Origin of the sequence: Microbacterium sp. NPDC078428 (genome assembly GCF_044542535.1) — a bacterium.
Classification (GTDB): Bacteria; Actinomycetota; Actinomycetes; order Actinomycetales; family Microbacteriaceae; genus Microbacterium; species Microbacterium limosum.
On record NZ_JBITUP010000001.1, the window covers coordinates 230,379 to 345,182 of the forward strand.

At 71.2% G+C, this 114,804-nt stretch carries 99 protein-coding genes, 2 tRNA genes, 2 pseudogenes and 1 riboswitch (2 of these 104 running past the window's edge); of the genes and pseudogenes, 72 read left to right on the top strand and 31 right to left on the bottom strand.

Annotated elements, in window-relative coordinates:
- From ACIGCK_RS01120 to rlmN, 8 genes are all read left to right on the top strand, one after another.
- Positions 1–509, top strand: the 3' portion of a protein-coding gene (locus ACIGCK_RS01120) for an ECF transporter S component (RefSeq protein WP_396663131.1). 127 nt of this gene lie to the left of the window's left edge; 509 of the gene's 636 nt are visible here — the last part of the coding sequence; its start codon lies off the left edge, out of view; the stop codon is at positions 507–509.
- Between the two features lies 1 nt (position 510).
- The gene (locus ACIGCK_RS01125; RefSeq protein WP_396663133.1) at positions 511–1,989 is read left to right on the top strand and encodes an ABC transporter ATP-binding protein; all 1,479 of its coding nucleotides are present in this window, start codon (positions 511–513) and stop codon (positions 1,987–1,989) included.
- Between the two features lie 38 nt (positions 1,990–2,027).
- Positions 2,028–2,810 carry an energy-coupling factor transporter transmembrane component T family protein gene (locus ACIGCK_RS01130; protein WP_396663969.1) on the top strand — a complete coding sequence of 261 codons (783 nt, stop codon included), beginning with the start codon at positions 2,028–2,030 and terminating at the stop codon, positions 2,808–2,810.
- A gap of 124 nt (positions 2,811–2,934) precedes the next feature.
- Positions 2,935–3,696: an SDR family NAD(P)-dependent oxidoreductase gene (locus ACIGCK_RS01135; RefSeq protein WP_396663134.1), complete on the top strand. Its 762-nt coding sequence runs from the start codon at positions 2,935–2,937 to the stop codon at positions 3,694–3,696.
- Positions 3,693–4,472, top strand: a complete 780-nt coding sequence (locus tag ACIGCK_RS01140) for an enoyl-CoA hydratase/isomerase family protein (protein ID WP_396663136.1) — start codon at positions 3,693–3,695, stop codon at positions 4,470–4,472. Before ACIGCK_RS01135 ends, ACIGCK_RS01140 begins: the two co-directional genes overlap by 4 nt.
- Complete coding sequence (locus ACIGCK_RS01145) at positions 4,469–5,311, top strand: SDR family oxidoreductase (RefSeq protein ID WP_396663138.1); 843 nt, start codon at positions 4,469–4,471, stop codon at positions 5,309–5,311. Before ACIGCK_RS01140 ends, ACIGCK_RS01145 begins: the two co-directional genes overlap by 4 nt.
- Before the next feature lie 157 nt (positions 5,312–5,468).
- Complete coding sequence (locus ACIGCK_RS01150) at positions 5,469–5,963, top strand: NUDIX domain-containing protein (RefSeq protein WP_396663140.1); 495 nt, start codon at positions 5,469–5,471, stop codon at positions 5,961–5,963.
- 30 nt (positions 5,964–5,993) lie between these two features.
- Positions 5,994–7,229 (top strand): 23S rRNA (adenine(2503)-C(2))-methyltransferase RlmN, encoded by a 1,236-nt coding sequence (rlmN, locus tag ACIGCK_RS01155; protein WP_396663142.1) that lies wholly within the window; start codon positions 5,994–5,996, stop codon positions 7,227–7,229.
- Here rlmN and ACIGCK_RS01160 read toward each other — a convergent pair.
- Entirely contained in the window at positions 7,181–8,149 is a 969-nt protein-coding gene (locus ACIGCK_RS01160; protein ID WP_396663143.1) for a LysR family transcriptional regulator, read from the bottom strand. The two genes, rlmN and ACIGCK_RS01160, sit on opposite strands and share 49 nt — an antisense overlap.
- Positions 8,150–8,305: 156 nt before the next feature.
- Here ACIGCK_RS01160 and ACIGCK_RS01165 point away from each other — a divergent pair, with 156 nt between their 5' ends.
- From ACIGCK_RS01165 to ACIGCK_RS01175, 3 genes are all read left to right on the top strand, one after another.
- Positions 8,306–9,121: an aldo/keto reductase gene (locus tag ACIGCK_RS01165; protein ID WP_396663970.1), complete on the top strand. Its 816-nt coding sequence runs from the start codon at positions 8,306–8,308 to the stop codon at positions 9,119–9,121.
- Between the two features lie 106 nt (positions 9,122–9,227).
- Positions 9,228–10,241, top strand: coding sequence for an aldo/keto reductase family protein (locus tag ACIGCK_RS01170; protein WP_396663145.1), 1,014 nt, complete (start codon positions 9,228–9,230; stop codon positions 10,239–10,241).
- A 118-nt stretch (positions 10,242–10,359) separates the two neighbouring features.
- A complete protein-coding gene (locus tag ACIGCK_RS01175) occupies positions 10,360–12,312 on the top strand; it encodes an ABC1 kinase family protein (protein WP_396663147.1) in 1,953 nt (650 codons plus the stop codon).
- Between the two features lie 5 nt (positions 12,313–12,317).
- Here ACIGCK_RS01175 and ACIGCK_RS01180 read toward each other — a convergent pair whose 3' ends face one another.
- Positions 12,318–13,937 carry an ABC transporter permease gene (locus tag ACIGCK_RS01180; protein WP_396663149.1) on the bottom strand — a complete coding sequence of 540 codons (1,620 nt, stop codon included), beginning with the start codon at positions 13,935–13,937 and terminating at the stop codon, positions 12,318–12,320.
- The gene (locus tag ACIGCK_RS01185) at positions 13,934–14,863 is read right to left on the bottom strand and encodes an ATP-binding cassette domain-containing protein (protein ID WP_396663151.1); all 930 of its coding nucleotides are present in this window, start codon (positions 14,861–14,863) and stop codon (positions 13,934–13,936) included. The genes ACIGCK_RS01180 and ACIGCK_RS01185 overlap by 4 nt, the downstream gene beginning before the upstream one ends.
- 133 nt (positions 14,864–14,996) lie before the next feature.
- On the opposite strand from ACIGCK_RS01185, the gene ACIGCK_RS01190 reads away from it, so the two are divergent.
- The 9 genes from ACIGCK_RS01190 to ACIGCK_RS01230 all read left to right on the top strand — a co-directional run bounded on the left by ACIGCK_RS01190 (position 14,997) and on the right by ACIGCK_RS01230 (position 24,830).
- Positions 14,997–15,641 (top strand): GntR family transcriptional regulator, encoded by a 645-nt coding sequence (locus ACIGCK_RS01190; protein ID WP_396663153.1) that lies wholly within the window; start codon positions 14,997–14,999, stop codon positions 15,639–15,641.
- Positions 15,638–17,164, top strand: coding sequence for an MmgE/PrpD family protein (locus ACIGCK_RS01195; RefSeq protein WP_396663154.1), 1,527 nt, complete (start codon positions 15,638–15,640; stop codon positions 17,162–17,164). The genes ACIGCK_RS01190 and ACIGCK_RS01195 overlap by 4 nt, the downstream gene beginning before the upstream one ends.
- Positions 17,164–18,066 carry a methylisocitrate lyase gene (gene prpB / locus ACIGCK_RS01200; RefSeq protein WP_396663156.1) on the top strand — a complete coding sequence of 301 codons (903 nt, stop codon included), beginning with the start codon at positions 17,164–17,166 and terminating at the stop codon, positions 18,064–18,066. Before ACIGCK_RS01195 ends, prpB begins: the two co-directional genes overlap by 1 nt.
- A 37-nt stretch (positions 18,067–18,103) precedes the next feature.
- Positions 18,104–19,225: a bifunctional 2-methylcitrate synthase/citrate synthase gene (locus tag ACIGCK_RS01205; protein ID WP_396663158.1), complete on the top strand. Its 1,122-nt coding sequence runs from the start codon at positions 18,104–18,106 to the stop codon at positions 19,223–19,225.
- 9 nt (positions 19,226–19,234) lie between these two features.
- Positions 19,235–20,413, top strand: coding sequence for a thiolase family protein (locus ACIGCK_RS01210; protein WP_396663160.1), 1,179 nt, complete (start codon positions 19,235–19,237; stop codon positions 20,411–20,413).
- A 308-nt stretch (positions 20,414–20,721) separates the two neighbouring features.
- Positions 20,722–21,882, top strand: coding sequence for a cytochrome b/b6 domain-containing protein (locus ACIGCK_RS01215; RefSeq protein WP_396663162.1), 1,161 nt, complete (start codon positions 20,722–20,724; stop codon positions 21,880–21,882).
- 76 nt (positions 21,883–21,958) lie between these two features.
- On the top strand, positions 21,959–23,293 hold the full coding sequence (locus ACIGCK_RS01220) for a histidine kinase (protein ID WP_396663164.1): 1,335 nt from the start codon (positions 21,959–21,961) through the stop codon (positions 23,291–23,293).
- Positions 23,281–23,964 (top strand): response regulator, encoded by a 684-nt coding sequence (locus ACIGCK_RS01225; protein ID WP_396663166.1) that lies wholly within the window; start codon positions 23,281–23,283, stop codon positions 23,962–23,964. Before ACIGCK_RS01220 ends, ACIGCK_RS01225 begins: the two co-directional genes overlap by 13 nt.
- Complete coding sequence (locus ACIGCK_RS01230) at positions 23,961–24,830, top strand: hypothetical protein (protein WP_396663168.1); 870 nt, start codon at positions 23,961–23,963, stop codon at positions 24,828–24,830. Before ACIGCK_RS01225 ends, ACIGCK_RS01230 begins: the two co-directional genes overlap by 4 nt.
- A 19-nt stretch (positions 24,831–24,849) precedes the next feature.
- On the opposite strand, the gene ACIGCK_RS01235 is transcribed toward ACIGCK_RS01230, so the two are convergent.
- Positions 24,850–25,356, bottom strand: coding sequence for a GNAT family N-acetyltransferase (locus ACIGCK_RS01235; RefSeq protein ID WP_330171021.1), 507 nt, complete (start codon positions 25,354–25,356; stop codon positions 24,850–24,852).
- Between the two features lie 131 nt (positions 25,357–25,487).
- Here ACIGCK_RS01235 and ACIGCK_RS01240 point away from each other — a divergent pair, with 131 nt between their 5' ends.
- The 6 genes from ACIGCK_RS01240 to ACIGCK_RS01265 all read left to right on the top strand — a co-directional run bounded on the left by ACIGCK_RS01240 (position 25,488) and on the right by ACIGCK_RS01265 (position 33,443).
- Positions 25,488–26,048, top strand: a complete 561-nt coding sequence (locus ACIGCK_RS01240) for an acyl-CoA thioesterase (protein ID WP_396663170.1) — start codon at positions 25,488–25,490, stop codon at positions 26,046–26,048.
- A gap of 95 nt (positions 26,049–26,143) precedes the next feature.
- Positions 26,144–29,926: a proline dehydrogenase family protein gene (locus tag ACIGCK_RS01245; protein WP_396663171.1), complete on the top strand. Its 3,783-nt coding sequence runs from the start codon at positions 26,144–26,146 to the stop codon at positions 29,924–29,926.
- 159 nt (positions 29,927–30,085) lie between these two features.
- Entirely contained in the window at positions 30,086–30,979 is an 894-nt protein-coding gene (ddaH, locus tag ACIGCK_RS01250; protein ID WP_396663173.1) for a dimethylargininase, read from the top strand.
- Entirely contained in the window at positions 30,976–32,196 is a 1,221-nt protein-coding gene (gene rocD / locus ACIGCK_RS01255; RefSeq protein WP_396663175.1) for an ornithine--oxo-acid transaminase, read from the top strand. Before ddaH ends, rocD begins: the two co-directional genes overlap by 4 nt.
- Positions 32,197–32,222: 26 nt before the next feature.
- On the top strand, positions 32,223–33,023 hold the full coding sequence (locus tag ACIGCK_RS01260) for an IclR family transcriptional regulator (protein ID WP_396663177.1): 801 nt from the start codon (positions 32,223–32,225) through the stop codon (positions 33,021–33,023).
- 162 nt (positions 33,024–33,185) lie between these two features.
- Positions 33,186–33,443 carry a hypothetical protein gene (locus ACIGCK_RS01265; protein ID WP_396663179.1) on the top strand — a complete coding sequence of 86 codons (258 nt, stop codon included), beginning with the start codon at positions 33,186–33,188 and terminating at the stop codon, positions 33,441–33,443.
- Between the two features lie 41 nt (positions 33,444–33,484).
- Here ACIGCK_RS01265 and ACIGCK_RS01270 read toward each other — a convergent pair whose 3' ends face one another.
- On the bottom strand, positions 33,485–35,041 hold the full coding sequence (locus ACIGCK_RS01270; protein ID WP_396663181.1) for a molybdopterin-dependent oxidoreductase: 1,557 nt from the start codon (positions 35,039–35,041) through the stop codon (positions 33,485–33,487).
- 84 nt (positions 35,042–35,125) lie between these two features.
- Between ACIGCK_RS01270 and ACIGCK_RS01275 the strand changes: the two genes are divergently transcribed.
- Genes ACIGCK_RS01275 through ACIGCK_RS01285 form a run of 3 tightly spaced genes read left to right on the top strand, consistent with a single transcriptional unit; the run spans position 35,126 to position 38,606 of the window.
- Entirely contained in the window at positions 35,126–36,835 is a 1,710-nt protein-coding gene (locus ACIGCK_RS01275) for a circularly permuted type 2 ATP-grasp protein (RefSeq protein ID WP_396663183.1), read from the top strand.
- Positions 36,829–37,764 (top strand): alpha-E domain-containing protein, encoded by a 936-nt coding sequence (locus tag ACIGCK_RS01280; protein ID WP_396663184.1) that lies wholly within the window; start codon positions 36,829–36,831, stop codon positions 37,762–37,764. Before ACIGCK_RS01275 ends, ACIGCK_RS01280 begins: the two co-directional genes overlap by 7 nt.
- Positions 37,761–38,606: a transglutaminase N-terminal domain-containing protein gene (locus tag ACIGCK_RS01285; protein ID WP_396663186.1), complete on the top strand. Its 846-nt coding sequence runs from the start codon at positions 37,761–37,763 to the stop codon at positions 38,604–38,606. Before ACIGCK_RS01280 ends, ACIGCK_RS01285 begins: the two co-directional genes overlap by 4 nt.
- On the opposite strand, the gene ACIGCK_RS01290 is transcribed toward ACIGCK_RS01285, so the two are convergent.
- Positions 38,590–39,993 carry an MFS transporter gene (locus ACIGCK_RS01290; protein WP_396663188.1) on the bottom strand — a complete coding sequence of 468 codons (1,404 nt, stop codon included), beginning with the start codon at positions 39,991–39,993 and terminating at the stop codon, positions 38,590–38,592. The two genes, ACIGCK_RS01285 and ACIGCK_RS01290, sit on opposite strands and share 17 nt — an antisense overlap.
- Positions 39,990–40,424 (bottom strand): MarR family transcriptional regulator, encoded by a 435-nt coding sequence (locus ACIGCK_RS01295; protein ID WP_330171030.1) that lies wholly within the window; start codon positions 40,422–40,424, stop codon positions 39,990–39,992. The genes ACIGCK_RS01290 and ACIGCK_RS01295 overlap by 4 nt, the downstream gene beginning before the upstream one ends.
- A 97-nt stretch (positions 40,425–40,521) precedes the next feature.
- Here ACIGCK_RS01295 and ACIGCK_RS01300 point away from each other — a divergent pair, with 97 nt between their 5' ends.
- The 4 genes from ACIGCK_RS01300 to ACIGCK_RS01315 all read left to right on the top strand — a co-directional run bounded on the left by ACIGCK_RS01300 (position 40,522) and on the right by ACIGCK_RS01315 (position 43,944).
- The gene (locus ACIGCK_RS01300) at positions 40,522–41,403 is read left to right on the top strand and encodes an alpha/beta hydrolase (RefSeq protein ID WP_330171031.1); all 882 of its coding nucleotides are present in this window, start codon (positions 40,522–40,524) and stop codon (positions 41,401–41,403) included.
- A 4-nt stretch (positions 41,404–41,407) separates the two neighbouring features.
- The gene (locus tag ACIGCK_RS01305) at positions 41,408–42,457 is read left to right on the top strand and encodes a biotin/lipoate A/B protein ligase family protein (protein WP_396663191.1); all 1,050 of its coding nucleotides are present in this window, start codon (positions 41,408–41,410) and stop codon (positions 42,455–42,457) included.
- 62 nt (positions 42,458–42,519) lie between these two features.
- Positions 42,520–43,329 carry a DNA-methyltransferase gene (locus ACIGCK_RS01310; RefSeq protein ID WP_396663972.1) on the top strand — a complete coding sequence of 270 codons (810 nt, stop codon included), beginning with the start codon at positions 42,520–42,522 and terminating at the stop codon, positions 43,327–43,329.
- A gap of 57 nt (positions 43,330–43,386) precedes the next feature.
- Positions 43,387–43,944: a TetR/AcrR family transcriptional regulator gene (locus ACIGCK_RS01315; protein ID WP_396663193.1), complete on the top strand. Its 558-nt coding sequence runs from the start codon at positions 43,387–43,389 to the stop codon at positions 43,942–43,944.
- Positions 43,945–43,984: 40 nt separating this feature from the next.
- Here the strand turns inward: ACIGCK_RS01315 and galK are convergent, their stop codons facing one another.
- Positions 43,985–45,163, bottom strand: a complete 1,179-nt coding sequence (gene galK / locus ACIGCK_RS01320) for a galactokinase (RefSeq protein ID WP_396663194.1) — start codon at positions 45,161–45,163, stop codon at positions 43,985–43,987.
- Positions 45,160–46,254 carry a galactose-1-phosphate uridylyltransferase gene (gene galT, locus ACIGCK_RS01325; protein ID WP_396663973.1) on the bottom strand — a complete coding sequence of 365 codons (1,095 nt, stop codon included), beginning with the start codon at positions 46,252–46,254 and terminating at the stop codon, positions 45,160–45,162. The genes galK and galT overlap by 4 nt, the downstream gene beginning before the upstream one ends.
- A gap of 189 nt (positions 46,255–46,443) precedes the next feature.
- Between galT and ACIGCK_RS01330 the strand changes: the two genes are divergently transcribed.
- On the top strand, positions 46,444–47,439 hold the full coding sequence (locus ACIGCK_RS01330; RefSeq protein WP_396663196.1) for a LacI family DNA-binding transcriptional regulator: 996 nt from the start codon (positions 46,444–46,446) through the stop codon (positions 47,437–47,439).
- Positions 47,436–48,554: a glycerate kinase gene (locus ACIGCK_RS01335; RefSeq protein ID WP_396663198.1), complete on the top strand. Its 1,119-nt coding sequence runs from the start codon at positions 47,436–47,438 to the stop codon at positions 48,552–48,554. Before ACIGCK_RS01330 ends, ACIGCK_RS01335 begins: the two co-directional genes overlap by 4 nt.
- Before the next feature lie 25 nt (positions 48,555–48,579).
- On the opposite strand, the gene pgm is transcribed toward ACIGCK_RS01335, so the two are convergent.
- A complete protein-coding gene (gene pgm / locus ACIGCK_RS01340) occupies positions 48,580–50,220 on the bottom strand; it encodes a phosphoglucomutase (alpha-D-glucose-1,6-bisphosphate-dependent) (protein WP_396663200.1) in 1,641 nt (546 codons plus the stop codon).
- Positions 50,221–50,436: 216 nt separating this feature from the next.
- On the opposite strand from pgm, the gene pheA reads away from it, so the two are divergent.
- The gene (pheA, locus tag ACIGCK_RS01345; RefSeq protein ID WP_396663202.1) at positions 50,437–51,393 is read left to right on the top strand and encodes a prephenate dehydratase; all 957 of its coding nucleotides are present in this window, start codon (positions 50,437–50,439) and stop codon (positions 51,391–51,393) included.
- Between the two features lie 170 nt (positions 51,394–51,563).
- Here the strand turns inward: pheA and ACIGCK_RS01350 are convergent, their stop codons facing one another.
- From ACIGCK_RS01350 to ACIGCK_RS01360, 3 genes are all read right to left on the bottom strand, one after another.
- The gene (locus ACIGCK_RS01350) at positions 51,564–52,628 is read right to left on the bottom strand and encodes an LLM class flavin-dependent oxidoreductase (RefSeq protein WP_396663204.1); all 1,065 of its coding nucleotides are present in this window, start codon (positions 52,626–52,628) and stop codon (positions 51,564–51,566) included.
- A 163-nt stretch (positions 52,629–52,791) separates the two neighbouring features.
- Positions 52,792–54,165, bottom strand: coding sequence for a cryptochrome/photolyase family protein (locus ACIGCK_RS01355; RefSeq protein ID WP_396663205.1), 1,374 nt, complete (start codon positions 54,163–54,165; stop codon positions 52,792–52,794).
- Positions 54,166–54,228: 63 nt separating this feature from the next.
- Entirely contained in the window at positions 54,229–55,467 is a 1,239-nt protein-coding gene (locus ACIGCK_RS01360; protein WP_396663206.1) for a diacylglycerol kinase family protein, read from the bottom strand.
- Positions 55,468–55,543: 76 nt separating this feature from the next.
- Here ACIGCK_RS01360 and serS point away from each other — a divergent pair, with 76 nt between their 5' ends.
- The 5 genes from serS to ACIGCK_RS01385 all read left to right on the top strand — a co-directional run bounded on the left by serS (position 55,544) and on the right by ACIGCK_RS01385 (position 59,421).
- Positions 55,544–56,809 (top strand): serine--tRNA ligase, encoded by a 1,266-nt coding sequence (serS, locus tag ACIGCK_RS01365; protein WP_396663208.1) that lies wholly within the window; start codon positions 55,544–55,546, stop codon positions 56,807–56,809.
- Entirely contained in the window at positions 56,806–57,756 is a 951-nt protein-coding gene (locus ACIGCK_RS01370) for an HAD hydrolase family protein (RefSeq protein ID WP_396663209.1), read from the top strand. Before serS ends, ACIGCK_RS01370 begins: the two co-directional genes overlap by 4 nt.
- A gap of 111 nt (positions 57,757–57,867) precedes the next feature.
- A tRNA-Ser gene (locus ACIGCK_RS01375) sits at positions 57,868–57,952 on the top strand.
- A gap of 43 nt (positions 57,953–57,995) precedes the next feature.
- Positions 57,996–59,258 (top strand): LCP family protein, encoded by a 1,263-nt coding sequence (locus tag ACIGCK_RS01380; RefSeq protein ID WP_396663210.1) that lies wholly within the window; start codon positions 57,996–57,998, stop codon positions 59,256–59,258.
- A gap of 74 nt (positions 59,259–59,332) precedes the next feature.
- Positions 59,333–59,421, top strand: a tRNA-Ser gene (locus ACIGCK_RS01385).
- 55 nt (positions 59,422–59,476) lie between these two features.
- Here the strand turns inward: ACIGCK_RS01385 and ACIGCK_RS01390 are convergent.
- A complete protein-coding gene (locus ACIGCK_RS01390) occupies positions 59,477–60,193 on the bottom strand; it encodes a tyrosine-type recombinase/integrase (RefSeq protein WP_396663211.1) in 717 nt (238 codons plus the stop codon).
- Between the two features lie 338 nt (positions 60,194–60,531).
- Here ACIGCK_RS01390 and ACIGCK_RS01395 point away from each other — a divergent pair.
- Positions 60,532–60,639, top strand: a pseudogene (locus tag ACIGCK_RS01395) (short-chain dehydrogenase); the annotation flags it as partial.
- Between the two features lie 55 nt (positions 60,640–60,694).
- Here ACIGCK_RS01395 and ACIGCK_RS01400 read toward each other — a convergent pair.
- Entirely contained in the window at positions 60,695–61,570 is an 876-nt protein-coding gene (locus ACIGCK_RS01400) for a helix-turn-helix transcriptional regulator (protein ID WP_396663212.1), read from the bottom strand.
- Positions 61,571–61,692: 122 nt separating this feature from the next.
- On the opposite strand from ACIGCK_RS01400, the gene ACIGCK_RS01405 reads away from it, so the two are divergent.
- The 6 genes from ACIGCK_RS01405 (at position 61,693) to ACIGCK_RS01430 (ending at position 66,059) form a co-directional block, all read left to right on the top strand.
- The gene (locus ACIGCK_RS01405; protein WP_396663213.1) at positions 61,693–62,592 is read left to right on the top strand and encodes an aldo/keto reductase; all 900 of its coding nucleotides are present in this window, start codon (positions 61,693–61,695) and stop codon (positions 62,590–62,592) included.
- A gap of 76 nt (positions 62,593–62,668) precedes the next feature.
- Entirely contained in the window at positions 62,669–63,034 is a 366-nt protein-coding gene (locus tag ACIGCK_RS01410; protein ID WP_396663215.1) for a DUF2255 family protein, read from the top strand.
- A 17-nt stretch (positions 63,035–63,051) separates the two neighbouring features.
- Positions 63,052–64,101 carry a zinc-binding dehydrogenase gene (locus ACIGCK_RS01415; RefSeq protein ID WP_396663217.1) on the top strand — a complete coding sequence of 350 codons (1,050 nt, stop codon included), beginning with the start codon at positions 63,052–63,054 and terminating at the stop codon, positions 64,099–64,101.
- Between the two features lie 23 nt (positions 64,102–64,124).
- The gene (locus ACIGCK_RS01420) at positions 64,125–65,111 is read left to right on the top strand and encodes an aldo/keto reductase (RefSeq protein WP_396663219.1); all 987 of its coding nucleotides are present in this window, start codon (positions 64,125–64,127) and stop codon (positions 65,109–65,111) included.
- 136 nt (positions 65,112–65,247) lie between these two features.
- The gene (locus tag ACIGCK_RS01425) at positions 65,248–65,436 is read left to right on the top strand and encodes a response regulator transcription factor (protein ID WP_396663974.1); all 189 of its coding nucleotides are present in this window, start codon (positions 65,248–65,250) and stop codon (positions 65,434–65,436) included.
- Positions 65,437–65,774: 338 nt separating this feature from the next.
- Positions 65,775–66,059: a hypothetical protein gene (locus ACIGCK_RS01430; RefSeq protein WP_396663221.1), complete on the top strand. Its 285-nt coding sequence runs from the start codon at positions 65,775–65,777 to the stop codon at positions 66,057–66,059.
- A 164-nt stretch (positions 66,060–66,223) separates the two neighbouring features.
- Here the strand turns inward: ACIGCK_RS01430 and ACIGCK_RS01435 are convergent, their stop codons facing one another.
- Complete coding sequence (locus tag ACIGCK_RS01435) at positions 66,224–67,519, bottom strand: HipA domain-containing protein (protein WP_396663222.1); 1,296 nt, start codon at positions 67,517–67,519, stop codon at positions 66,224–66,226.
- Positions 67,516–68,085: a helix-turn-helix transcriptional regulator gene (locus tag ACIGCK_RS01440; protein WP_396663224.1), complete on the bottom strand. Its 570-nt coding sequence runs from the start codon at positions 68,083–68,085 to the stop codon at positions 67,516–67,518. The genes ACIGCK_RS01435 and ACIGCK_RS01440 overlap by 4 nt, the downstream gene beginning before the upstream one ends.
- 676 nt (positions 68,086–68,761) lie before the next feature.
- Between ACIGCK_RS01440 and ACIGCK_RS01445 the strand changes: the two are divergent.
- From ACIGCK_RS01445 to ACIGCK_RS01500, 12 genes and pseudogenes are all read left to right on the top strand, one after another.
- Positions 68,762–69,975 (top strand): annotated as a pseudogene (locus ACIGCK_RS01445) (DDE-type integrase/transposase/recombinase).
- 404 nt (positions 69,976–70,379) lie between these two features.
- Positions 70,380–70,901, top strand: coding sequence for a hypothetical protein (locus ACIGCK_RS01450; protein ID WP_396663226.1), 522 nt, complete (start codon positions 70,380–70,382; stop codon positions 70,899–70,901).
- A gap of 62 nt (positions 70,902–70,963) precedes the next feature.
- Positions 70,964–72,415, top strand: coding sequence for a DUF3375 domain-containing protein (locus tag ACIGCK_RS01455; protein ID WP_396663227.1), 1,452 nt, complete (start codon positions 70,964–70,966; stop codon positions 72,413–72,415).
- Positions 72,412–73,068 carry a DUF4194 domain-containing protein gene (locus tag ACIGCK_RS01460; RefSeq protein ID WP_396663228.1) on the top strand — a complete coding sequence of 219 codons (657 nt, stop codon included), beginning with the start codon at positions 72,412–72,414 and terminating at the stop codon, positions 73,066–73,068. The genes ACIGCK_RS01455 and ACIGCK_RS01460 overlap by 4 nt, the downstream gene beginning before the upstream one ends.
- A gap of 2 nt (positions 73,069–73,070) precedes the next feature.
- Positions 73,071–76,418: an ATP-binding protein gene (locus ACIGCK_RS01465; protein WP_396663230.1), complete on the top strand. Its 3,348-nt coding sequence runs from the start codon at positions 73,071–73,073 to the stop codon at positions 76,416–76,418.
- The gene (locus tag ACIGCK_RS01470) at positions 76,415–77,536 is read left to right on the top strand and encodes a DUF3322 domain-containing protein (RefSeq protein WP_396663231.1); all 1,122 of its coding nucleotides are present in this window, start codon (positions 76,415–76,417) and stop codon (positions 77,534–77,536) included. Before ACIGCK_RS01465 ends, ACIGCK_RS01470 begins: the two co-directional genes overlap by 4 nt.
- A 112-nt stretch (positions 77,537–77,648) precedes the next feature.
- Entirely contained in the window at positions 77,649–78,173 is a 525-nt protein-coding gene (locus tag ACIGCK_RS01475) for a helix-turn-helix domain-containing protein (protein WP_396663233.1), read from the top strand.
- Between the two features lie 226 nt (positions 78,174–78,399).
- Positions 78,400–78,597: a hypothetical protein gene (locus ACIGCK_RS01480; RefSeq protein WP_330171053.1), complete on the top strand. Its 198-nt coding sequence runs from the start codon at positions 78,400–78,402 to the stop codon at positions 78,595–78,597.
- Positions 78,598–79,027: 430 nt separating this feature from the next.
- Positions 79,028–79,609 (top strand): carbonic anhydrase, encoded by a 582-nt coding sequence (locus tag ACIGCK_RS01485; protein WP_396663235.1) that lies wholly within the window; start codon positions 79,028–79,030, stop codon positions 79,607–79,609.
- Positions 79,610–79,657: 48 nt separating this feature from the next.
- Positions 79,658–79,749: riboswitch (TPP riboswitch) on the top strand.
- Positions 79,741–80,550 carry a hydroxyethylthiazole kinase gene (thiM, locus tag ACIGCK_RS01490; protein WP_396663236.1) on the top strand — a complete coding sequence of 270 codons (810 nt, stop codon included), beginning with the start codon at positions 79,741–79,743 and terminating at the stop codon, positions 80,548–80,550. Its footprint overlaps the riboswitch before it by 9 nt.
- On the top strand, positions 80,547–81,200 hold the full coding sequence (thiE, locus tag ACIGCK_RS01495; protein ID WP_396663238.1) for a thiamine phosphate synthase: 654 nt from the start codon (positions 80,547–80,549) through the stop codon (positions 81,198–81,200). Before thiM ends, thiE begins: the two co-directional genes overlap by 4 nt.
- Positions 81,197–82,786: a bifunctional hydroxymethylpyrimidine kinase/phosphomethylpyrimidine kinase gene (locus ACIGCK_RS01500; RefSeq protein ID WP_396663240.1), complete on the top strand. Its 1,590-nt coding sequence runs from the start codon at positions 81,197–81,199 to the stop codon at positions 82,784–82,786. Before thiE ends, ACIGCK_RS01500 begins: the two co-directional genes overlap by 4 nt.
- Here the strand turns inward: ACIGCK_RS01500 and ACIGCK_RS01505 are convergent.
- Positions 82,685–83,704, bottom strand: a complete 1,020-nt coding sequence (locus tag ACIGCK_RS01505; RefSeq protein WP_396663241.1) for a LacI family DNA-binding transcriptional regulator — start codon at positions 83,702–83,704, stop codon at positions 82,685–82,687. The two genes, ACIGCK_RS01500 and ACIGCK_RS01505, sit on opposite strands and share 102 nt — an antisense overlap.
- Positions 83,705–83,846: 142 nt before the next feature.
- On the opposite strand from ACIGCK_RS01505, the gene ACIGCK_RS01510 reads away from it, so the two are divergent.
- Both ACIGCK_RS01510 and ACIGCK_RS01515 read left to right on the top strand, forming a co-directional pair.
- Positions 83,847–84,842, top strand: a complete 996-nt coding sequence (locus ACIGCK_RS01510; RefSeq protein WP_396663243.1) for a Gfo/Idh/MocA family protein — start codon at positions 83,847–83,849, stop codon at positions 84,840–84,842.
- 113 nt (positions 84,843–84,955) lie between these two features.
- Complete coding sequence (locus ACIGCK_RS01515) at positions 84,956–87,289, top strand: hypothetical protein (RefSeq protein WP_396663245.1); 2,334 nt, start codon at positions 84,956–84,958, stop codon at positions 87,287–87,289.
- A 93-nt stretch (positions 87,290–87,382) separates the two neighbouring features.
- Here the strand turns inward: ACIGCK_RS01515 and ACIGCK_RS01520 are convergent, their stop codons facing one another.
- The 7 genes from ACIGCK_RS01520 to ACIGCK_RS01550 all read right to left on the bottom strand — a co-directional run bounded on the left by ACIGCK_RS01520 (position 87,383) and on the right by ACIGCK_RS01550 (position 96,623).
- Positions 87,383–88,327, bottom strand: a complete 945-nt coding sequence (locus tag ACIGCK_RS01520) for an aldo/keto reductase (protein ID WP_396663247.1) — start codon at positions 88,325–88,327, stop codon at positions 87,383–87,385.
- A gap of 28 nt (positions 88,328–88,355) precedes the next feature.
- Positions 88,356–89,432 (bottom strand): Gfo/Idh/MocA family protein, encoded by a 1,077-nt coding sequence (locus ACIGCK_RS01525; protein WP_396663249.1) that lies wholly within the window; start codon positions 89,430–89,432, stop codon positions 88,356–88,358.
- Positions 89,429–91,753, bottom strand: coding sequence for a hypothetical protein (locus ACIGCK_RS01530; RefSeq protein WP_396663250.1), 2,325 nt, complete (start codon positions 91,751–91,753; stop codon positions 89,429–89,431). Before ACIGCK_RS01530 ends, ACIGCK_RS01525 begins: the two co-directional genes overlap by 4 nt.
- A 37-nt stretch (positions 91,754–91,790) precedes the next feature.
- Positions 91,791–93,428 (bottom strand): glycoside hydrolase family 43 protein, encoded by a 1,638-nt coding sequence (locus tag ACIGCK_RS01535; protein ID WP_396663252.1) that lies wholly within the window; start codon positions 93,426–93,428, stop codon positions 91,791–91,793.
- Positions 93,425–94,261, bottom strand: coding sequence for a carbohydrate ABC transporter permease (locus ACIGCK_RS01540; protein ID WP_396663253.1), 837 nt, complete (start codon positions 94,259–94,261; stop codon positions 93,425–93,427). The genes ACIGCK_RS01535 and ACIGCK_RS01540 overlap by 4 nt, the downstream gene beginning before the upstream one ends.
- A complete protein-coding gene (locus ACIGCK_RS01545) occupies positions 94,258–95,235 on the bottom strand; it encodes a carbohydrate ABC transporter permease (RefSeq protein WP_396663255.1) in 978 nt (325 codons plus the stop codon). Before ACIGCK_RS01545 ends, ACIGCK_RS01540 begins: the two co-directional genes overlap by 4 nt.
- Positions 95,236–95,309: 74 nt before the next feature.
- Positions 95,310–96,623, bottom strand: coding sequence for an ABC transporter substrate-binding protein (locus tag ACIGCK_RS01550; RefSeq protein WP_396663256.1), 1,314 nt, complete (start codon positions 96,621–96,623; stop codon positions 95,310–95,312).
- A gap of 330 nt (positions 96,624–96,953) precedes the next feature.
- Between ACIGCK_RS01550 and ACIGCK_RS01555 the strand changes: the two genes are divergently transcribed.
- Positions 96,954–98,000 (top strand): LacI family DNA-binding transcriptional regulator, encoded by a 1,047-nt coding sequence (locus tag ACIGCK_RS01555; RefSeq protein ID WP_396663257.1) that lies wholly within the window; start codon positions 96,954–96,956, stop codon positions 97,998–98,000.
- An 88-nt stretch (positions 98,001–98,088) separates the two neighbouring features.
- Here ACIGCK_RS01555 and ACIGCK_RS01560 read toward each other — a convergent pair whose 3' ends face one another.
- Positions 98,089–99,051, bottom strand: coding sequence for a hypothetical protein (locus ACIGCK_RS01560; RefSeq protein ID WP_396663259.1), 963 nt, complete (start codon positions 99,049–99,051; stop codon positions 98,089–98,091).
- A gap of 146 nt (positions 99,052–99,197) precedes the next feature.
- Between ACIGCK_RS01560 and ACIGCK_RS01565 the strand changes: the two genes are divergently transcribed.
- Positions 99,198–99,332: a hypothetical protein gene (locus ACIGCK_RS01565; protein WP_396663260.1), complete on the top strand. Its 135-nt coding sequence runs from the start codon at positions 99,198–99,200 to the stop codon at positions 99,330–99,332.
- A gap of 54 nt (positions 99,333–99,386) precedes the next feature.
- Positions 99,387–100,676 carry a wax ester/triacylglycerol synthase domain-containing protein gene (locus ACIGCK_RS01570; protein ID WP_396663262.1) on the top strand — a complete coding sequence of 430 codons (1,290 nt, stop codon included), beginning with the start codon at positions 99,387–99,389 and terminating at the stop codon, positions 100,674–100,676.
- On the opposite strand, the gene ACIGCK_RS01575 is transcribed toward ACIGCK_RS01570, so the two are convergent.
- Positions 100,634–101,119, bottom strand: coding sequence for an NUDIX domain-containing protein (locus ACIGCK_RS01575; RefSeq protein WP_396663263.1), 486 nt, complete (start codon positions 101,117–101,119; stop codon positions 100,634–100,636). The genes ACIGCK_RS01570 and ACIGCK_RS01575 overlap by 43 nt on opposite strands.
- 146 nt (positions 101,120–101,265) lie before the next feature.
- On the opposite strand from ACIGCK_RS01575, the gene ACIGCK_RS01580 reads away from it, so the two are divergent.
- Positions 101,266–102,819, top strand: coding sequence for an SDR family NAD(P)-dependent oxidoreductase (locus ACIGCK_RS01580; protein WP_396663265.1), 1,554 nt, complete (start codon positions 101,266–101,268; stop codon positions 102,817–102,819).
- A 40-nt stretch (positions 102,820–102,859) separates the two neighbouring features.
- Positions 102,860–103,666, top strand: coding sequence for an NADPH-dependent oxidoreductase (locus ACIGCK_RS01585; RefSeq protein WP_396663267.1), 807 nt, complete (start codon positions 102,860–102,862; stop codon positions 103,664–103,666).
- Between the two features lie 3 nt (positions 103,667–103,669).
- Here ACIGCK_RS01585 and ACIGCK_RS01590 read toward each other — a convergent pair whose 3' ends face one another.
- A complete protein-coding gene (locus tag ACIGCK_RS01590; protein WP_396663269.1) occupies positions 103,670–104,686 on the bottom strand; it encodes a LacI family DNA-binding transcriptional regulator in 1,017 nt (338 codons plus the stop codon).
- A gap of 129 nt (positions 104,687–104,815) precedes the next feature.
- Here ACIGCK_RS01590 and ACIGCK_RS01595 point away from each other — a divergent pair, with 129 nt between their 5' ends.
- On the top strand, positions 104,816–106,345 hold the full coding sequence (locus tag ACIGCK_RS01595) for an alpha-N-arabinofuranosidase (RefSeq protein WP_396663271.1): 1,530 nt from the start codon (positions 104,816–104,818) through the stop codon (positions 106,343–106,345).
- 44 nt (positions 106,346–106,389) lie between these two features.
- On the opposite strand, the gene ACIGCK_RS01600 is transcribed toward ACIGCK_RS01595, so the two are convergent.
- Positions 106,390–107,589: a polysaccharide pyruvyl transferase family protein gene (locus ACIGCK_RS01600; protein ID WP_396663273.1), complete on the bottom strand. Its 1,200-nt coding sequence runs from the start codon at positions 107,587–107,589 to the stop codon at positions 106,390–106,392.
- A gap of 129 nt (positions 107,590–107,718) precedes the next feature.
- Between ACIGCK_RS01600 and ACIGCK_RS01605 the strand changes: the two genes are divergently transcribed.
- Together ACIGCK_RS01605 and ACIGCK_RS01610 are read left to right on the top strand one after the other, a co-directional pair.
- Complete coding sequence (locus ACIGCK_RS01605) at positions 107,719–109,887, top strand: glycosyltransferase (protein WP_396663274.1); 2,169 nt, start codon at positions 107,719–107,721, stop codon at positions 109,885–109,887.
- Positions 109,884–111,206 carry a glycosyltransferase gene (locus ACIGCK_RS01610; RefSeq protein ID WP_396663276.1) on the top strand — a complete coding sequence of 441 codons (1,323 nt, stop codon included), beginning with the start codon at positions 109,884–109,886 and terminating at the stop codon, positions 111,204–111,206. Before ACIGCK_RS01605 ends, ACIGCK_RS01610 begins: the two co-directional genes overlap by 4 nt.
- Here the strand turns inward: ACIGCK_RS01610 and ACIGCK_RS01615 are convergent.
- Positions 111,149–111,814 carry a hypothetical protein gene (locus ACIGCK_RS01615; protein ID WP_396663278.1) on the bottom strand — a complete coding sequence of 222 codons (666 nt, stop codon included), beginning with the start codon at positions 111,812–111,814 and terminating at the stop codon, positions 111,149–111,151. The two genes, ACIGCK_RS01610 and ACIGCK_RS01615, sit on opposite strands and share 58 nt — an antisense overlap.
- Positions 111,815–111,901: 87 nt before the next feature.
- Positions 111,902–113,167 (bottom strand): ABC transporter substrate-binding protein, encoded by a 1,266-nt coding sequence (locus ACIGCK_RS01620; RefSeq protein ID WP_396663280.1) that lies wholly within the window; start codon positions 113,165–113,167, stop codon positions 111,902–111,904.
- 206 nt (positions 113,168–113,373) lie between these two features.
- On the opposite strand from ACIGCK_RS01620, the gene ACIGCK_RS01625 reads away from it, so the two are divergent.
- Together ACIGCK_RS01625 and ACIGCK_RS01630 are read left to right on the top strand one after the other, a co-directional pair.
- Positions 113,374–114,318: a LysR family transcriptional regulator gene (locus tag ACIGCK_RS01625; protein WP_396663281.1), complete on the top strand. Its 945-nt coding sequence runs from the start codon at positions 113,374–113,376 to the stop codon at positions 114,316–114,318.
- 125 nt (positions 114,319–114,443) lie between these two features.
- Positions 114,444–114,804, top strand: the beginning of a protein-coding gene (locus tag ACIGCK_RS01630) for an acyl-CoA dehydrogenase family protein (RefSeq protein ID WP_396663282.1). 848 nt of this gene lie beyond the right edge of the window; the window shows 361 of its 1,209 coding nt (coding positions 1–361); its start codon is at positions 114,444–114,446; the stop codon falls past the right edge of the window.

Consider the following 114,804-nt stretch of genomic DNA (forward strand, 5'->3'; position numbering starts at 1 on the left):
TCGTGTGGAATGTCGCGTACCTCGGGCCGAGCGAGCTGCTCTCGCCGCTGCTGCCGGGCCTGCAGGGACTGCTCGCGGGCCCCTGGCTCGTCGCGGGCGTGCTCGGCGCCCTCATCGTGCGAAAGCCCGGCGCCGCGCTGTACACCGAGCTGCTCGCCGCCGTCATCTCGGCGCTCGTCGGCAACCAGTGGGGGCCGCTGACGATCGTGTCGGGGCTCGTGCAGGGCCTCGGCGCCGAGATCGTCTTCCTCCTCTTCGCCTACGCCGTCTGGCGCCTCCCGGTGGCGATGCTCGCCGGCGCCGGCGCGGGCCTCGCGTGCGGCATCAACGACCGCCTCCTCTGGTACGCGGGTGCCGACGCGACGTTCACGATCGTCTACATCCTCGCGACGACGATCTCGGGCGCGGTGATCGCGGGACTCGGATCGTGGCTGATCGCCCGGGGCCTCGCGGCGACGGGGGCCCTGAACCGGTTCGCGTCGGGCCGCGAGGTGACCCGCCGCGTCTGACGTGGGCGCAGCACCCGCCCCGCCCCGCCCCGTCGCCGTGACGGCGGCGGGCTGGGGGTGGCGCTACGCCTCGCGGAACGCATGGGCGCTCTCCGGGATCGATCTGCGCATCGAGCCCGGGGAGCGGGTGCTGCTGCTCGGGGCGTCGGGCGCGGGGAAGTCGACCCTCCTGCACGCGCTCGCGGGCGTGCTCGGCGGCGACGACGAGGGCGACACGACCGGGTCGCTGACCCTCGACGGCGTCCCCGCCGCGCACGCGCGCGGCCGCGCCGGGATGGTGCTGCAGGACCCGGACAGCCAGGCGATCCTCGCGAGGGTCGGCGACGATGTCGCGTTCGGCTGCGAGAACCTCGGCGTGCCGCGTCCCGAGATCTGGACGCGGGTCGGCGAGGCGCTGGATGCCGTGGGTCTCGACGTGCCGCTGGATCGATCCACGTCGGCGCTCTCGGGCGGGCAGAAGCAGCGGCTCGCGCTCGCGGGGGCGCTCGCGATGCGGCCGGGCCTGCTGCTGCTCGATGAGCCGACGGCCAACCTCGACCCCGCGGGGGTCGCCGAGGTGAGGGATGCCGTGGCCCGCTCCCTGGAGCGCAGCGCGGCGACGCTCGTCGTGGTCGAGCATCGGATCGACGCGTGGCTTCCGCTCGTCGGCCGCGTGATCGTGCTGGGGCGGGAGGGGGTCATCGCCGACGGCTCGCCCGATGCGGTCCTGGGCGCGCACGGGCCCGCCCTCGCCGCGGGAGGCGTGTGGGTTCCGGATGTCCCCCCGCGGCACCCCGCGCCGCCCGCGGCCGAGCCGGGGGAGGTGCTGCTCTCCGGGCACGACGTGCGCGTGGGACGCCAGCGCGGCCGCCCGGTCGCCGGCCCGCTCTCGATCGACGTGCGGGCGGGCGAGGTGCTGGGCGTGACCGGGCCGAACGGAGCCGGCAAGTCGACCCTGGGCCTCACCCTCGCGGGTCTGCTGCCGCCCGAGCGCGGCGAGGTCGCGGCATCCGCGTCGCTTGCCGGGGGCCTCGGTGCGGCGCCCGTCTCGTGGCCCGCGCGGGGCCTGCTCACCCGCATCGGCACGGTGCTGCAGGATCCCGAGCACCAGCTGCTGCGCACGAGCGTGCGGACCGAGCTCGAGGTCGGCCCCCGCGCACTGCGCCTGCCCGAGGGGGAGGTGCGGACCCGTGTCGACGAGCTGCTGGCACGCCTGCGCCTGGAGACGCTGGCGGAGGCGAACCCCTACACGCTCTCGGGTGGTGAGAAACGGCGCCTGACGGTCGGTGCGATGCTCGCGACCCGCCCCCGCGTGCTCGTGCTCGACGAGCCGACCTTCGGGCAGGATGCCGTGACGTGGGCCGAGCTCGTGGCCCTCATCGCGCGGCTGCGCGATGAGGGGGCGGGGATCGTGGCCGTCACGCACGACGAGCACGTTCTGCAGGCGCTGCGCGCGCGGCGGCTCGCCCTTCCCGCGCCGGACCGGGAGGCGGCGGCGTGAGCGCCCGCGCCGATTCGCCGCCTGCCTCCGCCGGGCCGCTGCAGGCCCCGGCCCCGCGCGGGGCCGGCGTGCTGGCGGCGCGCAATCCCGTGGCCAAGCTCGCGGCGGCGCTGCTGATCGCGCTGCCGCTCGTCCTCACGATCGACTGGGTCTCGGCCGCCGTCTCGCTCGCGCTCTCGAGCATCCTGCTCGTGTTCTCGGGCGTGCGGTGGCGTGAGTTCTGGGTGCGCACCCTCCCGATTTGGGTCGCGGCGCCGCTGACGGCCGTGACGATCGCCCTCTACGGCTCGCCCGCCGGAACCGTCTACGCGGAATGGTTCGTCGTGAGGATCAGCGACGGATCGCTCGATCTGGCGCTGGCGACGTTCTTCCGCGTGCTCGCGATCGCCCTGCCCGGCGTCGTGCTCTTCATCACGGTCGACCCCACCGACCTCGCCGACGGTCTCGCGCAGATCGTGCGGCTCCCCGCTCGGTTCGTGCTCGGCGCGCTCGCCGGGATGCGGCTGCTGGGGCTCCTCGCCGACGACTGGCGGGCGCTGACCCTCGCCCGCCGGGCCCGCGGCGTCGCGGACGAGGGGCGGGTGCGCCGCCTGCTCGGCATGGTGTTCGCGCTCTTCGTGCTGGCCATCCGGCGCGGCACGAAGCTCGCCACGGCGATGGAGGCGCGGGGCTTCGGTGCCGACGGAGCGCGGACGTTCGCGCGCGAGTCCCGCTGGGGCGCCGCCGACACGGGACTCGTGATCGCGGGTGCCGCGATCTCGGCGATCGCGATCACGACGGCCGTCGCCACGGGTTCCTGGAGATTCGTGCTCGGAGTCTGACGGGGCGGCGACCACGCGGGGCCGTCGTCCCGCTCGCCGTCCGTGCGCATGGGACCCGGTTCCGCGTACCCTGGAACAGGATGCCGGGCGGGAGCCCGCGGCGAGTTCGTTCGAAGGAGAACCGATGCACGAAGGCAGATCCGGCGCGCTCGTCACGGGCGGCGCCAGCGGGCTCGGGCTCGCGACCGCGAGGCGCCTCGCCGCCGACGGCTACGTCGTCACGATCCTCGACCTGCCCGGCGCCGCCGGAGACGATGTCGCCGCGGAGCTCGGCGGGGTCTTCGCGCCGGCCGACGTCACGAACGAGGAGCAGGTGCGCGCCGCGGTCGCCGAGGCATCCGCCCTCGCGCCCCTGCGCGTCGTCGTGAACTGCGCCGGGATCGCGCCGCCCGCGAAGGTGCTGGACCGCGACGGGAACCCGGGCCCACTCGCCGACTTCGAGCGGGTCGTGCGCATCAACCTCGTCGGCACCTACAACGTCATCGCACAGGCCTCCGCCGCCATGGCGGGCAACGAGGCGAGCCCCGACGGGGAGCGCGGCGTCATCGTCAGCACAGCGAGCGTCGCCGCATTCGACGGCCAGATCGGACAGCCGGCATACGCGGCGAGCAAGGGCGGCGTGCACGCGATGACGCTGCCGATCGCGCGTGAGCTCGCCCGCCACGGCATCCGCGTCGTCACGATCGCGCCGGGCATCATGGAGACGCCGATGCTGAAGGGCCTGCCGCAGGCGGCGCAGGAGTCCCTCGGCGGACAGGTGCCCTTCCCCCCGAGGCTCGGCCGGCCCGACGAGTACGCCGCCCTCGTGCAGCACATCGTCTCGAACGTCTACCTCAACGGCGAGACGATCCGCCTCGACGGCGCGATCCGGATGGCCCCGCGATGAGCGAGACGATCCGCCTCGCGATCGCAGACGGCCTCGCGCGCATCACCCTGAACCGGCCCGCGCGGCTCAATGCGTTCGACGAGGAGATGGCCCACGCGTGGGAGCGCGCCACGGTCGAGGCGACGTCCTCCGACGACGTCGGCGCGATCCTCGTGGATGCCGCGGGCCCCGCCTTCTGCGCCGGCGGCGACGTCGTGGCGATGTCGAGCACGGTGGGATCGGGCGAGGGCATCGCGGCGCTGGCCCACGTCATCCACCGCGGCATCCGGGCGCTCGTGGAGTCGTCGGTGCCGGTCGTCGCGGCGGCGCACGGCACGACGGCGGGCGGGGGCCTCGGCATCCTGCTCGCGAGCGACTATGCCGTGGCAGCCGCCGACTCGAGGATCGGCAGCCGGTACGCCGGCGTCGGCCTCACGCCCGACCTGTCGGTCTCGGCGCAGCTCGCGCGCGCCGTGGGCGAGCGCCGCGCCCTGCAGCTGGTGCTCAGCGATCGGATGCTGTCGGCCGACGAGGCGCTCGCGTGGGGGCTCGTCGCCGAGGTCTCGCCGCCCGACGGGGTCGCCGCGCGCGCCGAGGCGGTCGCACGCTCGTGGCTCGAGGGCGCGACCGCGGCGTACGGGCAGGCGAAGCGTCTCATCCGTTCCCGGCCCACGCGCTCGTTCGCGGGCCAGCTCGACGAGGAGGCCCGCACGATCGGCGCGGCCTTCGACACCCCCGAGGCGGCCGCACGCATCGCGGCGTTCGCCGCGGCATCCGCACGGAAGGATCCTCGATGACCGACTCCGCCCCCCTGGCCGGCCGCACCATCCTCATGTCGGGGGGCAGTCGCGGCATCGGCCTCGCGATCGCGCTGCGCGCCGCCGCAGACGGCGCCAACATCGCGTTGCTGGCGAAGACCGACGCGCCTCATCCGAAGCTCGAGGGCACGGTGCACTCGGCGGCCGAGCAGATCCGCGCCGCGGGGGGCAACGCCCTGCCGATCGTGGGCGACGTGCGCGACGACGACGACATCACGCAGGCCGTGCTGATGACGCAGGGGGAGTTCGGCGGCATCGACGTCGTCGTGAACAACGCGAGCGTGATCGACCTGTCGGGCTCGCTGGAGCTCTCGGCGAAGAAGTACGACCTCATGCAGGACGTCAACGTACGCGGCACGTTCATGCTCAGTCGGGCCGCCGTGCCGATCCTGCGCGAGAGCGAGAACCCTCACATCCTCTCCCTCTCCCCGCCCCTGAACCCCACCCCGCGGTGGCTCGGCGCGCACACGGGGTACTCGCTCGCGAAGTTCGGGATGACGATGGTCACGCTGGGGCTCGCGGCCGAGTTCGCGGGCGACGGCATCGCCGCCAACACCATCTGGCCCCGCACGACGATCGCGACCGCCGCCGTGCAGAACCTCCTCGGCGGCGACCGCGTCATGGCGGCCAGCCGCACGCCCCAGATCTACGCCGACGCCGCGTACGAGGTCATCACGCGACCGGCGGGCTCCGCCACGGGGCGGCAGCTCATCGTCGAGGACGTGCTCGCCGAGGCCGGCGTCACCGACCTCGCGCGGTACGCGGCGGTTCCGGGCACCCCCGACGAGCGGCTCTACCCCGACATCTTCCTGGACTGACGACCCCGCCGGCCGTGCGTGCGGCTGCTCACCGCGACAACATTCCGGAGGAACGCAGGTCGCGGCGCGCGCCTGCCGCGAAAAGACGGGCCGGCCCGGTGCGCGGGGCGGGATGTCTCCGGAGTGTTGTCGTGCGTGCGGCGGATACCATCGCCGAATGCCGACGATGAGCGCGGGAATCCTGCTGTATCGCTTCGCGGAGCCCGGTCGGTCGGAGGCCCTCGAGGTCTTCATCGCGCACATGGGCGGCCCCTACTGGGAGCGGAAGAAGCAGGGCGCCTGGAGCATCCCCAAGGGCGAATACGACCCCGACGCCGAGCCTGCGCTGGATGCCGCGCGGCGCGAGTTCGCGGAGGAGCTGGGTGTCGACGCCCCGGCCACGGCGTACGCCGAGCTCGGGACGTTCGCGTACTCATCCGGCAAGCGTGTCGTCGTGTTCGTCGCCGACGGCTCCGGCTTCGACCCTGAAGGGCTCGCCTTCGGCGAGTTCGAGATGGAGTGGCCGCCGCGCTCCGGCCGCACCGGGTCCTTCCCCGAGGTCGACGACGCGCGCTGGGTCGATGCCCGGGAGGCGACGGACTTGCTCGTGAAGGGACAGCGGCCGGCGCTCGAGGCGCTCGAACGGCTGCTGGCCGCGGCCTCGACCCCCTGACGCCCGGGTCGCGCGGCTACCCTGGTAACCATGACCGAGACCCCTCCCGTGCGCACGACGAGACCGCGTCAGGTGCGCCCCGCGACGGAGGGGTGGTCGCAGAAGAAGGATGCCGAAGGCCGGCCCCTGCTGCAGTTCGCGTCTCCCAAGCGCGGCAAGCCCCCCGTGCACCTGGCGGACATGACGCCCGCCGAGCGGGTGGCGAAGGCGACCGAGCTCGGGCTGCCCGGCTACCGGGCCAAGCAGATCGCGGCGCACTACTTCTCGCGCTACACCTCGGACCCCGCCGCCATGACGGACCTGCCGGCCGCGGGCCGCGAGGAGCTCGTGGGGGGTCTGCTCCCGCCGCTGCTGACCGAGGTGCGCCGGCTGCAGACCGACGGCGGCGACACCATCAAGTTCCTGTGGAAGCTGCACGACGGCGCGCTCGTGGAATCCGTGCTCATGCGCTACCCGGGCCGCATCACGCTGTGCGTGTCGAGCCAGGCCGGGTGCGGCATGAACTGCCCGTTCTGCGCGACGGGCCAGGCGGGGCTCACGCGCAACATGTCGGCGGCCGAGATCGTCGACCAGATCGTCCGCGCGAACGCCGTCATCGCCGCGGGGGAGCTGGGCGGGAAGAAGAGCACCGACCATTCGCTCGAGCGCGTGTCGAACATCGTCTTCATGGGCATGGGCGAGCCACTCGCGAACTACGCGCGGGTCATGCAGGCCGTGCGGGTCATGGTCGCGAAGCAGCCCGAGGGGCTCGGCATGAGCGCCCGCGGCATCACCGTCTCGACGGTGGGTCTCGTGCCGGCGATCACGAAGCTTGCGAACGAGGACATTCCCGTCACGTTCGCGCTCTCGCTGCACGCCCCCGACGACACGCTTCGAGACGAGCTGATCCCGGTCAACTCGCGCTGGAAGGTCGACGAGGCGCTGGATGCCGCGCGCGGCTACTTCGAGCGCACGGGCCGCCGCGTCTCGATCGAGTACGCCCTCATCAAGGACATGAACGACCACGGCTGGCGCGCCGACCTGCTCGCGGAGAAGCTCAACGCGCGGGGCCGCGGCTGGGTGCACGTCAACCCGATCCCGCTGAACCCGACCCCCGGGTCGATCTGGACCGCGTCGGACCGCGACGTGCAGAACGAGTTCGTGCGCCGGCTCAACGCCGCCGGCATCCCGACCACCCTACGCGACACGCGCGGCAAGGAGATCGACGGCGCGTGCGGTCAGCTGGTCGCGACGGCCGACGACGAGAGGGCCGCTGCGGGCGCCTGAGCCTCGGCATCCGCCTCCTGCTCCTCGCAGGCGACGCCGCACGCCTGGGCGTCGAGGTCGAGGATCTCGAGCAGGCGCAGCGCCGCCGGCTCCGCCGTCGTCGAGGCGATCGCGGAGACGATCCAGACGGGCGTCTCGTCGGGGGGCAGCGCCACGGTGACCAGGCCCGACGCCTGCGGCTTCGCGGCGACGTGCTGCGGCACGAGCGCGATCCCGAGGCCCCGGTGGATGAGGTCCAGCAGCGTGTGGATGTCGTCGACCGTGCAGGGGACGCGTCGGGGGATGCCGTGGGCGGCGAAGGCGGCGTCGGTGAGCGTGCGCACCCCCCACGATTCCCGGAAGTCGATGAAGTCGCGCTCGCGCAGCTGCGCCCACTCCACGCGCGCGGACCCGGCGAGCGGGTCGGACGGCGGGACGAGGAGCACGAGCTGGCGCCGCCCCAGCTCGGCGGGGCTCATCGACGCGAGGTGGTCGGTCGTCGCCACGAAGGCGACGTCGAGGTCTCCCCCGCGCACCTGCGCGGCGAGCTCGTGCGAGCCCGCCTGGACGAAATGGATGTCGACCAGCGGGTATCGCCGGTGGAAGCGCTCGAGCAGGGGAGGCACATCGACGACCCCGAGGCACTGCTCGGCGCCCACCCGCAGGCGCCCGGAGAGCTGCCGCGTCGCGCGCACGACGGCGTCGCGGCCCGCCGCCGCCTGCGCGAGCATCTCGCGCGCGAAGGGCAGCAGCGCGCGCCCGGCGTCCGTCGCGACGACGCGCCTCGTGGTGCGGGTGAACAGGCTCGTGCCGAACTCCTCCTCGAGGCTGCGGATCGCCGCCGACAGGCCGGACTGGGACACGCCGCACAGGGCCGCGGCCCGGGTGAACTGCTGTTCCTCGGCGAGCGTCACGAGGTACTCCATCTGCCGCAGGTCCATTTATCGCCTCTACTTCTGAATGGAAGAACACACAGTTGTTGGACTTCTAGGATGGGCCCTCCTAGCGTGGAGACGCAACAGTCGACGACGTAAGGAAGTGCTGTGCAGCAGAGAAGAATCGCAGACGTCTCGGTCAGCGCCATCGGGCTCGGCGGAATGCCGATGTCGATCGAGGGCCGGCCCGACGAGGAGCGATCGATCGCCACCATCCACGCCGCGCTCGACGCGGGCGTGACACTCATCGACACGGCGGACGCCTACCATCGCGACGCGGACGAGGTCGGCCACAACGAGGAGCTCATCGCCCGGGCGCTGCGCAGCTACGGCGGCGACACGTCGGGCGTCCTCGTCGCCACCAAGGGCGGACACCTGCGACCGGGCGACGGATCGTGGACCCTCAACGGCCGCCCCGAGTACATCGTCGAGGCCGCGAAGGCCTCGGCATCCCGCCTCGGGGTCGAGGCGATCGGGCTCTACCAGTTCCACCGCCCCGACCCGGAGGTGCCCTACGCCGAGTCGGTCGGCGCGCTGCGCGAGCTGCTCGATGCGGGCGTCATCCGCATGGCGGGCATCTCGAACGCCGACGTCGCCCAGATCGACGAGGCCCGCGAGGTGCTGGGCGGCCGGCTCGTCTCGGTGCAGAACCAGTTCTCGCCGGCGTTCCGCTCGAGTCTGCCCGAGCTCGAGCACTGCGCCTCGCTCGGCATCGCCTTCCTTCCCTGGTCGCCCCTGGGAGGCATCTCGCGCGCGAGCGCCGTGGGCGAGAACCACGATGCGTTCCAGCGCGTGGCGGACGAGCGCGGGGTCAGTCCCCAGCAGATCGCGCTCGCGTGGGAGCTCGCGCTCGCACCGACCGTCATCCCGATCCCCGGCGCCTCGCGGCCCGCGAGCATCCAGGACTCCGTGCTGGCGGCCGAGCTCGAGCTGACGGCGGACGAGATCGCCGCGCTGTCGAGCGACACGGAAGCGTGAGCGTCCGCCGCATCCCCTCCACCCGCTCGTAGGGCTACGAGCGGTTCCGCGCCGCGGGACACCGTGTACCCCGACCCGCGTCGACACAGACAGGACAGGAAGACACATGGTCAACTACCGCTACCTCGGCAACTCCGGATTCAAGGTCTCGGAGATCACCTACGGCAACTGGGTGACGCACGCCTCGCAGGTCGAGAACGAGGCCGCCATCGCCACGGTCCACGCGGCGCTCGATGCCGGGATCACGACGTTCGACACGGCCGACACGTACGCCAACACCGGCGCGGAGGTCGTGCTGGGCGAGGCGCTCAAGGGGCAGCGCCGCGAGTCGCTCGAGATCTTCACGAAGGTCTACTTCCCGACCGGCCCGATGGGCCCGAATGACACCGGCCTCTCGCGCAAGCACATCATGGACTCGGTGAACGGGTCGCTCACCCGCCTCGGCACCGACTACATCGACCTTTACCAGGCGCACCGCTTCGACTACGAGACGCCGCTGGAGGAGACCTTCCAGGCCTTCGCCGACCTCGTGCGTCAGGGCAAGGTGCTCTACATCGGCGTCTCGGAGTGGACGGCCGAGCAGCTTCGCGAGGGTCACGCCCTGGCGAAGGACCTCGGCATCCAGCTGATCTCGAACCAGCCGCAGTACTCGATGCTCTGGCGTGCGATCGAGGGCAAGGTCGTTCCCGCGTCGGAGGAGCTCGGGATCTCGCAGATCGTCTGGTCGCCGATGGCGCAGGGCGTGCTCTCGGGCAAGTACCTGCCCGGTCAGCCGCTACCCGCCGGATCGCGCGCGACCGACGAGAAGAGCGGCGCCGATTTCATCAAGCGCCTGCTGCGCGACGAGGTGCTGACCGCGGTGCAGAAGCTGAAGCCGATCGCGCAGGAGGCGGGCCTCACGATGCCGCAGCTGGCGATCGCGTGGGTGCTGCAGAACCCGAACGTCGCGGCGGCCCTCGTCGGCGCGTCGCGGCCCGAGCAGCTGGCCGACACGGTGAAGGCGTCGGGCGTGACGCTCGATGCCGACACCCTCGCGGCGATCGACACCGCGCTCTCCGGGGTCGTCGAGGACGACCCCGAGGCGACGTACGAGACCTCCCCGAAGGCCCGTCTGGTCTGACACGAGACGGCTTCCCGCCCCCCACGCGCCCCCGCTCGCCATCCGTCCCGGACGGCGAGCGGGGGTGCGTGGCGTGTGTGACGCCGGCGCCGGCGCGCCCGCCTGACAGAATCGGCGCATGCCGCACTGGGTCATCGTCTCGCTCGCCGCGACCGCCTTCGCCGTCGTCTCGGCCTGGGCCGTGCGCCTGCTGCTGGATGTCGCGGTCGGGTGGCTGCGCGCACTCCTCGTCTCGCTCGTGGTCTTCCTCGTCGCCTGGCCCGTCGCGGAATGGTCGCTCACCGAGGCGGACGTCGTCTCGGACGGACGCGTCGTCGTCGACGACGGCATCGCGATCGCCTTCCTCGCCCTGACGGTCGGCTGGATGTTCGTCGTCGTCGTGGTCGTCATGCTCACGCTGGAGTTCCTCTCGCCCTCGCGGCGCATGCCGAACCCGCTGCGGGTCATCCGCGACGCCATCCGCCGTCGCGACCGGGCCAGGCGCTACGCGCAGATCCTGGCGATCGGGTCGCGGCACGGGCTCGGCTTCTACGAGAGCCGGCGCCGCGGCGGCGAGGACGAGCTGCCCCGCGCGCTCGTCTCGGCGATGAACGACGCCGGTGTCACGTTCGTCAAGCTGGGGCAGGTGCTCTCCTCCCGCGAGGACGTGCTCCCGCCCCGCCTCATCGAGGCGTTCTCGACTCTCCAGATGGACTCCACCCCGATCCCGTGGGACGAGGCGCGCGCCGCCATCCAGGCACAGCTGCATCGCCCGATCGAGGAGGTGTTCGAGCGCATCGACCCCGTTCCGCTGGCCGCGGCATCCGTCGCCCAGGTGCACACCGCACGGCTCGCCGGCGGCGAGGAGGTCGTGGTCAAGATCCAGCGGCCCCGGGCGCGGGCGCAGGTCACGACCGACCTCGACATCCTCGAGCGCCTCGCCGCCGAGGCCGAGCGTCGCACCGACTGGGCGAAGGACTACGGCGCCCTGGCCCTCGCGAACGAGTTCTCCCGGGCGCTGCGCGAGGAGCTCGACTACCGCATCGAGGCGGCCAACACCGACATGCTGCGGGCGGCGATCGCCGCGTCCGGCACGCACCTCCTCCGGGTCCCGACCGTGTACGGCGACTACTCGACGCCGCAGCTGCTGGTGCAGGAGCGGGTGGTCGGCACGCCGTTCAGCCGCCTCGGCGACGCGGCGCTCGCGCCCGAGGACGCGGCTCGCATCGCCGACGCGCTCCTGGACGCGATCGTCGACCAGATCGCCGTGCGCGGCGTCTTCCACGCCGACCTCCACCCCGGGAACCTCATTCTCGGGGAGGACGGCACGGTGACCCTGATCGACTTCGGCGCCGTCGGCGTGCTCGAGGCCAGCATGCGCCGGTTGCTGCTGCCGATGCTCATCGCGATGGCGAACGAGGACGATGTCGCGGTGACCGACGTGGCCCTGCTGATGTGCGGCCCGCCCGCGGACGGCGGGGACGTGGCCGCGCTGCAGCGCGACATCGGCGTCATCCTCACCCGCCTGCGCAGCGCCCGCGCCGACGAGAACGTCTTCCGGCTGCTGCTGGACGTGCTCCGGCGCAATCGGATGGCGCTGCCGCCGTCGCTGCTGCTGGTGTTCCGCACCCTCGCGTCCCTCGAGGGGACGCTTCGCAAGCTCGTCCCGGGCTACGACATGGTCTCGCGGGCCCTGGAGGTCGCCCCGCGCGTCGCGCTGTCGCTCCTCTCGCCGCGCAGCGCCGCGCTCACGGCCCAGACCTGGTCGGCCCTCATGCTCGAGCAGGCGAGGCGGATGCCGCGTCGCGTCGAGTCGGTCACCCGGTCGATCGAGGACGGCACGTTCTCGGTGCGGCTGCGCGCGTTCGAGGGAGGCGAGGAGCGCGCATGGGTCGATTCGATCGTGGGGCGGGTGTCGTCCACGATCGTGGGCGTGACGCTCGTGATCTCCGGCATCCTGCTCACGGTCGACGACGGCGGCCCCAGGCTCACGGGCGACGTGCCCGCCTTCGGGTTCCTCGGCAGCGTCATGGGCCTCGGCGGGTTGCTGCTGTTGCTGCGGGCGCTGCGCGGGGCGCTGCGTCGGCGCTGACGCGGTCAGCCGCCCGCGGCGAGCTCGCGCCGGCGCATGAGGGCGAGGGATGCCGCGGCCCCCGCGGCGGCGGAGGGCAGCATCCACCACAGGCCGTTGGGGTCGACGTCGTCGGGCCCCGGGACGGGCGTCGCGGCGAACGGAGAGATCGCGACGACCTCGGTCGGCAGCCCGAAGATCGTCCCGAACAGGGCCAGCGCCGCGGCCGCGACGACGATCCCCCAGCCGAGGAGGATCGTCGCGCGGGGCACGATGACGAACACCAGCGCGGCGGCGGCGACGAAGACGCTCGCCGCCACCGCCTGCCCCGCCCCCGTCACGAGGGCGTCGGAGGCCAGGCTCGAAGAGCCCCCCGTGATCGCGAGGGCGAGGCACGCGCCGCCGACCGCCGCCGCGCAGACGAGGAGGATGCCCGCGCCCGCGACGGAGAGGAAGGCGCGGAGCCAGGCGGCCCGCGCCACGGGGGTCGCGAGGGTCGACTCCGCGGTGCCGTGCACCTCCTCCTGCCGTGCGCGCATGATCGTCTGCACGCCGAAGCACGCCGCGAGAACCCCGACCATGACGAAGAAGGTGACGAGCACCCCCTGGTCGATCGACCCCTCGGCGGCGAGCCGCTCGAGGATCGCGGCGATCTGCGGGTTGTCGGTGCCCACCTGCGCCACGAGGCTGCCGAGTGTCGCGGACAGCGCGCCCACCACGGCCGCGCCGACCGCCCAGGCGAGGATGGAGCCCGCGCTCAGCCGCCAGACGAGCCCCGGCATCGACGACAGCACGCGACCCGCGCGGGCACGACCCGCGCGCTCGGCCAGTGCGCCCTCGCCGACGTCGCGCCGCGCCTGCACGAGCGCTGCGGCACCGACGAGCAGGGCGGCGACCGCCGTGCTCAGCAGGAGCGGCCCCGGGTCGTCGTCGCTCAAGGGCCGCGTGTTCTCGGCCCACGCGAACGGCGAGAGCCACGCGAGCCACGAGCTCTCCATGCGTGTGAGGTCGTCGCTCGGCGTGCCGACGGCGTTGCCCACCCCGGCGACCACGAACGAGCCGACGATCACGCCGACGGAGATCGAGTTGGCCGCCCGCGCCGAGCGCACGAGCTGTGCGGCCAGGAGTCCGACCCCCAGGAAGACCGTTCCGGCTCCGGCGATCGCGGCGCCCGCCAGAGCGGAACCCGCGGCATCCTGCCCGGCGGCGATCAGGGCCGCCGCCGCCGCGGCTCCGGCGGCGACGTTCGCGATCGCCCCGTGGGCGACGGTGGCCCAGAACGGCGCCCAGCGCCCCGCGGGGGTGGATCCGACGAGCTCGGTGCGTCCCACCTCCTCGTCGCCGCGCGTGTGCCGCACGGCGAGGAACGCGGACATCAGCGCGACGAGCAGCACGAGGAACGGCAGGGACAGGAAGATCAGGAACGCGCCCTCGCCCGTGCCCGAGGGCAGACCGCGGAAGACCAGGATGACGGGGTTCGCGAGGGCCACGGCCACGAGCGCCGCCCGCTCCTGCTCCGTTCCGAAGGTGTCGGCGACCCCGGCGAACGTGCCGAAGGTCAGCGCGGCGACCCCGCCGACCCACAGCACGAGCTGCAGGCCGTCGCGCCGCAGGCGCTGACGCAGCAGCGCGGCGGCCCCCGTCACCGTGCCGCCTCCGGGCCCGGGCCGAGGTCGTCGCCGTAGTGCCGGAGGAACAGCTCCTCGAGGGAGGGGGGTTCGACGCGCAGCCCGCGCACGTCGTGGCGAGCCAGATCCGGCAGCAGGTGCGCGACCCGGTCGCTGTCGACGGAGAGCACGATGCGGCCCTGCGCGGCGCCCATGTCGTGCACGCCGGCGATGCGGGCGAAGGCCGAGGCATCCGCCCCCGAGTCGGCGAACGACACCTGTGTGCGGGTGAGGTGACGAAGCTCGTCGAGCGTGCCGGACTCGACGACACGGCCCGCGCGGATGATGCTGACGCGGTCGCACAGATGCTCGACCTCGGAGAGCATGTGGCTCGACAGCAGCACGGTGGCCCCTCGCGCCCGCACCCGCTCGGCCTCGCGGTGGAAGAGCACCGACATCAGGGGATCGAGTCCGCTGGTGGGCTCGTCGAGGATGTACAGCTCGGCGGGCACCGCGAAGGCGGCGATGAGGGCGACCTTCTGGCGGTTGCCCTTCGAGTAGGCGCGGCCCTTCTTGCGGGGGTCGAGTGCGAACTCGTCGATCAGACGGGTTCTCTCCGCCGCGTAGGCGGGGTCGTTGCGGGGCACGCCGCGCAGCCGCGCGAGGAGGTCGATCGCCTCGCCTCCGCTGAGGTTCGGCCAGAGGCTCACGTCGCCCGGCACGTACGCGATCCGGCGGTGCAGCGAGACCGCCGCGCGCCACGGGTCGGCTCCGAACACGGATGCCGTGCCGCCGGATGCGCGCGCGAGGCCGAGGAGGATGCGGATCGTCGTCGACTTGCCCGCGCCGTTGGGCCCGAGGAAGCCGTGGATCTCGCCGGCGGAGACGTCGAGGTCGAGCCCGTCGAGGGCGCGCGTGCGCCCGTAGCGCTTCTCGAGCCCGCGGGTGAGGATGACAGGTGGCATGGACGGCACGCTACGCCCGCCGCCCGGCGGAGGGAAGAGCACTGCTCCTGTATGCGCAATGTGGATTCGAGGCGGCGCTGGCGGACCTGTGGTTGACTTATGTATACATAAACCGAATCGGAGAGGGGATGCCGTGCGGCAGAGCGATCGTGCGTACGCGACCCTGCTCGAGGAGATCCAGAGCGGCGCCCTCCCCGCCGGGGCGGTGCTCGGCGAGGTGGAGCAGTCCGCGCGGCTCGGGGTGAGCCGCACGCCGCTGCGCGCGGCCCTGGGGCGGCTCGTCGCCGACGGGCTGGTGGTGCAGCAGTCGCCGCGCGTGACGGTCGTCGCCGACATCGACGCCGCCGACATCCGCGCCCTGTTCGAGCTGCGCCGCGCCCTCGAGGAGAGCGCCGCCCGGATCGCCGCGGTGCGCGGGGACGCGGCGGCGTTCGCCGCCCTCGAGCGCGAGTTCGCCGATGCCGGCCGAGCGCTGCACGGAGATCCCGGGCGGGATGCGTACTACGGCGTGATCGCGCGTTTCGACGCGGCCGTGGACGCCGCCGTCGGCAACGACTACATGACCCAGGCGCTGCGCACCGTGCGGACCCATCTCGTGCGGGTGAGACGGCTCGCTCGGGACAAACCCGACCGGCTCGCGGCATCCGTCGGCGAGCATCGGCTCATCGCCCGCGCGCTCGCCGACCGCGACGCCGACCTGGCGGCCCACGCCACGCACGTGCACCTGCACAACGCGCTCGACAGCATCCTCGATTCGCTTCCGGGAGGAACCCCATGACGATCACCCACCACCTCCGCGTGCACCGCAGCGACGAGAACCTCGCGCGGGAAGGACAGCTGGCGTGGCGCATCGCCGAGGTCGCGACCGACCCGGTCGATGTCGACGCCGACGTCGTCGACATGATCATCAACCGCGTCATCGACAACGCGGCGGTCGCGGCGGCCTCGCTCACGCGCGCGCCGGTGTCCGCCGCCAGGTCGCAGGCACTGGATCACCCCGTCTCGATCGGGGGGCGCGGGGCGAGCGTGTTCGGAGTCGATCCCGGCCGGCGCACCTCGCCCGAGTGGGCGGCGTGGGCGAACGGGGTCGCCGTGCGCGAGCTCGACTACCACGACACCTTCCTCGCCGCCGACTACTCGCACCCCGGCGACAACATCCCCCCGATCCTCGCGGTCGCGCAGCATGTCGGCGCCGACGGCCGGGCGCTCGTGCGGGCGCTTGCCACCGGCTACGAGATCCAGATCGACCTGGTGCGCGCCATCTGCCTGCACAAGCACAAGATCGACCACGTCGCACACCTCGGCCCGTCCGCCGCGGCCGGGATCGGAACCCTGCTGGGCCTTCCGACCGAGACGGTCTACCAGGCCGTCGGGCAGGCCCTGCACACCACCACCGCGACGCGGCAGTCGCGCAAGGGCGAGATCTCGTCGTGGAAGGCGCACGCGCCCGCCTTCGCGGGCAAGATGGCGGTCGAGGCCGTCGATCGGGCGATGCGCGGCGAGACGTCGCCCTCGCCCATCTACGAGGGCGAGGACGGCGTGATCGCCTGGATGCTGGACGGACCCGGCGCCGCCTACGAGGTGCCCCTGCCGGGGCCCGGCGAGACCAAGCGCGCGATCCTCGACTCCTACACGAAGGAGCACTCCGCCGAGTATCAGGCGCAGGCGTGGATCGATCTGGCCCGGAGGCTGCACGCCTCGGCGCCCGCGGCGATCGACGCCGAGAACGTCGCGTCGATCGTGCTGCACACCTCGCACCACACCCACTACGTGATCGGCTCGGGCGCGAACGACCCGCAGAAGTACGACCCGGCGGCATCCCGCGAGACGCTCGACCACTCGATCCCGTACATCTTCGCCGTCGCGCTGCAGGACGGCGGGTGGCATCACGTCGACTCCTACACCCCCGAGCGGGCGGGCCGCCCCGACACCGTCGCGCTCTGGCACAAGATCACGACGGCGGAGGACGGGGAATGGACCCGCCGCTACCACTCGAGCGACCCCGCGGAGAAGGCGTTCGGCGGACGGGTGGTCATCACCCTGACCGACGGCTCGGTGATCGAGGACGAGATCGCGGTGGCGGACGCTCACCCGCTCGGCGCCCGTCCGTTCGCGAGGGCCGACTACATCGCCAAGTTCCGCCTCCTCGCGGAGCCCGTGCTGGAGCCGCGGGAGATCGAGCGATTCCTCGCCCTCGCGGAGCGGCTTCCGGAGCTGTCGGCGGAGGAGCTCGCCCGCCTGACGATCACGGCCAGACCCGGGGTCCTGGCGGGGGCGCCGGCGCCGAAGGGGCTGTTCTGATGCTGTACGCGCAGACCCCGGCATCCGAGAAGCGACGCCTCTTCCGGGAGCGCCTCGCATCGGGCGAGCTCCTTCGCCTCCCCGGCGCGTTCAATCCGCTCTCCGCGCGGCTGATCGAGCGGAAGGGATTCGAGGGGGTCTACGTCTCGGGCGCCGTGCTGTCGGCCGATCTCGGGTTGCCCGACATCGGTCTCACGACGCTGACGGAGGTCGCCGCGCGCGGCCAGCAGATCGCCGCGATGACCGAGCTGCCCGCCCTCATCGACGCCGACACGGGGTTCGGCGAGCCGATGAACGTCGCGCGCACCGTGCAGACGATCGAGGACGCGGGCCTCGCCGGCCTCCACATCGAGGACCAGGTCAACCCCAAGCGCTGCGGCCACCTCGACGGGAAGGCGGTCGTCGACGAGGCGACGGCACTGAAGCGGGTGCGCGCGGCCGTCGAGGCCCGGCGCGACCCGAACCTGCTCGTCATGGCGCGCACGGACGTCCGCTCCGTCGACGGCCTCGACGCCGCGATCGACCGCGCCCGCGCGCTCGTGGATGCCGGGGCCGACGCGATCTTCCCCGAGGCGATGCGCTCGCTCGAGGAGTTCGCCGCGATGCGCGCCGCGATCGACGTGCCGATGCTGGCGAACATGACCGAGTTCGGCAAGAGCGAGCTCTTCGGCGTCGAGCAGCTTCGGGATGTCGGGGTGAACATCGTCATCTGGCCGGTGTCGCTGCTGCGACTGGCGATGGGGGCCGCCGAGCGGGGCCTCGACGAGCTGTTGGCCGAGGGCCGCCTCTCGGGCAGGCTGGGGGAGATGCAGCACCGCGCCGACCTGTACGACCTCATCGACTACGCCGGCTACGGCCGGTTCGATCAGAACGTCTTCGACTTCGACATCCCCGGGCGCTGAGCTTCCGAGGGACCGATCGCCCAGCAAGGGAGCAGGCATGACCGACACGACAGAGATCAGAAAAGGCCTCGCGGGGGTCGTCGTCGACACGACGGCCATCAGCAAGGTCAATCCCGAGACGAACAGCCTGCTCTACCGCGGGTACCCCGTGCAGCAGCTCGCGGCGACGCAGCCGTTCGAGGCGGTCGCGCACCTGCTGTGGCACGGCGAGCTTCCCTCGCCCGAGCAGCTGCGGGCCTTCCGCGCCGAGGAGCGGGCGCACCGTGCGCTCGATCCCGCCGTGAAGGCCACCATCGACCTGACCCCCATGTCGGCGCACCCGATGGACGTCCTCCGCACGGCGGTGTCGGTGCTCGGCGCGCGGGATGCCGAGGCATCCGATTCCTCGCCCGAGGCGGATCTGCGCAAGAGCGTGCGCCTCTTCGCGGCGCTGCCCGCCGCGATCGCCCACGACCAGCGGCGTCGGTGGGGAAGGGATCCGATCGAGCCGCGGGAGGACCTCGACTACTCCCGCAACTTCCTGTGGATGACCTTCGGCGAGGAGCCCCACGAGGTCGTCGCCAGGGCCTTCGACGTGTCGATGATCCTGTACGCCGAGCACTCCTTCAACGCCTCGACCTTCACGGCGCGCGTCATCACATCGACGATGGCCGACCTGCACTCCGCGGTCGTCGGTGCGATCGGTGCGCTCAAGGGGCCGCTGCACGGCGGCGCCAACGAGGCCGTCATGCACATCTTCGACGAGATCGGCGAGGCCGCCGCGGTCGAGGCGTGGCTGGACGAGGCGCTGGCGACCAAGCGCAAGATCATGGGCTTCGGGCACCGCGTCTACAAGAGCGGCGACTCGCGCGTGCCCACGATGAAGGCGGCGCTCGACACGCTCGTGGAGCACTACGGCGCGCAGGAGCTCGCCGCGCTCTACGACGCGCTCGAGGCGCACTTCGTCGCGCGCAAGGGCATCCACCCGAACCTCGACTACCCCTCCGGGCCCGCCTACCGCCTCATGGGGTTCGACACGGAGCTGTTCACGCCGCTGTTCGTCGCGGCGCGGGTGACGGGGTGGACCGCGCACATCATGGAGCAGGCGGCGTCCAACGCCCTCATCCGGCCGCTCTCGGAATATGTCGGACCCGACGAGCGCCAGGTCCCCGGCGCGTAGCCTGGGCGCATGCGATCAGCCGTCATCGTCGATGCCGTGCGCACCCCCTCGGGGCGCGGCAAGCCCGGGGGCGCGCTCTGCGGCATCCACCCCGTCGACCTCGCGGCGCTGACGCTGCGGGCGCTGCTCGAGCGCAACGGCCTCGAACCCGACCGGGTCGACGACGTGATCCTCGGGTGCGTCAGCCAGGTGGGGGAGCAGGGCATGAACGTCGCCCGGCAGGCGGTGCTCGCGGCCGGGTTTCCCGAGACGGTGCCGGCGACCAGCATCGACCGGCAGTGCGGATCGAGCCAGCAGGCGGCGCACTTCGCCGCGCAGGGGGTGATGGCGGGCGCCTACGACATCGTCATCGCGGGCGGTGTCGAGTCGATGAGCCGCGTGCCCCTCGGGTCGTCCACGTCGAGCGGTTCGCCGATCTCGCCCGCGATGCGCGGGCGCTACCCCGACGGCCTCGTGAACCAGGGTGTCTCGGCCGAGTTGATCGCGGCCCGCTGGGGGCTCGGTCGCGACGAGCTCGATGCGTATGCCGCGGCATCCCACGCCCGGGCGGCGGATGCCGCGGCCCGCGGCCTCTTCGACGGCCAGATCGTCCCCGTTCCCGCGCCCGAGGGCCCCGTGACCGCGGACGAGACCATCCGCCCCGCGACGACCGTCGAGGGTCTCCGCGCGCTCGGACCGGCGTTCCGCACCGATGCGATGGCCGAGCGCTTCCCCGACCTCGACTGGCGCATCACGGCCGGATCGTCCTCACCGCTGACCGACGGTGCCTCCGCCGTGCTGATCATGGGGGAGGACGTCGCGGCGGCGCTGGGCCTGCGGCCCCGCGCCCGCTTCCACGCCTTCGCGGTCGTCGGCGACGACCCGCTCATGATGCTGACGGGGCCGATCCCCGCGACCCGGCGCGTCCTCGACCGGGCAGGACTATCGATCGACGACATCGACGCGTTCGAGGTGAACGAGGCGTTCGCGTCGGTGCCGCTGGTGTGGCTCCGCGAGCTCGGGGCGGATGCCGGGCGCACCAACGCCTGGGGAGGCGCGATCGCGCTCGGCCACGCCCTCGGGTCGTCGGGCACGCGCCTGCTCGGCACGCTCCTGGCGCGCCTCGAGCACGACGGCGGCCGTTTCGGCCTGCAGACCATGTGCGAGGGCGGCGGGCTCGCGAACGCGACGATCATCGAGCGCCTCTAGCGCCGCCCCCCGCCCGCCGGCGCTCCGCCCGCGCCCGCCGGCGCTCCGCCCGCGCCCGCCGGCGCTCCGCCCGCGCCCGCCGGCGCTCGCCTGTCACGAACCGCGCGCGCGGGAGCCGGCGGGGAGCGGGTTGCGACAGGGGAGCACCGTGATCCGGGCGGGGGCGGGGGTGACGCGCGCGTGCGCCGGCCCGGAATAGACTCGTCGGGGCGGAGGAGCGGCATGAGGATCATCGTCCCGGTCAAGGGTGTCCCCGATACGTGCGGGGATCGTGCGCCCTCGCTCGAGGCGCGGAAGAGCCGGGCGGCGTGACCTATCTGCGACGCGGCCTGCCGCGCACGCCCGGCGACGAGCCATGGCCGGATGCCGCCCTCCCCGCCACGACCGAGCCGATCCCGTCCCCCGAGGACGACGCACCCGGGGCTCCGTCGGCCACCGGCGACGACTCGCGAGACGCATCGCCGGCACCCCGGGTCGATCTCGATCGGCCGCTCCCCTTCACCCGTACGGCGTGGGCGGGCTCCGCCGCCGTCCGTCCCACGAAGGCGCCCCGGGAGGAGCCGGTCCGCATGCGCGGCCTGACCCGCGCGCAGTGGGCGATCGGGCTCCTGCTCGGCGGGGTCGCGCTCGTGTTCGCGGCCGGGATGGTCGTGGCGGCGGCGCGGTTCCTCGTGAGCCTCGACGGCGTGCGCGCGTTCCTCGACGCCTTCCCGGGGGAGTACCCCCTTCCCGCGGGCACCGCGCCCGGCTTCCCCGCGTGGGTGCAGTGGCAGCACTTCTTCAACACCTTCCTCATCGCGCTGATCATCCGCACGGGGCTCCAGGTGCGCACGGAGAAGCGTCCGGCGGTTTTCTGGTCCCCGCGGGGCAACCGCAAGCGCCGCATCAGCCTCGCCCTCTGGTTCCACCAGGCGCTCGACATCCTCTGGATCGCGAACGGGGTCGTCTTCGTCGTCCTGCTCTTCGCCACGGGGCACTGGGCGCGCATCGTCCCGACGAGCTGGGAGGTCTTCCCCAACGCGCTCTCGGCGGCGCTGCAGTACGCGTCGCTGAACTGGCCGACCGAGAACGGCTGGGTCAACTACAACTCGCTGCAGCAGCTGGCCTACTTCACGACGGTCTTCGTCGCGGCGCCGCTGGCCATCGTCACCGGTGTGCGCCTGTCGGGCGTGTGGCCGAAGAACGCCGCGACGCTCAGCCGCCTGTACCCCGTCGAGTGGGCGCGGGCCCTTCACTTCCCAGTCATGCTCTACTTCGTCGCGTTCATCGTCGTGCACGTCGCGCTCGTGCTCGCGACGGGGGCGCTGCGCAATCTCAACCACATGTACGGCGGCACGGACGCGGTGAACACCGTGGGCTTCTGGATCTTCGTGGCCTCGACCGCGGTCATCGTGGCCGGCTGGATCGCGGCCCGCCCGGTGGCGCTCGCCCCCATCGCCAAGCTCTTCGGCACGGTCAAGGGACGGTGAGGGCGGGGGATAACCCTCCCCATCTTCTCCGGCTGACCCCGGCGCGCGGGCGGGGGGGCCGTCCTAGCGTGGAGCCATGTCCACTCCCGTGTCCCCCTCTCCCCGAGTCGAGGCCGTGCCGCCGCACGCCGACGCGGCGCCGGGCCCCGCACCCGCCGCCCGCCCCGCGCGCGACGGGATCTTCCGCCCGCTCCGGGTCGCCGGCGCGATCGCGCAGCTCGCCGCGCTCGGAATCGTCGGCCCGATCGTCTTCACGATCCTGGTGTCGCTCCTCAGCATCGGCGCGAGCCTCATCCTGGTGCTGGGTCTCGGCCTCGTCTTCCTCCTCGCCTTCGTCTATGCGCTCTTCGCACTCGGGTGGCTCGAGACCGCCCGCGTCGACGGCCTGTACGACTTCGGGCTTCCCGCCCGGCGACCGCGCCGCAGCGCCAAGCCCGGCTTCGGCGGCTTCCTCCACACGGTGTGGCTGCAGTTCATCGACCCCGGCATGTGGCGGGGCGTCGCGAACTCCGCCATCGCGACGGTGCTCGGTCTCATCGTGCTCCCGCTGGCGAGCGTGCTCGTGTCGGGACTCGTGCTGGCGTTCTCGCCGCTGTTCGAGGGAGGCGGCGCCGTGCGCCTGGCGGGGACCGGCATCGAGATCGGTGCCGCGTGGGCGATCCCGGGCGGCCTGCTCGCCACGGTCGTGAGCGCGGCCGCCCTCGTGGGCCTCGGCATCCTGCACGGGGTCATCTCCCGCGCGATCATGGTCCCCTCCCGGGAGGCGCAGCTCGCCGAGGCGGCGCGCACGTCGAACGTGCAGCGGGCCGGGGCCGTGCGCGCCGCCGAGGTGGAGCGCACGCGCATCGAGCGCGACCTGCACGACGGCGTCCAGCCGCGACTGGTGTCGGTGGGGATGACGCTGGGGCTGGCGCAGCAGAAGGTCGAGACCGACCCGGCGGCCGCGAAGGAGCTCATCGCCGAGGCGCACACCTCGACGAAGGCGGCCATCACCGAGCTGCGCCAGCTGGCCCGCGGCATCCACGCCTCGGTGCTCGACGACCGGGGACTGGATGCCGCGCTGTCGGCGCTGGCCGCCAGGTCGCACGTGCCGGTGACGCTCGATGTCCGCCTGGGCGCACGCTGCAGCCGCACGGCCGAGGCCGCGGCGTACTTCTGCATCGCGGAGGCGCTCACCAACGCCGCGAAGCACTCGCGGGGCAGTGAGTGCCGTGTGCTCGTGCGGGAACGCGAGGGCGGGATACTCTGGGCCCGCGTCGAGGACAACGGCATCGGCGGCGCCCGGGTCGTCCCGGGCGGCGGGCTCGACGGCATCGCCAATCGCGTGCTGGCGGCGGGCGGGCAGTTCCGTCTGGACAGCCCCGCCGGCGGACCGACGACGGTGGAGGTGAGCATCCCGTGCGCATCCTGATCTGCGAGGACTCCGTCCTCCTGCGCGAGGGCCTGATCCGCCTGCTCGAGGACGCGGGGCACGAGATCGTCGCCGCGCTGCCCGACGCGGCCGGTCTCGACGCGGCGGTGGCCGAGTCTTCCCCCGACCTCTGCATCCTCGACGTGCGCCTGCCGCCGACCTTCACCGACGAGGGCGTGCGTGCCGCGCTGCGCCTGCGGGCCGCGCGCCCCGACCTCGCCGTGCTCGTCCTCTCGCAGTACGTCGAGGAGCGGTACGCCAGCGACCTCATCGCGGGCAAGGGCGGCGCGCTCGGATACCTGCTGAAGGACCGGGTGGCGGATGTCGCGGAGTTCGTCGAGACCGTCGCCCGCATCGGCGGCGGGGCCACCGTGTTCGACCCGGAAGTCGTCGCCCAGCTGCTGGGCCGCCGCTCGCTCGATGCGAAGATGCGCCGGCTCACCGACCGCGAGTCGACCGTGCTCTCCCTCGTCGCGGAGGGGCGGTCCAACCAGGCGATCGCCCAGACGCTGCACATCACGGAGGGCAGCGTCGAGAAGCACATCACCTCGGTGTTCGCCAAGCTCGAGCTCGAGCAGGACGACTCCGGAAACCGGCGGGTGCTCGCGGCCCTCGCCCATCTCGAACACGGCGGCCACGCGCCGCAGACTGGAACAGGAGCACCCCGATGAGCACGACGCTCACGCCCCCGCCGAACGCCCCGGCCACCCCGCCGCCGCCCGGCCCCTCCGGGGAGCCGCCCCGCATGTCGCGTCCGGCGGCCCGGGTCGTCGCGATCCTCACAATCGTGCTCGGCACCCTCGTGCTCGCGGGCGCCGCACTCGCCGCCGTCTTCTCGACGGTCTTCGCCGCCGCAGTGCACACCGACAGCCGCACCGCGGATGCCGCGGGCATCACCGAACTCGACGTCGATGTGTCGGCCGGCTCGTTCGAGCTCGTCTTCGACGACGTCGACGAGGCCGTCCTCGAGGTCACGAGCGGAGCCGGAGCCGACCGGTGGGGACTCGAACGCGATGCCGGCACCCTCGTCGTCGACTCGCCCCGCGCCCTCTTCGGGGGCTGGCTGTTCGGCGGAAGCGGGCACGCGGTCCTCACGCTCCCCGCCGCACTGGAGCGGACGACGCTGGACGCGACGTACTCCCTCTCCGCCGGCGACCTCGACGCGCAGGGACGCTACGGCGACCTGTCCGTGGAGATGGGGGCCGGCGCGATGCGCATCGAGGGGTCGGCCCGCGAGGTCGACGCCGACGTGAGCGCGGGGCGCGCGGACCTGCTCCTCTCCGGCGTCTCGCGGGCGGACCTGGCCGTGTCGGCGGGCCAGCTCGTCGGGGTGCTCCGCGGCGACGCGCCGGATGCCGTGGGCATCGACGTGAGCGCCGGCTCGCTCGAGCTCACCCTGCCGGATGCCGCCTATGACGTGCGAGCCGAGGTCTCGGCCGGCGAGCTCGACAACCGCCTCGAGACGGCCGCGGCGTCACCCCGGGTGATCGAGGCGACGGTCAGCGCGGGTCAGGTGATCCTGCGCAGCGCCGACTGAGCGGCGGTGCCGGCGCGGGTCAGCGGACGAGCCGGACCTCGGTGATCGTCTCGCCGAGGAACGGCTCGTCGTGGCGTGCCCCGTCCGCGGTGAAGCCGTTGCGGGCGTAGAACCGGTGCGCGCGGGGGTTGTCCTCGGCGACCCAGAGATAGACGCCTTCGCCCTCCGGCACGACGGCGTCGAAGAGCTTCTGGCCGATGCCGGTGCCGTGCCACGCGTCGAGCAGGTAGATGAAGTAGAGCTCCCGCGGGCGCGGGGCGTCCTCGTCGCGGGCGGGGCCCGCGCCGGCGAACCCGACGATCTCGCCGCCGACGAGGGCGGCGTGCTGCACGTAGTCCGGGCCCTGGTTCATCCAGTGGGTCCAGAGCTCGGCCATGCGGCGCGCCGAGACGCTCTCGAGCGCCGCCCTGCTCACGAGGTGGTCGTAGGTCTCGTGCCAGCAGGTGGCATGCACGCGACCGAGGGCTTCGGCGTCCACATCGCGGACGGGGCGGACGACGACGTCGGTGGAGAGCTCGGCTTCCATGGCCAGACTCTACGACAGGCCGCGGAAGGGGGGGAAATCGATCCCCCCGGCATCCCGGACGGGCACGGTTCTTTGTCGGAGACGGACAACCGAATGCGTGCTCGGGGGGATCCTCACTACCATCGCCCCTCGTGAACGTGATCTGGCGCACCCTGCTCGTGATCCTCGCCGCCCGCCGGGCGCTGCGTCGCGAGGGCCCGGTCGACCCCGCGGCGATCGGGCGCCTCCGGGTCACGACGCTGCCCACCGACATCGACGTGCTGCGGCACATGAACAACGGCCGCTACCTCTCCCTGTTCGATCTCGGCCGCTGGGATCTGCTCACCCGATCGGGCCTCGCCGACGCGATGCGCGCGCACGGGTGGTACGCGGTGGTCTCGAGCGAGACGGTCACCTTCCGGAAGTCGCTCGGGCTGTGGCAGCGGTTCACGATCGAGACCCGCTTCATCGGGCACGACGACCGCGCGCTGTACATGGAGCACCGCGCGATCGTGGACGGCGAGGTGTACGCCCGGGCCATCGTCCGCGCCCGCATGCTCAAGCGCTCGGGGGGCACCCTCTCCCACGACGAGCTCTTCGCCGCGGTGGGCCGGCCGGAGGGCCTGCCCGACGTGCCCGAGTGGGTGCACGAGTGGGCCGCGGCATCCGCCCTGCCCTCCACGCGCCGCCCCGCGCCGAGCATCTGGGACTGATCCGCCGCGCACCACGACGCCGGCCGACGCCGGACACGGATGCCGCGCCCGCGCCGTGCCCGGACGGCGACGGCCTCGCCGCATAGGCTGAACGCATGGTGACGACCCCCGCCCCCGGGGACACCGGCAGCCCGGCCCCCGGCGATGACCTCGCCGAGCGCGCCGTGCGGCTCGCGCAGCGCTGGGTCGCGGAGAGCGCCCGGGTCGAGGCGGACCCCGCCGCGCAGCGCCTCGCCGGTGTCCTGAAAGACCGCAACGGCCTGCCGTTCACCCTCGGCTTCGTCGACGGCGTGATGCGCCCCGAGTCGCTCGTGGCCGCGGCATCCACCCTGCACCGCGTCGCGCCGCTCGTGCCCGAGTTCCTGCCGTGGTACCTGAGGGGTGCCGTGCGGATCGGCGGCGCCGTGGCGCCCGCCCTGCCCGCGCCGGTCGTGCCGATCGCACGCCGGGTGCTGCGCGAGATGGTCGGGCACCTCGTCGTCGACGCGCGGCCCGACCGGCTCGGACCCGCGATCGCGAAGATCCGGGAGCGCGGGGCGCGGCTGAACCTCAACCTGCTCGGGGAGGCGGTTCTCGGCGAGAAGGAGGCCGCGCGCCGCCTCGACGGCATCCACGAGCTGATCCGCCGACCCGACGTGGACTACGTCTCGGTGAAGGTGTCGGCGATCGCGGGGCGCATCGCGCCGTGGGCGTTCCCCGAGACGGTCGACGACGTCGTGGCCCGCCTGCTGCCCCTGTACCTCTCCGCCGCCGAGGACGGCACCTTCATCAACCTCGACATGGAGGAGTACCGCGACCTCGACCTCACGATCGCGGTCTTCACGCGGCTGCTTGAGGACCCGCGGCTGCGCCGGCTCGAGGCCGGGATCGTGCTGCAGGCGTACCTGCCCGACGCGCTGCCCGCGCTCGACGAGCTGACCGCGTGGGCCCGGCGCCGCGTCGACGACGGCGCAGCCCGCATCAAGGTGCGCCTGGTCAAGGGGGCGAACCTTGCGATGGAGCGGGTCGACGCCCTCGTGCACGGGTGGAGCCTCGCGACGTACGACGCGAAGGTCGACACCGACGCCAACTATCTGCGCTGCCTCGACGCGGCGCTGCGCCCCGAGCGCACGCGCGCCGTGCGGCTGGGCGTCGCGGGGCACAACCTCTTCGACATCGCGCACGCGTGGCTGCTCGCGGGAGAGCGCGGGGTTCGGGGCGACGTCGACGTGGAGATGCTGCTCGGCATGGCGCAGGGCCAGGTCGAGGCCGTCTCGCGCGAGGTGGGCCCCGTGCTGCTGTACGTGCCGGTCGTGCGCCCGGACGAGTTCGACGTGGCGATCGCGTACCTCGTGCGCCGCCTCGAGGAGAACGCCTCGAGCGAGAACTTCCTCTCGGCCGCGTTCGACCTCGCGGGCGATCCCGTGCTGTGGCGACGCGAGCGCGACCGCTTCCTCGCCTCGGTCGCCCGGGCGCACACCGCCAGCCTGGCCACGGGGCCGAACCGGCGTCAGGCGCGCGCGGCGTCCCCGGGTGCCGCGGATGCCGCGGCGGAGGGTCCCTCGTCGCCCGCCGAGACCCCCGCCATCCGCCGTGCCCCCGCGCCCGACGCGGAGCCGGAGGCCGGCATGACGCAGGCCGTGCTCGGCATCGCGCAGGGCGCTGCCGCCGGCACGCTCGGCGAGACCGCCGCGCTCGCTCAGCCGGGCGAGCCGTTCTTCTTCGGCGGCACGCCGCTGGTCGAGACGGCCGTCTACGCCCCGCGCGAGCGCGGAGGTGCGGCGCGGGCGGGGGCCGCCGCGGGGATGCCCGGGTTCGCGAACGCCCCCGACTCCGACCCCGCCCTGCCGGCGAATCGCGAGTGGGCCCGCGAGGTGTTCGAGCGGATCCCCGCCTCGACCGCGGGGGAGCGGACGATCGGCTCCGCGCGCGTCGACGACGGGGACGCGCTCGAGGCGATGGTGGCGCGGGTGCGGGGTGCGGCGGAGGGCTGGGGATCGCTCCCCGCGGCGGAGCGCGCCGCCGTGCTCGAGCGCGCGGCCGCCGTGTTGGAAGGGCGACGCGGCCTGCTGATCGAGGTGGCGGCATCCGAGACGGGCAAGGTCTTCGCCGAGGCCGACGCAGAGGTGAGCGAGGCCGTCGATTTCGCGCGCTACTACGCCGGCGCCGCTCGTGAGCTCGACAGCATCTCCGGTGCGATCTTCGTGCCCTCGCGCGTGAGTGTCGTCGCCCCGCCCTGGAACTTCCCCCTCGCGATCTCGGCCGGCGGTGTCCTCGCGGCGCTCGCCGCGGGCTCGGGCGTCGTCTTCAAGCCGGCCCCGCAGGCGCGGCGGTGCGCCGCCGTGATCGCCGACGCGCTCTGGGACGCCGGGGTGCCGCGAGACGTGCTGGCACTCGCCGACATCGACGAGGGCGACCTCGGGCGCGAGCTCATCTCGCACCCCGACGTCGACCGCGTCATCCTCACCGGCTCGTGGGACACCGCGGCGCTGTTCCGGTCGTGGCGTGCCGACCTGCCCCTGCTGGCCGAGACCAGCGGCAAGAACGCCATGATCATCATGCCCTCGGCCGACCTCGACCTCGCTGCCGGCGACCTCGTGCGCAGCGCGTTCGGGCATGCGGGGCAGAAGTGCTCCGCGGCATCCCTCGCGATCCTCGTCGGTCCCGTCGGGCGCTCGAAGCGGTTCGCCCGCCAGCTGGTGGATGCCGCGACCTCGCTCCGCGTCGGCTTCCCCCACGACCCGCGAGCGGAGGTCGGTCCCGTCATCGAGCCGCCCAGCGGGAAGCTGCAGTGGGCGCTCACGACCCTCGACGAGGGCGAGCGGTGGCTCGTGGAGCCCCGCCCGCTCGACGCGCAGCGACGGCTGTGGAGCCCCGGCATCCGCACGGGCGTGGAACCCGGCTCGCGGTTCCACCGCGAGGAGTTCTTCGGCCCCGTCCTCGGCATCATGCACGCCGCGACCCTCGACCAGGCGATCGATCTGCAGAACGCCGTCGACTACGGGCTGACGGCGGGCCTCTACACGCAGAGCCCCGACGACCTCGCGCGGTGGATCGGGCGCGTGGAGGCGGGCAACCTCTACGTGAACCGCGGGATCACGGGCGCCATCGTGCAGCGCCAGCCCTTCGGGGGCTGGAAGCGGTCGTCGGTGGGCCCGGGGACGAAGGCCGGGGGACCCAACTACCTCATGGGTCTCGGCTCCTGGCGCGCGAGCGCCGGCAAGCCCTCGTCGTCGCTGCACCTGCGCGGGCTCGATTCGCGGCTCACGGCGGTCATCGAGGCGGCGCAGGCGACCCTCGACTACGAGGGCTTCGACTGGCTGCGCCGCGGTGCGCTCTCCGACGCGGTGGCGTGGGATCGCGAGTTCGGGCAGGTGAAGGATGTCTCGGGCCTCGGCGTCGAACGCAACCTCTTTCGATACCGGCCCGTCCCCGTCGCGATCCGCGCGACGGGGGACGCGCCGTGGCGCTCGGTCCTGCGGGTCGTGCTCGCCGGCGTCAGGTCGCGGTCGCGGTTCACGCTCAGCGCCCCCGTCGGGCTCCCGGCGCCCGTGCGACGCGTGCTCGGCGAGCTCGACGTGCCGGTGTACCTCGAGACCGACGCCCAGTGGTGCGAGCGGATGTCGGGGGCGCCGCAGGTCGTGGCAGACGCCGGCGCCGAGGAGGCGCCCCGGGCCCGCCCGCCCCGGGCGCGGCTGGTCGGGTCGGCGCAGTCCGTCGCCGGGCTGCACGTCGACCTGGCCCGGGCGGTCGCGGGCGACCCCGATCTCGCGGTGTACGCCGACGAGGTCACGACCGCCGGGCGCATCGAGCTGCTCCCGTTCCTGCGGGAGCAGGCGATCGCGATCACGGCCCACCGCTTCGGGTCGCCCGACCCCTGGAGCGCCGACGTCATCTGACGCCGGAGGTGCGAACCCTCGCGAGTCGCAGGGGCTGCGTGAGAGAATGACCGCGGCGTGCTCGTGCCGACCTTTCCTCTCCGCTTCACCGGGGCGCAGAGTCGAAGGGCCGTCGGGCCTCTGGACAGCGTCCGCCGCACCTCGACGAAGGAGCGACAGATGAGCCCCCGACCCCTGCCCACCGAAAGCGCACCCGAGACCACCGCGGGGCGCACCGCGCATCGCCGGCGGTACCTCATGTGCCGGCCCGAGCATTTCACCGTCAGCTACACGATCAACCCGTGGATGCAGCCCGCCCTCCCGACCGACACGGCGACCGCGCTGCGCCAGTGGCAGACGCTCTACGATACGTACGTCTCCCTCGGCCACGAGGTGGAGCTGATCGACCCCGTGCCGGGCCTGCCCGACATGGTCTACACCGCCAACGGCGGCTTCCTCATCGACGGTGTCGCCTACGGCGCGAAGTTCCGCTTCGCCGAGCGGGCCCCGGAGGCGGCGCACTTCACCGAGTGGTTCGCCGCGAACGGATTCGAGGTGGCCGAGGCGCGCGAAGTCAACGAGGGCGAGGGCGACTTCCTGCTGGTCGGCGAGACGATCCTCGCCGGCACCGGATTCCGCTCCACCGGCGACAGCCACCGCGAGGTGGGCGAGGTCTTCGGCCGCGAGGTCGTGAGCCTCACCCTCACCGATCCGCGGTTCTACCACCTCGACACCGCGATCGCCGTGCTCGACCCGATCGAGGGCGCGCACCGCGGCGGCCCCGACCGCGCGAACATCGCCTACCTGCCGCACGCCTTCGACGCCGCGAGCCGGGCGATCCTCGCTGAGCGCTATCCCGATGCGATCCACGTCGCCGAGGCCGACGGAGACGTGTTCGGGCTGAACTCCGCCAGCGACGGCCGCCACGTGCTGATCTCCCCGCGCGCGACCGGCTTCGAGGCGCAGCTGCGCGAACGCGGCTACGAGCCCGTGCTCGTCGACCTGTCCGAACTGCTGCTGGGCGGCGGCGGGATCAAGTGCTGCACGCTCGAACTCCGAGGAGGAACCCGATGAGCGCACCCGTGCGGGATTCCCAGACCGCCGCCCTGATCGCGGTGGAGGACGCGCACCTCGCCCACAACTACCACCCGCTCCCCGTCGTCATCACGCGCGGCGAGGGCGCGTGGGTGACGGATGTCGAGGGCAAGCGCTACCTCGATCTCCTCTCCGCCTACTCGGCGCTGAACTTCGGGCACTCCCACCCGGCCATCCTCGCGGCCGCGCGCGATCAGCTCGACCGCCTGACGCTCACCAGTCGCGCCTACCACAACGACCGCCTCGCCCCCTTCGCGCAGGCGCTCGCCGATCTGGCCGGCAAGGACATGGTGCTGCCCATGAACACGGGCGCTGAAGCCGTCGAGACGGGCATCAAGGTCGCGCGCGCGTGGGGCTACCGCGTCAAGGGCATCGCGCCGGATGCCGCCACCGTCGTCGTCGCGCACGGCAACTTCCACGGGCGCACGACGACGATCGTCGGCTTCAGCGACGACCCCGACGCGCGCGAGGGTTTCGGCCCGTTCGCGCCCGGCTTCGTCCATGTGCCGTTCGGGGATGCCGCCGCCCTCGCGGCCGCGATCGACGAGAACACGGCGGCCGTGCTGCTCGAGCCCATCCAGGGCGAGGCGGGCGTCGTCATCCCGCCGGAGGGCTACCTGCGCGAGGTGCGCGAGATCACCCGCGAGCGGGGGGTGCTGATGATCGCGGACGAGATCCAGTCGGGCCTCGGACGGGTCGGGACCACGTTCGCGTGCGATCGGGAGCAGGTCGTGCCCGACGTGTACCTCCTGGGCAAGGCGCTCGGCGGCGGCATCCTGCCCCTCTCCGCCGTCGTCGCAGACGCCGACGTGCTCGGCGTGATCCGCCCCGGCGAGCACGGATCGACGTTCGGCGGCAACCCGCTCGCCGCCGCCGTGGGCCTGCAGGTGGTGGAGATGCTCGCCTCGGGCGAGTTCCAGACGCGCGCCGCCGCCCTCGGGCAGCACCTCGAGGCGAAGCTCGCCGAGTTCGTGGGGCGGGGCGTGACCGCCGTCCGCGTGGCGGGCCTGTGGGCGGGGATCGACATCGATCCCGCACGCGGCACGGGACGGGAGGTCGCCGAGCGGCTGCTCGCCCGGGGCGTGCTCGTCAAGGACACCCACGGTCAGACGATCCGGATCGCGCCACCCCTCGTCGTGCGGGCGACCGAGCTGGACTGGGCGCTCGAACAGCTCCGCGTCGTGCTCGCGGGCTGAGCCGGCGCGGTCGCCATAATGGGACGGTGGTCAGGGACGAGCACGACGGCGACGGGGACGGCGACGCCGCAGCGCGATCGGTCATCGGCCGCGCCCTCCTGATCCTCGGGACCTTCCAGGGCGGACGCGTGCGCCAGTCGCTGTCGGAGATCAGCCGCCGCACCGGACTGCCGATCGCGACCTGCCATCGGCTCGTCAACCGGCTCACCGAGTGGGGGGCGCTCGAACGCGACGCGCAGTCGAAGTACCGCATCGGGCTCCGCCTCTGGGAGGTCGCGTCGCTCGCGCCGCGATCGGTCGGCCTGCAGCGGCTGGCGCGGCCCTACATGCAGGACCTGTACGAGACGACCGGCTACGCCTCGCACCTGGCGATCCGCGAGGGGATCGAGCTCGTGTCCATCGAGCGGTTCCAGAGCCCGCGCCGGCCCGTGCGCCGCCCCCTCGTGGGCGGACGCTACCCGATGCACGCGACCGCGATCGGGCAGGTGCTCCTCGCCCACGCGCCGCCCGACGTGCAGGAGCAGGTGCTCGCGGGAGAGCTCACGGCGTACACCCCTCGCGGGTACACGGACAGGGGCATCCTCGAGCGCGTGCTCGCCGACATCGTGCGCACCGGATACGCCGTGAGCGACCGTCAGGTGGACGACATCCACATCGGCGTCGCGGCGCCCGTGCGCGCCGCGGGAGGGCGGGTCGTCGCCGCGGTCTCCCTCGCCCTCACCGAGAGCGATGTCGACGGCAAGAACATGATCCACCTCGTCAGGCTCACCGCCGTGTCGATATCGAGGGCGCTGGATGCCGCGGGCTACGAGCAGACGCCCGACTGACGCGATGACGCGGGCGCGCGGCATCCGCCCTCCGCGGCGCGCACGGATGACGCGGCCTTCCGCTCTCCGGAAACGACCCTGCGTCCGGGGGCGGCGGCCGTGGCATCCTGACGACGTCGCCGCCCCGGAGCAGCCCCGCTCCCCGTCCGATCGGAGCACGTCATGAGCGATGTCGCAGACGCCGCGAGCGTGGATGCCGCGCTCGCGCAGTTCTCGGAGATGATGGCCGCCGACGGCTACGTGCTGTCGTGGCAGCCCGTGCAGGAGGACCGCATCGTCGTGCGCATCGACGCGACAGACGGCGCCTGCGCCGACTGCCTCGTGCCGCAGAAGGTGATGGAGGCGATCATGTCGCAGGCGCTCGAGCCGACGCCCTACGCGCTCGATCACGTCGTGCTCCCCGAGGGCGCCGCGCACTAGCGGGCCGGTCGGGCGCTGCCGCGGCCGGGCTGCGGGGCTGCTCAGCGCACCGAGACCGAGACCTCGTGCCACCCGGTCGCGCCGTCCGGCACGACGCCGACGCGCTCGGATGTCTGGGTCTGCCCCTCCGCGTTGGTCGCGCGGCACCGCACGGTGTGCTCGCCGGTGGTCGCCTCCCACGGGATGCTCCACTGCACCCAGGTGTCGTCCGAGATCGCGCTCGCGAGGGTCGCCGACCGCCACGGCCCCTCGTCGACCTGCACCTCGACACCCGCGACGCCCGTGTGCTGCTGCCACGCGACGCCCGCGATGACGCGGTTTCCGGCATCCACGGCGGCGCCGCGGCGGGGGACGTCGATGCGCGACTGGAGCTTGACGGGACCCCGCTCCGACCATCCGCGGTCGGTCCAGTAGGCGCGCGCACGATCGAAGCGCGTGACCTCCAGCTCGGTCACCCACTTGGTCGCCGAGACGTAGCCGTAGAGCCCCGGGACGACCATCCGCACGGGGAAGCCGTGCTCGGCGGGCAGGGGCTCGCCGTTCATCCCGACCGCGAGGATGGCGTTGCGGTCGTCGGTGAGCGCCTCGAGCGGGCTCGATGCGGTGAACCCGTCGATCGAGCGGGAAAGCACCATGTCGGCGTCCTCCTGCACTCCGGCGCGCGCCAGCAGCTCCCGGATCGGGTAGCCGAGCCACAGCGCGGTGCCGATGAGGTCGCCGCCGACCTCGTTGGAGACGCACGCGAGGGTCGTGTGCGACTCCTCGAGGGGCAGGGCGAGCAGCTCGTCCCAGCGCAGCACGATCTCGCGGTCGACGAGGCCGTGGATGCGCAGCGACCAGTCCGCGGGGGCGATGTCGGGCACGACGAGGGCGGTGTCGATGCGATAGAACTGCGCGTTCGGCGTGACCACGGGCGCGAGCCCGTCGATGCCCAGTTCGGCGCCGGCGGGAACCTCGGGCGCCGCGGCGGCGGGGACCGGAAGGCGGATGGCCTCACGAACGGCCGACGCCGCCGAGCGCCCGGCGCGCACGGCCGTCGCGCCGATCGCGGCCGCGATCGTCACGCCCGCCGCGATGCCGGCGGTGATGAGGAAGCGCCGCCTCGAGGCATCCTCCGTCGGCCCCAGGAGGGGATCGGAGCGGCGGACGAGGACCGACAGCAGCAGGACGGATGCCGCGGCCGCCACCGCCGACGGGATCCAGGCGCCCGTGGGCGCGTTCGCCCGGCTGAGCGCGGCGGCCACCCCCGCGATGCCGAGCAGCGCCAGCACGACGCGCCCCGATGGAGGGCGGACGCGCTCCAGCAGGCCCGCGCCGGCGGAGACGGCGAGAAGGACGAGCGCGATGCCGATGAGGAGGGCGATCTTGTCGGCCGTGCCGAACAGCGCGATGGCGGCATCCTTCGCCCACGGCGGGGCGGTATCGATCAGGAAGCCGCCGATCGCGGCGAAGGGGCTGGATTCGGGGGCGAAGATCGCGGCGGTGAGCTCGCCCAGGGCCGTGCCGGTCGCCGCGGCGACGATCCCCGCCACCGCGGAGCCGATGCCTCCCGGCGCGCGTCGGGGAGCATCCGTGCGTGCTTCGACAGCCGTCGCCATGGCGGAAGCCTACGTCCGCGCGCACCGGCCCCGGCCCGCCGTCGGGAAACACCCAGGCAACATGCCCCGGACTAGGCTCGCAGCATGGGTGACCTCTTCGACGGCTACGGCTCCACTCTCGCGCCGCGCAAGACTCCCCAGGGCCTCCCCGCCTTCGACGAGATGTTCGGATCGCCGTCGCATCCCGGCGCGCTCGCGGAATCGCGCGACGCGTACCGCGAGCTCTATCACGCCCTCGCGAGGATGACGCAGGAGGAGCTGCGCGGGCGCACCGACTCCCTCGCGAGCTCCTATCTCGCGCAGGGCGTGACGTTCGACTTCGCCGGCGAGGAGCGGCCCTTCCCCCTGGATGCGGTGCCCCGCGTGATCGACTTCGACGAGTGGTCCGAGGTCGAGGCGGGCATCAAGCAGCGCGTGCGGGCGCTCGAGGCCTTCCTCGACGACGTCTACGGTCGCCAGAACTGCGTGCGCGACGGGGTCGTCCCCGCGCAGCTCATCGCCTCGTCGCAGTACTTCTACCGCCAGGCCTACGGCATCCACTCGGCCAACGGCGTGCGCATCCAGGTGTCGGGGATCGACCTCATCCGCGACGAGCACGGCAAGATGCGCGTGCTCGAGGACAACGTGCGCGTGCCGAGCGGCGTCAGCTACGTCATCTCCAACCGCCGCGTGATGGCGCAGACCCTGCCGGAGCTCTTCGTCTCGATGCGGGTGCGGCCTGTGGGCGACTACCCCAACAAGCTGCTCGCGGCGCTGCGCGCCTCGGCCCCGCCCGGCACCGACGAGCCGAACGTGGTCGTGCTCACCCCCGGCGTCTACAACTCGGCGTACTTCGAGCACACCCTGCTCGCCCGGCTCATGGGGGTGGAGCTCGTCGAGGGCCGCGACCTGCTGTGCATGGGCGGCAAGGTGTTCATGCGCACCACGCGCGGGCCGAAGCGCGTCGACGTGATCTACCGGCGGGTCGACGACGACTTCCTCGACCCGCTGCAGTTCCGCGCCGACTCCATGCTCGGCGCGCCGGGGCTCATGCTCGCCGCGCGCCTGGGCAACGTGACGATCGCCAACGCGGTCGGCAACGGCGTGGCCGACGACAAGCTCCTCTACACCTACACCCCCGACCTCATCCGCTACTACCTCTCCGAGGAGCCGATCCTCCCGATCGTCGACACGTGGCGGCTCGAGGAGCCCGAGGCGCTGGAGGAGGTGCTCGACCGCCTCGACGAGCTCGTCGTGAAGCCGGTCGACGGCTCCGGCGGCAAGGGTCTGGTCGTGGGGCCCGACGCCTCGCGCGCCGAGCTCGATGCCCTGCGCACCCGCCTGCTGGCCGACCCCCGCGGCTGGATCGCGCAGCCGGTGGTCATGCTCTCGACCATCCCGACACTCGTGGAGGACGGCATGCGCCCGCGGCACGCCGATCTGCGCCCGTTCGCCGTCAACGACGGCGACGATATCTGGGTGCTGCCGGGCGGCCTCACGCGCGTCGCCCTCCCGGAGGGGCAGCTCGTGGTCAACTCCAGCCAGGGCGGCGGGTCGAAGGACACGTGGGTCGTGGGAGGCTCGGCGCCCGCGCACGTCGAGTACGGGCAGGGGCAGGGGCTCGCGGGCCTCGTCGCCGATCAGGCGGCGACCGTGACGGCGGCGATCCCGATCATCTACGACGAGGCCGACCACCCCGGCATCGACCACTCTCCTCAGGATCGCCCGCGCTCGCGCGTCGAGCAGCAGGAACAGCAGCAGCAGGCGAGCGACGCCGCGCCGTCGGATGACGAGGACGGTGCCCCCTCATGCTGAGCCGCATCGCGGAATCCCTCTTCTGGATCGGTCGCTACATCGAGCGCAGCGACGGAACCGCCCGCATCCTGGACGTGCACCTGCAGCTCCTGCTCGAGGACCCGTGGATCGACGAGGACACCGCCTGCCGGTCGCTGCTGTCGGTCATGGGCACGGTCGTCGCCTCGGACGACGCGGCGACGGTCACGCGCGAGGACGTGCTCTCGCGCCTCGCGGTGGACCGGATGAACCCCGCGAGCATCGTCTATTCGCTCAACGCGGCCCGCGAGAATGCCCGGCGGGCGCGCGAGATCGTCTCGACGGAGCTCTGGGAGTGCCTCAACACGACGAACGCCCGGATGCCGAGGCGCCTGCAGGTCGACAAGGTGCACGAGTTCTTTCAGTGGGTTCGCGAGCGGGCCGCGCTCGCGGTCGGGGTCGTGGACTCGTCCACGAGCCGCGATGAGGCGTGGCAGTTCTTCGCGCTGGGCCGCGCGATCGAGCGCGCCGACATGACCGCCCGCCTGCTCGCGACCCGATCGCTGACGGAGGTCTCCGGCCCCTCCTGGACGACGATCCTCCGCTCGTGCGGCGCCTACGAGGCGTACCTGCGCACGTATCGGGGGATGCCGAGCGCCCGCAACGCGGCGGAGTTCCTCCTGCTCGACCGGCTCTTCCCGCGCTCCATCATCTTCTCGATCCAGCGCGCCGAGGAGTGCATGAGCGCGATCGACCCGCGCGAGGACCGCGTCGGGCATTCCAATCAGGTGCTGCGAGCCTTGGGCCGCATCCGCAACGACCTGGAGTACAGCCCCATCAGCGAGATCCTCGGCGAGCTCCCCCACCACATGCTGCGGGTGCAGACGGTCACGCGCGAGGCATCCGAGGCCATCCGCCAGCGGTTCTTCCCGACGCAGGCCGAGCCCAGCTGGATCGGAGAGACCTCATGAAGCGCCTTCGCATAGAGCACACGACCGGCTTCAGCTATCCGGGCGATGTCTCCGCCTCGTACAACGAGGCGCGGATGCTGCCGGGCACGACCGACAGCCAGTTCGTGCTCAGCTCGTCTCTCGACATCGATCCCTCGACCGCGGTCAACAGCTACGTGGACTACTTCGGCACCCGCGTGAGCGCCTTCGATGTGCTGTCCGGGCACAAGGAGCTCAACATCACGGCGCGGTCGCTCGTCGAGGTGCGGCCCCGTCCGATCGAGCACACCGGCATCTCCTGGGATCGCCTGGTGGCCGAGGGCGCCCGCTCGATCGACACCGTCGAGCACCTGACGCAGACGCGCCGCACGACGCCGAGCGAGGAGGTCGTCGAGATCGCCCGCTCGATCGCCGGCCGCCACAGCGACCCCGGCCCCGCGGCGCACGACATCTGCATGGCGATCGGCGACGCGGTCGAGTACATGCACGGCATCACCGGCGTGCACTCCACCGCCGCGGAGGCCTGGGACGCACGCAAGGGCGTATGCCAGGACATCGCGCACATCGCGATCGGCGCCCTGCGCGCCGTCGGCATCCCCGCCCGTTACGTGTCTGGCTACCTGCACCCTCGGCCGAACGCCGAGGTCGGTGTCGCCGTGAGCGGCGAGTCGCACGCGTGGCTCGAGTGGTTCGCGGGGGAGTGGACCGGTTTCGACCCCACGAACAACATCGAGATCGGCGACCGGCACGTGCTCGTCGGCCGTGGCCGCGACTACAACGACGTGCCGCCGCTGCGTGGTGTCTACGCCGGCCCCTTCAAGAGTCAGCTGTTCGTGCGCGTCACGATCACCCGCGAGGCGTAGGAGCGGGGCGGTTCGCCGCCGCGGCATCCGTTCCGGGCAGGCGGATCGGGGTCGTCCCCGCGACCTCGTCGCTGAACTGCTCCGGCTCCGGGGAGACGATGCTCACGGGCGTCGTCTCGTTGAGGCTCAGCGCGAACCGACGTGTGCGGTGACGGTGCACCCGTCCGGACGCGAGCATCCACGTGATGCCCACGCCGAAGGCGACAAGACCCGCGGCCGCGCCGACGAGGATGGCCACCCGCGGGCCGAACTCGGCCGCGACCCACCCGACGATGGGGGCGCCCACGGGTGTCCCGCCCATCATGACCGCCACGTAGAGGGCCATGACGCGGCCGCGCAGCGCGGGATCGGTCGTGGTCTGCACATAGCCGTTCGCGGTCGTGAGCGCCGTGACGACCGTGAACCCGTTCACGACGAGCAGCGCCGCATACGTCCAATAGGAGGGCATCAGGGCGGATGCGCCAGAAGCCACCGCGAACCCCAGGGCGGCGAACATGACCACCCGGATGCGGGCGCGATCGCGGCGGGCGGCCATGAGGGCGCCGGCGAGGGAGCCGATCGCGAGCACCGACGACAGCAGCCCGAACCCGTCGGCCTGCTGACCGAACTCGAGCGCCATGGTCGAGGCGAAGATCGGGAAGTTCATGCCGAAGGCGCCGATGAGGAACACCATCGCGAAGACCACGAGCAGGTCGGGCCGCCCGGCCACGTAGCGGAAGCCGTCCGCGAGCCGAGAGCCGCCGGGCGCGTGGGCGCGCGGCACGAGCTCGCGTGAGCGGATGAGGAGCAGGGCCACCCCCATGGCCAGGAAGGTGGCGCCGTTGGCGACGAACACCCATCCCGAGCCGACCGCGACGATCAGCACGCCCGCGACGGCCGGGCCGATCAGGCGGGCGCCGTTGAACGACGCGGCGTTGAGCGCAACCGCGTTCGAGGCGTTCTCGCGGCTGACGAGGTCGGACACGAACGCCTGCCGCGCGGGGTTGTCGAAGGCCATCACGACCCCCGACAGGCCGGCGATGACGAACATCAGCGGGAGCGTCATCGCGCCCACGAGCAGCAGGATGCCGGTGCCGACCGCCAGCAGCAGCAGCGCGCCCTGCGTGAGCATGAGCAGCCGCCGCCGCTCGAACCGGTCGGCGACCCAGCCCGTGACGCTCACCAGCAGGAGGGGCGGGCCGAACTGCAGCGCCATGCTGATCCCCATCGCTGCGGGGTCGTTGTCGGTCAGCTCGGTGAGCACGACCCAGCTCTGGCCCGTCGCCTGCATCCACGCGCCCACGTTGGACACGAGGGCGCCGATGAACCAGACGCGGTAGTTGAAGATCGAGAACGACCGGAACATGCCCGAGCCGCCGGCGGTGCGGGGAGCGCGGGTCGTCGTCATCGCTCCGCCATCCGGGCGATCACATCCACCGCATCGCGGAGCCGGCGACGCTCGTCGCCCGACAGCTCGAGGAGGGCGTCCTCGAGCCAAGCGTCGCGGCGCCGCAGGGTCTCCTCCACCACGGCGATCCCCTCCGCGGTGAGCGCGATGTTCACCTTGCGCCGGTCGGCCTCGTCGGGGCTGCGGGAGACGAGGCCGTCCTGCTCGAGGCAGTTGACGGTGCGATTCATCGAGGGAGCCGACACGCGCTCGCGGTCGGCCAGCTCGCCGAGGGTGTGGGTGCCGTGCATCTTCAGGATGCCGAGCACCGCGAGCTGCCCGTCGCTCATCGAGTCGACCGCGCGTTCGTTTCGCAGCCGACGGGACAGGCGCACGATCGCGGATCGCAGCTGCGACGCCTCTGCGGAGAGGGGAGGCGTCGCATCGGTCATCGTGTTCGTTAGCATAGCTCATTAACATTGCTAACGAATAGCCCGAGGAGTGCCCGATCCCGCGGCATCCGCCGGCGCCGCGCCTAGACTCGTGCCCGTGCCCGAGTTCATCGACGCCCACGGCATCGCGATCGTCTACGACGTCCATCCGGCCCGCCCGCCGATGAGGGGCGTCGTCCAGCTGCTCCACGGCGTCGGTGAGCACGCGGGTCGCTACGGCGAGCTCGTCGAGGCCCTCACCGGCGCGGGTTTCACGGTGTACGCCGACGACCACCGGGGCCACGGCCGCACCGGCATGGGCCACCACGGCGATGCGGCCCGGCTCGGGCGGCTGGGGCCCGGGGGGCTCCCGGCCGCCCTCGAGGCGGTGTGGCAGCTCAGCCGGCTGATCCGGCTCGAGAACCCAGAGGCGCCCGTCGTGCTCCTCGGGCATTCGTGGGGCTCGTTCCTCGCGCAGATGCTGCTGGACCGGCATCCGGACGCGTACGACGGCCTCGTCCTCTCGGGGTCGGCGCTGCGCTGGCCCGGTTCGCTCAACGCGGGCGACCTCAACGCCCCGTGGAAGGACGAGGACCCCACGGGTCTGGCCTGGCTGTCCTCCGACCCCGCGGTCGGCAGAGCGTTCGCCGACGATCCCCTGACGACCTCCGAGCCGCTGCGCAAGCTCTTCGGCGTCGTCGATGCGGCCCGGCTGTTCGGCCGCCCGCGGCGGGGCCTCCGGGGGCGCCGCGCGGGACGCGACATCCCGATCCTGCTGATGGTCGGCCGGGACGACACCGTGGGCGGGCCCGCCTCGGTGCACCGGCTCGCACGGGCGTATCGCGAGCGCTCCGGCTTCGACGACATCACGACGCTCGTGTATCCGCACGCCCGCCATGAGATCTTCAACGAGGTCACCGCGATCCGCGAGCAGGTGCGCGCGGACCTGCTCGCCTGGCTCGACCGCCGATTCCCGGTCGTCGACGCCGCCCTAGGCTGAGAGCATGCACGGCGAGTACAAGGTCCCCGGCGGAAAGCTCGTGGTCGTCGACCTCGACGTCAGGGAGGGGCGCATCGCGGACTTTCGTCTCGCGGGCGACTTCTTCCTCGAACCCGACACGGCGCTCGCGTCGATCGACGCCGCCGTGACGGGCCTGCCGGAGACGGCGGATGTCGCGGCCATCGCGGCGGCGATCCGCGCCGACCTCCCGGAGGGCGTGCAGATGCTCGGGTTCACTCCGGAGGCGGTGGGGACCGCCGTGCGCCGGGCGCTCGTGACGGCTCCCGGGTGGCGGGACTTCGACTGGGAGATCGTGCACGAGAAGGCGGTGTCCCCGCGGATGAACCTCGCGCTCGACGAGGTGCTCACCGCCCGCGTGGGCGACGGCCGCCGCCGCCCTACGCTGCGGATGTGGGAGTGGGACTCCTCCGCGGTCGTGATCGGCTCGTTCCAGTCGCTGCGAAACGAGGTGGACCCCGAAGGGGCCGCGCGCCACGGGTTCGACGTCGTGCGACGGATCTCGGGCGGCGGCGCCATGATGATGGCGGCGGGGCAGATCGTGACGTACTCGCTCTACGTCCCGGCATCCCTCGTGGCCGGAATGACCTTCGCCGACTCCTACGCCTTCCTCGACGACTGGGTGCTGCAGGCGCTGCGCTCGCTGGGGATCGAGGCCGTCTACCAGCCCCTCAACGACATCGCGAGCCCGACGGGGAAGATCGGCGGCGCCGCGCAGAAGCGCCTCGCGAACGGCGGCGTGCTCCACCACGCGACCCTCAGCTACGACATCGACGGCCAGACGATGACCGAGGTGCTGCGCATCGGTCGCGAGAAACTCTCCGACAAGGGGACGGCGTCGGCGGCCAAGCGCGTCGATCCGCTCCGCAGTCAGACCGGCCTGCCCCGGGCGGAGGTCATCCAGCGGCTGCTCGACACGTTCGCGCGGCTGTACGGCGCGGAGCGGGGCACGATCACCGCCGACGAGTACGCGGAGGCGGAGCGGCTCGTGGAGGAGAAGTTCTCGACCGACGCCTGGCTGAAGCGCGTGCCGTGACCGCCGACCCCGCGCCGGCCGGATCGGGCGTAGAGATCGTCGAGGGGGACAATCTCGCCGTCATGGCGGAGCTGCCCGACAGGGCGTTCACGCTCGTCTACCTCGACCCGCCGTTCAACACCGGTCGCACCCGGGAGCGCGTGTCGACGACGACGGCGGCGGGCGACGTGCAGTCCGGCTTCCGCGGTCGGGGCTACGAGCGGGTGCGCACCCTCCTGAAGATCTACGACGACACCTTCGACGACTACTGGGGGTACCTCGCGCCGCGGCTCGTCGAGGCGTGGCGCCTCCTCGCCGACGACGGCACGCTGTATCTGCACCTGGACTACCGCGAGGCGCACTACGCCAAAGTGATGCTCGATGCACTGGTCGGCCGCGACCGCTTCCTCAACGAGATCATCTGGGCCTACGACTACGGCGCCAAGCCGCGCAGCCGATGGCCGAGCAAGCACGACACGATCCTCGTCTACGTGAAGAACCCCGGGGCGCACGTCTTCGACGTCGACGCCATCGAGCGCGAGCCCTACATGGCGCCCGGGCTCGTCACCCCCGAGAAGGCCGCGCGGGGGAAGCTGCCGACCGACGTGTGGTGGCACACGATCGTCCCGACGGGCGGACGCGAGCGCACCGGCTACCCGACGCAGAAGCCCGAGGGCATCCTGCGCCGCATGATCCAGGCATCCACGCGCCCCGGCGACGCCGTGCTCGACCCCTTCGCCGGCAGCGGCACGACCGGCGCCGCCGCTTCCGCCCTCGGACGGCGCGGCGTGCTCATCGACGCCCACCCCCACGCGATCGACGTCATGGCGAGGCGGATGCCGGGGGCGGCGGTGCGCCGTATCGCGGACGGCGACGCCGCCGCCACGGCGTAGACACGCGCGCGCGGCGGGTCCGCCGCCCGCGTCGCCGCCCGGCACTACGCTTCCTCCATGTCCTCCCCCTCCGCCCGGCCCAACCGCGGCCCCGCCGCCGGGCCGGGGAACCGCCGCGCACTCATCGACGCCGCCCGGCGCATCTACGCGGAGACGGGATCGAGCGCACCGTTCACCTCGGTCGCCCGCGCCGCGGGCGTCGGTCAGGGGAGCCTCTACCGGCACTTCCCCGACCGCACATCGCTCGAGGTCGCGATATTCCAGGAGACCCTGGCGGCCTTCCGGGCAGACATCGCCGACGAGCGTATCGGTCTCGATGCGCTCTTCACGGCCGTCGCGGGCGAACCGGTGCTCTCGACGGTGTTCGTGCAGATGATCCGTGATTCGAAGGACGCGGAGGTGGTCGCGATCGCCGAGGGGTATCAGGAGGCGCTGTCGCTGCTGCTCACGCGGGACATCGCGCGAGGTCGCGTGCGCGCCGACGTCGACGTCGACGACGTCATCCACGCCGCCAGCATGCTCGCCGGCGAGCTCACCGCGGTCCCGCTCGAGGATCGCCCCGCTGCGGCGAGCAGGGTCCGTCGCCTGATCGACGCGGCGCTCGCGGCCCGCTGAGGGATCGAACCGCGCGACGGGGACGCGGCGGCCAAGGCTCCTACGCGTCGCGCCCCGCGCCCCGCGAGGGGGTGACGGTGAAGGTGCGGGGGGCGCCGAACCCGCGACGCGCGAACGCGCGGGCCGCGGCATCCGCCACCCGCTCGACGGCGTCGCCCTCGACGAGCGCGATCGCGGCGCCGCCGAACCCGCCGCCCGTCATGCGCGCGCCGATCGCACCCGCCTCGAGGGCCGCGTCGACGGCGGTGTCGAGCTCGGGCGTCGAGATCTCGAAGTCGTCGCGCATCGAGGCGTGCGAGGCCACGAGCAGGCCCCCGATCGAGCGGGGGCCCCTGCCGCGAAGCGTGCGCACCGTGTCCTGCACCCGCTGGTTCTCCGTGACGATGTGGCGCACACGGCGGAGGGTGACGTCGTCGAGGAGGCCTCGGGCGCGCTCGAGGTCGTCCGGCAGGAGATCGCGCAGGGCGGGAACGCCCATGGCGGCGGCGCCGCGCTCGCAGGCGTCGCGACGCTCGCGGTAGCCGCCCGTCGCGTGCGAGTGCGTGACGCGCGTGTCGATCACGAGCAGCCGCAGGCCCTCCGCGTCGAAGCCGAGGTCGACGCTCTCGGTCGCCAGCGTGCGGCAGTCGAGGAAGGTCGCGGCATCCGCGCGCCCCAGCATCGACGCGACCTGGTCCATGATCCCGGTCGGTGCCCCGACGGCGTCGTTCTCGGCCACGCGGCCGACCTTCGCCAGGTCGAGCCCCGAGAGCCCGAGCTCCCAGAGGTCGTTGAGCGCGCTCGCCGCCGCACCCTCGATCGCGGCCGACGAGGACAGGCCGGCGCCGATCGGGACGTCGGAGGCGATCGCGATGTCGACGCCGGGCAGTCCCGCGGGGTCGACGCCCGTCTTCGCCAGCGCGGCCCACGCGACGCCGAGCGGGTAGGACGCCCACTCCGGGATGCCGTGGCCCGGCCGATCGAAGAGCGTCGGCAGGGCGGCGAGCGGCGCCTGCACCGGGTTCTCGTCGAACGTGGAGGCGACGCGCACCACGCCGTCGTCGCGACGCGCGACCGCCGCGTACGTGCGGTGCTCGATCGCGAACGGCAGCACGAAGCCCTCGTTGTAGTCGGTGTGCTCGCCGATGAGGTTCGCTCGCCCGGGTGCCGACCAGACACCGTCGGGCTCGCGGCCGGTGAGCTGCCGCAGCAGCACCTCCGCGGCGGCGCGGGCGCTCATCGGGCGATCGCCTCGCGCAGGCGCTCCGCGCTCTGCTCCGGCGGGATGTCCGCGATCCACGCGCCCATGGCGGTCTCCGATCCTGCGAGGTACTTGAGCTTGTCGGCGGCGCGGCGCGGCGACGTCAGCTGCAGATGCAGCCGCACGGCATCCCGCCCGGTGCGAACCGGCGCCTGGTGCCAGGCCGCGATATAGGGGGTGGGCGTGTCGTAGAGCGCGTCGACGCCGCGCAGCAGGCGCAGGTAGACGTCGGCGAGCTCGTCGCGCTCGGCAGCGCTCGTGGCCGCGAGGTCGGGCACGTGCCGCAGGGGGGCGAGGTGCACCTCGAGCGGCCAGCGGGCTGCGAACGGCACGTAGGCGATCCAGTGCTCCGCCTCGAGGACGACACGGGGCCCGGCAGACTCGAAGGCGATGATGCGCTCGAAGAGGTCGGCGCCCTCGCGCTCGATCGCCGCGAGCATGCTCCTCGTGCGCGGGGTGACGTACGGGTAGGAGTAGATCTGCCCGTGCGGGTGGTGCAGGGTCACGCCGATCTCCTCGCCCCGGTTCTCGAACGGGAAGACCTGCTGGACGCCGGGAAGCGCCGACAGTGCCGCGGTGCGGTCGGCCCAGGCCTCGATCACGGTGCGGGCGCGCGAGGGCGACTGCGTGCCGAACGATCCCTCGTGGGCGGGAGAGAAGCAGACGACCTCGCAGCGTCCCACGGAGGAACGGCTCCGGCCGAGGCCGGGGGCGTCGAGGTCGTCGAGCCCGGTGGGGGCGTCCTCGGCCAAGGGCGCGTCTCCCGTGGCGGCGGCCAGTGCCGGACCGAACGAGGGCGACTTGTTCTCGAAGACGACGACGTCGTAGCGGGAGGGGACCTCCGACGGGTTCGTCGGGGTCTGCGGCGCGAGCGGGTCGAGGTGCGCGGGCGGCAGGAACGCACGGTTCTGGCGTGCCGCGGCGACCGAGATCCAATCGCCCGTGAGCACGTCGTGGCGCATCGTGGCGGTCGCGGGCCGGGGGTCGAGCGGTCGCGGATCGATGGCGCGCTGCGGCGGGAGAGCCGTGTCGGCGTCGTCGTAGTAGATGATCTCGCGACCGTCGGCCATGCGGGTCGCGCGGCGGACGACGCCGGCCCCGAGGGGCGTGACGGCGGTGTCGGCGGGCTCGCCCGCGTGACGGGATTCCGGAGTGTTCACGTCAACACGGTAGTGGGCCTGCAATGATGACGTCAACATCCCGATCTCTCCGGAGTTCTGTCCGGGTGGATCGACCATCGCCGAGGGGGAGACGCGCACATGCACCGACGGGTCTCGATGGCGGACGTCGCCGCCGCCGCGGGCGTGTCGGGCCAGACCGTCTCGCGCGTCGCGAACGGGTCCGCCCGGGTCGACCCCGCCACCCGCGCACGCGTCGAGGCGGCGATGGCGTCGCTCGGCTACCGGCCGCACCGTGCGGCCCGCGCGCTGCGCACCGGCCGCACGCACACGCTCGGCGTCGTCGTGCGCACCCTCGCATCGGTCGGCAACACCCGCATGCTCGAGTCGGTCGTCGAGGCCGCCGCCGGGCGCGGATACGCCGTCGTCGTCGCGAGCCTCGCGGGCGGGAGCGGGGAGGATGCCGCGGCGGCCTTCGCCTCGCTCCACGACCAGGGCGTCGACGGCGCGATCGTGCTCAACGAGGCGACGCCGTCGGTGCGCGCGGCGGGGCCGCCCGCGGGGATGCCGGTGGTCGCGATCGACTCCGGCGGCGACGAGCGCTTCACATCGGTCGAATCCGACCACGCGGGGGGCGCGGCCGCCGCCACGACCCACCTGCTGGGTGCCGGGGTGGCCGCCGTGCACCACGTCGCCGGTCCTGCACGGGCGTACGCCGCCGCCGAACGCGAGCGGGGCTGGCGCACCGCGCTCGATCGGGCCGGGGCGGACGCGCCGAAGGTCTGGCGCGCGGACTGGACCGCGGCATCCGGCCACGCCATCGGCCGCCGCCTCGCCGCCGACCCCGATGTGCACGCCGTCTTCGCCGCGAACGACCAGATCGCCCTCGGCATCCTCCGTGCGCTGCACGAAGCGGGCCGCCGCATCCCGGAGGACGTCGCGGTCGTCGGCTTCGACGACGTGCTGGATGCCGCGGAGTACTGGCCGCCTCTGTCGAGCGTGCGGCAGGACTTCGACGCCCTCGGCGCGCGGGCGGTGCAGGCGCTGCTCGCCCGGCTCGACGGCGCGGCATCCACCCACGACGTCGTGCCGACGACGCTCATCGTGCGGCGCAGCAGCGGCGGGAGCGCGTCGTGAGCCGCGTCGTCATCGCCCCCGACTCGTTCAAGGGCACGATCGGGGCGGATGCCGCGGCCGTCGCCCTCGCCGACGGCTGGCGCGCCGTGCGGGGCGACGACGCCCTGCTGCTGCGTCCCATGGCCGACGGAGGCGAGGGGACGCTGGATGCGTTCGCGCGCGCGGTGCCCGGATCGGTCCGGATGCCCGTGCGGGTCACGGGTCCTGCGGACACTCCTCTCGACGCGCACTGGCTCCTGCTGCCCCCGACGCCCGAGGCGCCCGAGGGCACGGGCGTCGTCGAGCTCGCCGGCACGTCGGGCATCGAGACGCTGGGCTCGCCGCCCCGCCTGCGTCCCCTCGCGGCGCACACCCTCGGATTCGGTCAGGCGATCGCCGCCGCGCTCGACCACGGGGTGTCGCGGCTCGTGCTCGGCGTGGGCAGCAGCTGCTCGACCGACGGCGGGGTGGGCCTGCTGTCGGCCCTGGGCGCCCGCTTCCTCGACAGCGCGGGGGCGCCGGTGCCGCTCGGCGGCCGCGGGCTCGCCCTCATCGCACGCGTCGAGACGGACGCGCTCGTCCCCCTCCCGCCGGGCGGGGCGGCCGTGTTGACCGACGTGACGAATCCTCTCCTGGGCGCCGAGGGGGCCGCGGCGGTCTTCGGCCCGCAGAAGGGCGCGTCGCCCCTGCAGGTCGCGGCGCTCGAGGCGGGGCTGCGGGTGCTGGCCGACCGGCTCGGCGGCGAACCGGATGCCGCGGGCGCCGGAGCCGCCGGCGGCGCGGGCTATGGGCTGCTCGCGTGGGGCGCGACGCTGCAGACCGGGGCGGATGCCGTGGCGCGCCTGATCCGCCTGGGCGAGGCGGTGGCCGGGGCATCCGTCGTCGTGACGGGCGAGGGGTCGTTCGACGGTCAGTCGGCGCGCGGGAAGGTGCCGGCTCGCGTGGCGGCGCAGGCGCGCGCGGCGGGGGTGCCGGTCGCCCTCGTGGCGGGCAGGATCGATCCGGCGGCCGACGCGACGGGGTTCGCGGTGACGCTCTCGCTCACGGAGCTGGCGGGATCACCGGATGCCGCGATGGGCGACGCCGCCCGCTGGCTCCGCGCCGCGGGCGAAGCGCTGGCGCGCACGTTGGCCTGACCGCGGCATCCCGTCGCGGGCGACCTCAGCCGCCGAGGGCGGCCGAGACGACGGCGCGGGCCTCCTCCTGCACCTGCGCGAGGTGCGCGGGGCCCCGCAGGGACTCGGCGTAGAGCTTGTAGACGTCCTCCGTGCCGGAGGGGCGCGCGGCGAACCACGCGTGCTCGGTCTGCACCTTGAGGCCGCCGATCGCCGCGCCGTTGCCGGGCGCGTGCGAGAGCTTCGCGGTGATCGGCTCGCCCGCCAGGTCCGTCGCCTCGACCGCGTCGGGTGAGAGCTTCGCGAGCGTCGCCTTCTGCTCCGGCGTCGCCGGCGCGTCTACGCGCTGGTAGGCGGATGCCCCGAACTGCTCCTCGAGCTCGGCGTACCGCTGCGAGGGGGTCTTGCCCGTCACCGCGAGGATCTCGGCCGCGAGCAGGCAGAGGATGATGCCGTCCTTGTCGGTCGTCCACACCGATCCGTCGGTGCGCAGGAACGATGCGCCGGCGGATTCCTCGCCGCCGAACGCGACGGAGCCGTCGAGGAGACCCGGGACGAACCACTTGAAGCCGACGGGGACCTCCAGCAGGCGGCGGTCGAGCGACTCCGTGACGCGGTCGATGATCATCGACGACACGAGCGTCTTGCCCACCGCGGCATCCGCGGGCCAGCCGGGCCGGTGCGAGAACAGGTAGTCGATCGCGACGGCGAGGTAGTGGTTGGGGTTCATCAGCCCCGCGTCGGGCGTGACGATGCCGTGGCGGTCGGCGTCGGCGTCGTTCCCCGTGAGCAGGTCGTACTCGTCGCGACGGGCCACGAGGGCGGCCATCGCGTTCGGCGACGAGGGGTCCATGCGGATCTTCTCGTCCCAGTCGAGGGTCATGAACCGCCACGTCGGGTCGACGTCGGGGTTCACGACCGTGAGGTCGAGGCCGTACTTCTCCGCGATGAGGGCCCAGTAGTCCACCGATGCGCCGCCGAGGGGATCGGCACCCACGCGGATGCCGGAGGTGCGGATCGCGTCGAGGTCGATGATCGTGGCGAGGTCGGCGACGTAGGCCTCGCGGAAGTCGTAGCGGCCGAGGGTGTCGACGACGATGTCCGCGTAACGGGCTCGGGAGACTCCCCCGAGGCCCGCCGCGATCAGCTCGTTGGCGCGGTTCGCGATCCAGCCGGTCGCGTCGGTGTCGGCGGGGCCACCGTGGGGAGGGTTGTACTTGAAGCCGCCGTCGCGGGGAGGGTTGTGGCTCGGGGTCACGACGATGCCGTCGGCACGGTCGGGGGAGTCGGCGGCGAGGTCGCGGTTGTAGGCGAGGATCGCGTGGCTGAGGGCGGGGGTGGGCACCCACGAGTCGCGGGAGTCGACGCGCACGTCGACGTGGTTGGCGACGAGCACCTCGATCGCGGTGCGCTCGGCGGGGCGGGAGAGCCCGTGGGTGTCGCGCCCGAGGAACAGCGGACCGGTGAGCCCCTGCGCCCGGCGGTAGTCCACGATCGCCTGCGTCGTGGCGAGGATGTGGTCCTCGTTGAAGCTCGTCGACAGGCTCGAGCCGCGGTGGCCGCTCGTGCCGAAGGCGACGCGCTGCTCGGGCACCGAGGCATCCGGCTTCCTGTCGTAGTACGCGGCGATCAGCTCGTCGACGTCGATCAGATCGGATGCTTCGGCGGGCTGTCCTGCACGGCTCATGTCTTTAGTCTGCCGTGCCGCGGACGTGGGGGCATCCTTTCGCCGCGTTCGTTCCTCCGCGCGCGCGTGTCGATATGGTTCGAGAGTGTCCCGTGTGGCGGAAGTGCAACCGAGGGTCGGGCCCGCCCGCGTGGCGGTCGTCGACGACCACGAACTCGTGGCGATGGCGGTGCGTGGCCGGAACGGGACGCGCACGCCCGAGTAGGCTGACTGCTTGTGACCAGCCCCGCCGATCCCGCCCCCCGCACGTACTCGTATCTCGGGCCGGCCGGAACGTTCACCGAGGCGGCGCTCGCGCAGGTCCCGGAGGCGAGGAACCAGCGGTGGCGGCCCGTCCGCAACGTCGGGGAGGCGCTCGCGGACGTCGTGGAGGGGCGCTCTCACGCCGCGATGATCGCGATCGAGAACTCGGTCGACGGCGGGGTCTCCACGGCGCAGGACGCGCTGGCGACCGTTCCGGGGCTGCGGATCATCGGCGAGTATCTCGTACCGGTGGATTTCGTGCTCGTGGGGCGGCCCGGTTCATCGCTCGAGGACGTCTCGACGGTCGCGGCGCACCCCGTGGCGTACGGGCAGTGCCTGCAGTGGCTCACGCGCACCCTGCCGGAGCACGCCCACGTGCCCGCGGCGAGCAACGTCGCGAGCGCCGTCGGGCTCCTCGACGGAACGAGCGACGCGGATGCCGCCATCGCGCCCCCGACGATCACCGAGCACCACGACCTCGTCGTGCTGGCCCGCAACATCGGCGACAACCCGAACGCGGTCACCCGGTTCGTGCTGGTGAGCCGGACGGTGGCCCCCGCGCCCCCGACCGGCGCCGACAAGACCTCGCTCATCGTGGAGCTGCCGGAAGACCACCCGGGTGCCCTGCTCGAGCTGCTGGAGCAGTTCGCCACCCGCGGCATCAACCTCAGCCTGCTCGCCTCGCGGCCGATCGGCGACGCGCTCGGCCGCTACCGGTTCGTCATCGACGCCGACGGGCACATCCACGACGAGCGCATGGCCGACGCGCTCCTGGGCCTGCGCCGGTTCAGCCCGAAGGTGCTCTACCTCGGCTCGTATCCGAGGGCCGACCGCACCGTCGTGCGCTACCCCGACCGCTACTCCGACGACATCTTCGTCGAGGCGCGCGACTGGCTGCGCGCCCTGCTCAGCGGGGCGCCGGGGGCGTAACCCGCGGCGCTCACCCGCGAACGGTCGTCCGGCACTGCTCGCCTGTCGCGAACGGTCGTCCCGCGCCGCGGCGACGAGCGGTTTGCGACAGGGAGCGGGCGCCGGGGCGACCCGCGGGCGGGCGGGGCGGGACGCCGCGGGTGGCGGGGCGGGGCGGGGCGACGCGTGCGTCAGGCGACAAGGGCGCGGGCGCCCGCGGCGACGAGCTCGAGCGTCTGCGCGCGGCCGCCCGCGGCATCCATCGGCTCACCGTCGTACGCCGCGGCGACGGGGGCCAGCATGACCTCGTCGACGCCGTGGCGGGCGGCGAAGGCCGCGACATCCGCCGCGACCTGCTCGCCGGTGCCGACGAACCAGCGCTGCGTCGCCGACGCGACGAACGACTCGGCGAGGGGATCCATCGGTGCGGCGGCGGCCTGCTCCACCGTCTCGAGCGGGATGAGCGGCTTGTTCGTGCGCAGCCGTGCCATCATGCGCAACTGCGGCAGCGCCCGCGCCTCGGCCTCATCGAGCGTGGGGGACGCGACGGCGTTGACCGTGACGAACGTGCGCGGCTCGGGGTGGGTCTCGCTCGGCTGGAACTGGCCGCGGTAGAGCTCGAGGGCGCGCTCGAGTCCCTCGCCCGCGAAGTGGTTGGCGAAGACGTAGGGCAGCCCGAACGACGCGGCCAGCTGCGCCGAGTAGTCGCTCGAGCCGAGCAGCCATACATCGGGCGACCCGGATGCCGCGGGCGTCGCGTGCACGTCGTAGGTGCCGCCGCTGGTGAACCGCACCGTCGCGCCCTCGGGGGAGGCCATCGCGACGATGTCGCGGACGTGCTCGGGGAAGCGGTCGACGTCGCTCGTCGTGCCCGACTGGCGCAGCAGCTGCGTGATGACGGGGTCGCTACCGGGGGCGCGGCCGATGCCGAGATCGATGCGGCCGGGCGCGAGGGCTTCGAGCGCTGCGAACTGCTCGGCGACGATGAGCGGCGAGTGGTTCGGCAGCATGACCCCGCCGGAGCCGACGCGGATGCGCGCCGTACGCGCCACGGCGGCCGCGATCAGCACGGGCGGCGTCGTCGAGGCGACGGCCGGCATGTTGTGGTGCTCGGCGAACCAGTACCGGCGGTACCCGAGGTCGTCGGCATGACGGGCGAGGTCGAGGGAGGCCGCGACGGCCTGTCCGCTGGACTGCCCGTGTCGCACGGGCACCAGGTCGAGGACGGACAGGGCGGGGGCAGTGGGAGTGGACATCGCAGAGTGAAACGCCGGCGGTCGCCGCGCATTCCCGGACAATACTCCGGAGCCTCGCGGCTCCTGCCGGTCCCAGAGCACCGGATCGGCGGCGGGACGCCGATGTCTCCGGAATGTTGTCCGGGTCCGCCGCGCTCCTCGACGCCCGAGGGCCCGGGCCCCCTCAGCGCGCGGCGTGCTTGACCTCCTCGTATGCCCGCAGCGCCGCGGCGCGCGAGGCCTTGAGATCCACGAGCGGCTCGGGCCCGTCGCCCGCCGCGTGATCGGGCGCCCATTCGCGCACGTACGAGCCGCGGGGGTCGAACTTCTGCGCCTGCAGCTCGGGGTTGAAGACGCGGAAGTAGGGCGCGGCATCCGCCCCCGATCCCGCGACCCACTGCCAGTTGAAGGGGTTCGAGGCGCCGTCGGCATCGACGAGCGTGTCCCAGAACCACTCCTCGCCGCGGCGCCAGTCGATCAACAGGTTCTTGATGAGGTACGACGCCGTGACCATCCGCACACGGTTGTGCATGACGCCGGTACGCCACAGCTCCCGCATGCCGGCGTCGACGAGCGGCACCCCCGTCCTGCCTTGCTGCCACGCCTCGAGGTGCGAGGGCTCGAGCCGCGGCCAGGGGAAGGCGTCGAACTCGGCCCGCAGGTTCTTCGTCGCGAGGTCGGGGTGGTGGAACAGCACGTGCGCGGCGAACTCGCGCCACCCGATCTCGGAGAGGAACCGGGATGCCGCGCCGGGATTCGCACCCGACTCGCGCGCCGCGACGGTCTCGTGCCACACCGTGTACGGGCTGAGCTCGCCCCAGCGCAGGCGCGGCGACAGCTGCGACGTCGCCCCGGCGGCGGGCTCCTCGCGGGCGCGGTCGTAGTCGTCGAGGTCGTCGGAGAGGAAGCCGCGCAGGCGGGCGCGCGCGGCGGCCTCGCCCGGCTCCCACGTCTCGCGCAGGCCCTCGGCCCAATCGGGCGCCGTCGGCAGCAGGCCCCAGTCGTCGAGGGCGTCCGATGCGGGGGACGACCCCGGCCCGGGCACGTCGCGCGGTTCGGGCAGGGGCGCCCGCGGTGCCGGCAGGCCCTGGCAGGCCTTCCAGAAGGGCGTGAACACCGAGTAGGGGCCGCCCGATCCCGTGCGCACGGTCCACGGCTCGAAGAGCACGGATGCCGCGTACGACGCGACCTCGATGCCGTCGCCCCGCAGCGTCTCCTTCAAGCCCCCGTCGACCTCCCGCTCGGCGGCCCCGTAGCGCCTGTTCCAGAACACGGCGCCGGCGCCGGCATCCTCCACCACGTCGGCGACGACCCGTGCGGCGGGGCCCCGGCGCAGCACCAGTTCGCCCCCCTTCTCGCGCAGGCGCTCGCCGAGAGAGGCGAGCGACCCGTGCAGCCACCACTTCGCCGCGCCGCCGAGGGGGCGGATACCGGGCGAGACCTCGTCCAGCACGTAGAGCACGACCACCGGCTCGTCGCGGTCGAGCGCCGCCCGCAGGGCGGGGTTGTCGGCCAGGCGCAGGTCGTCGCGCAGCCAGACGATGCTGGGGCTTGTCATGCCCCGGATGCTACCGGCGGTCCGCGCCCGGCTTCGCGCGCTTGACGGCACGCGGCCCGCCGTCTACAGCCTGCTGGTGTCGTGACCGTCGGGCACGACGACGCGCAGGCCCCCGGCCTGGATCGTGCACCGGATGCGCACGGCCTCGCCGAACTCGTCGCCGTCGAGCTCGATCGGCTGGGCGGGGGAGGTCGCGAGCTCGATGCCCTCGCCCCGCAGGAACCGCACGGAGCTGTTGCGCCCGCGCCGCTCGAGCACGCGGCGCCCCGCGCGGAAGCGCCGGAGCACGCTGTTGTCCCACCACACCTTGCGCCACACGCCGATCCAGCCGAACCAGCCCGTCGGCTGGAGGACGGCGACATCCAGCATGCCGTCGGCGACGGAGGCCTCCGGGATCAGGGCGATCCCGGCCGGCAGCGCGCCGCAGTTGGCGAAGAGCACGCTCTGCACCTTCGCGGAGTGCAGCCGGCCGTCCTTCATCTGGTACATCACGCGGAAGGGCTTCGCGGTCGCAAGCGAGCGGGCCGCGCCGTCGACGTAGGCCACCCAGCCGACCGACTTCTTCAGCTGCGGGCTGGTGTTGGCGATCATCGCGGCATCGAGGCCGATGCCCGCCATGACGACGAAGGCGTGGCGCTCGCGCGAGCCGTCGTGGCGGCGGATGTCGGCGAAGCCGATGTCGATCGGATGCGTCGTGCCGGCGAACGTCGCGGCGATCATCGGCTCGGGGTCGTTCAGCGGAAGGTTGAGGTTGCGCGCGAGGAGGTTGCCGGTGCCGCTGGGGACGATCGTCAGCGGGACGTCCGAGCCGGCCATCGCCTCCGACACGGCGCGCACCGTCCCGTCGCCGCCCGCGACGAGCACCGCGTCGGCCCCCTCCTCGAGGGCCAGCCGCGTGACGTCGTCGCCGAGGTCGTCGACCGTCGTCTCGAAGAAGATCGGCTCGGCCCAGCCCGCGGACTCCGACATCCGCGTGACGAGGTCGCGGAGCCGCTCCTGGTCGACCTTGATGGGGTTGTAGACGAGGGCCGCCCGCTTGCGCGGCGAATCGTCGGGCTCCTCCATCGGTGCAGGCTCGCCCTCGGGGGTGACCTGGCGGGCCTCGCCGCCCTCGCCGTCGGCCGTGTCGGGCTCGACGTCCTCCGGCTCGCGGATGACGTCGTCGGGCGCGGCGGCCTCCTTCGGGTCGGGCGCGGCCGCATCCACCTGGTCGGAGGGCGTCTCTTCCGCCTCCGCTTCATCGGCGGGACCGGGGGCGTCGGCGGCGCGGTCGTCGTCAGAGGTGCCGGATGCCGCGGTCATGGTCCCACTCTAGGCTCAGCCGGGCGGCGGCCCCCGGCCCGCCCGGGGCCCGAATGGCGCGCCCTAGACTGTTCGGGTGATCGACCCCGTGCTACTCCGCGATGACCCTGATCTGGTGAAGCGCTCGCAGGTGGCGCGCGGGCATTCGCCCGAGACCGTCGATGCTGCCCTCGCCGCCGACCGCGACCGCCGTGCCGCGATCGCCGAGTACGAAGAGTTGCGCGCCGCGCAGAACGCCTTCGGCAAGCAGGTCGCGAAGGCTCCCAAGGAGGAGAAGGCGGAGCTCGTGGCCGAGGCGAAGGGCCTCGCCGACCGCGTCAAGGCCGCCCAGCAGCGGGCCGCCGAGGTGGAGGAGGCCGCGGCATCCGCCCTCTCGCGCATCGAGAACGTCGTCATCGACGGCGTCCCCGCCGGCGGTGAGGCCGACTTCGTGACGCTGCGCACGGTGGGCGAGCCGGCGAGCTTCGACTTCGAGCCGCTCGATCACCTCGAGCTCGGCGAGAGGCTCGACGCGATCGACATGGAGCGGGGGGCGAAGGTCTCGGGGGCGCGCTTCTACTTCCTCAAGGGCGTGGGCGCCCGGCTCGAGATCGCGCTGATGAACCTCGCGCTGAACACCGCCCTCGACAACGGCTTCACGCCGCTCATCACCCCCACTCTCGTGCGCCCCGACATCATGCGGGGCACGGGTTTCCTCGGAGAGCACGCCGACGAGATCTACCGTCTCGAGGCCGACGACCTGTACCTCGTGGGCACGAGCGAGGTCGCGCTCGCGGGCTATCACAAGGACGAGATCATCGATCTCTCCCGCGGCCCGCTCCGCTATGCCGGCTGGTCCACCTGCTACCGGCGCGAGGCGGGGTCGCACGGCAAGGACACCCGCGGGATCATCCGCGTGCACCAGTTCAACAAGCTCGAGATGTTCGTCTACACGACGCCCGAGGATGCCGCGGCCGAGCACGAGCGGCTGCTCGCCTGGCAGGAGCAGATGCTGCAGCCCCTGGGCCTTGCGTACCGCGTCATCGACGTCGCCGCGGGTGATCTCGGGTCGTCGGCGGCGCGCAAGTTCGACATCGAAGCCTGGATCCCCACGCAGGGGGCCTACCGGGAACTGACCTCGACCTCCAACTGCACGACCTATCAGGCGCGCCGGCTCGACATCCGTCACCGGCCTGACGGTGGGAAGACGCAGACGGTCGCGACCCTCAACGGAACCCTCGCCACGACGCGCTGGCTCGTCGCCCTCCTGGAGACCCACCAGCAGGCGGACGGATCGGTGACGGTCCCCGAGGTGCTGCGGCCCTACCTCGGAGGCCTCGAGGTTCTGGAGCCGGTCGCGTGAGCGAAGATCGCGCCACGACGGCGGACGAGACCGAAGCGCTCCCCGACCCGGGCTCGGTCGAGGTCGTCGAACCCGACGACGCGGCCGAGCTGGTCGAGGAGATCGCCGACGAGACGGTCGCGGGCGGCTCCCCCGAGGGCACTGCGGGCCCCATCCTGATCGTGCTCGACATCGACGGCACCGTCCTGCTCGAGGACGAGTCCCCGAGCCCGGGGGTCGTCGATGCCGTGAAGGCCGCGTCCGCCGCGGGCAACGAGGTGATGCTCGCGACCGGTCGCAGCTGGGAGGGCACCCGCGGCATCCTGCGGGTGCTCGGCATCGCGCCCGAATACGTCGTCTGCTCCAACGGAGCGGTCGTGCTGAAGCGGGTGGATGCGGACGACCTCGCGTACGAGCGCGTGCACACCGAGACCTTCGACGCGACGACGGTGCTGACCCTGCTTCGCGAGCACCTGCCCGACGCGCACTACCTCGTCGAGCTCCCGGGGGGTGAGCGTCTCTACACCGAGTACCTCGACGACTGGAACCTCCTCGCGGCGCACCGCGTGAGCTTCGAGGAGCTGACGGCGCAGCCCGTGTGCCGCGTCGTCGTCGTGTCGCCCGAGCACGAGGAGGGGGACTTCCTCTCGTTGGTCGAGCGGATCGGCCTGAATCAGGTGTCGTACGCGATCGGTTGGACGGCCTGGCTCGATATCGCCCCGCAGGGCGTGGACAAGGGAACCGCTCTCGAGCTCGTGCGCGGCTGGCTCGGTCTTCCCGCCGACCGGGTGCTCGTGATGGGCGACGGGCGCAACGACGTCGGCATGTTCGAGTGGGCGCTGCGCAACGGCGGACGCGCGATCGCGATGGCCCAGGGCCCGGACGAGGTGCGCGCCGTCGCCGGCGAGGTGACCACGTCGGTGCAGGAGGGCGGCGTGGCCGCGATCCTCGGCGCGCTCGGGCGCTGAGGACGCCCCGGCATCCGCTTTCAGCGCCCTGCCAGCCGTTTCCTGCCAGAATGGGGCAGCTTCGCGGTCGGATAGACTCGGTGACCGACGGCGCCGCTTCGCGGTCCGCCGGGAGGGTTGTCCGAGCGGCCGATGGAGCTGGTCTTGAAAACCAGTGGGCAGAGATGTCCCGTGGGTTCGAATCCCACACCCTCCGCTTCCGGCTCGACAGGGGAGCGGCCCCGCCCGAGAGGACACCAGTGAGCGAGAGCAAAGCGCCCAGGCGCCGGTCGACGGTCGCCCGTCACGGCGAGCTCTCGTCCCCCTCCGTGTGGAGTCAGATCGTGCGGTTCGTCGCGGTCGCCGTCGCGGTCGTGCTCGTCGCGGGCGTCGGCGTCGTCGCGTTCCAGGCCTACAGCGCCGTCACGAGCTTCACGAGCGCCGCCGTCGAGCTGGAGGGCCAGGCGGCGGTGCCGCCCGACATCGGCGAGATCGAGGGCGGAGTCAACCTGTTCCTCGCGGGCACCGACGCGTGCGAGCCCGAGTATGCGGAGCTGTTCGGCGACCGGTGCACGGGAGCGGATGCCGGGGGCGAGCTCAACGACGTCAACATGCTCGTTCACATCTCCGACGAGCCGCGCCGGGTGACGGTGGTCAGCTTCCCGCGCGATCTCATGATCCCGATCCCCGAGTGCACCGACCCCGAGACCGGCCGCACATCGTCGGCGATGAGCAAGCAGCCCCTCAACGCGACCTTCTCGTACGGCGGCCTGGCGTGCGCCGTGAAGACGGTTTCCGAGCTATCGGGCCAGGACATTCCCTTCGCGGCATCCGTCACCTGGGGCGGCGTGATCGAGATCACGAACGCCATCGGCGGCGTCGAGGTGTGCATCGCGAACGGCATCAAGGACTACCACACGGGGATCGACTGGCCGGAGGGCAACCGCAACCTGCAGGGCCTCGAGGCGCTGCAGTTCCTGCGCACCCGCCACGGCGTCGGCAACGGCGGCGACCTGGGGCGCATCTCGAACCAGCAGCAGTACATGTCCCGCCTGGCGCGCAAGCTGATCAGCAACGAGACGCTCTCGAACCCCGCGACGCTGTACTCGCTGGCGACGACCGCCCTGAACAACATCACGGCGAGCCAGACGCTCACCAATCCGCTCACGATGGTGCAGATCGCCCTTGCGGTGAAGGACGTGCCGTTCGAGGAGATCGTCTTCGTCTCCTACCCGGTCGTCGACGACCCGTTCGACACCAACCGAGTGGTGCCGAACTACGCAGCGGCGAATGAGCTGTGGGCCGCCCTCGAGGCCAATAAGCCGATCCAGCTGAGCGGCGAGGCGAGCCAGGGGGACGGCGTCATCGTGGAGACGCCCGCTCCCGCCGATCCGTCGACGGACCCGACCGAGCAGGCGTCGCCCGCTCCCTCGGAGGAGCCGGGCGAGGCGGTGGCGACGCTGCCGCCCTCCATCGCGGGACAGACGGCGGCGATGGAGACCTGCTCGAACGGCAACGCCTGACCCGCATTCGTCGTGGGCGGACGGAGCCGTTAGTATTGCCAGGTGCACCCGCGCCGTTTCGCGTTGGGTGCCATGGAGACGTCGCATAGTCAGGCCTAGTGCACCACCCTGCTAAGGTGGAGTCCCCTCACGGGGACCGAGGGTTCAAATCCCTCCGTCTCCGCGGAAAAACCCCCGGTGAACCGGGGTTTCCGCGTTTCGAGCACGTGGTGTCTCGATCAGCCGTGGGGCGCGTTTTCGCGCCCAGTGACCCCCAGGTGACCCCCGTCGTTTTCTGCGGCCTCTGCGTCGGCGATTCGACGCAGGTGTGCACGTCTTTGCTCTTCGCCCAGTACATGCGCGTATACGGCGAGCACGGTGCGAGGATCGTCGCCGAGGTATTCGGCAACCTCGTTCACCGGGGTTCCGAGCCGCAACCAGGTCGAGGCCGCGTAGTGCCGGAACGCATGACGCCGGAACCCCAGTGGGAACTTCCTCACGACCCCGACAGAGAGCTGCCCGCCTGACTCGTTGGTGAAGAGGTAGTCATCGGGAGCCTTCCCCGCGGAGTGCTGCTTCATGATCGCGAGCGCGCGGGGCGAGAGCGGGATCTGCCGGGTCCCGCGCCACGACCTGGGATCCTTCTCGGCGTATCGATCCGAATGTGAGCGGTTCACCAGGAGTTGGGGGAGCGGGACCTCGGCGAGCCAGTCGACCCGGATTGCCCGCAGCTCACCCCATCGCACTCCGGTCAGCGACATGAACTCGAAGACGTCCGAGATCAGGGCACTGCGCTCGCGGATCGCTTTGAGCGTGCGCGTCATCTGCACCGCGGTCGGGATGTCCTTGGGCCCGACCGCGTGTTGGGCCACAACGGACAGCTCGGGGATCTTGGCCATCGTGCGGATCGGGTGAGGCTGATGGAGTAGACCCTGCTCGTCGGCATACGTGAACATCGCGCTCAATGTTGTCTTCGCGCGGGCGACCGTGGATGGCTTCTTCCCGCTCCGGACCTATGCCAGGAGGTGAGTCCGCATGTCGGCCGCATGGATCGAGGCGAGTGGGCGTCTTAGCCTCGATCCACCGATGAGCCTGGGTGTTGAGCAGGTGTCGTGACGTAGAAATGCCCCTCTGACCGGGAAGAATGGAGCTTGCTGAAGGTCCTATTCGCCGAGTCGGAGAGGCATCTCGTAGGTGCAATTCAAGCATGCTCCCGCTGGCGTGTCAGCGATGTTCGACGATCCGAATCTCGTGTCGACCGCGGGTCTGGGAACACGTCGCCGACGCCCCACTCGCCCTGCCCGAGGCGCTCGCCGCCTCGATCACGTTTCTTCTCAGCGACGACGGAGTCAACGTCTCCGGTGTAGTCCTGCCTTCCGACGGCGGTGAGTCCGTGTTCTGAACGCGCGCGACCCTCCATCCGAGGGTGACGCCAGTCGAGTTGACTGGGCACTCGATCAAGTTTCGGCGGGTCGCGTGTCGCGGACGGGGGTGCCGGTCGCGGTCCAGCTGGCGAGCATCTTGAGGGCGTCGGCGGAGGGGGATCCTGGTTCGGCGGTGTAGGTCGAGAGGTGCAGCCCGGGGTCGGCGGGGAGTTCGAAGGCTTCGTAGGTGAGTTCGACGTCGCCGACGATGGGGTGGCGGAGGCGCTTTGTCCCGGTGCGGTGGAACCTCACGTCGTGTGCGGCCCACAGGGTGCGGAACCGTTCGGAGCGGGTCGAGAGTTCGCCGACGAGGTCGGTGAAGCGCTTGTCGAACGGGTTGCGGCCGGCTTCGCCGCGCATCGCGGCGACGAGTTCGGCGGTGACCTGGTCCCAGTCGGCGTAGAAGTCGTGCGCGACGGGGTTCAGGAACGCGAACCGCGCGCTGTTGGGGGCGGGGTCGTCGAACACGGGGGAGTAGAGCGCGCGTCCGAGGCGGTTCGCGGCAACGTAGTCGAACCGGTCGTTGCGGATCAGGGCGGGGGCTTCGGTGATCGCGTCGAGGAGGCGCTGGATGCTGGGCCGCAGCGCGCCGGTGGCTCTGCGGGGCTTGCGGGCGACGGGTGAAGACGCGGCGGCACGGGCGAGGTCGTGCAGGTGCGCGGCTTCGGCATCGTCGAGCTGCAGGGCGCGGGAGAGAGACTCGAGGACGCTGTCGGAGGCCCCCGAGAGATCGCCGCGTTCGAGGCGCGTGTAGTAGTCGACGCTCATGCCGGAGAGGAGCGCGACTTCTTCGCGGCGGAGTCCGGGGACGCGCCGGTGTCCGCCGAAGGCGGGGAGCCCGGCTTGGTCGGGGGTGAGGCGTGCGCGGCGGGTGGTGAGGAATTCGCGCACCTCGCTGCGGTTGTCCATGCCTCGACGGTACGCCGATCGCGTGACGGGAGGGAGGGTCTGGCAGTACCGGTCACACCCGTCACTGCCACCGGATGTCGGCCGGTGGTGGACTCGAGACATCCCCGAGCAAGGAGCCGAGCATGTCGACCAGCACGATCCCGAACCTGACCCTGAACAACGGCGTGGTCATGCCGGCCCTCGGACTCGGCGTGTTCCAGAGCCCGCCGGAGGAGACCGCCGCGGCCGTCGAGACGGCACTGCGCGTCGGGTACCGGCACATCGACACTGCTGCCGCGTACGGCAATGAGCGGCAGGTCGGTGAAGGCATCCGCCGGTCTGGTCTCGACCGGGACGAGGTGTTCATCGAGACGAAGGTGTGGGTGTCGGACTACGGGTACGACAACACGCTCCACGCGTTCGAGAAGTCGACCGGCAAGCTCGGCGTCGACACCCTGGACCTGCTCATCCTGCACCAGCCGGTGCCGTCCCGGTTCGACACCGTGGTGACCGCGTACCGGGCGCTGGAGTCGCTGCTCGCGGCGGGCCGGGTGCGAGCGATCGGAGTCAGCAACTTCATGCCGCACCACCTCGACCGACTCCTCGCGGTGACGGACGTGGTGCCGGCGGTGAACCAGGTGGAACTGCACCCGTACTTCACGCAGCCGGCCGTGCAGCAGGCGAACGAGGCCCACGGCATTCTGACCCAGGCGTGGTCGCCGATCGGCGGGATCACCTTCTACCCGGGGTGGGGAGACGAGCGGCGCAGCGTAATGCAGGACCCGACGATCGCCGACATCGCGGCGGGGCATGGGAAGTCCCCGGCGCAGGTGATGCTGCGCTGGCATCTGCAGCAGGGTCGTTCCGCGATCCCGAAGTCTGTGAACGTGGGCCGCATCGCGGAGAACTTCGACGTGTTCGACTTCGCCCTCACGCCCGATGAGCTCGCCCGCATCGACGCCCTCGACACCGGGGTGCGCAGTGGCCCTGACCCGGACCAGCCTCGCGACGCGTTCTTCGACCTGGTGATTCCCGAAGCATGAGCACCGTGACGATGACCTCACCGACTGCGCCGATGCGCCCGGGGGAGCCATTCACCACACCGGAAGGGGCCCGCCCATGACCACCTGGACCACCACCGAACTCACCGAACTCGACCGCGCCGGCGAGGTGCGCGTCGCGGGCCGCCGTGCCGACGGATCCTCTCGAACCCCCACGATCGTGTGGCACGTCGTCGTCGACGACACCCTGTACCTGCGGTCCGTGAAGGGCCCGGACGGGCAGTGGTACCGCGGCGTCGCCCGCCACTTCGACGGCTTCCTGCGGTGGGGCGGCCAGACCCGGCCGGTCACGTTCACCCTCGACTCCACCCGGGACGCGCAGATCGATGCGGCGTACTTCGCGAAGTACGGCACCGGCTCCCCGTCCCGCGCCATCACCAGCGCCCTCGCGAAGCAGACCACGCTGCGCGTCGACCCCCGCTGATACGAAAAGGACCACTGATGAAGGCCACACTGATGTACGGCGCGGGAGACGTCCGCGTCGAGACCGTCCCTGACCCGGTCATCGAGCATCCGACCGACGCGATCGTCCGCACGGTGCGGGCGTGCGTGTGCGGATCGGACCTGCACCCGTACCACTCTCTGCCGCACGGCGATCACGGCCGCCCGATGGGGCACGAGCTGATCGGCGTCGTCGAGGAGATCGGGGATGCGGTCACCACCGTCACCCCCGGCGACTTCGTGATCGCGCCGTTCGCATACCAGGACAACACCTGCGTGTTCTGCCGCGAGGGCTTCCACACCTCCTGCCTGTACGGCGGGTTCTACGGATCACCCGAGGTCGGAGGGCTGCAGGCCGAGTTCGCCCGCATCCCGCAGGCCGACGGCAGTCTCGTGAAGGTCCCCGGCACCGACCCCGCATCCGCCGACGAGGGACTGCTCGCGTCGCTGCTCTCCTTGTCGGACGTCTACCTCACCGGCCACCATGCCGCGCACATGGGGCGGGTCGCACCGGGCAAGACCGTCACCGTGATCGGCGACGGCGCGGTGGGCCTGTCGGCCGTGCTCGCCTCGCGCCGGCTCGGAGCGGAGCGCATCATCCTGATGGGCCGCCATACCGCACGCACCGACCTCGGGATCGAGTTCGGCGCCACTGACGTCGTCGCCGAGCGCGGAGCGGAGGGCATCGCACGGGTACTCGACCTCACCGGTGGTGAGGGCAGCCATGTGGTGCTCGAGGCCGTCGGCCACATGCCCGCGTACGAGCAGGCGTACGGGATCGTCCGTCCGGGCGGGGTGATTTCCCGCGTCGGCGTGCCACAGTACGAGGACGCGCCGATCGGGTTCGGGTCGCTGTTCGGGAAGAACATCACCCTCACCGGCGGACCCGCCCCCGTCCGCGCCTACCTGGAACCCGCCATCCGTGACGTGCTCGACGGGGTCATCGACCCGGGCCGGGTGTTCGACCGCACCGTCGCCATCGACGACGTTCCCGCCGGGTATGCAGCGATGGACGCCCGTCAAGCCCTCAAAGTCATGATCGCGTTCTGACGCGACCGGAGAAAGGAACCATCATGCACACCCGCACACTCGGCCAGGACCTGGAGGTCTCGGCGATCGGCCTCGGCTGCATGGGCATGTCGCAGAGCTACGGCCCCAACCCCGGCACCCGCGACGACATGATCGCGGTCATCCGCTCCGCCGTAGACCACGGCGTCACCTTCTTCGACACCGCCGAGGTCTACGGCCCCTACGTCAACGAAGAGCTCGTCGGCGAGGCGCTCGAACCCGTCCGCGACGACGTCGTCATCGCCACGAAGTTCGGATGGGACATCCAGGACGGCCGCATGGTCGGACTGAACAGCCGCCCCGAACAGATCCGGGCCGTGGCCGATGCCTCGCTGAAGCGGCTCCGCACCGACGTGATCGACCTCTTCTACCAGCACCGCGTCGACCCCGCCGTGCCGATCGAGGACGTCGCCGGCACCGTCAGCGAGCTCATCGCCGAGGGCAAGGTCCGCCACTTCGGCCTGTCGGAGGCCTCCGCCGCGACCATCCGCACCGCCCACGCCGTGCAGCCGGTGACCGCGGTGCAGAGCGAGTACTCGCTGTGGACGCGTGACCCCGAAGCATCCGTCCTGCCGACCCTGGCCGAACTGGGCATCGGGTTCGTGCCGTTCAGTCCCCTTGGCAAAGGATTCCTCAGCGGCACCGTCGACCAGGGCACCGCGTTCGGCGCGGGGGACATCCGTGCGACGATTCCGCGGTTCACCGAGGCGAACCGGGCCGCGAACCGCGCGCTCATCGACCACGTTGCGACGCTCGCAGCCTCGAGGGGCGCCACCTCGGGGCAGGTCGCACTCGCGTGGCTGCTCGCGCAGCACCCGTTCATCGCGCCGATCCCCGGAACCCGCCGCACCACCCGCATCGCCGAGAACGCCGCCTCAACCCAGGTCGCACTCTCGGCCGACGAACTCGACGACCTCAGCCGACTCGCCGCCCGCGTCGGAGTCAGCGGCGACCGCTACAACGAGCAGCAGATGTCCTACGTCGACGCATGACCCGAGGGTCGTCCGGACGCGGCGACCCCGGGGAGGGAGTGAACTCGCGGCTGGACTGCCAGCTGGCTGCCTCGGGCCCCGCTCAGCTCGCCCGCGACGTCACCCATCCCGCATCGACGGAACGTCGACGCGGCGCCTGTCCGCGATGACCTCACGCGAACGCGAAGTCCTCGCACTCCTCGGCGACGGACTGTCGAACCGTGACCTCGCCCGGCACCTCGGGATCAGCGAACGCACCGCCGGCGCCCACGTCAGCAACCTGCTCATGAAACTCGGCGTCACCTCCCGCACCCAAGCCGCCATCCTCGCCACCCGCCCACGGTGATGATGCCGCAAGGGCTCGACGGGCAGTGCAGTGGTCTCGAGCCAGGTGACCCCCGGGTGACCCCGAGCATGCTGAGGATCGGGAGGAGTAAATGAGCGCGGCGTGCGTGGAGTGCGTGATGAGCGATCGAACGCCCGCTGGAAAGAGCCTGATCAAGAGCAGATATCCGCATGATTCCGCGGTAGAGCAGGCCGCGCGAAGCTGTGCCGGGGTTCGTGTCGTGTGACCCTGCTAAGGTGGAGTCCCCTCACGGGGACCGAGGGTTCAAAATCCCTCCGTCTCCGCGGAAAAATCCCCGGTCAGCCGGGGATTTTGCGTTTGCGCTGATGATGCTCGAGATGCCCGATCTGGCGGCGGGGTCCCCCAAAGGTCCCCAAAGTGGGGACCCCCAGGGGGCCCTTGCGACCGATATGGACAGCGGTTTCGGGAGAGCTGCACCCTCATTCGGCGCGGAATTCCGCGGGTTTCCGGTCGTCGTGATCGCCGGAGAGAGCGACTCACCCGACCTGCCGACCGTTCACGACTTCCGGAATGTAGCCGTACCCGTGCTGGAGCGCATGCACAATCGGCGCCGTCGCGTTGTCGCCAAGGAAGGCTTCTCGATCTCGACCGAACGCGGGTGACGGCGCCGTGCGGCGCACGTCGAAACCGGTCGCGTCGAGTTGACAGACTGTTGAGGTGGCCGACCTATGCTTGGTCCGTTGCTCCCTCCCGTCTCCGGATTGGCGGGGATTTTATTTGCCCCGGGGAAGCCATCGTGCTGCGCGCGAGGCGAGGATGGCCCAGGTCAGGTGAGGGCGTTGATGACTCGGCGGGTTTGCGTGTACGTAGCGTGCGGGTAGAGCGCGACGGCGGGGAGCTCTCTCAGGCGGTCGGGGAGCGCTTCGATGACCACGGCGACGGCGGGCTGGAGGCCTGCGGCGATCCGTAGAGCGAACTCCCGCAGCTGCCCTTCAGCGAGCCCGGTGTCGGCTTCGAGGCGTCGGATGCTGTCGGCGTTGAAAGTGCCGAGAGTGTTCGCGCCGTCGACGGCGATGGCGAGCTCGACGTTGTCGAATACGGCAGGGTCGTGCGCGAGGACTTGCTCTCGCTGCGTGAACGGGAGCGAGGTGTTCAGGTCGTAGAAGGGGGCGAGCACGCTGCGACCGGGCACGTGGGTGAGGGAGTAGTTCTTGGAGTGGCCGTCGTTGTGGCCGATGATCCAGGAGAAGACGTGCAGCTTCGCGAACCGCTCCTTGGCGGTCTTGGCGTCGACGGCGCTGAGGTTGCGGTCGAAGACCGTGAAGATGTCGCGGTAGCCGGGGCCGCCATCGGACTCATACTTTTGAACGTGCGAGGTCCCGGTGGCTTGCGCGAGGTCTTCCTGGTGGAGTCGGCCGATGGCGCCGTTGTTGTCGAAGCGGTCGAAGCGTTCCACGATGAGGACGTGCTCGCCGTCGAACTCGGCGATCACTGATGCGGCCGCATCGATCCCGAGCAGGCGCGCGACCTGCAGGGTGATGTGCTCGGTGACGTCGGAGCCGGGCAGTGGCTGGATGCCTGGTTTGAAGATGTGTGTCGACGGCTGCCGCCCAGAGGGCTCGAACCACTGGTCGTTGCGAAGGGTGAGCGCGAACTTTCCCTGAGCGCCGCCGAGGGAGAACCCTTGTTCGACGGCGCGATGCTGTAGCCAGTCGGAGTCGTCTCGACGGATCTGCCGGATCCGGTCGCCGATCTCGTTCTCGGTGAGCGGCGTCAGGTTCTCCTCCTGCCTGGGTGATGTGCCTGCAGGGTAGAACTCGAGCGCGCCGGCGACATCGGCGCCGTAGACGGAGAGCAGATCGAAGGTGCTGTCGCTGGTCAACTTCGCTTCCCGCGCCCAGCGGGAACGGACGTCGGCGCGGTCTGGCAGGAGGTTGCCGAGGAATCGCTTGGTGTCGTCGTTCCCGAACGGGGTGGAGACGACGGGAAGTGTCACGGAGATGGGGACGGGGCTGTCCGATGCGACGTACTCGGGCAGGTAGCGCAACTGCAGGTTCTCGCCTCGCCGGGTGATCGTGCCGACGAAGGCGTCGTAGAGGTACACGTCGAGGGTGCGGATCATTCGATACCTGCGGCATCTGGGTCGGCGCCCGTTTGGGCCTCAGCGGAGGTCGGGGAGCCGGCTTCCACCGCTCGCGGCGGATTGTTGAGGACGGAGCCAGGGATGGTGAGACGCTCGGTGAGTCCGCGGGCGGCTGCGCGGGCGGAGGCAAGTGTTGCGGGATCGAGGTTGGCCTCGACCTGCGTGAGGATGCCAGAGGTGTCGATCGGGGGGAGCGAGCCAGGGATCTGCTTGTTGAGCGCTTCGAGCATCCCCGAGTCGATTAGTGGTGTGATGCGCGTGGTGAGTGCGTCAGCCGCGGCCTGGGCGGCACCCCTCGTGGCGACTGCGACGGGAGCAGTGGTGCGGCGGTCGGTGGTGGCGTCCAGGTGGATGCCGAGGTGATCGATGATGAGCAACACCGTATCGAAGGAGGTACCACAGTTGCCGCGTTCGAGGCGGGCGAGGGACTGACGAGTGATGCCGACGGCGTCGGCGACATCCTGCTGGGTGAGGTTCCGCTGGGCGCGGGCGTTCTTTACCAGGCGGGCGAGGTCTGATGGTGTCTGCAACTTCACGTCGATCACCCCAATTTATGTTCGAAAAATAGCACCGCAAGTCTTCGGTAGAAAAATCTACCATCATACTGGATGTACTGTAAATAGAACATCCCAACGATGTGCCAAAAATGCAACACGTTTGGGCATCGTGCCTGGGCATCGCCTCGCGGAGCGTGGAACGCCGACCTCGGTCGCGGCTGCCATGAGGCTTCCCTCGGTCGACGCGGTTATGGTTGAGAGGTGGTTCCCGTCAGCGCGATTGGCGCGGCCACGTCTGAGTGCCGGCAGAAGATCAGTGAAGACCGAATCCAGGTTGCGGCGGGGGTCCCCCAGGGGTCCCCGAGCATCCCGTGAACGTCGATGATCGCGTGGCTCCCGTGGATAGCGTGCCTCACGAGTTGCACCAAGCGCTCCGAAAACAGCCTGATCAAGCCCGGATTGCGCGGAATCTCGCGGAATCCGGACCAGTGAGCTTGCCGGGCCGATTTGGCCCATTTCGACCCTGCTAAGGTGGAGTCCCCTCACGGTGTCATGTGTCAGGACATCGGTGACGGAACGGTGTCAAGACATCGGTGACACTTCGGCTGTGGTTGGTGGTGACACTTCTCGGTTCTATTTGTGAGGGATGAGCCGCGTTGAGCCTGTCGATTCCCGTGTCCGTCTCGCGATCGCGCAGTGGCCGCCAGACGCGCCGCGGGGCGCGGTGACCACGTTCTGCGCCGAGCACTCGATCTCCCGCAAGACGTTCTACGCGATCCGCAAACGCGCCATCGAGGAGGGCCAGGCCGCGGCGCTCGAGCCCCGCTCGCGACGGCCGAAGTCGAGCCCATCGACGATCGCCGGGGAGGTGAAACGGCAGGCGGTCGCGGTCCGGGCGGCGTTGGAGTCGTCCGGGCTGGACTGCGGGCCGATCAGCGTGCACGACAAGATGACGACGCTCGGGATGACCCCCGTCCCCTCGATCGCCGCTCTCGCTCGAATCTTCCGGGAGACCGGCGTCGCACGCAACCAGCCGAGGAAGAAGCCGCGGGCTGCGTACCGGCGGTTCGTGTATCCGGCACCGAACGCGTGCTGGCAGCTGGACGCGACCGAGTACGTCCTCGCCGGCGGCCGGAAGTGCGTGATCTTCCAACTCATCGACGACCACTCCCGCTACGCCGTCGCCTCCCACGCTGCCGTCGGCGAGACCTCCCGCGACGCAATCCGCGTCGTGCGCAAGGCGATCAGAGCGCACGGGGTCCCGCAGCGGCTGCTCACCGACAACGGTCTCGCCCTGAACCCGTCACGCCGCGGGTTCATCGGACAGCTCGTCGACTACGTCTATCAACTCGGGGTCGACCCGATCACAGGGAAGCCATACAAGCCGACCACGCAGGGCAAGAACGAGAGATTCCACCAGACACTGTTCCGCTACCTCGACAAGCAGCCCATCGCCCGCAACCTCGGCGAGCTGCAGGCCCAGGTCGACGCGTTCGACCACATCTACAACACCGAACGCGGACACCAGGCACTGCCCGGCCGGATGACGCCGCTGCAAGCGTGGGAGGCGACGCCGAAGGCCACCCCGCCTCGGCCCCGGCCGTCGCCGCCACGGAAGCCGGAAGACCCGCTCCCGCCCGCACCGTCACCGAACGGCCGGGTGCTCGACGGGATCCGGATCGCGACAGTCCACCCGAACGGGTCGATCAAAGCCCGCGGCATCATCTTCAACGTCAGCTACCCACTCCGCGGCCAGGAAGTGTTCGTCCTCTACGAGCCCGCCGGGATCATTATCTTCGACGACCGCGGCACCCTCATCGTCGAGCACCTCTGGCCGCCGCCGGGCATCAAGTACGTCGGCAACGGCAAACCCCGCGGACCCAAGAAGAAGGAAGTGTCACCGATGTCCTGATACACGAACTGTCACCGATGTCCTGATACAGAACCGTCACCGATGTCCTGAGACATCACAGGAGTCCCCTCACGGGGACCGAGGGTTCAAATCCCTCCGTCTCCGCAGAAAAAACCCAGATCAACGGCTGTTTATTTCGCCTCTGCCACGAAATCCGCCATTTCTGCCACGTGTGCGAAGCGTTCGGCGCTGAGCGATCCGCCCGTGTTCGCGATCGCCCGCTCATCAACCTGCTCGTTTGAAGTCGTCGAGGGGTGAAGAATCCGCGTGTCCGCCAGGGAGGGCGGGGGCGTATCCCTCGGTCTCCAGGGGGCCATGCGAACGCCTCCACTGCGGCCTCCGTTCCTCCACAACGGCGGATTCGGGCGCGCCGTCCCCAGCCCGTCGGATGTCGCGATCGGAGCGACGTCCTCGTCGGGATGCTGGCCGCATGGGAATCCGCTACTACGCATATGCCTTCGATGCCGACCTTGCTCAGCAGGCGGTCGATGACCCGCACAGCATCCTCTCCAGCGATCCGCTCGCTGACGCGTGGGGCTTGGAGCCGCACGCGAGCGTGAGTATCGCGACGTTCGAGCAGGTCTCGCCGAAGCGCGACATGCTCTATCTCGACAAGGCATGGTCCGCCCTGCAATCCCTCACGTGTCCGACGACCGATGTTCCGGACGCAGGCTCCTGCTACCGCATGTTCGAGGGGAGCGTAACGATGCATGGGCTCGGGTGGGACCCGTGGGTGAGGACGATCCTCCCGGCGGAGATGCCGGCGATTCGGGACGACCTCTGTGCGATCGACGAGGACCAGGTGCGAACGTGGGCGCGCACCTGGCGCAGCCGACACGGAGCCGACGATGACGACGAGCTCCGCTACGTCCTCGACTACCTCACGCGGGCACAGGAGTTCGTCGAGGCGCTCGCGACAGACGGTCGCGGGATGGTCTACCTCATCGGGTGACTCAGTCCGAGCTATCCGCCGCCGCGTCAACGGATGTCGGTGTGTTCCTTCAGAATGGACGCGTGCCCGCCGTCGCCCAGGTTCTCGAGCTCGCCCAGCTTGCGGAGCGCGATGCGGCGTGGAAGCTGCTTCGAGCCGACAGTGCACCCGTGGTCGCCGGTCTTCTCGGCACCCATCTGGGTGGAGACGAGCGCCGCGTCGACGCTGAGGAGCTGTACGAACGGATCGATGCCGACCTCGAGCGGCTCCGTGCGCAGGGGCTGGTCTTGCCGCTGACAGCGAAGGGGTACTGCGGGGAGTGGCGATCGGCCGGCTTCCTGGTGCGTCGGCCGTCATCAGAAGCGCGGGGTGAGACGCTCGAGCTTTCCCCGGATGCGATCGCCGGGATCCGCTTCTTGCAGGGGCGTGCCGCCCCGCGTTCGCGTGTGACCGAGTCTCGGCTTGCGAGCCTTGCGGCGCAAGTCCGTCGCCTCGCGATCGACACCGATCCTGATGTGTCAGCGCGCATCGCACTGCTCGAGGAAGAGATCGAGTCGATCGGGCGGCGGATCGAGAGCCTGCGTTCGGGTGACGAGACCGCGGTCGACGAGGACCGGGCGCTCGAGCGCGTTCGCGATGTGTTGGCGCAGGCGGCGGACCTGCCGGACGACTTCGCTCGGGTTCGGGCCGAGTTCGAGACGTTGAATGCGTCCCTGAGGGCGAAGATCGTCGAGTCCGATGTCTCTCAAGCATCGGTCGTCGACGAAGTCTTCCGCGGCATCGACCACATCTCCGACTCCGATGCCGGCCGCAGTTTCGCCGCCTTCTCTCAGCTCGTGCTCGACCCTGCACTCGGGGCCGCGTTCGAGGCCGACATCCGCCGCATCCTCGACCGCGGATTCGCTCGCGACCTCACCTCGGATGAGCGCCGAGCACTGCGCTCCTTCCTCACCACGCTCAAGGGACGAAGCGCCGAGATCCACGATGTCATCACCCTTTTCGCCCGGGCGCTCCGCCGCTACGTACAGTCGCAGGACTACCAGCGCGACCGGGTGCTGAGAACTCTTCTGCGGGAGGCTCAGCACGCGGGGGTGGAAGCCGCCGCGCATACGCGCCCTTGGTATCCGACATCCCTCACGCTGGATCTCTCTGCTGTCGCGCTGTCAAGCGTCGGGGCAATCGACCTTCACGATCCCGCCGAATTCGCCGCCACCGAAGAAGTCGTCACGCAGACGGCATCCCTCGCGAGCATCGAGGAGCTGCGGGCGATTGCTCGCGAGACCGAGATCGACTTCGACGAGCTCACCCGGAACGTCAACGACCTGCTCGCCGAGGTGCCATCGTGCACCGTCGCAGATGTCCTTGCTCGATACCCCGCAACGCAGGGGGCCGGCAGCGTGATCGGACTTCTCTCGATTGCTGCCGAGCAGGGCACCGTTGACGATGAGCCCGAGGTACTCGCTTGGCAGGGCGCCGACGGAGTTCCGCGTGCCGCGATCGTCGCCGCGCACCGATTCACTGGAGCGGTGACATGACCGAACAGACTGCGGATGCCGTTTCCGACGAGCACACTGGCCTCTGGCGCGGCGACGCCGGCGAACTCCCCGATCGCACGCGGCGGGTCTTGCTGCGTCTGGTGCGCGGCCCATACCTTTCCGGCGCGCGCGAGGCACAGCTGTGGGCGGTGCTGCTGACCGACGAGGCTGTCATCCGCTCCCGGCTCGCCGACCTGTTCCTCGAACTGGTCATCGATCGCGACAACGAGTTCGCCTTCGTCCGCAACGCTCCATCCGACGAAGCCCCGAAGGCAGTGCGATCTGAAGCCTTGACGTTCCTCGACACCGCAATGCTGCTCGTCCTTCGCCAGACGCTGCTGAGCGAGGAGGGTCGCGGTCGGGTGATCGTCGGGCAGACCGAGGTGTTCGAGCAGCTCGCCGTGTTCCGCACCCCGGACCGCGATGAGAAGGACTTCGCGAGCCGCGTCAACTCGTCGTGGAACAAGATGCAGAACAAGCTCCGCGTGCTGCACGCCGTTGGCGATGACCGTGCCGAGATCTCGCCCGTGCTCCGACTGCTCGTCGACGCCGACCAGATCCGCGCGATCACATCGGAGTACCACCGGATCGCCCGAGAGGGCGGAGGAGAATCCGTTGCCCCGTCGACGGATGCCGAGGACGAGACAGAATGACGATGCTGAGCTTTCCCACCGACGAGCCGGAAGTCGATCCGACCAGGCCCGGCCAGTGGCGCCTCGCCCAGATCGAACTCGTCAACTGGGGTACGTTCGCTGGCCACGTCGCCGTGGACCTCGCGCGTGCCGGTCACCTTTTCACCGGCGCATCGGGATCAGGCAAGTCGTCGCTCCTCGACGCGATTGCCGCAGTCATCACCCCCGACAAGTGGCTACGCCTCAACGCGGCAGCTCAGGACGGCGCTTCCCGGCAGAGCGATCGGACGCTGATGAGCTACGTGCGTGGGGCATGGAGCAAGGAAGCAGACGAGACCGCCGATCGGGCCACCACGACGTACCTGCGCTCGAAGGCAACCTGGAGCGGTGTCCTGCTGCGCTACGAGAATCTCCGCGACGAACCGGTCGTCCTGCTGCGGGTGTTCCACGCACCCGGCACGCGCACCGAACCGAGCGCGTTGAAGGACGCGCGGATCTTCACCCGCGGTTACGTGAAGCTTCTCGACGTGAAGCCGCACGTCGAAGGCGGAATCGACGCGCGCCGCATGTCGAAGGCCTTCCCCGACGCGTTGATCACCACCGGCGGGAGACACGGACGCTTTCATGAGCGCGTCATCCGTCAGTTCGGCTTCCGTGGAGATGCGACGCTTCAGCTTCTCCACAAGACACAATCAGCGAAGAACCTCGGCACCCTCGACGCGCTGTTTCGCGGGTTCATGCTCGACCAGCCGGGAACCTTCGCGCGGGCCGAGACCGCCGTTGAGCAGTTCACGGAGCTCGATGCCGCGCACAAGCACGTGGTCGACCTGAGGAAGCAGGCTGATGCGCTCCGCAAGGTCGACGAGGCGATCACCTTGTTCGACCTGGCCGGAGCCGAGATGGCGGCGATCTCTGATCTGCACGACGCCGTCGAGCCCTTCACTGCGGGACTCAAGCTTCGGCTCGCGAAGGATGCCGCAGGCCCTGCGCGCGCCGTGCTGGCGCGCGCCGAGAGCGAGCTGAGCGACGCCGTGCGGGAGCAGCGGTTGGCAGGCGAGGCGCTGGAAACCGCGAAGGCGCGGGTCCGGGACGAGGGCGGCGCGCGCGTAGAGCTTCTGCAGGAGCGAATCGACAGTGCGCAGCGTTCCGAGGACATCACTAGGCAGTATCTAGCTCAGCTGACCGCAGAGCTGATGCGCATCGGCGCACCCATGCCCGAAGACCCCGAGCAGTTTGCGGAGCTCCTTGCCGCGGCCGTCACCGAGGTTGCGCGCGACATACCCGCTGTGTCGTATGAGGTGCGTGACGCCGCGAGTCAGGCGCGTAAGGCGCTGGACGAAGTCACCAGGCAGATTCAGGCGCTGAGAGACCACCGGAGCAACCTCGACGAGAAGCTTCTGAGCGCACGACGATTCCTCGCGGACGCTGTCGGTGTGCCGGCATCGACATTCCCCTTTGCCGGCGAGCTGATCTCGGTCGCCGAGCAGCACTCCGCTTGGCGCGGCGCGGCAGAGCGAGTGCTCGCTCCGTTTGCGTCGACGCTCCTCGTGCGGGACGAACATCTCGTCGCCGCACGTCGGGCAGCCGACTCGCGAACACTCGGTGTCCGGCTCGTCGTCGAAGCGGTCCCGCACGCCGTCGATGAACCGCGTCGCCCCAAGGATGCCCGCTCACTCGTTCATCGCCTCGCGGTGAGCGATGGGCCCTTCGCGTCCTACGTCCGCAAGCGCATCGCCTCCGAGTTCGACTACGCCTGCGTTTCGCACCCCGACGAGCTTGATGACGTCGAGCGTGGCGTCACGATCGGTGGCCTGGTAAAGCGCAACTCACGCAGGTATGAGAAGGACGACCGTCACGAGATCGGTGATGCCACTCGATGGGTGCTGGGCGGCGACACCCACGCGCGGCTCGAGGCATTGCTTGAGCGTCGTCGGGAAGCGATGGCGGCGATGGAGGAAGCATCCGCCCGCGACGCCGAGGCCGACTCGTTTCGTCAGGACGCTGTCAGTCGGCGCGACGTCTTCACACGCGTATCGACGTTCAGCTGGGACCAAGTGGACCTCGCATCCGCGATGGCGGTGACCGCGGCCCAGCGCGACGATCTCCGGGTGCTCACCAGCGAGTCGGGGACGCTCCGCGAAGCACAGGGGGCCGCGGAGCGAGCGACCCGGCGACTGGACGAGGCGAACGAGAAACACGCACGGTCGCTCGGAGCCCACGCTGTCGCCCGCAATCACGTCGAGAGCATCGCGGCGCAGGTCGCCGAACTCGAGGCCACCCCATATGCACCGGTCGAGGAGCGGATCGCCGACGCCCTCGAAGGCCGGTTCCGAGCCGAGCGACGCTCCGTGAGCCTGGAGACGGTGGACGAAGTCGCGCGAAAGGTGCAGTCGGCACTCTCGAAGGAGAAGGACGCCGCGGCCGGCCGCGCAGCGGATGCTGAGGCCAGCTTCGCCGGGCGCGCCGCCGAGTTTCGGCTCGGGTGGCCCGCTGCATCTGCAGAGTTGACTGCTGACATCCGTGACCGCTACGGCTACCGGGAACTGCGCGAAGGCATCATCGCCCGCGGCCTGCCCGAGAAGGAGTCCGAGTTCCGCAAGCTGTTGCGGGAACGATCGCAGGACGTCGTCGCACACTTGCTCAGCGATCTCCGCGACGCCCCGGGTCTCATCCGTGAGCGAATCCTCCCCGTCAACGCATCCCTGGGACGGTCCCCGTTCGAGGGAGCGGACCGCTTCCTCGAGATCGATGTGAAGACGACGCGGGCCCAGGAGGTCGACGAGTTCCTCACCGACCTCCGCCGCATCGTTGAAGGCAACTGGGCCGACGAGTCGGCCGCCGGTGCCGAGCAACGATTCGCCGTGCTGCAGCGCGTAATCGGTCGACTCGGATCCAAGGACCGCGTCGACATCGACTGGCGCAACCGGGTGCTCGACACGAGGCTTCACGTGAGCTTCCTCGCGCGGGAGAAGGACGTCGCCGGCCGGGTTGTGCGGGTGTATGACTCCGCAGAGGGCTTGTCGGGTGGTCAGCGGCAGAAGCTCGTCATCTTCTGCCTCGCGGCAGCGCTGCGGTACCAGCTGACTGAAGAAGAGGACGAGGTTCCGAGGTTCGGGTCGATCGTGCTCGATGAGGCGTTCGACAAGGCGGACAGCCGATACACGCGCAACGCGATGGAGGTGTTCCGCGAGTTCGGATTCCACATGGTCCTCGCGACACCGCAGAAGCTGCTGCAGACGCTCGAGCCGTACGTGGGCGCGATCACGTCGGTATCGAACCCCGACCGCGACGCCTCACGGCTGGCGAACGTGGTGTTCTCGGTCGATGAGGCTGAGGTCGCCACCCCGCCGCACGCGGAGTCGCGCGCGTGACCACGCTTGTCACACCGTCTGACCTGCACGCGCGAGCGAAGAAACTCTTCGACCGCGATGCACGCACCTGGGCCGCCGAGCAGCAGACCGATGTCGTGCTCGACGTTCCGCTGCGCCCGCCAACGGAGCGGGAGGCGCTGAACGATCTCAATCTGGTTCGACGGTGGGTCGACGCCTGGCGCGGTGTGAGCGAGGACTCGGGTATCGAGCTCGAGTGGGTCGTCCGCCATTGGTCACGCATCGGGTCGCAGGAAGTCCCCATTCGCGCGGTGCTGCGCGGTACGGATTCGATCGCTCGAGCGGCGGGCGAGGCGGATGCTTGGCGACTTCTGGTGGCGCGACTTGACGAGTTGCGGGGCCTGGCAGGCTCTGATGCCAGCGGCGTGCTCCGCGCCCATGGCCGCGCGATCGCCGATCTCGATGGCGCCGATTTCCACAGGCTCGTCCATGTGCTGGCCTGGTTGCGCGAGAATCCGGAATCGGGCCGCCTGGTGCGAGAACTGCCGATCCGCGGCATTCACACCAAATGGATCGAATCTCGCCGCGGACTCGTGGAAGCGTTGCATCGGGCGGGAACCGGAGCGCCCGGACTGGGTCTTCGCGAGCCGTCACCGCTCATACGGATCCGTGCTCTCGATCCGTCGCTCTCGTTCCAGGGGCTCACCGATCTGTCGGCGCCCGTCGACGACCTTGCGGCGAGCACGATCCGACTCGAGCGCGTGTTCGTATTCGAGAACCTCGCCACCCTGCTCGCGATGCCCGATGTGCCCCGAGCTGTAGCAGTGCACGGTGGCGGTCACCGCGTCGATCTCGTCGCCCGCCTCCCGTGGGCGCAGACGGTCACCTACTGGGGCGATCTCGATTCGCACGGATTCGCCATACTCAACCGACTTCGATCCAAGGGAGTGGACGCAACGTCGGCATTGATGGATATGGATACTCTGTTCGATCACCGTGATCTGTGGGGGATCGATCCCGCTCCCAACGTCGGCGTGTTCGAGCTGCTCACGCCTGATGAGCGCGCGACTCTCCAGGCGATGAGCGCGGAGGGCAACATACGCCTCGAGCAGGAGCGCATTCCGTGGAGCTTCGCGCTCGCGCGGCTCGGGGTGTGTTGACGACGCATCTGATCGTTGCCCCAGCACGCGCCTATCGACCTGTTGGTGACGCGTGGTACCGTAATCGCAACAAACGCAATCTCCTGCGTTTACGTGTATTGGGGTGATTTCTGTGTCTCGCGCTGCAGTTGTTGAAGAGACGTACCTTCCCAGCAGGGGAGTCGAGCTTGCCCCGGTGCTTGACTTCTTCGCCGCCCATGAGGCCGCCGGCCGGGCTCTTCCCGAACCAAGGTACTTCCTCGCCGGGGCGCGTCCAGGCGACCAGGTCGAGCTTCCGGAAGAGGTCTACCTCGCACTCCGCAAGATCGTGGACGCAATGCAGAGCGGGCTGGCCGTGTCAGTTGTACCCCAGACAACACGGCTCACCACCCAGCAGGCAGCGGATCTCCTGAACGTGAGCCGCCCGACCATCGTGAAGCTCCTCGACGAGGGCGAGATCCCGTTCGAGAAGGCGGGAACGCACCGACGCGTACTCCTCGCGGATCTGCTTGACTATCGGGAGCGCCGGCGGGAGCGTCAGTACGACGTGCTCGCCGCCACGCGTGACGGTGTCGACGAAGACAACATCGACCATACGCTCGAGGACCTGAAAGCGGCGAGGAAGGCAGTGGCAGCGAGGCGGGCTGCCCGACTCTGACCTCGCAGGCTGACAGGATGGGGGCGTGTTCACGGCGACTCGCCGCGATGCGGTGCGAGTTCGCCGACGCGGAGGCCGAAGGCTGGGAGCCGCTCGAGGGCACGTTCGGGCTTCCCGATCCGGACGACGAGCATGTGGTCGCCGCGGCCGTCATCGCGGGAGCCGGAGCGATCGTCGCCGAGAACCTGAAGGACTTCCCTCCAGGCAAGATTCGCCGGGCATTCAGGTGCTCAGCGCCAGGGATTTCGCGAAGAACACTGTCGCGCTCAACCCAAGGCATGCGCTCGCCGCGGTGCAGGAGATCGCGATTCGTTCCGGCCGCTACGGTGCAGCGCTCACCGTCGAGGAGATTCTCGACACCTTGCGAGATCGATACGGCATGATCGAGGCCGTCGAGATGATGGTCGAAGCTGCATCCGCGTAGTCTCCAGATCGCGCGACAGAAGGGCGGTGCAGCCACCTGATCTCGCGCCGAATACCCGCCACGTTTCTGCCACGAATCGAACCCGGCTCACCTGATCGAGGAGCACGTCCGCCACGTCAGAACCCGCGGAATCATGCGGTTTCGACCCGTCTCGGTTGCCGTCGGCGCGATTTCACATCCCTCCGGCTCACCTCCGTCTCCGCCATTCGTCTCCGCCATTGTCTCCGCCGTTCTTGTCCAGCTCTGGGGCCTTCTTCTGCGGCGCTGCCGCCGGTCCACGGCGGGAGCGTTCGGGCGCGGACTCTTCGATCGTGGTGTCGCGTGGGAGCGCGTCGTCACTTGCTGTCACACTGTTGCCCCTCTCGCGCACGGATCTAGCCTGACAACACCGCGCGCGCCCGCCGCGGGTCGTCTATCCCGAGGAGTTGCCATGACCGTGCTGTCTGAAGTGCTCGAAGCGAACGGCCGCTACGCCGACGCTTTCGGAGACAAAGGCGAGCTCGCCCTGCCGCCTGCGCGGGGTTTCGCAATCCTGACGTGCATGGACGCGAGGCTCGACCCTGCGAAGTTCGCCGGCCTCAGCGAGGGCGACGCGCACGTCATCCGCAACGCCGGGGGGCGTGCTTCCGACGACGCGATCCGATCGCTCGTGATCTCGTACAAGCTCCTCGGCACGCGCGAGTGGTTCGTCATCCATCACACCGACTGCGGCATGGAGTTCTTCACCGACGAGGTCATGCGCGGGCTTCTGGCCAGCAGCCTCGAGACGGCTGCGCTCGGTGAGAAGGGGTTCTACGACGTCGGCGAGGGACCGGGCTCGTCCGAGGCGAAGTACATCGACTGGCTGACGATCTCGGATCAGGCGGCCAGCGTGGCCGAGGACGTCACGCGCATCAAGGCGCACCCCTTGGTCCCTGCGCGTATCGCGGTCTACGGCTACCTCTACGACGTCAAGACCGGACGCCTCATCGAAGTGCCCGACGCGACCGCCGCAGGGCGCGCCACGGCGTGAGCTCGGCACTCCCGCCCTGTCGCGGATTGCGGGTAGCGTGAGAGGTAACCACGTGACACGGGGTGCCCCGCGGGGCTGAGATCACACCCGTCGAACCTGATCTAGTTCGTACTAGCGAAGGGATGTCGCGCATGACGCGCACGCCAGAAGACCTGCTCGATTTCACCTGCTCTGCCCTGGACGGGGTGCGCGCACACGTGCCGCTCGTGCAGTGCATCACCAACAGCGTGGTGGTCAACGTCACAGCCAACGCCCTCCTCGCGCTCGGCGCGTCGGCGGCGATGGTCGACATCCGGGGGGAGGCGGGCCCGTTCGCGGGAGTCGCCTCCGGACTCCTCGTCAATCTCGGCACGCCGACGCTCGAGCAGCGGGAGGCGATGCTCGAGGCGGTCACCGCCGCCAATGCGGCCGGTACGCCGTGGGTGCTCGACCCGGTCGCGGTCGGCTCGCTGCCGGTGCGCACGCCGCTCGGCCACACGCTGCGAGATCTGCGCCCGACCGTGGTGCGCGGGAACGCCTCCGAGATCATCGCCGTGACCGGCTCCGGCGCGGGCGGGCGCGGTGTGGACGCCTCCGACGGGGTGGATGCCGCTGTGTCGTCGGCGCGGTCGCTGGCGGAGCGCACCGGGGGAGTGGTCGCGATCTCCGGGCCGGTGGACGTCGTCACCGACGGGCGCGACCTCGTGCGGATCGCCAACGGCGACGCGCTGCTGACGAAGATCACCGGCGGTGGGTGTGCGCTGGGCGCGGTGATGGCGGCGTTCGCTGCGGTCGACGACGACCGGTTCGCGACCACCGTCGCCGCGATCACCGTGTACACGGTCGCCGCGGAGCTCGCCGCCGCACGCGCCGCGGGGCCGGGGAGCTTCCAGGCGGCGTTCCTCGACGCTCTCGCCACGGTCGACGGCGCCGCGCTGCGCAGCAGGGCGGCGTTGACGTGAGCATCGACCTGTCGCTCTATCTCGTGACCGACTCGCGCCTCGCCGCGGCGGCCGGCCACGATCTCGTCGAGCTGGTGCGCGCGGCCGCGGAGGGCGGTGTGACGGCGGTCCAGGTGCGGGACAAGGACGCTTCCGCCCGGGTGTTCCTGGACACCGTGCTGCGGATCTCCGATGCTCTCCCCGCGGGGGTCGCGCTGCTGGTCAACGACCGGGTGGACGTGTTCCTCGCCGCCCGTGCCGGCGGGGCCCGTGTCGAGGGCGTGCACGTCGGCCAGTCCGACCTCCCCGTAGGGGCGGTGCGGGAGCTGATCGGCGCGGATGCCGTGCTCGGCCTGAGCGCGTCCACGCCGGAGCAGCTCCGTCTCGCCGCGGCGGGGGCCGCCCGGGTCGACTACGTCGGCATCGGCGCCGTGCACGCGACGACGACGAAGAAGGATGCGCCCGAACCCCTCGGCCTGGGCCGATTCGCCCGGCTCGTCGCGGCGAGCCCCCTGCCCGCGGTCGGCATCGGCGGGGTCACGAGGGCGGATCTGCCCGAGATGCGGTCGGCGGGCGCCGCCGGAGCCGCCGTCGTCTCGGCGATCTGCTCCGCCCCCGATCCCGCGACCGCAGCCCGCGAGCTGCGCGCGGCCTGGGGAGCGGCATCGTGACGGCGCCCCGGCAGATGCCGCGGGTGCTGAGCATCGCGGGAACCGACCCGACCGGCGGCGCCGGCATCCAGGCGGATCTGAAGAGCATCGCCGCCAACGGCGGGTACGGCATGGCGGTCGTCACCGCCCTCGTCGCCCAGAACACGCTCGGCGTCCGCTCCGTGCACGTGCCGCCGGTGGCGTTCCTCGCCGAGCAGCTGGACGCCGTCTCGGACGACGTGACGATCGACGCGGTCAAGATCGGGATGCTCGCCAACGCGGAGGTCATCCAGACCGTGGGGGATTGGCTCGATCGCGCTCTCCCGCCGGTCGTCGTGATCGACCCGGTGATGGTCGCCACCAGCGGCGACCGCCTCCTCGACGAGGAGGCCGAGCACACGCTGCGCTCCCTGGTCTCCCGCGCCGATCTGCTCACTCCGAACGTCCCCGAACTGGCCATCCTCGCCGACGAGCCCGCCGCGACGGACTGGGCGGCGGTCGTGGCTCAGGCGAGCCGCGTCTCCGCGCGATACGGCGTGCGCGTCCTCGCGAAGGGCGGGCACCTCGCCGGAGCAGCACTGCCCGACGCGCTCGTCGACGCGAGCGGCGGCACGGTCGAGGTCGTCGAATTCCCCGGCATCCGCATCGACACGACGAACACGCACGGCACGGGATGCTCGCTGTCCTCCGCCCTGGCCACCCGTTTCGCGCGCTCGCGGGACTGGAGCGGAGCCCTCCGGGAGTCCAAGCGGTGGCTCGCCGAGAGCATCCGTCACGGCGCCGAGCTGGAGGTCGGCGCCGGACACGGTCCGGTCAGCCACTTCGCCGGGCTCTGGGAACGCGGCGGCGTCACCACCGACCCCACACCGGCCGAGGTCGAGGCCGAATGGTGGGAGTGCACCCGCGAGATCCGGCGACGCATCGACGAGCTGCCGTTCGTCCGGGGCCTGGGGGAGGGCACCCTCGACCGGCAGGCGTTCCTCTGGTACCTGGGGCAGGACGCACTCTACCTGCGCGACTACTCCCGAGCGCTCGCCGAAGCCAGCCGTCTCGCCCCGACACCCGAAGAGCAGGCGTTCTGGGCCGGAGCGGCGCAGTCGGCGATCGCGGCAGAGCTGCAACTGCACGAGAGCCAGCTCGCGCCCGGCACACTCGAGGACGTTCGGCCCAGCGAGACCACGACGGCCTATCTGAACCATCTGCTCGCGTGCGCCGGCCGAGGGGACTACGCGGTGCTGATCGCCGCGCTGCTGCCGTGCTTCTGGCTCTACCAGGACGTCGGCGCCCGGCTGCATCCGCTCTCTCATGCCGAGCATCCGTACCGGTCCTGGCTCGACACCTACGCCGACGATGCCTTCGAGGCCTCGACCCGCCGCGCGATCGACATCGTCACGCGAGCCGCGGCGGGCGCGCGGGAGGCGACGCGAGTCGCCATGCGCGAGGCGTTCCGCGTCTCCTCCGATCACGAGCATGCGTTCTTCGCCGTCGCCATCTCCCCGGCATCCTCATACGGGTCCGGTGCTGGCGCGTGCGATGAAGGCGGGGATGCTGTGCAGTTCGGTGGAGGGGGGCGCTCCGCGGAGGATGTCGAGCAGCGCCCGGGCTGACTGCGCGCCGTAGCTCAGGACATCCCGCCGCATCGCGGAGAGGCTGGGGCTCATCCTTTGGCAGAGCAGCGAATCGTCCCACACCATGAGGGAGATGTCCCGCGGCACCTCGAGTCCCCGATCCACGAGCGTGGACAGGACGGTGATCCCGACGAGGTCGTTGTCGCACAGGATGACGGTCGGTCGCACCCGCTGATCGAGCAGCCGGTGGGTGAGGGATGCCGCGGAGCCCGGTGTCGCTCCGAGCTCGAGGATCGTCGGGTCCGGCAGGCCGGCGTCGCGGAGGGCCGCGAGCATCGCCGCGGTGCGGTTGTGGCTGTGCAGGAGCGTCGCGGGTTCCGTGATCCGAGCGAAGTGCCGGTGGCCGAGCGAGGCCAAGTGGGCCACGGCATCCCGCATGCCCGTGTCGTCGTCGGTCCACACGGACGTGACCGAGGCGCTGTCGACGGGGCCGCCCGCGACCACCGTGGGCAGTCCCAGCTCCTCGACGAGGCGGATCCTGGGATCGTCGGTCCGCGGGTCCAGGAGCAGAACGCCGTCGACCGCCCTCCGGGCCCACCATTTCTCGAGCGTCGACATCTCGGTGTCGACATCGGGCACCACCTGCAGCGTGAGGGAGTGGCCCTCGCCCGACAGCACTTCGCTCACCCCCGCGGTGAAGGAGCCGAAGAACGGCTCGGTCGCCACGACCTCGGCCGAACGCCCGATGACCAGGCCGATCGTCTCGGTGCGCGTCGACGATAGCCGCCGCGCCGCATCGTGCGGGGACCAGCCGAGGCGGGCCGCCACCGCGAGGATCCGGTCCCGGGTCTGTGTGGAGACCCCAGGGCGATTGTTGAGGGCATACGACACGGCCGCCGTCGATACGCCCGCCTCGCGTGCGATGTCGCCGATGCGCGGGCGTTCTGCACGATTCACCGTTGAATCTTAATCGGTTAAGTGCTCCGGTGGAAGTGCGCTCGGCGCATGCGGTAGCCAGGCGTCGTTCGACGGCGAACGCCCCCAGCTCCGGGATGGACATGACACTCGCACCTTTCCGCCATGACGGGCCCTGCTTCCCATGACCGCGCTCGGGGTCGGAGTGCTCGGCGTAGGAGACATCGCCCGCAATCTCTACGTGCCGGGCATCATCGAATCCGGTCGCGCGGGCCGCGGGCTGCGGCTCGTGGGCGTCAGCACGAGAAGCCCGGACGGCAGGGCGTGGATGGCCGATCGACATCCCGACATCCGGGTCTACGAGGACTACGCGGCGATGCTGGCCGATCCGGAGATCGAGATGGTCGTGAACCTCACGCCGCCGACGGAGCACGCACGCACGACGCTGACGGCGATCCGCGCCGGCAAGCACGTCTATTCGGAGAAACCCATCGCGACGACGATCCGCGACGCGGACGAGGTCATCGCCGCGGCGACCGCGGCGGGTGTGACCGTCGCGGTCGCCCCCGTGATCGGCGTGCACCCCGAGGTCCGGAAGGCCATCGAGTGGATCCACCGCGGGGCGGTCGGGTCGGCCTCGATGGTCCGGGCCCGCGCATCGCACCCCGGGCCGGCGTGGTTCCCGGACTTCACCACCGATCCGACCTGGTTCTACCAGCCGGGGTCCGGTCCGGTACTCGACGTGGCGGTCTACCCCCTCCACGTCCTCTGTCTGATGCTGGGTCCCGTGCAGCGGGTGACGGCTCTCGCCGCGACGTCGCACCCGCGTCGCGAGATCCGTTCCGGTCCCGCGAAGGGCGAGGTCGTGGACGTCACGACGCCCGACAACGTGCACATGGTGCTCGATTTCGGCAACGCGCGTCTGGCCTCCATCGACGCGACATGGAACGCCCTGTCGGCTCGCGGGCCGCGCATGGAGGTCTATGGCGATCGGGGGGTGCTTCGCGCCATCGGACTGCCAGCGGGCCTACGAGCGGCTCGTCGGAGAGCGGTCGTCGTTCATGGGCGCGGCCTTCGACTGGAGCGGCGGCTGATCCGGCGCGTCACGCAGCGGATCCCGCACCGGCTGCGCTTCGGCGGAGCGGCAGGATCGCGTCCTGCCGTCCTGCTTGCACCTTAAGCGGTTAAGTGATTCTCTGAGGGCCGGTCGCAGTTCCGGCCGCGGGCCCCGGCGGCCCGCCCGGCGGCCCGGTATGCATTCAACGGCGAACGCCCAAACCAGAAAGCGAACACATGACGAACCTGGAAACCCCGACCGCGCTGGCACTGACGGCGATCGAGGTGGAGACCGGCTCCGGAGTGCGGCTGGGCTCCGAGAGCGCCTCGCTCCTCGCCGCGTCGACACCCGTCCGCCTGATCACCTCCGACGGTGTCGCGACCGCCCGGTCCTACGATTCCGTCACGCAGGACGGCGCCGCGAGCGTCGGCCGGCTCGACACCGTCCTGCCCGACGGCACCCGCGTGCTCGTCGTGGACACGTGGTCGCCGTCCGCCGAGGGCGACAGCTTCCTGGTCAACCGCTCGTTCTCGATCGCAGAGGCCGGAACGGCGGCCGGGGTGCGCGCCGAGCTCGTCGTCGAGAGCACGGTCGAGGCGGAGCAGGCCGACTGGCAGTTCTACGTGACCGGCGCGCTGTACAACCGCAACGACACCGACCTCGACGGCAAGGAGGACTATCTCGGCGGATATGTCCAGGAATACCGGGACGATCGCAACGGGCATCTCGCCGTTCTCGCCTACCTGCCGGGCACGCGTCGGGGCTTCTCCCTCGCCCGGACGAGCGTCCCGACCTTCGACTCGGCCATCTCCGAGGACGAGCTGGTCAGCGGAGTGGTCATCGGCGAGTCGGACATCGGCTCCCTGGGCATCGACTCGCGGGAGGGCGATCCCCTCGCACTTCGGGCGGGCTACCCCTTCGGCGAAGAGGTCACGTTCAGCCTGGAGACCAGCGGTCGCGGATGGGCGGGCTTCCTGCCCGTCGAGGACGGTCGCACCGCCGCCGTCGACTACGAGCTCCGCGTGTTCTCCGCCGACGACCTGACGGAGGCGATCTGGAGCGTGACGCAGCGCCAGATCGTGCGCCTCGGTACGCGCCCGTCCGAGCTCCCGCTTCCGATGGAGGAGCTGGAGCAGCACCGCTTCCGTCTCACCCAGCTCTACTTTAAGGACTGGGACGAGGCGGAGGACCCCAAGCGGCCCGCGGGGTACATGACCCACTTCTCGCCGCGAAAGGGGCAGACGCTCGGATCCCTCATCGAGTTCGGCTTCACCGGCGCTCAGGCTCTCCACGCACTCAACGCCATCCGCCGCGGCTACCGCGAGGAGGTGCCGCTGTGGACGGAGCGCGCCAGGCAGGTGCTCGACTTCTTCGTACGCGAGATGCAGGCCGAGAACGGGTTCTCGGAGGGCATCTACGACACCCGGAGCAAGGACTTCGTCCGGTGGTTCACCGGCATCCTGCTGCCGTTCCAGTACTCCGACGACGACTCCGAGGCGCGCGCGTATCTCGGCAGCCAGATGACCGAGGCGCTCGGGCCCATCGCCCGGACGCTGCGCACGGTGCCGGGCAACTACACGCGCACGATGTGCGAATCGATCTACCCCCTCCTGCTCGCGTACGAGGCCGAGGCGCGCCAGGGCGTCGAGCACCCCGACTGGCTGGCCGCGGGCGAGCGGTTCGGCTCGTTCCTCCTCACGGTGCAGGGCGAGGACGGTGCCTGGTTCCGCGGCTACTCGCCGGAGGGCGAGGGCCTCACGACGCCGGTCGAGTGGTTCGGGAAGTCCCCCGTCGAGCAGCGGTCCGGCACGATCTTCCCGATCGAGGTGCTCTCGGTGCTGCATCGCATCACCGGCAACGAGGAGTACAAGCAGGCCGCGCTCCGGGCGGCCGATTACATCGCCGAGACGTTCGTTCCCGGGATCCTCTACTGCGGCGGACTCAACGACACCTCGCACATCAAGTCGGTGAAGATCGACTCCGTCGGCGTCATGTTCGCGATGCGGTCGCTCATCATGGCCCACAAGCTGGGCGGGCAGCAGCGTCACCTCGATGCGGCTCTCAAGGCGGCGAAGGTGCTGAGCTCGTGGCTGTTCCTCTGGGACGTTCCGTTCCCCAAGGGTTCCCTCCTGGACACCGGCGGGTTCCGGAGCACCGGGTGGGCCGTCTGCGACGCGATCCCCGGCGGCGGCTACGTCGACGACGAGTTCCTCGAGTTCGTGGGCGACATGCTCGACATCGCGCAGGCGGCCGAGGAGCCGGCGCTCATCGACATCGTCGAGATCGTGCTGGCCGGCATGCAGTACGGTCTGTCGATCCCGGGCAACATGCTGGGCTATGCGGCCCCGGGCATCCAGTGCGAGGGATACATGACGTCGTACTGGCTGAGCGCTCCCGAGGAGACCGCGTTCTCCGGCGCCGTCAACAAGAAGAAGGGCGACGACAACGACACCTGCAACGGGCTCGTGAACGCTCAGGCCCTCTACGGCTTGGACGCGCTTCGCGACCGGTTCGGGACGATCGAGTTCGCCGAGATCCGCCGCCTCCTGGGGGCGAGCGCGGGGGCCTGAGCCGCCCGCCTCCGTCCGGACGATCGAAAACGCGGAGGCTGCACGCGACAGCGCGCAGCCTCCGCGTTCGAGGTTGAGATCGGACGCGCTCGCTCAGGAAGCGCGCCGGGCCGCGGCCGCCGGGCGGTGGTCGGACTCGAGGTTCAGGTAGGCGCATTCGTCCGGCGTGAGAAGGAGGTCTGCCGCGCCCATCGACGAGCGGAGCTCGTCGACGGTGCGGGGACCGATCAGGGCGAAGGCGCTGAAGCGCTGACACAGCACGAAGGCCAGGGCGATCTCGGTGGCGGACACCCCGCGGGCGGCGGCGATCTCCTCGGCGCGCTCGCGCCGCGCGAAGTTCTCGTCGTTGAACCACACCCGGACGACATCTGCGAGGGCGGGATCGGCGGCATCTGCACGGTCGAAGCGGCCGGTGAAGAAGCCGCTCGCCTGGCTGGACCATGCGAACAGCGACAGGTCGCGTTGTTCGTACCAGCGACGGGTGGGCAGATCCGACGCCGTGTAGCAGTCCGTCCACGTCGCCTCGTTCCACAGGGCCAGGGAGAAGTTCGGGCTGCTGACGCGGAATCCCACGAGGCCATGCGCCGCCGCGTAGGCGTTGGCCTCGTCGATCCGGTGAGGAAGCCAGTTGGAGCCGCCGATGGCCCGGATGCGCCCGGCCGCGATGTGCTCGTTCATCACGTCGACGAACTCGCCAGCCGGGATCGAGGGGTTGTCGCGGTGCATCATGTAGATGTCCGCCGTGTCGACCTGCAGCTCCTCGAGCGAGCGGATCAGGTCGCTCGTGACGAGTTCGGGCGTCGCGGATGTCGTGCAGGCGCCCTTGGCGATGATCGAGACGCGGTCTCGCATCCCCCGGCGGGTGATCCAGTCGCCCACGACGCGCTCGGAGGAGCGGTCGGTGCCGTAGATCGCGGCGGTGTCGAGCGTGTTCCCCTCCACGCCCACGTACTCGTCGAGCAGGGCGAATGCGTCGTCGGGGTCGTCGGTCGACATCGCGGCGGTACCCATGACGACGCGCGACAGGGGGGCGGGCACTCCGGGAACGGTTCCGTACCGCATCTTTCTAGTCCTCCTGGTCGGTGGGGAAGTGAAGCCCGATCGCGCGGCGCCAGCGGTCCAGCGCCCGCATGTTCTGCAGGGAGTCCTCGAGATCCATCATCGGGAAGGGGGCCGAGCCGGTGCGCACGTACTCCGCGAACGCATCGACCTCCAGCGCGTACAGCGGCCGATCGGAGGCGACGACGCGCGACTCGACCGTGCCATCCCGCTCGATGAGCAGCTCCGGACGGCGGCCGCCGATCTCCGGCTGCCACGGGCTGGTGACCGTGATGCTGCCCTCGCTGCCCCACAGACGCGCGATCGAGGGGATGTCGACCTGGTTGCCGCACGTGACGCTCGCGATCATCCCGCCGTCGAACTCGAAGATCCCGACGCCCCACTCATCGACCCCGCTCCTCTCGCCGATCCTCGCGGTCGCCTTCACCGAGACGGGGTCGGCGAACCGGCGGCCCGCCCCGACTCCGGCGACGAGTCGCGAGAGGGAGAGGCCGTAGCACCCGAGGTCCATCAGGGCGCCCCCGCCGGCTGCGCGCTGCATCCGGTAGTTGTCGTACCCCCCGTGCATGTGCCCCCCGAACGAGGTCTCCATGACCCGGACCTCGCCGATGACCCCGTCCCGAAGGAGGCGGACGAGCTCGGAGATCTGCGGGTGCGCGCGGTACATGTAGCCCTCCATGAGGGTCACGCCGTGTTCTTCGGCGGCCCGAGCGGCGTGGGCCGCCTCGGCCGCGTTCAGCGCCATCGGCTTCTCGCAGAGCACGTGCTTCCCTGCCCTGATGCACTCCTGCATCCACTCCAGATGGAGGTGGTTGGGAAGGGCGATGTAGACGGCGTCGACGTCTTCGTCGTCGAGCAGGTCCTGGTAGGAGCCGAAGTGCTTCGGCGCGCCGTGTGCCGCCGCCAGCTCGGCGGCCCGGCCCCGGTCTCGACTGGCGATCGCCGTGAGGGTGCCCGAACGGGAGTGGGTGACGTCGCGCGCGAACTGCGGGGCGATGTACCCCACCCCCAGGACGCCCCAGCGCAGCGGTGCCGACGGAGCGTTCTCGGCGGAACGGTGCGCCTCGGCCTGTAGATCGGTCACGCGCTCGCCGCCTTCCGCTCGAAGATCCGCGATCGGAGCTGGGCGAAGTCCGACGTGCCGTACGTATCGACGAGGCCGTAGATGCCGTACGCGGCCTGCGCGTTGGTGAGGGCGTTGCAGGTGTCGTTGTCGTCGCCCTTCACCTTGTTGACGGCGCCCGAGAAGGCGGTGGTGTCCGGCGCGCTGACCCAGTAGGAGGTGAGAATGCCCTCGCACTGGATGCCGGGAGCGACGTAGCCGTGGTCGTTCTCGGGTGTGGAGAGCGCGTATTGCATCCCGTACTCGACGAGTTCGGCGATGTCGAAGAGCGCGGGCTCGTCCGCGAGGTCGGCGATCCTGACCAGGTCGGCGGTGAACTCGAGGAACTCGTTGTCCAGGTAGCTGCCGGAGGCGATGACGTCGCATCCCGCCCAGCCGGTCGACCTGAAGCCGGCCTCGGCGAGCAGACTGCCCGCCGGCATCGGCACATCCCACAGGTAGACCCAGGAGGACAGGATCTTCGCCGACGCGACCGCGGCATCGAGATACGACCGACGCGACGTCGCCTCGTGTGCCATGAGGAGCGAGCGCATGACGAACATCACCCCGACGGCATCGGTCTTGACCGACTTGACGTGGGTGGTGTCGTTGAGGCCGCCCATGTACACGGTGGGTTCGACGTAGGTGGCGATGATGAAGTCGGCTGCCCTCTCGGCTGCCAGGCGGTAGCGCTCATCTCCGGTCAGGCGATACAGCGTCGTGAGGACGGGGATCGGGAAGATCGTTCCGCTCTTCTGCTCCGCATAGGAGCTGCCGAACCATGCGGCCGGAGAGGTGAGCCCCTCGCCGGTCGGCTCGTAGGCGCGGAACCAGGAGCCGTCGTCGGCCTGCGACCTGAGCAGGAATTCGCCGAAGCGGGATCCGGCGGCCAGCCAGTGGTCGTTGATCGCGCCGTTGGCGGCATCCAGCTCGTAGGCGAGCAGGATCGGGTAGAAGGATTCGCACATGGTTCTCATGTAGTTGCCCTCGACCTCCCGCAGTTCGCGGGCGATCGGCGTCAGCGCCTCGGCCATCTGGCGTCCCACGAAGCGGCGTACGTCCTCCTCGTCCTCCGCGTACTGAAAGGGCATCAGGATTCCGGTGAACCAGTACGTGAACCGATCGTGGATCGGGTCGTAGATGCCCTGGGAGAACCCGTTGTCCAACTGGCAGTGCCGCACGAAGAAGTCGATCACCGACCGAGCCCTGTCGCGGTAGAGCCGCACGCCGCGCCGGTAGCCGTAGGCGAGCTGCGCCCAGGCGACCAGGGTCTGGTCGCCCGAGAACCCGAACTCGATCAGCGACCCCTGCACCGCCCCGGTCCGGGGGGAGAAGTGCACCAGGTAGCCGGCCGGCTCCTTCGCGTTCTCCTCCTTGCTCCAGCGGCGGTAGTTCAGCTGTGTCAGCAGCTGACGGTGCTCCACCGATTCGTCGAGCGTCACATCGGGGGAGGGGCGCCGGGTTCCGAGCTGCCGTCGCTGATGCTGGTGGAGCGCCCAGATGGCCTCCGTGAGATCCGGAGTGCCGGACTCCACGCGCACCTCGTAGGAGAGATCCATCGTCAGGTCCGCGCTGAGCGGGGCGAAGGCCTCCCACCCGGTGCCCGCCATGTCGAGCGAGAAGCTCCGTTCCTCGGCGAAGGGGAAGCTGGCGCGGAGGGTGACCGACCCATCGGCACCGGGCGCCAGCCCGAGGGATCCGATGTCGGTGGACTGCACGAAGCTGCGCGCTTGAATGTCCTCCGCGGTGATCGCCGTGTCGAAGGTCGGCGCCGTCGTCCGGGCGATCGAGAACGCCGTCGCCGTCTTCGGGGAACGCGCGAGCGCCGCGAGCGCCCCGTTCTTGTCGTCGCGCAGGTCTTGCGCGTAGCTGCCGTGGTAGTCCTCGACCCCGTCCTCGTCCCCGTCGTTGCGGTTGTAGAGCGTGCACGGCAGGTAGTACTGCCACTCCGATTCGGCCGTGCCCGGCGCCCGGGCGACGCCCTCGAGCCGCACCTGGAGGCCCGGAGCCGACCCGAGCTCGACGACGCTCACGCGGCGGTCGATGCGCACCGCGCTGTCGCCCGCGACGCTGACCAGGTCGGTCACGCTCACCACCGTGCCGTCGGCCAGCTCGATGCGCGCCTGGCCGCGGACCGAGCCGTCGTCATCGTCGACGGTGGCGTAGCCGGTGCGGACCGGGTCGTGGCCGAGAACCGCCACGATGATCGGAGTGGCGAGCTCGACGGTGTCTTCGCCGCGCCGGAGGACCACCGCCGGATGCTGCGCATGTCGGTCGATGTCGATGGAGACGGGCAGGGCCATGGTGTCCTCTCGGATGAAGAAGGTGGAGTCGTTGTCGTCAGGACGCGGGCGCGCCCGCAGCCAGTCCGTCGAGGCCTGCCTGCTGGAGCACGGGGAGCGCCGCGCCGCGTTCGGCGTCCTCGCGGGGGCGGTAGTCGAACCAGTCGAAGTGCGCGGGCGTGGACCGGCCCGACGGGCACTCGGCGTACAGCCCGATGAACACCCCCGTGAAGCCGCCGGCGAACTCCGTCGCCAGGAAGCGCGAGTCCGCCGGATCGCTCGTGTGCACGGTCCCGCTGCCGGTCGTCGCGGAGAAGACATAGGAGTCGGTGTCCCCCCGCACGCCGAGCACCAGGTCGCTCTCGTCCGTCTCGGCGACGACGGTGCAGACGTTCAGGCGTCCGATCACCTGGCGGAGGACGATCTGCTTCACTCCTTCGTGCCGCCGAACGCCGAAGGTGAAGAAGTGGTCGTCGTTCATGCGGACCGCGATGCCGGCCTCCTCGCCGTCCCGCGCCGGCGAGTACTCGATCCGCGTCCGGGCGTCGAAGGCATAGTGCTGCTGGCGCCGGCCGACGAAGCAGGGGAAGGGATCGGCGACTCGCGTCCCCTCCGTGGCCAACGTCAGCCACCCCTGCCGTGAGCCGAGCAGTGCCGCCGGGTCGAGCGGTCGTCGGACGAACTGCCACTGCGGACCGAGCCGAGGTTCGTCGAAGTCGTCGCGCGGGCGCGGCGGCGGGGGAGGGGACGCGGGCAGCGCGGGCCGCGGCAGCTCGGCCTCGATGACGCCGCGATCGCCGACCTGGGGCCATCCGTCCTCGCGCCAGCGCACCGGGGCCAGCAGTGTCTCCCGTCCGAGGAGATGACGGGGCCACTGTCCGACCGGGCGCACGCCGAGGCACACCAGCCACCACTCTCCGTTCGGCAGGGTGACCATGTCCGCGTGTCCCACGGCCTGCAAGGGGCTCGCCATGCTGCGGTGACTGACCAGTGGGCCGTGGGGAGAGGCCTCGAACGGCCCCCACGGTGACCTCGAGCGGCCGACGGTCACCATGTGGCCGTATTCCGTGCCGCCCTCGGCGAGGACGAGGTAGTAGAAGTCGCCCCGGCGGTACAGGTGCGGGGCCTCCGGGTACCGGCCGCCCGTGCCCCCCCAGATGAATCGGGGCTCACCGAGCATCCGTCCCGTCTTCGGATCGATCAGCGACTGCTGGATGCCGCGCTGGAACGCCGGATGCTCGGCGTGCGGGCCGCCCGGGTCCGGCTCGATGTTCGACGTGAAATAGGCCAGCCCGTCCTCGAAGAACAGAGACGGATCGATGCCGTCCTGATCCACCCATACGGGATCCGACCACGGCCCGCCGGGATCGGAGGCGTGCACGATGAAGTGACCGCCGCCCGAGACGTTGGTGGCCGTCACGAAGAAGAGCCCGTCGTGGTGGCGGATGGTCGGTGCGTAGATCCCGCCCGACGCGGAGGCGCCGGACAGATCCAGCTGCGACGGGCGATCAAGCACATGCCCGAGCGGCGACCACGACACCAGGTCCGTGCTGGTGAAGATCGGGATGCCGGGGAAGTACTCGAACGAGCTGACGACCAGGTAGAAGCGGTCGCCCACCCGGCAGACACTCGGATCGGGGTGGAAGCCGGTGAGGACGGGGTTGGTGAACGTGGCGGGGGAGGGGAGGTCGATCATCCCTTGACCGCTCCGGCCATCAGGCCCTCGACCAGGTGGCGCTGCAGGAACAGGAACAGGATGAGGACCGGGATGACCGCGACGACGCCCGACGCGAGCAGCGGGCCCCACTGGACCGTCAGGTTCCCCATGAATCCCGCGACTCCGAGCGGGAGCGTCTTGCCCGCATCGGAGTTGATGAGCACGAGGGGGAAGAGGTACTCGTTCCAGGAGAAGATGAAGGCGAACACCGCGATGGCGATGACGCCCGGACGAGCCACGGGAAGCAGGACGCTCCACAGCACCCTCATGCGCGAGGCGCCGTCGATCCGGCCCGCCTCCAGCAGCTCCTTCGGCACCTGGAGGAAGAAGCTGCGCAGCATCCAGATGCAGAAGGGCACCGTCAGCACGAGCTCGACGAGGATCAGTCCGACGATGTTGTCGACGAGGCCCATGCGGCTGAGGAGCGTGTAGGCGGGGATCACGACCACGACGCCCGGGAACATGTAGGTGAAGAGGATCAGCTTCCCCGCTGCCTGCCCGAACCGTGTGGGGAAGAACGCCAGGCTGTAGGCGCCGAGGACGGCGACGATCACCGTCAACGAGGTGACGATCACCGCGACGAGGATGCTGTTCCCGACCCACGTGAGGATCGGGGAGGAGGAGAACAGCTGCACGTAGCTGTCCAGGGTGAGCACCGACGGGAACAGCGCCCCGCTGAACAGCTGCGACGGCGCGGTGACCGAGGAGATGAACAGCCAGTAGAAGGGGAACGCCGAGTAGAGCGTGGCGGCCGCGATGGCCAGCGCGAGCAGCACCCTCCGGCTCACGCGCGATTCGAGGATCCGCATCATGACTCCTTCTCGCTGCGGCGGATGTAGGCGAAGTAGACAGCCGCCAGGATCGCGATGGTGATGAGCATGAGAACCGCCCACGCCCCGGCCTCGCCGATCTGCAGGCCCTTGAATGCCACCTCGTAGGTCTTCACCGGGAGGATCATCGTCCGGTCTGCGGGGCCGCCGCGCGTGGAGAGATAGACGAGATCGAAGTTGTTGAAGTTGAACATCGTGAAGATGAGGGCGACGGTCAGCAGGATGCCGCGCAGGTGCGGCAGCGTGACGGCCCCGAATGTGCGGGCCCTGCCCGCGCCGTCCACGGCGGCGGCCTCCTTGAGCTCCTGCGGCACGCTCTGCAGGCCGGCGAGGAAGATGATCATCGTGAAGGGCACCCCGCGCCACACGTTCACCCCGATGACCGTCCAGAGCGCGAGCGACTCGTCCGAGAACCAGGCGAGGTCGCGCCACGCCGGATTCACCTGTGCCAACAGGTTGTTGATGACGCCGTACAGGTCGTTCAGCATCCACTTCCAGATCAGGGCGACCACCACGACCGGGGTGACCCACGGGAGCAGGAAGAGTCCCCGGAGGAAGCCGCGACCCCGGAAGCGCTGGTTGAGCAGGAGGGCGAACGCCAGCCCGATCACGATCTGCAGGGACACCGACAGGCCGGTCCACAGCAGCGTGCGGCCGAAGGTCGCCCAGAATCCGGCGTCGGTGAGGATGTCGATGTAGTTGTCGACGCCGATGAACTCGGCGACGGGCCTCAGGAAGCTGCGATCGGTGAAGCTGTCCAAGAAGACCGAGACGAGGGGGACGCCCATCAGCAGCAGGATGACGGCGGCGGCCGGGAGCAGGAGCAGCAGGCCGGTGATGCGCTCGCGCTGCGCCTGTCGCGATCTCCTCGTCGCCGAGCGAGGCGATCGCCCTCCGCCGGGTCCCGGCGGATGCTGCGCCGACGCCTTCGGCTGGGGAACGGGTGTGACGGTCATGTGACCTCCAGAGGGAAGATGAGGGCGGACGGGGAGGGCCTCCCCGTCCGCCCGTTCGACGACGCGAGGGTTGGTCAGCCGATCGTTTCTCTCATCTGCTCCGCGATCGCATCGGCGGCCGCTTGCGGATCCTCGCCGCCTTCGATGACGGCTGTCGCGGCCTGGGCGATCAGGTTGAGTCCCTCCCACTCACCGGCGTGCGGGTTCGGCAGCCCGAAGATCCACGCGTCCGGGAGGCTCGTCTTGATCGCGTCGATCAGGTCGGCGTTCGCGACCACCTTCTCGTTGCTCAGGTAGGACTCGCTCTCCTGCACGGAGGCGAGCACCGGGAAGAAGGAGGTCGGGTTGACGAGCACGAGGTCCTCGTAGTTCGCCGGGTCGTAGAAGTACGACAGGAGCTCCTTGGTCTCCTCGGGGTGCTCGCCGCCCTGGAACGCGAAGAGGCTCAGGTTGCCCATGAAGGCGCCGGCGCCGCCGTTGGAGGGCACCGGGACCGCCCCGAACTGCGCCGCGACCTCGGGTCCCGCTGCGTCGAGCGCAGACTGCATCCAGCTGCCGTAGATGAACATCCCGAGCTTCCCGGTGCTCATCGCCGCCTGGGCCTCCGGCCGGTCGTAACCGCCCGAGCCCGGAGGCGAGTACTGCGCCAGCGAGCTGTAGAACTCGAGCGCCTCGACCGACTTCTCCGAGTCGAAGGTCACCGTGTCGGGGTCGTCCCGATCCACGATGTCCCCGCCGTTGGAGAGGATGAGGCTGTAGAGGCTCTGGTTGGTCACCTGGCTGGTGGACGACGGGATGAGGATGCCGTACTGGTCGTCGTGGGTCATCGCCTGCGCGGCCGCCTCCAGCTCCTCCCATGTCGTGGGCGGCTCGAGCCCGGCGGCTTCCAGCATCGGCTTGTTGTACCAGAGCACGACGGAGTTGTTGACGAGGGGAAGGGTGAACCAGTCGCCGTCGTCGGTCTTGCTGAGCTCGACGAGCGAGGCGGCGGAGTCGGCGAACACCTCTTCGCCTCCCATCGCGTCCACCGCGTCGTTCAGCGGCTCGAGCACGCCCTGCTCCTGGAACGAGGCGGCGAAGGCGACCGAGCCGATCGAGGCGTCGGGCGCGTTGCCGCTCTGCAGCGCCGTCTGCCACTTGGGGTAGATGTCGGACCAGGGAACGGTGACCACGTTGACGTTGACGTTGGGATTGTCCGCTTCATACGCGGCGATGATGTTCTCGAAGGCGCCGACGACCGCCTCCTCGGTTTCCGGGTTCCAGAACTCGAGCTCGATCTGTTCGCCGTCCGTCGGCGAATCGGGCTCCGAGCTGCCGCAACCGCTCGTGACCGCTCCCACGATCAGTGCGAGCGAGACGGCGATGTACTTCGTTGTACGCGTGGGCATGGTGACCTTTCTGTGTGCGAGAACACTCGCGAATCGACATTGATTGGTGAAAGGGTTTCGAAATATCTTCCGATAGTGGAAGCAAGCTAACACGCCTCCGTTTTTCGAACAAGAGGTTTCTCTCGCACCGACGCGGCCCGAAAATGGACGAGCCTCTGCGCAATGAAGACGGCGGGCGGGCGGCCGAGATGCCGACTGCTCACGCGTCTTCCCTTGATTTTCGGGCGCTGGGGAGGACGAAAATGTTTCGCATGAGTACGTTCGGGCCGATCGATCGGCCCGAACGTGCGGTAGTGTGTGGACGTCTCGAAATAATTTCGGAGGGCTGCAATGTCTACCCGTCGTCCCACGCTCGCCGACGTCGCCGCGCTGGCCGGCGTGTCGGTTGCGACCGTGTCGAAGGTCGTGAACGCCCGGAGCGACGTCGCGTCGACGACACGGACCCGCGTTCTGCACGTGCTCGGCGAGACCGGATACGCCAATCCGGTGGCGCGGGCCGAAGCCGACGGATACCGGCGCCCCGCGGTCCTGCCGGGACGCACGCCGCAGATCCTCGTCCTCCTGCCGGGAATCGAGACGATGTACTCCGCGACCGTTCTGCACGGGATCATCGCCGGCGCTCTGAGTTTGGGAGCCCACATCGTCACCCGGTTCGGCACCGGCGCGCACGACAGCCAGCTCCCGCCCGTGGCGGATGTGATGCTGCCGGTCGACTGCATCGGGATCATCGCCGTGACCCACACCGCCGCCGGGCTGCGGTCGTCGGACGCGTCCACGAAGCTGCCCGTCGTCGCCATCGACCCGTGGGAGGACCATCCCGCCCACTGGATGACGATGGGCGCGACGAACTGGACCGGGGGGAAGTCGGCGACCGACCACCTCCTGGAGCTCGGGCACCGCAGGATCGGCTGGCTCGGCGGTCCGGCCCTCAACGAGGCATCCGCCGAACGCCTTCACGGATACCGCGCGGCGCTGCAGTCGGCGGGTGTTCCGATCGACGCCTCCGTCGAACTCAACGGCGACTTCGATTTCGAGTTCGGGCGCACGGCCTCCGTCGCTCTCCTCGAGCGCGCTGACCGGCCGACCGCGCTGGTGGCCGCCAACGACGAGATCGCGATCGGAGCGATAGACGGCGCGCGGTCCCTCGGTCTCAGCGTGCCCGCCGATGTGTCCATCACGGGATTCGACGACACTCCTCAGGCGTCGTGGTCGGCTCCGAAGCTGACCTCCGTGCGGCAGCCTCTCGCCGATATGGGGCGGATGGCGGTCTCGATGATCCTCGACACGGTGCGGGGCAGTGCGCCGGAGTCTCGCCACATCCAGCTGGTCACCCGCCTGATCGTGCGCGAATCGACGGCGGCGCCGCGACCGAGCTGATCGGCGACGAGCGGGTCGTCGCCGATCAGACGATCACGGCGGAGCCGGGCGCGAGCGGCCGCTGAGGCGCCGGGGTTGCGAACGTCGGCTACGCCCGGGACCCCGTGTCCGGGCCGCTCCGGGCGGTCCACGCCGCTCCCAGCGTGAACTGGCTGGAGGCGCCGAAGTAGCGCATGGCCTCGTCGATGCGGCGCCGGCCGGTGCGTGGACTGAGCCCGAGCGTCTGCGCGGCGGCATCCACGGTCATGCCACGGCTGAGGAGTCGCAGCATCGGGTCCCAGGGGTGCTCGTCGCTGCGGACGGGGCGCGACTGCGTCCAGAGCGACTCGAACGCCCAGTGCAGCACGGTGGCGAGGGCGCTCGTGCGTGCGCCGACGACGGTGGTCGGGTCGGGATCGCCCCAGACCTGGGGGAGGGCGACGATGTCGTCGTCGATGATCCAGAAGAAGCTCGGCGGGCGCGGATGCACGCGGATGAGCGTGCCGGTGGCGAGCTCGTTGTCGATGTGCCACTGGTTCTCGGGCGCCCGGGCATCTTCATCGGACAGGATGACGCGGACCCGGTGCTCGTCGCCGGCCCGTGCCGCCCAGAAGGTCTCGGCGTACTCCAGGCCCGCCGCCCGCAGCACGCCCGTCGCGGGGATGCAGAGGTCCGCCGATCGCGGCGCGTTGCGCGAGGACTGCAGCCGCCACATGTCCGCCAGCGCCCACGGCCCTTCGATGACGTCCAGGGGCAGGGAGGGAGATTCTCTGCCGTTCGTCCAACTGCTGAGAAGCTCGGGCAGGTCGGCGATGAGCTCCTTCGAGCGCTGCACGGACTCCTGCAACGATCGCACCCCCTCGTCCAGGGTGTGCTGAAGGGCGTCCGCCGCCGCGAAGTCCGGGCGCCGGTAGACGAGCTCATCGCCGATGACGTTCAGCAGCCGCATCTCGGCCAGCTGCTCGAGCGGGCCGTGAAGGGCTGCGTCGGCGACGCCGAGCACGGCCGCGAGGTCGGCGGGGGTGGCCGGCCGTTCCCGCAGAGCGGCTGCCAGCACGTCGAGCCAGCTCACGCTCGCTGTCGATTCGCAATCCACGCACGTCTCCTGGCCGTCTTGTGCCACTGGCAGCATCCGCTCCCGCTTCCGTCGATAGTGTCACGACCGAACGCCAGGAGCCCAACCGACACGTGCGGGCTCAGAGTGGGAGGAGACGGCGAGTGAGCGAGCAGCAGGCGCAATCGGATCGGAAGAAGTGGACGGCGCGGCGGGTGATTGTGCTCGCCCTTTTGATGGCGGGCGCGGGCACCGCCGCGTACGGGGTGTCGTATCTCGTGTTCGTCAACCTGGGCTGACCGCCCGCAGCCGGTCGCCCCGCGAGCGGTGAGGTGCGCCGCTACGCTGACGCCATGACGGACGACGGCGACCTGTTGTCGGCCGACGATGCGCGCATCCTCGCCCTCGAGTCATCCGTCCTCACGGGGCACACCCTCAAGCTCATGATCCTGCGCCCGGGGGCGGTGCTGGACATCGAGTCGCTGCGGGCATCGGTGAGCGCCCGGCTCGTGGAAGCGCCCCGTGCGCTCGAGCGGGTGACGGCGGGGGCGGCCGGGGGGCGGCCGCGATGGGTCGCGGCGCAGGACTTCGACATCGCCGCGCACGTGCGTCGGCGAGCGGGAACCGAGTGCGCCACCGCCGAGGACCTGCGTCTGACCGTCAGCACGCTGATGTCGGAGCACCTCGACCGTGCCCGGCCGCTCTGGACGCTCGATGTCATCGGGCCGCTCGCCGACGGCAGCGAGGCGATCGCCGCGAGGATGCATCACGCCATGGTCGACGGGATCGCGGGGATGCGGTTCCTCGAGACGGTCCTGCTCGACCCGCACGACGCCCCCGCGCACGACGGCGGATCCCGCGGGGCGGCGGCGCGGGGGCGGGGTGCGAGCGAGTGGGCCCGTCTCGCTTCCGCGATCGAGCGCGAGCTCGGCCACCCCGGTTCGCGCTCGCCGTTCGATCGGCCGGTCACGGGCGCTCGCGAGCTGGCGTTCGCCGCGATGCCGCTCGACGGGCTCCGGGCGATCGGCGCCTCGCGGCCCGCGCATGCCACCGTCAACGACGTGCTCCTCGCGGCCGTCGCCGGCGGACTGCGCACCTGGCTCGGCGATCGGGCGAACCGCCTCGACCTCCGCGCGCAGGTTCCCGTGAGCCTGCACCGCCGTGACGAGGACCCGGCGACGTCGGGCAACCGCGACTCGTTCCTCAACGTGGATCTGGAGCTCGCGGCATCCGACCCTCTGGAGCGCCTCGACCGCATCAGCGCGCGGACGCGCGCCGAGAAGCAGGCGGATGACGCGGGCCTGCTGTACGACCTCTTCCACGCGCTCGGGACGGTACCGCTGGTGGATGCCGTCGCCCAGCGGCTCGCGGGCAGCTCCCGCGAGTTCGGCGTGGCGATCTCGAACGTGCCCGGACCGCGCGTTCCCGTCGCGGTGCACGGCCGGCGCGTCGAGCGGCTGTTCTCCTCGTCGGAGCCCGCGGCGCACCACGCCCTGCGCATCGCCGCGATCTCGCACGCCGACGAGATGGGGATCGGGTTCTGCACCGACCCCACGGCGGTGCCCGGGGTGCGGAGCCTCGCGGAGGCGGTGGGCGAGTCCTACCGCGAGCTGCGCGACGCAGCGCTCGGCGCATCGCCGTGACGGGGTGACCCCGGCTGCGGCCGGGACGCCGTGTCGGGGGCGGGCAGGAAGTACTCGCGGGCGAGGGGCGCGACATCCACCCCACCGGCGTCGACCGTGCCGATCCAGCGCAGCTCCGCGATCTCGGCCCCGACCCGCGGCCGCTGGGACCCGAGCGACGCCTCGAACACGTCGGCGACGACGAGGAAGCCCGGCTCGTTGGCGGCGGCGGCCGTGAATCGTCCGAGGGGGTGCAGGTCTCCGGCGTCGATCCGCACGCCGATCTCCTCTTCGAGCTCGCGGCTGAGGGTCTCGGCCGGGGTCTCGCCCGGTTCGGGCTTGCCGCCGGGCTGCATGAAAGCGGTCGTGCCCGCCTTGCGCACCACGAGCAGCCGGCCGGCGTCGTCTCGGATGACGGCCGCCGAGACGCGGATGCGGCGGGGCTCGGGCTGCGCGGTGCTCACCCGGGCACGCTAACAGGCGCGGGCCGGTCGACACCTCCGCGCGAACGGTCGCGACGCGCCGCGCGGGGGCGGAGGGCCGCGGCATGTCGCGACCGTTCGCGGGAGGGGCGGGGCGGGATGCCGCGGGCGGCGACGTAGAATCGTGTGTGCCCGACGAGACTTCCGTGACCGCCGACACGCCGCAAGGCGGCGAGGTCGAACCGCCGCCGACCGGCGCCGCCGACACGTCGCGAAGCGGCGAGGTCGAACCGCCGCCGAGCGGCATCGACCCCGACGAGCTCGCGATCACCCTGAAGGTGCTCGGGGGCATGGCCTCCGTCGACCAGGCCCACCCCGACTACGTCGCCGTGCGTCGCGCGACCGCCGCGATGTTCAAGGCCGTGAAGAAGGTGCGCCGGCGTGAGATCCGCGAGGCGATCGCGACCGCCGACCGGGCCGTGGTCGCCGCGACCGCGACGGGGGCGCCCGACCGCATCGACGACGAGACCCGCGGCATCCCGATCAGTACGTCCACGACGGCGCCGACGGCGGGCACGCTGCTCAAGGCGCGCGGCTGCTACATCTGCAAGCAGCCGTACACGCTCGTCGACGCGTTCTACCACCAGCTGTGTCCCGACTGCGCGGCGATGAGCCACGCCAAGCGCAACGCCCGCACCGATCTCACCGGGCGTCGCGCGCTGCTCACCGGCGGTCGCGCGAAGATCGGCATGTACATCGCGCTGCGCCTGCTGCGCGACGGGGCCCACACGACGATCACGACCCGCTTCCCGCGTGACGCGGTGCGCCGCTTCAGCAGCCTGCCCGACGCCCCCGAGTGGATCGACCGGCTGAAGATCGTGGGGATCGACCTGCGGGATCCTGCGCAGGTCATCGGCCTGGCCGACGACGTCGCCGCCGCCGGCACGCTCGACATCCTGATCAACAACGCCACGCAGACCGTCCGGCGCTCGCCGGGGGCATACCAGCCGCTCGTGGATGCCGAGCTCGCGCCGTTGCCGGATGGTCCGCTGCCCGAGCTGATCACGTTCGGCCACACCAGCGACCAGCACCCCCAGGCGCTCGAACGCTCGGTTACCGCGCATCCGATCCTGGCCGCCGCCGCCTCTCGGGCCGAGGAGCTGACCGAACAGGCGATGGCGGCGGGATCGAGCTCGCTCGATCGGCTCGCGGCCGGCACCGCGATCGACGCGGGCGGCCTCGTACCCGATCTCGACCACATCAACTCCTGGACGCAGCGCGTGGACCAGGTCGACCCGCTCGAGATGCTCGAGGTGCAGCTGGCGAACACGACGGCACCGTTCCTGCTCGTGTCGAAGCTGCGTCCCTCGCTCGCCGCGAGCCCCGCCCCGCGCACGTACATCGTGAACGTCAGCGCGATGGAGGGCGTCTTCGGGCGGGGCTACAAGGGCCCGGGGCATCCGCACACGAACATGGCGAAGGCCGCGGTGAACATGCTCACGCGCACGAGCGCGCGCGAGATGTTCGAGGCCGACGGCATCCTCATGACGAGCGTCGACACCGGCTGGATCACCGACGAGCGCCCGCACCCGACGAAGGTGCGGCTGGCGGAGGAGGGGTTCCACGCCCCGCTGGATCTCGTCGACGGCGCGGCGCGCGTGTACGACCCGATCGTGCGGGGCGAGGCGGGCGAGGATCTCTTCGGGGTCTTCCTCAAGGACTACGCCCCCGGCAACTGGTGAGCCCCGTCCCGCTGCGACCGGAGCGTGGCACCCTGTTCTGATGACCTCCGAACTGCTTGATCTGCGATACGGCGGCGCGGCCCCCGCCACGACGGCGACGGGGAACGAGGTGATCCCCCTCCTGCTGCGGCACCGCTCCGTGCGGTCGTTCACGGAGAAGGGGATCGACGACGAGACGATGACGGCGATCGTCGCCGCCGCGCAGTCCGCGGCGACGAGCTCGAACATGCAGGCCTGGTCGGTCGTCGAGGTGAGGGATGCCGCGCGCAAGGACGCCCTCTCGCGCCTGGCGGGCGACCAGGCGTTCATCCGCGACGCCCCCGTCTTCCTCGTCTTCGTGGCGGACTGGGCGCGCCACCGTGCCGTGGCCTCGCATCGCGGCGAGCCCGCGGACGGCGTGGAGTACATGGAGAGCACGCTCGTCGGCGTCATCGACGCGGCCCTCGCCGCGCAGAACGCCACGGTCGCGGCCGAGTCGCTGGGTCTCGGCGCCGTCTACGTGGGAGCGGTGCGCAACGCGCCCGAGGCGATCTCCGACCTGCTCGAGCTGCCGCCGGGGGCATTCCCCGTCATAGGGATGGCGCTCGGTCACCCCGACCCGCGCGACAGGGCGGGCATCAAGCCGCGGCTCCCGCAATCCGTCGTGCGGCACCGGGAGACCTATCGGGCGTCGCCCGACGAGACGATCGGCGCCTACGATCACGCCGTCCGGGAGTACTACTCCGGACAGGGTGCGGCGCGCGGCTGGATCGAGACGATCGTGGGGCGCATCCGCAGCGGGGCGAGTCTGCGGGGGCGCGACGGCATGCGCGCCTCCCTCGAGCGGCGCGGCCTGCCGTCGCGCTAACGCTCATCCCCCGTCGGCGAATCCCGTCGATTCGCGTCCGACGACGCGGAAATCGGGCGTGAGGGTGCGCGGCGGCCGGCGTTCGCCCTTCTCGTGGATGCGCTCGAGCAGCAGGTCGACGGCCATCTCCGCGATCCGATCGCGGCCCGTGTCGATGCTCGACATGGACGGCACCGAATAGCGGGCCTCGTCGATGTTGTCGAAGCCGATGAGCGCCACGTCGTCGGGAACGCGGATGCCGGCCTCGCCGAGTGCCCGGAGCGCACCCAGGCCGAGGGTGTCGTTGAGGGCGAACACGGCGTCGAACGCGACCCCGTCGTCGATCAGGCGTCGCGTGGCGGCGGCCCCCGTGGCCCGGTCCCAGTGCTCGGTCGGGCGCACCAGCTCGGGGGAGAGCGCGATCCCCGCCGCCTCGAGTGCGCGCCGGTAGCCGCGCAGACGTAGCGTCGCCGAGCCCGCCTCGTCGCCCGCATCGAGGCCCGCCCCCAGGAGCGCGACGCGCCGGCGCCCGATGCCGAGGAGGTGCTCCACCGCGGCCCTGGCCGAAGAGACGTTGTGCATCGTCACGTGGTCGGTCGGCCCGCCGAAGATGCGCTCGCCGAGGAGCACCATCGGGAAGTCGACGGCGAGCGCGTCGACGTCGGCCTGGCCGAGGATCGTCGGGCTGAACAGGATGCCGTCCATGAGGCGCCGGCGCCCCCCGGACGCGGCCAGGAGCTCGGCCTCCCGGCGCCCGCCCGTCTGCTCCACCATGACGCCCACCCCTCGTCGCTCGGCGGCGCGGATGACGGCGTCGGCGAGCTCGGCGAAATAGTTCTCGCGCAGCGCGGGCACGGCGAGGCCGATGACCCCCGTCCGTCCCGAGCGCAGGCCCCGTGCGGAGAGGTTCGGCCGATACCCGAGCTGCGTGATGGCGTCGAGCACGCGCTGCCGGGTGTCGGGGCGCACGTGGGGGTAGTCGTTGACGACGTTGGAGACCGTCTTGATCGAGACCTCCGCCACCCGGGCGACGTCGTGCATCGTGGGGCCCACTGCGTCCTCCCCCTTCGCCGCGCGACGCTCACACTCTAACGGCCCTTGACAGGGAGGCCGCGCCCGCGGATATCCTGGCCGTGACGCGCTTGTACAACGTTGTAAAGAAAGAAGAAGATGATCGATGCCCGTGTGACCATCCATCCCGATCTCGTGGTGGGACCCGTGAACCGGCGCCTGTTCGGCTCCTTCGTGGAGCACCTGGGGCGCTGCGTCTACGACGGGATCTACGAACCGGGGCATCCCACGGCCGACGAGCACGGCTTCCGCTCCGACGTCGTCGGCCTCGTACGGGAGCTGGGCGTGACGACCGTTCGGTACCCGGGCGGCAACTTCGTGTCGGGGTACCGGTGGGAGGACGGCGTCGGTCCCCGCGAGCAGCGTCCGCGACGGCTCGACCTGGCGTGGCACTCGACCGAGACGAACGAGATCGGCCTCGACGAGTTCGCCGGCTGGCTGAAGCGGGTGGACGCCGAGCTCATGTACGCCGTGAACCTCGGGACCCGCGGCGTGCTCGACGCCCTGGCGGTGCTCGAGTACGCCAACATCCGCTCCGGGACGACGCTCTCGGACGCTCGGGTGGCCAACGGGCACCCGGAGCCCCACGACATCCGCGTCTGGTGCCTCGGCAACGAGATGGACGGCCCGTGGCAGCTGGGGCACGGCACGGCCGCCGAGTACGCCAGGATCGCGGCGCAGACCGCCAGCGCGATGCGGCAGGTCGACCCCGACCTCGAGCTCGTCGTGTGCGGGAGCTCCGGCGCGCAGATGCCGACCTTCGGCGAGTGGGAGCGCGTGGTTCTCGAGGCCACCTACGACGACGTGGACTACATCTCGTGCCACGCGTACTACGAGCCCGACGGCGACGACTACGGCAGCTTCCTCGCTTCGGCGGTCGACATGGACCGCTTCATCGAGGAGGTCGCGGCGACGGCCGACCACGTCAAGGCGCGCAAGCACAGCGACAAGACGATGCGCATCTCGTTCGACGAGTGGAACGTCTGGTACATGACGCGCTACAACGAGGTCGACAAGATCACCGACGTGCAGACGTGGCCGGTCGCGCCGCGCCTGCTGGAGGACTCCTATTCGGTGATGGATGCCGTGGTCTTCGGCAACCTGCTGATCTCGCTCCTCCGGCACGCCGACCGCGTGACGGCGGCGAGCCTGGCGCAGCTGGTCAACGTCATCGCCCCGATCATGACCGAGCCCGGCGGGCCGGCGTGGCGCCAGACGACCTTCTTCCCCTTCTCGATCACGTCGCGCCTCGCGCGCGGCTCGTCCCTGGATCTCACGATCCAGTCGCCCACCTACGACACCGCGCAGCACGGGGAGGCCGCGCTCGTCGACGCCGTCGCGACGCACGACGCGCAGACGGGAGAGATCGCCGTGTTCGCGGTCAACCGCAGCCTCACGGAGGAGGCGGCGTTCCACATCGACACCGGCGCGCTCGGCGCGGTCGAGGTCGTCTCCGCCACGTCCCTGCACGACGAGGACATCCACGCCGCCAACACCCTCGCCGATCCGGAACGCGTCGCCCCGCGGGAGAACTCGTCCGTGCGGATCGGCGCCGAGGGCATCGGCATCACGCTCCCGCCGGTCTCCTGGACCGCGATCTCGCTGCGCACGCAGGCGGCTGCCGCGTAAGGGCCGCGACGCGGCACCCACCGACGGCGTCGCCGGGGGTGGCGTCAGCGGGCTCCGGCCGCCGCCGCCACCCGGTCCCACCACGCCACGGCGGCGTCGCGGGCGGCGGGGCGGCGCGCCTCGGCGGTGCGGCGGGTCTCCGCGCGGGACGCGTCCGCCGCGCGGAGAGGCCGCGACAGCGACCCGGATGCCGCGGCATCCAGGTCGACCACCCGGTGCTGACCCCAGGGCGCGAGCGCCCCCGTGAGCTTGACCGTCGTGTAGTCGTCGGCGGTCAGCGCCACGACCGGCACCCCCGCGGGCGCCGCGAAGACGACGGGGTGGTAGCGGCTGGAGACCAGCAGCGAGGCCCTGCGGGCGAGCGCGGCGGCGGACCGCGAGTCGCCCGTCGGCGTGCTGCGCGAGGGCGTGCGCATCCGCTCGCGCACCGCCTCGTGGAGCACGGCGTCGCCGCGCACGTCGCCGGGGCGGAGGGATCCCCAGTGGGCGTGGAAGAGCGTCGGGCGACCGGTCGCATCGGCGAGGTCGTCGAGCCCCGCGGCCAGGCCGCGGACGACCGCATCCCGGTCGCGGCCGCCGAGGTGGGTCGACAGGCTCACGAGCGTGAGGTCCTCGGATGCCGCGGCATCCTGCGCCGGCTCTTCCCAGCCCAGGAACGAGGCGTCGTCCAGGGTCACGGCCGAGCGCTCGGCGGGGATGCCGAGGTCTCGAGCGAGGCGCCCCGAGGCGCTCTCGCGCAGGCCCACCAGGCGCGCCGACCCGAGGGCCCCGGCGAGCACGGCGCGGTCGTCGTCCGAGAGGTGCGGACCGAGCGTCTGCCCCGTGACGACGAACGGGATGCCGGCGGCCCGCGCGAGGAGGGCCAGCGCGGCGCGCTCGAAGATGTGCAGCGGCCAGGTCGAGGCCATGTTGCCGCCACCGGCCACAACGACGGCGTCGGCGCCGGAGACGGCGTCGCGCACCGACCAGAAGGGGTCGTCCGGGAACGGCCGGTCGCCGGAGATCGCCGCGCGGACCGCCGCGAACCGGGCGGCGCCCTCGGAGCGCCCCGCGGGGAAGCCGATCCTCGGCATGGCGTCCACGCCGTACCGTGCGGCGGTTTCCGCGGGTGCGGCGCTGAGGGCGGTGATCTCCTCCACGCCCCTCGCGCGCAGCTCGTCGACGAGGGCCCCGAACATCGCCTCGTCGCCGATGTGCATCATCCCGTCCGTGACGCCGATGTCGCCGATGGCGATGACACGCATGGAACTCCCCGATCTCGAGCCCGCTGTCAAGTCCGGGCGGTCCACCGTACATCGGCCATATCGTCGGGCTATCATCAGGCCGCCGACAGGGCCACCCGCCCCGTGTCGCCGCCGCACGAAGGAGCGCACGTGGGTATCCAGACTTCACTCGACGCGGTCGCACACGCGCCCACGATCGTCGATGCCATGCGCCTGGCCGACGACCTCGCCTTCGAGGCAGGACGCGACCCGGGCGTGCGCACCCTGCGCATCCTCGACCGGGCGATCGGGGGCGACGACCAGATCGTCGCGATCGCGGCGACGCACGCGCTGTCGGAGATGAACGACGGCGAGGCCGCGCGGTTTCTCGTGCGCCTCCTCGACGACGACCGTGCGTTCATCCGCGAGCACGCCGCATGGGCGCTCGGATCGGGACTGCCGCGCGCAGAGGCGATCGGCCGCCTCATCGCGCTCGTCGTGGGCGGCGGTTTCAGCGGCATGCTCGCGCAGCGCACCCTCGAGCAGTGGTCGGGCGCGGTGCCCGAGAGCCTCGTCGTCGGCCTCGAGGGCGCACTGCTCGGCATCCGCGAGCCCACCGCGCGCGCCGGCCTCGTCGAGACGCTCGGCCTCGTCCGCGCGGCGATCGCGACGGCGCCGCTGCTGCGGGTGGCGACCGATCGATCCGAGGCGGAGGCAGTGCGCGTCGCCGCCATCGCGGCCCTCGGCCAGCGGACCCCCGCGCGCACCGTCGAGGAGGCCCTCGACGCGGTCGTCGCGGAGGGAGGGTTCCTCGGTGACGTGGCGCTCCTCGCGCAGCGGGACCTCGCGGCGCCCGCGATCGCCGGCGACGCGCGCACCGAGCGCCTCACGATCGCCCAGCTGTTCCTCCACGCCGACATCGACCCGGCCCTCAGCGCGGCCGGAGCGGGGGACAACGGCGGCATCGCGACGCTCCTCGTACGCCTCGGCGACGCGCTCGTGGCGGGCGCCGCGGACGGGGCGGCGGTGCGCACCGTCACCCGCGCCATCACGCTCTCGCGCGGCGCGGTGAGCGAGGCCGTCGCCGACCTCGACGCGATCCGCGCCGCCGAGACGGGGCACGTCTACGGCCGCATCCCGCTCCTGCGCGACGCGGTGCCCTCGGCGGCGGCGTGGCCCCTTCGCGTGACCGTGCGCCGCGGCATCCGCCGGGTGCTGCGCGCTGCCGGTGGCGTGGACCTGCTCCACCTGCGGATGGCGGATGTCGGCAGCCTCGCCGCCGCCGACGTCGCGCGCGAGCTCGGCATCCCCGTGGTCTTCACGGTCGCGCCCGATCCGCACGGCGTCATCGAGTCCCTCGACCGCGCCGGGCGCCTCACGCGGGCCGACTTCGGGCAGGTGGACCTCGTCGAGCACTTCTGGTTCCGCACCCGCCTCGTGCAGAGCCTCGCGGCGAACGCGGCGCACACGGTGTTCTTCCCCCGTCCGAGCCTCGACGAGGACATGCGCCGGCTCGTGGGTATCGACCTCTCGGCGCACGCCGAGCGGCACTCGATCGTCCCCGAGGGGGTCGACCTGCAGACCATCGACGCCGCGCTCGGGGATGCCGAGGCCGCGGCGCGGGGCGAGGCTGCGGTGCCCGCCATCGACGCGCTGCGCGACCTCGTCGCGGCCCTCGCCCCCGAGCGCCGGGGCCTTCCGCTCGTCGTCAGCGTCGGGCGGCTGCACCGCGTGAAGGGCATGGCCCCCCTCGTGCGGGCCTGGGTCGACAGCGGTGCCCAGGCCCGCGCGAACCTCCTGATCGTCGGCGGCGACCTGCGCGACCCGTCGCTCGACGAGCGCGAGCAGCTCGATGCGATCGAGGCGATCGTCCCGGCCGCCGAGCGCGCCCGCGCGGGCCTCGTGCTGGCGGGGCACCGGCCCAACGACATCACCGCGCGGTGGCTGGCCGCAGCCCGGTTCGGGCTCGAGGGCGTGATCGCGCCGAGCGGCGTCTACGCCTGCGCGAGCATCAAGGAGGAGTTCGGCATCGCCCTGCTCGAGGCGATGGCCACGGGGCTGTACGTCGTCGCCCCCGCGGGCGGCGGTCCGGCCACGTACGTCGAGGACGGCACGACGGGAACGCTCACCCGGACATGGGACGAACAGGCCCTCGCGGCCGCCCTGGTGGCGGCGCTCGACGCGGCGGGCGAATCGGACGATGTCCGCCCGGAGCGGTCGCGGGGGATGGTGCGCGACCGCTTCACGATCCAGCGCATGGCGGCGGCCCTCGACGAGGTCTATGCCGGGGTGGCCCGCGAGGAGGCGGAACTGCGCGCCGTCGTGGAGGCGGCGTCGTGACGCTGCTGGTCATCAGCCCCGACTACGCCTCCCACCTGCTGCCCCTCGCGACGATCGCCACGGCGTGGCGGGATCGCGGGCATCGGGTCGTCGTCGCGACGGGCCCCGCGACCGCCGACATCGTCGCGGGCTTCGGCTTCGAGCGAGTGCACCTGCAGCTCGGGCGCGGCTCGAATCCCGGCGTCATCCGGGCCGACGAGCAGCCCCGCGACGAGGCGGACTCGCTGCGGGGCTTCTTCGCCGCGACGCGCGAGGGGATGGTCCCGACGCTCGCCTACCAGGCGAAGGAGCGTCTCACCGACCTGATGTGGGACCCGGTGGCGGCTGGCCGCGCGACGCTGCGGATCGTCGCAGATCTGCGGCCCGAGGCGATCCTCATCGACCACCTAGCCTTCAGCGCACGGCTGGCCCTGGACGCCGCGGGCCACGACTACGCCGACGTCGTGCTCGGGCACCCGAGCGCGCTCCCCGTGCGCGACGAGCTCTACGGGTTCCCGCCGGCGTGGCCGGACGCCTTCCGGCCCACGGGCGCGGAGCTGTCGGCCCTGCGCGAGTTGTGCGAGCGGGTGTCGCAGAACTTCACGAGAGAGTGGAACCGCGCCACGGCGCAGCTGGATGCCGCGGCGACGCCGACCGCGAGCGCTTTCGCCACGCACGGCCCGCGGGTCTTCTACAACTATCCGGCGCAGCTGCGGCCGGAGGCATCCGTCGACGGGGCCGTCTTCCTCGGCTCGACCCGACGCGTCGAGCCCGCGGACGCCGAGGTCGAGGCCTGGCTCGCGGACGCCGTGCCCTTCGTCTACGTGAGCTTCGGCAGCTTCCTCTCGGTGCGCGCAGACGTGCTGCGCCGCGTCGCCGACGCCCTGCGGGCACTCGGGGTGCGCGCCGCGATCGCGTCGGGGTCGACCCCCGTGGCCGAGCTCGGCGAGATCCCGGGCGGGTGGCTCGTCCGGCCCTACCTGCCGCAGGTGCGCCTGCTGGGCGCCGCGGCCGCGGCCGTCACGCACGGCGGCAACAATTCCGTGACGGAGGGGCTCGGGGCGGGCGTGCCGCTGCTCGTGCTGCCCTTCTCCACCGACCAGTTCGCGGGCGCCGCGGCGATCGAGGCGGCGCGCGTGGGGCTCTCGCTCGATCCGAACGTCGCCGATGGGTCGGCGATCGCGGACGCGGTGGCGTCGCTCCTGGACGGGCGGGCCGTCGACGCCGCGACGCTCGAGGCGATCGCGGCGGACCAGCGGGCCGCACCCGGACCCGAGCGCGCCTACCGCTCGCTGACGAGCGCGCGCATCGCCGAGGCATCCTCGGACGCCGTGCGGTAGCGCTCCATCAGGGCCGCGTTCGCGTCGTACTGCGCACCCGCGCGCGTCTCGGCGACGTGATGCAGGGCGTACACGCGCCCCTCGTGTCGCTGCGGGGGAGCGCCCACGAGCGTCGTGTGGGCGAGCTGCCACGCGGCATCCTCGTAACCCCATCCCCGGAAGCGCGGATCCTGCCCGCCGTGGCTCTCCCACGTGCGTCGAGTCGTCACGTAGACCCCCGAGCAGGCGCCCCGCACGAGCTCGAAGCGGCAGTCCTCCGGGGCGATCCCGGCGGCGAACTGCGCCGAACCCTCGGCGCCGAGCCAGTGGTACGCCGTGTACGGCAGGTGCACGCGACCCGACGTGCGGGCCGCCTCGATGGCCGCGCGCAGGGGCGCGGGCTCGGGGATCGTGTCGGCGTCGCCGAGCACGACGACGTCGTCCGGCTCGGCGAGCGACTCGACGGCCAGATTGCGGCACAACGCGAGGTTGAAGACCGGGTCGGGGGAGTCGATCGTCGTGACCGTCAGCTCCGGCAGCATGCGGGCGTACCAGCCACGGACGCGATCATAGGCCTCGAGGCGGGACGGTGCGGGGCGCCAGGGCAGGACGACGGTCGCGGGACGCACCCGGAGAGTCTATGCGGGCCCGAGAGAGTGCCCGGACGGGGACCGGCGAGCGATCTGCTCGTCAGCCCCCGTCCGGTGCCGCCGAGCTCAGCCGACCGGGGTGAAGCCCGTGCCGGTGTACTCCTGCACCACGACATCGCGCATGGCCGGGCGATCCTCCTGGGTCGTGTCGATGGCTCCGCCTTCCAACAGGAACGGCGCCGGGAAGTCCGAGATCGATCGGAGGGCGTCCATGAAGCTCTCCCGCGTCGGTTCGGTCATCTTGGTGAACGCCTCCTCCAGCACGCTCGCCCCGATCCAGCTCCACAAGCACTGGGGGAAGGCCGGCACTCCCTCCTGCGATGTGTGCTCCGCGAGCGCGGAGAGGAACTCCTGTCCCTCGGCGCTCTCCACGAACGCGGGCGACCCCGCGTTCATCGACGATGCTGTCGTGTAGATCGCGGGGAAGTTGTCCGCGACCCCGGACGGGGTGAGGAACGCGCCGGGGCTCGCCGAGGTCGAGGGGAGGAAGATCGCCGGCAGCCATCCGATGGAGTTCGCCTGCTGGAGCGAGCCGATCACCAACGGCGCGAGCGAGGACATCGCATTGAAGAAGACATCCGCCTGCGAGGAGGCCAGTTCCGTGATCTGGGCGTTGACGTCCGTCGCGGTCGCTTCGAAGCTCAGCTCCTCCACGATCTCGATGTTGTCGGCCCCTTCGACGGCCGAGAGGAAGCCCTCCACGTAGCCCTGGCCGAAATCGTCGTTCTGGTAGAGGATCGCGACGCGGTGATCCGTGCCGGACGCCGCCAGCATCTCCCCGAACGCTTCCCCCTCCTGCTGATAGACCGGCAGCAGCCCGAGTTGCCAGGGACTCTCCGCCCTGTCGCTGAAGAGCGGATCCCCGGTCTGCAGGAGCACCTGCGGGAACTCCGCGTCGATCGCCGCCTCCCGCCACGCGCGATTGGTCGGGGTGCCGAGGCTCAACGCCGCGCCGAACACGTCATCCGACTGCATCTGCTGGAAGTTCGCCAGCGCCCGCTGCGGGTCGTACTTGTCGTCGTAGGCACGGAACTCGACAGTGCGGGTCTTCCCGTCGCCGAATGCGATCCCGCCCTCCTCGTTGCGGGTCTCGAAGTAGGCCGTCGCGCCGTCGACGGCGCACGTGCCCACACCGGCTGCGTTGCCGGTGAGGGGCGATGTCGTCCCGATGGTGATCGACTCGTCGGTGATCCCCGGGCTGGTCGTGCCGCCTCCCGGCGCGTCCGTCGAGGAGCCGGCGTCCCGAGCGCCGCACGCGGCGAGGAGGAGGACGAGCGCCCCGGCGGACGCGACCGCGGCAACCGCGCGGGATCGGGTGGGAATGGTCTGCATAGGACTGCGCCTTCCTGGGTTCGATGGCGCGCATCACGCGGCGTTCCTCTCTGAACGCTCACGACCTCGATGTCGCCACGGCCGAGCTTGGGCGATCTCGGCCGGGGAGGGGCTCCCGGGCTCCACTCTCGGGCTCCGGCCATTACGCGGTCAATCGAAACAATCCGATCAAGAAACACGACTGCGCCGTGTTATACGCTGCCCGCATGTCCACAACGGAGTCGGCACTGCACGCACACGTCACCCGCGGGGAGCTGACCTTCCGTCAGCTCGCGCACTTCGTCGCCGCAGCGGACGAGGGGACGATCAGCGGCGCGGCGCGCCGGCTCCAGTTCTCGCCATCGGCGATCTCGGCGTCGATCACCGAGTTGGAGCGAGCGCTGGGGGCGGAGCTGTGCGTCCGGCGGCGAGCGCAGGGGGTCACGCTCACCTCGACCGGTGCGCTCGTCCTCGACAAGGCGCGACGGCTCCTGGCCGATGTGGCGGAGCTCAGTTACGCGGTGCAGGGGACAGGCAGTGACATGTCCGGACCCCTGGTCGTCGGGTGCTTCGCGACACTCGCTCCGACCGTGCTGCCGCGGGTCCTCGACGAGTACGAGGACCTGCACCCTCGCGTGTCCGTCGACTTCGTCGTGGGGGCCCAGGACGAGCTGGGTGCTGCGCTCCTGAACGGATCCATCGATGCCGCGATCGTGTACGACATGGGCGGGTTCCACGGCATCCGGACCTTCGAGCTCTACGAGGCTCGCGGATACGCCCTGTTCGGTGAGAACCACCCGCTCGCGGCGAAGGAGTTCGTCACGATGGAGGAGCTCGCGGCCTACCCTCTCGTGCTGTTCGATCAGAACCCCAGCACGCGGTACGCGATGTCGATGTTCGAGGCGCGGGGCCTGGTCCCCAGGGTGCGACATCGGACGCACGCCTTCGAACTGACGCGCTCGATCGTGGCCCGCTCCGATTCGGCGTACGCCGTTCTGGTGCAGCGGCCGGTGAACACACTCACCTACGAGGGTCTGCCCATTGTGGAGCGGGAGATCGTTCCCCCGCCGCCCGCGGCCAAGGTCGTCTTCGCCTGGGCCGCGGGCGTCGAGCCCTCTCCACGCGCACGGGCGCTGGCGGATCTGCTTCGCCGGCAGTATCCGGCCAGCTAATTCGAACAGATCGTGCTTCATGCGCGATTTGTTCTGTTTGACCGTTGATGGCGCGGATCGCAGGATGGTCGCACGACACCCACACTGTGACCGCGGCAGCGACGCCGCGGGAGAGGCGGCATCCGATGAGCACCAGCATTCTCGACACCCGCGAGCAGGCCCCGCGGTCGGCCCCCGATCCCACCTTGACGGCGGACGACCTGGTCGCACGGGCGCAGGAGATGATCCCCGTCCTACGGGAACGGGCCGCCGAGGTCGATCGCGAACGCCGCATACCCGCCGAGACGTATCGCCTGCTCGGCGACGCGGGGTTCTTCCACATCCTCAAGCCCAAGAAGTACGGCGGCCTGGAACTGAGCGAGCACGAGCACGCACGCGTGGCGATGAACCTCGCCCGCGGGTGCGCGTCGACGGCCTGGGTGTTCTCGATCCTGAGCTCGGACAACATGGCGATCCTCTCCTTCCCGGAAGAGGTGCAGGACGAGA

Bases quoted from the DNA above. Each gene is read 5' to 3' on its own strand.
- prpB (WP_396663156.1), top strand. From the start codon at position 17,164: ATGCTGTACGCGCAGACCCCGGCATCCGAGAAGCGACGCCTCTTCCGG.
- ACIGCK_RS01140 (WP_396663136.1), top strand. From the start codon at position 3,693: ATGAGCGAGACGATCCGCCTCGCGATCGCAGACGGCCTCGCGCGCATC.
- ACIGCK_RS01510 (WP_396663243.1), top strand. From the start codon at position 83,847: ATGACCGCGCTCGGGGTCGGAGTGCTCGGCGTAGGAGACATCGCCCGC.
- ACIGCK_RS01305 (WP_396663191.1), top strand. From the start codon at position 41,408: ATGCACGGCGAGTACAAGGTCCCCGGCGGAAAGCTCGTGGTCGTCGAC.
- ACIGCK_RS01280 (WP_396663184.1), top strand. From the start codon at position 36,829: ATGCTGAGCCGCATCGCGGAATCCCTCTTCTGGATCGGTCGCTACATC.
- ACIGCK_RS01210 (WP_396663160.1), top strand. From the start codon at position 19,235: ATGCGATCAGCCGTCATCGTCGATGCCGTGCGCACCCCCTCGGGGCGC.
- ACIGCK_RS01175 (WP_396663147.1), top strand. From the start codon at position 10,360: ATGCCGCACTGGGTCATCGTCTCGCTCGCCGCGACCGCCTTCGCCGTC.
- ACIGCK_RS01160 (WP_396663143.1), bottom strand. From the start codon at position 8,149: ATGGACCTGCGGCAGATGGAGTACCTCGTGACGCTCGCCGAGGAACAG.
- ACIGCK_RS01390 (WP_396663211.1), bottom strand. From the start codon at position 60,193: ATGTTCACGTATGCCGACGAGCAGGGTCTACTCCATCAGCCTCACCCG.
- galK (WP_396663194.1), bottom strand. From the start codon at position 45,163: ATGAGCGCCCGCGCCGCCGCGGAGGTGCTGCTGCGGCAGCTCACCGGC.
- pgm (WP_396663200.1), bottom strand. From the start codon at position 50,220: ATGAGCCGTGCAGGACAGCCCGCCGAAGCATCCGATCTGATCGACGTC.
- rlmN (WP_396663142.1), top strand. From the start codon at position 5,994: ATGACCGAGACCCCTCCCGTGCGCACGACGAGACCGCGTCAGGTGCGC.
- ACIGCK_RS01405 (WP_396663213.1), top strand. From the start codon at position 61,693: ATGTCGACCAGCACGATCCCGAACCTGACCCTGAACAACGGCGTGGTC.
- ACIGCK_RS01285 (WP_396663186.1), top strand. From the start codon at position 37,761: ATGAAGCGCCTTCGCATAGAGCACACGACCGGCTTCAGCTATCCGGGC.
- ACIGCK_RS01205 (WP_396663158.1), top strand. From the start codon at position 18,104: ATGACCGACACGACAGAGATCAGAAAAGGCCTCGCGGGGGTCGTCGTC.
- ACIGCK_RS01290 (WP_396663188.1), bottom strand. From the start codon at position 39,993: ATGACGACGACCCGCGCTCCCCGCACCGCCGGCGGCTCGGGCATGTTC.
- ACIGCK_RS01450 (WP_396663226.1), top strand. From the start codon at position 70,380: ATGGGAATCCGCTACTACGCATATGCCTTCGATGCCGACCTTGCTCAG.
- ACIGCK_RS01555 (WP_396663257.1), top strand. From the start codon at position 96,954: ATGTCTACCCGTCGTCCCACGCTCGCCGACGTCGCCGCGCTGGCCGGC.
- ACIGCK_RS01165 (WP_396663970.1), top strand. From the start codon at position 8,306: ATGCCGATGTCGATCGAGGGCCGGCCCGACGAGGAGCGATCGATCGCC.
- ACIGCK_RS01420 (WP_396663219.1), top strand. From the start codon at position 64,125: ATGCACACCCGCACACTCGGCCAGGACCTGGAGGTCTCGGCGATCGGC.
- ACIGCK_RS01220 (WP_396663164.1), top strand. From the start codon at position 21,959: ATGTCCACTCCCGTGTCCCCCTCTCCCCGAGTCGAGGCCGTGCCGCCG.
- ACIGCK_RS01245 (WP_396663171.1), top strand. From the start codon at position 26,144: ATGGTGACGACCCCCGCCCCCGGGGACACCGGCAGCCCGGCCCCCGGC.
- ACIGCK_RS01170 (WP_396663145.1), top strand. From the start codon at position 9,228: ATGGTCAACTACCGCTACCTCGGCAACTCCGGATTCAAGGTCTCGGAG.
- ACIGCK_RS01275 (WP_396663183.1), top strand. From the start codon at position 35,126: ATGGGTGACCTCTTCGACGGCTACGGCTCCACTCTCGCGCCGCGCAAG.
- ACIGCK_RS01265 (WP_396663179.1), top strand. From the start codon at position 33,186: ATGAGCGATGTCGCAGACGCCGCGAGCGTGGATGCCGCGCTCGCGCAG.
- ACIGCK_RS01315 (WP_396663193.1), top strand. From the start codon at position 43,387: ATGTCCTCCCCCTCCGCCCGGCCCAACCGCGGCCCCGCCGCCGGGCCG.
- ACIGCK_RS01590 (WP_396663269.1), bottom strand. From the start codon at position 104,686: ATGCACGACGTCGCCCGGGTGGCGGAGGTCTCGATCAAGACGGTCTCC.
- thiM (WP_396663236.1), top strand. From the start codon at position 79,741: ATGACGCGCACGCCAGAAGACCTGCTCGATTTCACCTGCTCTGCCCTG.
- ACIGCK_RS01415 (WP_396663217.1), top strand. From the start codon at position 63,052: ATGAAGGCCACACTGATGTACGGCGCGGGAGACGTCCGCGTCGAGACC.
- ACIGCK_RS01465 (WP_396663230.1), top strand. From the start codon at position 73,071: ATGCTGAGCTTTCCCACCGACGAGCCGGAAGTCGATCCGACCAGGCCC.
- ACIGCK_RS01135 (WP_396663134.1), top strand. From the start codon at position 2,935: ATGCACGAAGGCAGATCCGGCGCGCTCGTCACGGGCGGCGCCAGCGGG.
- ACIGCK_RS01360 (WP_396663206.1), bottom strand. From the start codon at position 55,467: ATGACCGCGGCATCCGGCACCTCTGACGACGACCGCGCCGCCGACGCC.
- ACIGCK_RS01410 (WP_396663215.1), top strand. From the start codon at position 62,669: ATGACCACCTGGACCACCACCGAACTCACCGAACTCGACCGCGCCGGC.
- ACIGCK_RS01350 (WP_396663204.1), bottom strand. From the start codon at position 52,628: ATGTCCACTCCCACTGCCCCCGCCCTGTCCGTCCTCGACCTGGTGCCC.
- ACIGCK_RS01600 (WP_396663273.1), bottom strand. From the start codon at position 107,589: ATGCGTGTCATCGCCATCGGCGACATCGGCGTCACGGACGGGATGATG.
- ACIGCK_RS01535 (WP_396663252.1), bottom strand. From the start codon at position 93,428: ATGATCGACCTCCCCTCCCCCGCCACGTTCACCAACCCCGTCCTCACC.
- ACIGCK_RS01355 (WP_396663205.1), bottom strand. From the start codon at position 54,165: ATGACAAGCCCCAGCATCGTCTGGCTGCGCGACGACCTGCGCCTGGCC.
- ACIGCK_RS01150 (WP_396663140.1), top strand. From the start codon at position 5,469: ATGCCGACGATGAGCGCGGGAATCCTGCTGTATCGCTTCGCGGAGCCC.
- ACIGCK_RS01550 (WP_396663256.1), bottom strand. From the start codon at position 96,623: ATGCCCACGCGTACAACGAAGTACATCGCCGTCTCGCTCGCACTGATC.
- ACIGCK_RS01185 (WP_396663151.1), bottom strand. From the start codon at position 14,863: ATGCCACCTGTCATCCTCACCCGCGGGCTCGAGAAGCGCTACGGGCGC.
- ACIGCK_RS01145 (WP_396663138.1), top strand. From the start codon at position 4,469: ATGACCGACTCCGCCCCCCTGGCCGGCCGCACCATCCTCATGTCGGGG.
- ACIGCK_RS01400 (WP_396663212.1), bottom strand. From the start codon at position 61,570: ATGGACAACCGCAGCGAGGTGCGCGAATTCCTCACCACCCGCCGCGCA.
- ACIGCK_RS01230 (WP_396663168.1), top strand. From the start codon at position 23,961: ATGAGCACGACGCTCACGCCCCCGCCGAACGCCCCGGCCACCCCGCCG.
- ACIGCK_RS01435 (WP_396663222.1), bottom strand. From the start codon at position 67,519: ATGATCCGCACCCTCGACGTGTACCTCTACGACGCCTTCGTCGGCACG.
- ACIGCK_RS01195 (WP_396663154.1), top strand. From the start codon at position 15,638: ATGACGATCACCCACCACCTCCGCGTGCACCGCAGCGACGAGAACCTC.
- ACIGCK_RS01570 (WP_396663262.1), top strand. From the start codon at position 99,387: ATGACGGACGACGGCGACCTGTTGTCGGCCGACGATGCGCGCATCCTC.
- ACIGCK_RS01540 (WP_396663253.1), bottom strand. From the start codon at position 94,261: ATGATGCGGATCCTCGAATCGCGCGTGAGCCGGAGGGTGCTGCTCGCG.
- ACIGCK_RS01330 (WP_396663196.1), top strand. From the start codon at position 46,444: ATGCACCGACGGGTCTCGATGGCGGACGTCGCCGCCGCCGCGGGCGTG.
- ACIGCK_RS01270 (WP_396663181.1), bottom strand. From the start codon at position 35,041: ATGGCGACGGCTGTCGAAGCACGCACGGATGCTCCCCGACGCGCGCCG.
- galT (WP_396663973.1), bottom strand. From the start codon at position 46,254: ATGGCCGACGGTCGCGAGATCATCTACTACGACGACGCCGACACGGCT.
- ACIGCK_RS01460 (WP_396663228.1), top strand. From the start codon at position 72,412: ATGACCGAACAGACTGCGGATGCCGTTTCCGACGAGCACACTGGCCTC.
- ACIGCK_RS01545 (WP_396663255.1), bottom strand. From the start codon at position 95,235: ATGACCGTCACACCCGTTCCCCAGCCGAAGGCGTCGGCGCAGCATCCG.
- ACIGCK_RS01530 (WP_396663250.1), bottom strand. From the start codon at position 91,753: ATGGCCCTGCCCGTCTCCATCGACATCGACCGACATGCGCAGCATCCG.
- ACIGCK_RS01430 (WP_396663221.1), top strand. From the start codon at position 65,775: ATGCCCGATCTGGCGGCGGGGTCCCCCAAAGGTCCCCAAAGTGGGGAC.
- rocD (WP_396663175.1), top strand. From the start codon at position 30,976: ATGAGCGCACCCGTGCGGGATTCCCAGACCGCCGCCCTGATCGCGGTG.
- ddaH (WP_396663173.1), top strand. From the start codon at position 30,086: ATGAGCCCCCGACCCCTGCCCACCGAAAGCGCACCCGAGACCACCGCG.
- ACIGCK_RS01235 (WP_330171021.1), bottom strand. From the start codon at position 25,356: ATGGAAGCCGAGCTCTCCACCGACGTCGTCGTCCGCCCCGTCCGCGAT.
- ACIGCK_RS01295 (WP_330171030.1), bottom strand. From the start codon at position 40,424: ATGACCGATGCGACGCCTCCCCTCTCCGCAGAGGCGTCGCAGCTGCGA.
- ACIGCK_RS01595 (WP_396663271.1), top strand. From the start codon at position 104,816: ATGATCGATGCCCGTGTGACCATCCATCCCGATCTCGTGGTGGGACCC.
- ACIGCK_RS01515 (WP_396663245.1), top strand. From the start codon at position 84,956: ATGACGAACCTGGAAACCCCGACCGCGCTGGCACTGACGGCGATCGAG.
- ACIGCK_RS01585 (WP_396663267.1), top strand. From the start codon at position 102,860: ATGACCTCCGAACTGCTTGATCTGCGATACGGCGGCGCGGCCCCCGCC.
- ACIGCK_RS01485 (WP_396663235.1), top strand. From the start codon at position 79,028: ATGACCGTGCTGTCTGAAGTGCTCGAAGCGAACGGCCGCTACGCCGAC.
- ACIGCK_RS01620 (WP_396663280.1), bottom strand. From the start codon at position 113,167: ATGCAGACCATTCCCACCCGATCCCGCGCGGTTGCCGCGGTCGCGTCC.
- ACIGCK_RS01310 (WP_396663972.1), top strand. From the start codon at position 42,520: ATGGCGGAGCTGCCCGACAGGGCGTTCACGCTCGTCTACCTCGACCCG.
- ACIGCK_RS01625 (WP_396663281.1), top strand. From the start codon at position 113,374: ATGTCCACAACGGAGTCGGCACTGCACGCACACGTCACCCGCGGGGAG.